This is a genomic window from Phaeobacter sp. JH204B (assembly GCF_048055755.1).
Classification (GTDB): domain Bacteria; phylum Pseudomonadota; class Alphaproteobacteria; order Rhodobacterales; family Rhodobacteraceae; genus Phaeobacter; species Phaeobacter bryozoorum.
Window position 1 is genome coordinate 166,460 of sequence record NZ_JAYMXF010000026.1, and the last position, 114,285, is coordinate 280,744.

Annotated in this window: 103 protein-coding genes, 2 tRNA genes, 1 other RNA gene, 2 pseudogenes and 1 riboswitch (2 of these 109 only partly in view); of the genes and pseudogenes, 58 read left to right on the top strand and 50 right to left on the bottom strand. The window is 60.5% G+C overall.

What is annotated here, in order from left to right:
* Positions 1-1,447, top strand: the 3' portion of a protein-coding gene (gene xseA, locus VXL81_RS14865) for an exodeoxyribonuclease VII large subunit (protein ID WP_416554890.1). The gene continues 146 nt to the left of window position 1, outside the view; the window shows 1,447 of its 1,593 coding nt (coding positions 147-1,593); its start codon lies off the left edge, out of view; its stop codon occupies positions 1,445-1,447.
* Between the two features lie 19 nt (positions 1,448-1,466).
* Here xseA and VXL81_RS14870 read toward each other — a convergent pair whose 3' ends face one another.
* Positions 1,467-1,880 carry a hypothetical protein gene (locus VXL81_RS14870; protein WP_340546119.1) on the bottom strand — a complete coding sequence of 138 codons (414 nt, stop codon included), beginning with the start codon at positions 1,878-1,880 and terminating at the stop codon, positions 1,467-1,469.
* Between the two features lie 251 nt (positions 1,881-2,131).
* Here VXL81_RS14870 and VXL81_RS14875 point away from each other — a divergent pair, with 251 nt between their 5' ends.
* The 16 genes from VXL81_RS14875 to VXL81_RS14950 all read left to right on the top strand — a co-directional run bounded on the left by VXL81_RS14875 (position 2,132) and on the right by VXL81_RS14950 (position 22,771).
* The gene (locus tag VXL81_RS14875; protein WP_416541245.1) at positions 2,132-2,809 is read left to right on the top strand and encodes a lysoplasmalogenase; all 678 of its coding nucleotides are present in this window, start codon (positions 2,132-2,134) and stop codon (positions 2,807-2,809) included.
* Positions 2,810-2,934: 125 nt separating this feature from the next.
* Entirely contained in the window at positions 2,935-4,149 is a 1,215-nt protein-coding gene (gene ftsY, locus VXL81_RS14880; protein ID WP_416554892.1) for a signal recognition particle-docking protein FtsY, read from the top strand.
* Between the two features lie 97 nt (positions 4,150-4,246).
* Positions 4,247-5,149, top strand: coding sequence for an EamA family transporter (locus VXL81_RS14885; protein ID WP_340546116.1), 903 nt, complete (start codon positions 4,247-4,249; stop codon positions 5,147-5,149).
* Positions 5,150-5,218: 69 nt separating this feature from the next.
* Positions 5,219-5,833, top strand: coding sequence for an inner membrane-spanning protein YciB (locus VXL81_RS14890; RefSeq protein WP_416535063.1), 615 nt, complete (start codon positions 5,219-5,221; stop codon positions 5,831-5,833).
* A 99-nt stretch (positions 5,834-5,932) separates the two neighbouring features.
* Positions 5,933-6,011, top strand: a riboswitch (SAM riboswitch).
* Between the two features lie 60 nt (positions 6,012-6,071).
* On the top strand, positions 6,072-7,262 hold the full coding sequence (gene metZ, locus VXL81_RS14895; RefSeq protein ID WP_340546114.1) for an O-succinylhomoserine sulfhydrylase: 1,191 nt from the start codon (positions 6,072-6,074) through the stop codon (positions 7,260-7,262).
* Positions 7,263-7,486: 224 nt separating this feature from the next.
* Positions 7,487-8,590: a GTP cyclohydrolase FolE2 gene (folE2, locus tag VXL81_RS14900; protein ID WP_416535065.1), complete on the top strand. Its 1,104-nt coding sequence runs from the start codon at positions 7,487-7,489 to the stop codon at positions 8,588-8,590.
* Positions 8,591-8,960: 370 nt separating this feature from the next.
* Positions 8,961-9,713: a hypothetical protein gene (locus VXL81_RS14905; RefSeq protein WP_416554894.1), complete on the top strand. Its 753-nt coding sequence runs from the start codon at positions 8,961-8,963 to the stop codon at positions 9,711-9,713.
* A 64-nt stretch (positions 9,714-9,777) separates the two neighbouring features.
* A complete protein-coding gene (locus VXL81_RS14910) occupies positions 9,778-11,226 on the top strand; it encodes a TrkH family potassium uptake protein (protein ID WP_340546111.1) in 1,449 nt (482 codons plus the stop codon).
* A 157-nt stretch (positions 11,227-11,383) separates the two neighbouring features.
* A complete protein-coding gene (locus tag VXL81_RS14915) occupies positions 11,384-12,622 on the top strand; it encodes an aspartate kinase (RefSeq protein ID WP_340546110.1) in 1,239 nt (412 codons plus the stop codon).
* Between the two features lie 45 nt (positions 12,623-12,667).
* Positions 12,668-14,908: a phosphoenolpyruvate--protein phosphotransferase gene (ptsP, locus tag VXL81_RS14920; RefSeq protein WP_340546109.1), complete on the top strand. Its 2,241-nt coding sequence runs from the start codon at positions 12,668-12,670 to the stop codon at positions 14,906-14,908.
* Between the two features lie 674 nt (positions 14,909-15,582).
* A complete protein-coding gene (locus VXL81_RS14925) occupies positions 15,583-17,877 on the top strand; it encodes a bifunctional salicylyl-CoA 5-hydroxylase/oxidoreductase (RefSeq protein ID WP_416554896.1) in 2,295 nt (764 codons plus the stop codon).
* A complete protein-coding gene (locus VXL81_RS14930; RefSeq protein WP_416554899.1) occupies positions 17,874-18,632 on the top strand; it encodes an SDR family NAD(P)-dependent oxidoreductase in 759 nt (252 codons plus the stop codon). The genes VXL81_RS14925 and VXL81_RS14930 overlap by 4 nt, the downstream gene beginning before the upstream one ends.
* Positions 18,632-19,090, top strand: coding sequence for a MarR family winged helix-turn-helix transcriptional regulator (locus VXL81_RS14935; protein ID WP_260104930.1), 459 nt, complete (start codon positions 18,632-18,634; stop codon positions 19,088-19,090). The genes VXL81_RS14930 and VXL81_RS14935 overlap by 1 nt, the downstream gene beginning before the upstream one ends.
* On the top strand, positions 19,087-19,890 hold the full coding sequence (locus VXL81_RS14940; protein WP_416554901.1) for an enoyl-CoA hydratase family protein: 804 nt from the start codon (positions 19,087-19,089) through the stop codon (positions 19,888-19,890). The genes VXL81_RS14935 and VXL81_RS14940 overlap by 4 nt, the downstream gene beginning before the upstream one ends.
* Before the next feature lie 102 nt (positions 19,891-19,992).
* Positions 19,993-21,153 (top strand): acyl-CoA dehydrogenase family protein, encoded by a 1,161-nt coding sequence (locus VXL81_RS14945; RefSeq protein WP_416554903.1) that lies wholly within the window; start codon positions 19,993-19,995, stop codon positions 21,151-21,153.
* 1 nt (position 21,154) lies between these two features.
* Positions 21,155-22,771: an AMP-binding protein gene (locus VXL81_RS14950; protein ID WP_416554905.1), complete on the top strand. Its 1,617-nt coding sequence runs from the start codon at positions 21,155-21,157 to the stop codon at positions 22,769-22,771.
* A 31-nt stretch (positions 22,772-22,802) separates the two neighbouring features.
* On the opposite strand, the gene VXL81_RS14955 is transcribed toward VXL81_RS14950, so the two are convergent.
* Both VXL81_RS14955 and VXL81_RS14960 read right to left on the bottom strand, forming a co-directional pair.
* Complete coding sequence (locus tag VXL81_RS14955; RefSeq protein ID WP_416554907.1) at positions 22,803-23,924, bottom strand: glycosyltransferase family 2 protein; 1,122 nt, start codon at positions 23,922-23,924, stop codon at positions 22,803-22,805.
* A gap of 3 nt (positions 23,925-23,927) precedes the next feature.
* Complete coding sequence (locus VXL81_RS14960) at positions 23,928-27,260, bottom strand: glycosyltransferase family 2 protein (protein WP_416554909.1); 3,333 nt, start codon at positions 27,258-27,260, stop codon at positions 23,928-23,930.
* Between the two features lie 358 nt (positions 27,261-27,618).
* On the opposite strand from VXL81_RS14960, the gene VXL81_RS14965 reads away from it, so the two are divergent.
* From VXL81_RS14965 to VXL81_RS14990, 6 genes are all read left to right on the top strand, one after another.
* Entirely contained in the window at positions 27,619-28,401 is a 783-nt protein-coding gene (locus VXL81_RS14965; RefSeq protein ID WP_416539071.1) for a hypothetical protein, read from the top strand.
* 412 nt (positions 28,402-28,813) lie between these two features.
* Positions 28,814-29,677: a hypothetical protein gene (locus tag VXL81_RS14970; protein ID WP_416554911.1), complete on the top strand. Its 864-nt coding sequence runs from the start codon at positions 28,814-28,816 to the stop codon at positions 29,675-29,677.
* Positions 29,678-29,912: 235 nt separating this feature from the next.
* Complete coding sequence (locus VXL81_RS14975) at positions 29,913-30,215, top strand: helix-turn-helix transcriptional regulator (protein WP_171186123.1); 303 nt, start codon at positions 29,913-29,915, stop codon at positions 30,213-30,215.
* Positions 30,208-31,428: a type II toxin-antitoxin system HipA family toxin gene (locus VXL81_RS14980; protein ID WP_416554914.1), complete on the top strand. Its 1,221-nt coding sequence runs from the start codon at positions 30,208-30,210 to the stop codon at positions 31,426-31,428. The genes VXL81_RS14975 and VXL81_RS14980 overlap by 8 nt, the downstream gene beginning before the upstream one ends.
* An 87-nt stretch (positions 31,429-31,515) precedes the next feature.
* The gene (locus tag VXL81_RS14985; RefSeq protein ID WP_416554916.1) at positions 31,516-32,589 is read left to right on the top strand and encodes a cell envelope integrity protein TolA; all 1,074 of its coding nucleotides are present in this window, start codon (positions 31,516-31,518) and stop codon (positions 32,587-32,589) included.
* 249 nt (positions 32,590-32,838) lie between these two features.
* A complete protein-coding gene (locus VXL81_RS14990) occupies positions 32,839-33,036 on the top strand; it encodes a hypothetical protein (RefSeq protein ID WP_416554918.1) in 198 nt (65 codons plus the stop codon).
* A gap of 59 nt (positions 33,037-33,095) precedes the next feature.
* Here the strand turns inward: VXL81_RS14990 and VXL81_RS14995 are convergent, their stop codons facing one another.
* The 5 genes from VXL81_RS14995 to VXL81_RS15015 are packed head-to-tail and all read right to left on the bottom strand — an operon-like array spanning position 33,096 to position 43,137.
* On the bottom strand, positions 33,096-34,232 hold the full coding sequence (locus tag VXL81_RS14995; protein ID WP_416554920.1) for a DUF4268 domain-containing protein: 1,137 nt from the start codon (positions 34,230-34,232) through the stop codon (positions 33,096-33,098).
* Positions 34,233-34,252: 20 nt separating this feature from the next.
* Positions 34,253-37,330 carry a type III restriction-modification system endonuclease gene (locus VXL81_RS15000; RefSeq protein WP_416554922.1) on the bottom strand — a complete coding sequence of 1,026 codons (3,078 nt, stop codon included), beginning with the start codon at positions 37,328-37,330 and terminating at the stop codon, positions 34,253-34,255.
* 4 nt (positions 37,331-37,334) lie between these two features.
* On the bottom strand, positions 37,335-39,185 hold the full coding sequence (locus VXL81_RS15005) for a site-specific DNA-methyltransferase (protein WP_416554924.1): 1,851 nt from the start codon (positions 39,183-39,185) through the stop codon (positions 37,335-37,337).
* Positions 39,182-39,868, bottom strand: a complete 687-nt coding sequence (locus tag VXL81_RS15010; protein WP_416554926.1) for a DUF4391 domain-containing protein — start codon at positions 39,866-39,868, stop codon at positions 39,182-39,184. Before VXL81_RS15010 ends, VXL81_RS15005 begins: the two co-directional genes overlap by 4 nt.
* On the bottom strand, positions 39,865-43,137 hold the full coding sequence (locus VXL81_RS15015; protein WP_416554928.1) for a helicase-related protein: 3,273 nt from the start codon (positions 43,135-43,137) through the stop codon (positions 39,865-39,867). Before VXL81_RS15015 ends, VXL81_RS15010 begins: the two co-directional genes overlap by 4 nt.
* A gap of 593 nt (positions 43,138-43,730) precedes the next feature.
* On the opposite strand from VXL81_RS15015, the gene VXL81_RS15020 reads away from it, so the two are divergent.
* Positions 43,731-44,609, top strand: coding sequence for an ArdC family protein (locus tag VXL81_RS15020; RefSeq protein WP_416554930.1), 879 nt, complete (start codon positions 43,731-43,733; stop codon positions 44,607-44,609).
* Positions 44,606-44,809: a hypothetical protein gene (locus VXL81_RS15025; protein WP_014880597.1), complete on the top strand. Its 204-nt coding sequence runs from the start codon at positions 44,606-44,608 to the stop codon at positions 44,807-44,809. The genes VXL81_RS15020 and VXL81_RS15025 overlap by 4 nt, the downstream gene beginning before the upstream one ends.
* An 88-nt stretch (positions 44,810-44,897) precedes the next feature.
* Here VXL81_RS15025 and VXL81_RS15030 read toward each other — a convergent pair whose 3' ends face one another.
* Positions 44,898-45,371 (bottom strand): CFI-box-CTERM domain-containing protein, encoded by a 474-nt coding sequence (locus VXL81_RS15030; RefSeq protein ID WP_096789473.1) that lies wholly within the window; start codon positions 45,369-45,371, stop codon positions 44,898-44,900.
* A gap of 253 nt (positions 45,372-45,624) precedes the next feature.
* On the opposite strand from VXL81_RS15030, the gene VXL81_RS15035 reads away from it, so the two are divergent.
* The 5 genes and pseudogenes from VXL81_RS15035 to VXL81_RS15055 all read left to right on the top strand — a co-directional run bounded on the left by VXL81_RS15035 (position 45,625) and on the right by VXL81_RS15055 (position 50,622).
* Entirely contained in the window at positions 45,625-46,215 is a 591-nt protein-coding gene (locus VXL81_RS15035; protein ID WP_416554932.1) for a hypothetical protein, read from the top strand.
* Positions 46,202-48,010, top strand: a complete 1,809-nt coding sequence (locus tag VXL81_RS15040; RefSeq protein ID WP_416554934.1) for a relaxase/mobilization nuclease domain-containing protein — start codon at positions 46,202-46,204, stop codon at positions 48,008-48,010. The genes VXL81_RS15035 and VXL81_RS15040 overlap by 14 nt, the downstream gene beginning before the upstream one ends.
* Positions 48,003-49,040, top strand: a pseudogene (locus VXL81_RS15045) (type IV secretory system conjugative DNA transfer family protein); the annotation flags it as partial. The gene VXL81_RS15040 and the pseudogene VXL81_RS15045, both read left to right, overlap by 8 nt.
* A 26-nt stretch (positions 49,041-49,066) precedes the next feature.
* Complete coding sequence (locus VXL81_RS15050) at positions 49,067-49,858, top strand: hypothetical protein (RefSeq protein ID WP_416554936.1); 792 nt, start codon at positions 49,067-49,069, stop codon at positions 49,856-49,858.
* 302 nt (positions 49,859-50,160) lie between these two features.
* Positions 50,161-50,622 (top strand): hypothetical protein, encoded by a 462-nt coding sequence (locus VXL81_RS15055; RefSeq protein WP_416554938.1) that lies wholly within the window; start codon positions 50,161-50,163, stop codon positions 50,620-50,622.
* Positions 50,623-50,730: 108 nt separating this feature from the next.
* On the opposite strand, the gene VXL81_RS15060 is transcribed toward VXL81_RS15055, so the two are convergent.
* The 13 genes and pseudogenes from VXL81_RS15060 to VXL81_RS15120 all read right to left on the bottom strand — a co-directional run bounded on the left by VXL81_RS15060 (position 50,731) and on the right by VXL81_RS15120 (position 61,555).
* Complete coding sequence (locus VXL81_RS15060; RefSeq protein ID WP_416554940.1) at positions 50,731-51,729, bottom strand: type IV secretion system protein; 999 nt, start codon at positions 51,727-51,729, stop codon at positions 50,731-50,733.
* Positions 51,730-51,750: 21 nt separating this feature from the next.
* Positions 51,751-51,927 carry a hypothetical protein gene (locus tag VXL81_RS15065; protein ID WP_416554942.1) on the bottom strand — a complete coding sequence of 59 codons (177 nt, stop codon included), beginning with the start codon at positions 51,925-51,927 and terminating at the stop codon, positions 51,751-51,753.
* Entirely contained in the window at positions 51,920-52,930 is a 1,011-nt protein-coding gene (locus VXL81_RS15070; RefSeq protein ID WP_416554944.1) for an ATPase, T2SS/T4P/T4SS family, read from the bottom strand. Before VXL81_RS15070 ends, VXL81_RS15065 begins: the two co-directional genes overlap by 8 nt.
* A 2-nt stretch (positions 52,931-52,932) precedes the next feature.
* Positions 52,933-54,239: pseudogene (locus VXL81_RS15075) on the bottom strand (TrbI/VirB10 family protein).
* Entirely contained in the window at positions 54,232-54,927 is a 696-nt protein-coding gene (locus tag VXL81_RS15080; protein ID WP_260100783.1) for a TrbG/VirB9 family P-type conjugative transfer protein, read from the bottom strand. The pseudogene VXL81_RS15075 and the gene VXL81_RS15080 overlap by 8 nt, the downstream one beginning before the upstream one ends.
* Before the next feature lie 3 nt (positions 54,928-54,930).
* The gene (locus VXL81_RS15085) at positions 54,931-55,581 is read right to left on the bottom strand and encodes a virB8 family protein (RefSeq protein ID WP_260100782.1); all 651 of its coding nucleotides are present in this window, start codon (positions 55,579-55,581) and stop codon (positions 54,931-54,933) included.
* Positions 55,582-55,585: 4 nt separating this feature from the next.
* Positions 55,586-56,365, bottom strand: a complete 780-nt coding sequence (locus tag VXL81_RS15090; RefSeq protein WP_416554946.1) for a type IV secretion system protein — start codon at positions 56,363-56,365, stop codon at positions 55,586-55,588.
* Positions 56,362-57,456: a lytic transglycosylase domain-containing protein gene (locus VXL81_RS15095; RefSeq protein WP_416554948.1), complete on the bottom strand. Its 1,095-nt coding sequence runs from the start codon at positions 57,454-57,456 to the stop codon at positions 56,362-56,364. The genes VXL81_RS15090 and VXL81_RS15095 overlap by 4 nt, the downstream gene beginning before the upstream one ends.
* 197 nt (positions 57,457-57,653) lie before the next feature.
* Entirely contained in the window at positions 57,654-60,020 is a 2,367-nt protein-coding gene (locus VXL81_RS15100) for a type IV secretion system protein B4 (RefSeq protein ID WP_416554950.1), read from the bottom strand.
* Entirely contained in the window at positions 60,010-60,288 is a 279-nt protein-coding gene (locus VXL81_RS15105; protein ID WP_260100777.1) for a type IV secretion system protein VirB3, read from the bottom strand. Before VXL81_RS15105 ends, VXL81_RS15100 begins: the two co-directional genes overlap by 11 nt.
* Before the next feature lie 7 nt (positions 60,289-60,295).
* Entirely contained in the window at positions 60,296-60,586 is a 291-nt protein-coding gene (locus VXL81_RS15110) for a TrbC/VirB2 family protein (RefSeq protein WP_260100776.1), read from the bottom strand.
* Positions 60,586-61,164 carry a lytic transglycosylase domain-containing protein gene (locus tag VXL81_RS15115; protein ID WP_260100775.1) on the bottom strand — a complete coding sequence of 193 codons (579 nt, stop codon included), beginning with the start codon at positions 61,162-61,164 and terminating at the stop codon, positions 60,586-60,588. Before VXL81_RS15115 ends, VXL81_RS15110 begins: the two co-directional genes overlap by 1 nt.
* A gap of 64 nt (positions 61,165-61,228) precedes the next feature.
* Positions 61,229-61,555 carry a hypothetical protein gene (locus VXL81_RS15120; RefSeq protein ID WP_260100774.1) on the bottom strand — a complete coding sequence of 109 codons (327 nt, stop codon included), beginning with the start codon at positions 61,553-61,555 and terminating at the stop codon, positions 61,229-61,231.
* Between the two features lie 148 nt (positions 61,556-61,703).
* Here VXL81_RS15120 and VXL81_RS15125 point away from each other — a divergent pair, with 148 nt between their 5' ends.
* The 3 genes from VXL81_RS15125 (at position 61,704) to VXL81_RS15135 (ending at position 64,217) form a co-directional block, all read left to right on the top strand.
* Positions 61,704-62,006, top strand: coding sequence for a hypothetical protein (locus tag VXL81_RS15125; protein ID WP_260100773.1), 303 nt, complete (start codon positions 61,704-61,706; stop codon positions 62,004-62,006).
* A 260-nt stretch (positions 62,007-62,266) separates the two neighbouring features.
* Positions 62,267-63,079: an RNA ligase family protein gene (locus tag VXL81_RS15130; RefSeq protein ID WP_416554953.1), complete on the top strand. Its 813-nt coding sequence runs from the start codon at positions 62,267-62,269 to the stop codon at positions 63,077-63,079.
* The gene (locus VXL81_RS15135) at positions 63,072-64,217 is read left to right on the top strand and encodes an AAA family ATPase (protein ID WP_416554955.1); all 1,146 of its coding nucleotides are present in this window, start codon (positions 63,072-63,074) and stop codon (positions 64,215-64,217) included. The genes VXL81_RS15130 and VXL81_RS15135 overlap by 8 nt, the downstream gene beginning before the upstream one ends.
* Before the next feature lie 272 nt (positions 64,218-64,489).
* On the opposite strand, the gene VXL81_RS15140 is transcribed toward VXL81_RS15135, so the two are convergent.
* On the bottom strand, positions 64,490-64,702 hold the full coding sequence (locus VXL81_RS15140) for a helix-turn-helix domain-containing protein (protein ID WP_416554957.1): 213 nt from the start codon (positions 64,700-64,702) through the stop codon (positions 64,490-64,492).
* Between the two features lie 383 nt (positions 64,703-65,085).
* On the opposite strand from VXL81_RS15140, the gene VXL81_RS15145 reads away from it, so the two are divergent.
* Positions 65,086-65,502 (top strand): hypothetical protein, encoded by a 417-nt coding sequence (locus tag VXL81_RS15145; RefSeq protein ID WP_416554959.1) that lies wholly within the window; start codon positions 65,086-65,088, stop codon positions 65,500-65,502.
* A 2-nt stretch (positions 65,503-65,504) separates the two neighbouring features.
* Here the strand turns inward: VXL81_RS15145 and VXL81_RS15150 are convergent, their stop codons facing one another.
* Entirely contained in the window at positions 65,505-65,819 is a 315-nt protein-coding gene (locus VXL81_RS15150) for an Arc family DNA-binding protein (RefSeq protein WP_040103946.1), read from the bottom strand.
* Between the two features lie 102 nt (positions 65,820-65,921).
* On the opposite strand from VXL81_RS15150, the gene VXL81_RS15155 reads away from it, so the two are divergent.
* The 3 genes from VXL81_RS15155 to VXL81_RS15165 are packed head-to-tail and all read left to right on the top strand — an operon-like array spanning position 65,922 to position 67,341.
* Entirely contained in the window at positions 65,922-66,098 is a 177-nt protein-coding gene (locus VXL81_RS15155) for an Arc family DNA-binding protein (RefSeq protein WP_416555048.1), read from the top strand.
* Between the two features lie 23 nt (positions 66,099-66,121).
* A complete protein-coding gene (locus tag VXL81_RS15160; RefSeq protein ID WP_027259529.1) occupies positions 66,122-66,313 on the top strand; it encodes a hypothetical protein in 192 nt (63 codons plus the stop codon).
* Positions 66,310-67,341 carry a site-specific integrase gene (locus VXL81_RS15165; RefSeq protein ID WP_260100761.1) on the top strand — a complete coding sequence of 344 codons (1,032 nt, stop codon included), beginning with the start codon at positions 66,310-66,312 and terminating at the stop codon, positions 67,339-67,341. The genes VXL81_RS15160 and VXL81_RS15165 overlap by 4 nt, the downstream gene beginning before the upstream one ends.
* A 68-nt stretch (positions 67,342-67,409) precedes the next feature.
* On the opposite strand, the gene VXL81_RS15170 is transcribed toward VXL81_RS15165, so the two are convergent.
* From VXL81_RS15170 to VXL81_RS15190, 5 genes are all read right to left on the bottom strand, one after another.
* Positions 67,410-67,483: transfer RNA gene (locus VXL81_RS15170), tRNA-Cys, on the bottom strand.
* Positions 67,484-67,714: 231 nt separating this feature from the next.
* The gene (locus VXL81_RS15175) at positions 67,715-68,479 is read right to left on the bottom strand and encodes a CbiX/SirB N-terminal domain-containing protein (protein WP_416554962.1); all 765 of its coding nucleotides are present in this window, start codon (positions 68,477-68,479) and stop codon (positions 67,715-67,717) included.
* 163 nt (positions 68,480-68,642) lie between these two features.
* Complete coding sequence (locus VXL81_RS15180; protein WP_416535076.1) at positions 68,643-70,946, bottom strand: PAS-domain containing protein; 2,304 nt, start codon at positions 70,944-70,946, stop codon at positions 68,643-68,645.
* Positions 70,943-72,196, bottom strand: a complete 1,254-nt coding sequence (locus tag VXL81_RS15185; RefSeq protein ID WP_416554964.1) for an FIST N-terminal domain-containing protein — start codon at positions 72,194-72,196, stop codon at positions 70,943-70,945. Before VXL81_RS15185 ends, VXL81_RS15180 begins: the two co-directional genes overlap by 4 nt.
* Positions 72,197-72,213: 17 nt before the next feature.
* Complete coding sequence (locus tag VXL81_RS15190) at positions 72,214-72,807, bottom strand: LuxR C-terminal-related transcriptional regulator (RefSeq protein WP_416535137.1); 594 nt, start codon at positions 72,805-72,807, stop codon at positions 72,214-72,216.
* Positions 72,808-73,272: 465 nt separating this feature from the next.
* On the opposite strand from VXL81_RS15190, the gene VXL81_RS15195 reads away from it, so the two are divergent.
* The 5 genes from VXL81_RS15195 (at position 73,273) to VXL81_RS15215 (ending at position 79,160) form a co-directional block, all read left to right on the top strand.
* Positions 73,273-73,821 (top strand): CoxG family protein, encoded by a 549-nt coding sequence (locus VXL81_RS15195; protein ID WP_340546091.1) that lies wholly within the window; start codon positions 73,273-73,275, stop codon positions 73,819-73,821.
* Positions 73,822-73,942: 121 nt separating this feature from the next.
* Positions 73,943-74,016: transfer RNA gene (locus VXL81_RS15200), tRNA-Gly, on the top strand.
* Between the two features lie 198 nt (positions 74,017-74,214).
* Positions 74,215-76,014: an ABC transporter transmembrane domain-containing protein gene (locus tag VXL81_RS15205; RefSeq protein WP_416554966.1), complete on the top strand. Its 1,800-nt coding sequence runs from the start codon at positions 74,215-74,217 to the stop codon at positions 76,012-76,014.
* Between the two features lie 181 nt (positions 76,015-76,195).
* Positions 76,196-78,091, top strand: coding sequence for an acyl-CoA synthetase (locus VXL81_RS15210; RefSeq protein ID WP_340546089.1), 1,896 nt, complete (start codon positions 76,196-76,198; stop codon positions 78,089-78,091).
* Positions 78,092-78,233: 142 nt separating this feature from the next.
* Positions 78,234-79,160, top strand: coding sequence for an alpha/beta hydrolase (locus VXL81_RS15215; RefSeq protein ID WP_340546088.1), 927 nt, complete (start codon positions 78,234-78,236; stop codon positions 79,158-79,160).
* A 31-nt stretch (positions 79,161-79,191) separates the two neighbouring features.
* Here the strand turns inward: VXL81_RS15215 and VXL81_RS15220 are convergent, their stop codons facing one another.
* The 15 genes from VXL81_RS15220 to VXL81_RS15290 all read right to left on the bottom strand — a co-directional run bounded on the left by VXL81_RS15220 (position 79,192) and on the right by VXL81_RS15290 (position 95,120).
* Positions 79,192-79,755, bottom strand: a complete 564-nt coding sequence (locus tag VXL81_RS15220; protein WP_340546087.1) for a DUF4453 domain-containing protein — start codon at positions 79,753-79,755, stop codon at positions 79,192-79,194.
* 51 nt (positions 79,756-79,806) lie between these two features.
* A complete protein-coding gene (locus tag VXL81_RS15225; RefSeq protein ID WP_416554968.1) occupies positions 79,807-80,643 on the bottom strand; it encodes an alkaline phosphatase family protein in 837 nt (278 codons plus the stop codon).
* Positions 80,644-80,766: 123 nt separating this feature from the next.
* Complete coding sequence (locus tag VXL81_RS15230; RefSeq protein ID WP_416554970.1) at positions 80,767-82,404, bottom strand: ABC transporter ATP-binding protein; 1,638 nt, start codon at positions 82,402-82,404, stop codon at positions 80,767-80,769.
* A complete protein-coding gene (locus VXL81_RS15235; protein ID WP_416554972.1) occupies positions 82,401-83,216 on the bottom strand; it encodes an ABC transporter permease in 816 nt (271 codons plus the stop codon). Before VXL81_RS15235 ends, VXL81_RS15230 begins: the two co-directional genes overlap by 4 nt.
* Entirely contained in the window at positions 83,213-84,169 is a 957-nt protein-coding gene (locus tag VXL81_RS15240; protein WP_416535138.1) for an ABC transporter permease, read from the bottom strand. The genes VXL81_RS15235 and VXL81_RS15240 overlap by 4 nt, the downstream gene beginning before the upstream one ends.
* Positions 84,170-84,183: 14 nt before the next feature.
* Positions 84,184-85,770, bottom strand: a complete 1,587-nt coding sequence (locus VXL81_RS15245; protein WP_061048721.1) for an ABC transporter substrate-binding protein — start codon at positions 85,768-85,770, stop codon at positions 84,184-84,186.
* A gap of 476 nt (positions 85,771-86,246) precedes the next feature.
* Positions 86,247-86,693, bottom strand: a complete 447-nt coding sequence (gene dtd, locus VXL81_RS15250; RefSeq protein WP_416535081.1) for a D-aminoacyl-tRNA deacylase — start codon at positions 86,691-86,693, stop codon at positions 86,247-86,249.
* A 28-nt stretch (positions 86,694-86,721) separates the two neighbouring features.
* The gene (locus tag VXL81_RS15255) at positions 86,722-87,393 is read right to left on the bottom strand and encodes a nitroreductase (protein WP_340546080.1); all 672 of its coding nucleotides are present in this window, start codon (positions 87,391-87,393) and stop codon (positions 86,722-86,724) included.
* A 50-nt stretch (positions 87,394-87,443) separates the two neighbouring features.
* A complete protein-coding gene (locus VXL81_RS15260; protein WP_416554974.1) occupies positions 87,444-88,598 on the bottom strand; it encodes a TFIIB-type zinc finger domain-containing protein in 1,155 nt (384 codons plus the stop codon).
* 11 nt (positions 88,599-88,609) lie between these two features.
* Complete coding sequence (locus VXL81_RS15265; protein WP_416554976.1) at positions 88,610-89,137, bottom strand: cytochrome b/b6 domain-containing protein; 528 nt, start codon at positions 89,135-89,137, stop codon at positions 88,610-88,612.
* An 87-nt stretch (positions 89,138-89,224) separates the two neighbouring features.
* Positions 89,225-90,412 carry an SPFH domain-containing protein gene (locus tag VXL81_RS15270; protein WP_416539063.1) on the bottom strand — a complete coding sequence of 396 codons (1,188 nt, stop codon included), beginning with the start codon at positions 90,410-90,412 and terminating at the stop codon, positions 89,225-89,227.
* Between the two features lie 56 nt (positions 90,413-90,468).
* Complete coding sequence (locus VXL81_RS15275; protein ID WP_416555050.1) at positions 90,469-91,353, bottom strand: DUF2927 domain-containing protein; 885 nt, start codon at positions 91,351-91,353, stop codon at positions 90,469-90,471.
* Between the two features lie 86 nt (positions 91,354-91,439).
* Positions 91,440-92,636 (bottom strand): toxic anion resistance protein, encoded by a 1,197-nt coding sequence (locus tag VXL81_RS15280; protein WP_416535086.1) that lies wholly within the window; start codon positions 92,634-92,636, stop codon positions 91,440-91,442.
* 22 nt (positions 92,637-92,658) lie between these two features.
* Positions 92,659-93,576 carry a 5-bromo-4-chloroindolyl phosphate hydrolysis family protein gene (locus tag VXL81_RS15285; protein WP_416539062.1) on the bottom strand — a complete coding sequence of 306 codons (918 nt, stop codon included), beginning with the start codon at positions 93,574-93,576 and terminating at the stop codon, positions 92,659-92,661.
* 191 nt (positions 93,577-93,767) lie between these two features.
* Positions 93,768-95,120: a pseudouridine synthase gene (locus VXL81_RS15290; RefSeq protein ID WP_416554978.1), complete on the bottom strand. Its 1,353-nt coding sequence runs from the start codon at positions 95,118-95,120 to the stop codon at positions 93,768-93,770.
* Between the two features lie 62 nt (positions 95,121-95,182).
* Between VXL81_RS15290 and VXL81_RS15295 the strand changes: the two genes are divergently transcribed.
* The gene (locus VXL81_RS15295; protein WP_416554980.1) at positions 95,183-95,644 is read left to right on the top strand and encodes a nucleoside deaminase; all 462 of its coding nucleotides are present in this window, start codon (positions 95,183-95,185) and stop codon (positions 95,642-95,644) included.
* Between the two features lie 87 nt (positions 95,645-95,731).
* The gene (locus VXL81_RS15300) at positions 95,732-96,355 is read left to right on the top strand and encodes a DNA-3-methyladenine glycosylase I (protein WP_416535089.1); all 624 of its coding nucleotides are present in this window, start codon (positions 95,732-95,734) and stop codon (positions 96,353-96,355) included.
* 147 nt (positions 96,356-96,502) lie between these two features.
* On the opposite strand, the gene VXL81_RS15305 is transcribed toward VXL81_RS15300, so the two are convergent.
* A complete protein-coding gene (locus VXL81_RS15305) occupies positions 96,503-97,195 on the bottom strand; it encodes a metal-dependent hydrolase (RefSeq protein ID WP_340546071.1) in 693 nt (230 codons plus the stop codon).
* A gap of 193 nt (positions 97,196-97,388) precedes the next feature.
* Between VXL81_RS15305 and gatC the strand changes: the two genes are divergently transcribed.
* The 6 genes from gatC to rpmG all read left to right on the top strand — a co-directional run bounded on the left by gatC (position 97,389) and on the right by rpmG (position 101,573).
* The gene (gene gatC / locus VXL81_RS15310) at positions 97,389-97,676 is read left to right on the top strand and encodes an Asp-tRNA(Asn)/Glu-tRNA(Gln) amidotransferase subunit GatC (protein ID WP_008561736.1); all 288 of its coding nucleotides are present in this window, start codon (positions 97,389-97,391) and stop codon (positions 97,674-97,676) included.
* A gap of 3 nt (positions 97,677-97,679) precedes the next feature.
* Complete coding sequence (gene gatA, locus VXL81_RS15315) at positions 97,680-99,167, top strand: Asp-tRNA(Asn)/Glu-tRNA(Gln) amidotransferase subunit GatA (RefSeq protein WP_340546070.1); 1,488 nt, start codon at positions 97,680-97,682, stop codon at positions 99,165-99,167.
* 39 nt (positions 99,168-99,206) lie between these two features.
* Entirely contained in the window at positions 99,207-99,980 is a 774-nt protein-coding gene (locus VXL81_RS15320) for a hypothetical protein (RefSeq protein ID WP_340546069.1), read from the top strand.
* Positions 99,981-99,995: 15 nt separating this feature from the next.
* On the top strand, positions 99,996-100,706 hold the full coding sequence (locus VXL81_RS15325; protein ID WP_416554982.1) for an N-acetylmuramoyl-L-alanine amidase: 711 nt from the start codon (positions 99,996-99,998) through the stop codon (positions 100,704-100,706).
* 171 nt (positions 100,707-100,877) lie between these two features.
* Positions 100,878-101,298, top strand: an RNA gene (gene rnpB / locus VXL81_RS15330) — RNase P RNA component class A.
* Positions 101,299-101,405: 107 nt separating this feature from the next.
* Positions 101,406-101,573: a 50S ribosomal protein L33 gene (rpmG, locus tag VXL81_RS15335; RefSeq protein ID WP_007814563.1), complete on the top strand. Its 168-nt coding sequence runs from the start codon at positions 101,406-101,408 to the stop codon at positions 101,571-101,573.
* A 399-nt stretch (positions 101,574-101,972) separates the two neighbouring features.
* On the opposite strand, the gene VXL81_RS15340 is transcribed toward rpmG, so the two are convergent.
* Together VXL81_RS15340 and VXL81_RS15345 are read right to left on the bottom strand one after the other, a co-directional pair.
* Positions 101,973-102,446, bottom strand: a complete 474-nt coding sequence (locus VXL81_RS15340; RefSeq protein WP_340546337.1) for a GNAT family N-acetyltransferase — start codon at positions 102,444-102,446, stop codon at positions 101,973-101,975.
* A 115-nt stretch (positions 102,447-102,561) separates the two neighbouring features.
* Positions 102,562-103,338 (bottom strand): Bax inhibitor-1 family protein, encoded by a 777-nt coding sequence (locus tag VXL81_RS15345; protein WP_416554984.1) that lies wholly within the window; start codon positions 103,336-103,338, stop codon positions 102,562-102,564.
* A gap of 201 nt (positions 103,339-103,539) precedes the next feature.
* On the opposite strand from VXL81_RS15345, the gene VXL81_RS15350 reads away from it, so the two are divergent.
* A complete protein-coding gene (locus VXL81_RS15350) occupies positions 103,540-104,517 on the top strand; it encodes a DMT family transporter (RefSeq protein ID WP_416554986.1) in 978 nt (325 codons plus the stop codon).
* Between the two features lie 113 nt (positions 104,518-104,630).
* Here VXL81_RS15350 and VXL81_RS15355 read toward each other — a convergent pair whose 3' ends face one another.
* Positions 104,631-104,846, bottom strand: coding sequence for a DUF1127 domain-containing protein (locus tag VXL81_RS15355; protein ID WP_340546065.1), 216 nt, complete (start codon positions 104,844-104,846; stop codon positions 104,631-104,633).
* A gap of 127 nt (positions 104,847-104,973) precedes the next feature.
* Between VXL81_RS15355 and VXL81_RS15360 the strand changes: the two genes are divergently transcribed.
* Positions 104,974-105,867, top strand: coding sequence for a LysR family transcriptional regulator (locus VXL81_RS15360; RefSeq protein ID WP_416535096.1), 894 nt, complete (start codon positions 104,974-104,976; stop codon positions 105,865-105,867).
* Positions 105,868-105,926: 59 nt separating this feature from the next.
* On the opposite strand, the gene VXL81_RS15365 is transcribed toward VXL81_RS15360, so the two are convergent.
* Positions 105,927-106,895, bottom strand: coding sequence for an NADPH:quinone oxidoreductase family protein (locus tag VXL81_RS15365; RefSeq protein ID WP_416535097.1), 969 nt, complete (start codon positions 106,893-106,895; stop codon positions 105,927-105,929).
* 367 nt (positions 106,896-107,262) lie between these two features.
* Here VXL81_RS15365 and VXL81_RS15370 point away from each other — a divergent pair, with 367 nt between their 5' ends.
* The 3 genes from VXL81_RS15370 to VXL81_RS15380 all read left to right on the top strand — a co-directional run bounded on the left by VXL81_RS15370 (position 107,263) and on the right by VXL81_RS15380 (position 109,950).
* Positions 107,263-107,634 (top strand): helix-turn-helix domain-containing protein, encoded by a 372-nt coding sequence (locus tag VXL81_RS15370; RefSeq protein ID WP_340546062.1) that lies wholly within the window; start codon positions 107,263-107,265, stop codon positions 107,632-107,634.
* Positions 107,635-107,699: 65 nt separating this feature from the next.
* The gene (hisN, locus tag VXL81_RS15375; RefSeq protein ID WP_416555052.1) at positions 107,700-108,494 is read left to right on the top strand and encodes a histidinol-phosphatase; all 795 of its coding nucleotides are present in this window, start codon (positions 107,700-107,702) and stop codon (positions 108,492-108,494) included.
* A gap of 115 nt (positions 108,495-108,609) precedes the next feature.
* Positions 108,610-109,950: an 8-oxoguanine deaminase gene (locus VXL81_RS15380; protein ID WP_416554988.1), complete on the top strand. Its 1,341-nt coding sequence runs from the start codon at positions 108,610-108,612 to the stop codon at positions 109,948-109,950.
* A gap of 107 nt (positions 109,951-110,057) precedes the next feature.
* On the opposite strand, the gene guaD is transcribed toward VXL81_RS15380, so the two are convergent.
* Complete coding sequence (gene guaD, locus VXL81_RS15385; RefSeq protein WP_340546060.1) at positions 110,058-111,344, bottom strand: guanine deaminase; 1,287 nt, start codon at positions 111,342-111,344, stop codon at positions 110,058-110,060.
* Positions 111,345-111,480: 136 nt separating this feature from the next.
* Here guaD and mgtE point away from each other — a divergent pair, with 136 nt between their 5' ends.
* From mgtE to VXL81_RS15400, 3 genes are all read left to right on the top strand, one after another.
* Positions 111,481-112,869, top strand: a complete 1,389-nt coding sequence (gene mgtE, locus VXL81_RS15390; protein WP_416535100.1) for a magnesium transporter — start codon at positions 111,481-111,483, stop codon at positions 112,867-112,869.
* A gap of 60 nt (positions 112,870-112,929) precedes the next feature.
* Complete coding sequence (locus VXL81_RS15395; protein ID WP_340546058.1) at positions 112,930-113,490, top strand: 5-formyltetrahydrofolate cyclo-ligase; 561 nt, start codon at positions 112,930-112,932, stop codon at positions 113,488-113,490.
* 114 nt (positions 113,491-113,604) lie between these two features.
* A protein-coding gene (locus VXL81_RS15400; protein WP_340546057.1) for a TIGR00282 family metallophosphoesterase crosses the window boundary here: on the top strand, positions 113,605-114,285 show its 5' portion. Its footprint extends 132 nt past the window's final position; only the first 681 of its 813 coding nucleotides appear in the window; the start codon lies at positions 113,605-113,607; its stop codon lies beyond the right edge, outside the window.

The following is a 114,285-nucleotide window of genomic DNA, read 5'->3' on the forward strand; positions in this document are numbered from 1 at the left end:
GGTATTCAAGGCGCGGTCCGGGCATCTTTACTATGACATCAAGGACGACCGCTCGGTGCTGGCCTGCACCACCTGGAAGGGGCAGATTTCCAGCCTTTCGGTGGTGCCGGAGGAGGGGCTGGAGGTCGTGGTCACCGGTCGGCTGACGGCCTTTGGCGGGCAGTCCAAGTACAACATGAACGTCGACGAGGTGGCGGTTGCCGGGCAGGGGGCGCTGATGGCGCTCTTGGAAAAGCGCAAGATGCAGCTGGAGGCCGAGGGGCTGTTTGCGCCGGAACGCAAGAAACCGCTGCCCTATCTGCCGCAGATCATCGGCGTGGTTACGTCGCCATCGGGTGCGGTGATCCGCGATATCCTGCACCGGCTGCGTGACCGCTTTCCGCGCAAGGTGCTGGTCTGGCCGGTCGCCGTGCAGGGCAAGGCCTGCGCACCGGAGGTGGCCCGCGCCATCGACGGCTTCAACCGGCTGACACCGGGCGGCGCGCTGCCGCGGCCCGATCTGATCATCGTGGCCCGGGGTGGTGGCTCGATCGAGGATCTCTGGGGGTTCAACGAAGAAATCGTCGCCCGCGCCGCCGCAGCCTCGCAGATTCCGCTGATCTCTGCCGTGGGGCATGAGACGGATACCACGCTGATTGATTTTGTGTCCGACCGCCGGGCGCCGACACCGACGGCGGCGGCAGAGCTGGCGGTGCCGGTGCGGCTGGAGCTGATGGGCTGGACCGAAAATCAGGGCGCGCGGCTGGTGCGGTCTGCTGGTCTGGCGGTGCAGCAGCGGCGCCAGCGGCTCAATGATCTGGCCCGCGCGCTGCCCAAACCCGACACATTGCTGGAAACCCCGCGTCAGCGGCTGGATCTGTGGGGGGACAAATTGCCCGATGCGCTGATCCGGGGGGTTGAGCGTCGCCGCCTGCGGCTGAGCGAGGCGGCAGCTGCGCTGCGTCCCAGCACCCTGCGCCAATTGGTCAGCACCCGTGGCGACCGGCTGCGCAACCTCTCTTCAAGGTTGAGCCTGCGCCCGATCCGGCAGGATCTTGCGCGTCAGCAGGACCGCCTCGGCCAGCTGGCCCAGCGGCTCGATACCGTGCAGGCACAGCGGTTGGACCGGCAGCGCCAACGGCTGGAGGCAACCGGGCGTCAGCTGGATATTCTGAGTTACAAGGCCACGCTGCGGCGCGGCTATGCGGTGGTGCGCAGCGGCGAGACGGTGATCACCCGCGCCGCAGAGGCGGCATCGCAGGCGCGGCTTCATATCGAATTTGCCGACGCCGAGATCGAGGTGACCCCAACCGTGACAACGACCGCAACAACGACCGCAGGCGGCGAAGCAGCCCCTGCCGTCAAATCCGATGCGGTCTCCGTTGCGCCATCGTCGGACGACCGGTCCAAATCCACCAGCCAGAAGAGCGACACATCAGACCCGGGGGATCAAGGCTCCCTGTTCTGAGCCGGCCTCTGGCGCGCGCTCAGACGCCGACGTCCGGGCCGAGGCAGAGCATCTCCTGGCCCAGCTCCTCCGCCTCGTAAAGCTCGGTTGCCTCCGGGTCGCCTTCGAACTGGGCAATTAACCCGTTGTCGCCAAATGAAAACTGCCAGCATTGCGGCGTGCCGATCTCGTCATAGACAAAACAGATCTGATCGGCCTGCGGATACCATTCGCCGTTTTGGCAGCGGCCATCCAGAAACGACCATATCACCCGGCGGTTGGGCAGATAGCGCTCAACCCCATAGGGCACGCCATCAAAACCGTAGAACAGGGTGCGGCCCTGGGTGTAGCGGTCGAACTGATCCGCTGTCAGAGGCGCACCGGCGGCGGCCGGACGGCCCTGCAGGGCGCTGCTCAACAGGATCGCCGAGAGAATCAGACAGAGCATTCGCATGGATCGACTGTGCCAGAGCCGTATCGCCCTGACCATGGTTTCCGCAGCGGGGGCGATGACAGGCAGAATCGCGCGATGCCTCGGGCACGGCGGCGCGGGCGCAGGGTTGCGCGGCGTCACCTTTGACCGGGGCCGGTGTGCTGGGCAACATCGGTGTAGAAAAAAGCCGCAGCCTCAGGTGGTTGCCCGGTGCAGATCGGTGCAGATCGGTGCGGCTGAGGTCATTGGCCAGAGCGAGGGGAGAGAGTGGAATGCCGGAATTGGGAAACAGCCCTATGGGGGATGCGTTGATCGGCGCGGCGGCGCTATTTGCGCTTGTGTATCTGGGGCTGACGGCGCGGCCGACCAGCGTGCTGCGCAGCGCGACCAAGACCCTGGCGGTGCTGCTGCTGGCGATTGCCGCCTGGCTTGGCGGTGGGCCAGTGCTGCTGACCCTCGCGCTTGGGCTTTGTGCTATTGGCGATTTCTGCCTGTCGCGGGATGGCGAAGGCGCTTTCATGGCCGGGGTCGGGGCCTTTGCAGCGGGGCATCTGGTCTATGTGTTTCTGTTCCTCGGTCAGGACAGCAGCGAGGCCGCGCGGCTATTGCAGATGCCGCAGCTGATCGGCGTTGTGGTGCTGGCGCTGGCGGGCATCGCCATGGCGCGATTGCTGGCGCCGCGTGCCGGTGCCTTGAAAGCTCCGGTGCTGGCCTATGTACCGATCATCATCAGTATGGGGCTGGCAGCCCTGACCCTGCCGCTGGGGGGCAGTCTGCAAGGGCTGGCGCTGGTACTGCCTGCGGCGCTCGCCTTCATGGCGTCCGATATCGTTCTGGCCTTTGAAACCTTTGTGCTGACCGAGGATCACCCGGCGCGGCGGTTCACGCCCTATGCGGTCTGGCCGCTCTACTGGGGGGCGCAGGCGGGGTTTCTGCTGGCGTTTCTGTAGCGGCTTAGGCCGGTTCTTGCATCGGTTTTGTGGCGGTCGGCGCACCGAGGTGCTTTGCACTTGCCGCAAAACCGCATTAGGTGTCCGCGTGACAACTCGCACAGACCCAATATGCGGAGACCGACATGGCGTTTTTCTCAAAACTGAAGGACCGGCTGTTCAAGTCGTCGAACAAGCTTGAGGAAGGGCTTGATGCCATCGTCGAAGAGGGCGCAGCCGTACAACAGCCCGCACCGGAGAAGACGCCCGAGGTGCCGCCATCCGCACCGCCTGTCGAGGTGCCGTCTGAACAGCCTGTTGAGGCACCAGAGGCGCCGCCAGTGGAGGTGCCGTCTGAGGCGCCGTCCGAGATCCCCGCAGAGACACCCGCACAGCCCGCCCGCACAGCAGAGCCGATGGCGAAACCGGCGATGAAGCCGATGCCCGCGCCGACCCCGGACCCGGTTTCGGCAACGCCTGGGCTTTTGGGGCGTCTGATAGGGCGCGGTAAGGCGGATGAGCCGCGCCGCGCGCTGGATGACGACATGCTGGAGCAGCTGGAGGATCTTCTGGTTGCCGCCGACATGGGGGTCGATACCGCGCTGCGTGTCACGGCCAATATGGCCGAGGGCCGGTTTGGCAAGCGGCTTTCGACGCGTGAGATCAAGGAGCTGCTGGCCGCAGAGGTGGCCCGCATCATGGAACCGGTCGCCCGCCCGATGCCAATCTACCAGAAACGCCCGCAGGTGGTGCTGGTGGTGGGCGTCAATGGCTCCGGCAAGACCACCACAATCGGCAAGCTGGCCAGCCAGTTCAAGGCCGCGGGCAAGAAGGTGGTGATCGCCGCAGGCGACACTTTCCGCGCCGCGGCAGTGGAGCAGTTGCAGGTCTGGGGCGACCGTGCAGGTGTGCCGGTCCTGACCGCGCCCGAGGGATCGGATCCTGCCAGCCTTGCCTTTGATGCGATGACACGGGCGCAGGAAGAGGGGGCGGATCTGTTGATGATCGACACAGCTGGCCGCCTGCAGAACCGCGCCGATCTGATGGAAGAACTGGCAAAGATTGTCCGGGTGATCCGCAAGAAGGACGAGACCGCGCCGCATAACACCCTGCTGGTTCTGGATGCCACCACCGGGCAGAATGCGCTCAATCAGGTGGAAACCTTCCAGAAACTGGCCGATGTGTCGGGGCTGGTGATGACCAAGCTGGACGGCACCGCCAAGGGGGGTGTGCTGGTGGCGCTGGCGGATAAATTCGGCCTGCCGATCCATGCCATCGGTGTGGGCGAGCAGATCGACGACCTTGCCCCGTTTGATCCCGAAGAATTTGCGGCCGCCCTGACCGGGCTGGAAACCTCCTGAGCCGCGCGCGCCGGCCGCATCTTCTGGCTGAAAATATCCTCGGGGGTCCGGGGGTGGAAAACCCCCGGCGATCTGTTCTGGAGCAAAGGTACTGCGGTTGAGCGACTGGCTGATCTCTCTGGAGGGGACCGAGGCGGGACATCATGCGGCGCTTGCGCTGGCGCTGATGGCGGCGATCCTGCACGCGGTGTTCGGAGCGCTGCAAAAGGGGCGATATGACCCCTGGCTGTCGCGCGGTGCAATTGATTTCTCCTATGGGCTGATGGCCCTGCCGCTGGCGCTGTTCGTGGTGCCCTGGCCCGAGCCGCATATGTGGCCGATCTTTGCGGGCGTCTGGCTGATCCATGTGCTCTACAAGATCCTGCAGGGGCTGGCCTATAGCAAGGGCAGCTACACGGTGGTCTATCCGGTGGTGCGCGGCACCGGGCCGCTGTTCACCGTGCTGGGCGCGTCAATGCTGTTTGACGAAGGCTTTACAGCGGTGCAGTGGCTGGGGGTTCTGGTGCTGCTGGCGGGGATTTTTGGGCTGGCGCTCTACAATTACCGCAATCTGACCGACAATCGCGAAACCCTGGGCAGCGCCCTGGCGCTGGCGGTGGCGACCGGCGTCTTTGTGGCGCTCTACACCACCTATGACGCCTATGGCATTCGCGCGACGGCGGATCCGTTCACCTTTCTTGCGTGGTTCTTCTTCATCGACGGGCTGGCGATGCCGCCCTATGCCTATCTGCGCTGGCGGGCGATGGTGCCGCGCCCGGACCCCGGCCCTCTCATGGCCAAGGGGCTGCTGGGCGGGCTTATCGCCTTTGGCTCCTTTGGGGCGGTCATGCTGGCCACGCGGCTGGACAAGGTGGGAGAGGCGGCGGTGCTGCGCGAAACCTCCACGGTCTTTGCTGCGCTTATCGGCTGGCTGGTGTTGAAGGAAACCGTGGGGCCGCGACGGATTGCCCTGATGGCTTTGATCGCGCTGGGGGCCGTGATAGTGGAGATGGGCGGCTGATCCGGCTGGCACAGCGGCCAGGCCTCGGCGATCACCGCCGGTGAATTCAGGTTAGGAACAGGAATAGAAATGGCGGGAAAACCGATCAACCGAACCCTTAAACTGGTGCTGGAATACGGCCCGCTGGTGCTGTTCTTTGTCGGCTACCTGCGCCTGCGCGATGAGCTGCTGATGATCGGCGGGCAGGAGTACAAGGGCTTTATCGTGGTGACGGCGGCCTTCATTCCGCTGATGGTGCTGTCGAGCCTGGCACTGTGGCGGCTGACCGGTCATATTTCCAGACTCCAGGTCGGGACGCTGGTGATTGTGATCCTGTTTGGCGGGCTGTCGGTCTGGTTCAATGATGAGCGGTTCTTCAAGATGAAGCCGACGATCCTTTATGTGCTGCTGGGCGGTGCGCTGGCGATTGGTCTGATCCGGGGGGAAAGCTATCTGAAGGTCGCGATGGATGAGCTGATGCCGCTGCAGGACGCAGGCTGGATGATCCTGACGCGGCGGCTGTGTTACTTCTTCTTCGCGCTGGCGCTCCTGAATGAGCTGATCTGGCGCACGCAGAGCACCGACACCTGGGTTTATTTCAAGACCTTTGGCCTGTCGCTGGCGATGTTTGCCTTTTTCATGACACAGGCGCGGGTCTTTCAGGCCTATGCGATGCCGGACGCCGAGGTGGACGAGAGCGAGTGACGCGGGCAGGGCCGCAGCGACCCGTCCCGGTGGTGTCGCTGCGTGTCGCGATCTGCGCGCAGCGGACTTGACCAAACGGCGGTTTGGGCTTATCCGGGACGGATATATCGTGGCGATTTGTTACCGGATTGCGGGCCACGTAAAACAATCCCGCTAAAGAGGTCAGGATGTGAAGGACCCCCTTTCGCTTGGCCGAATGGGGGTTTTTTAATGCGCAACGCGCGCAAGGAGACAGAAGATGAGCGAGACCTGGAATAAGCGCACGAAACTGGTGCATGGCGGGACCCGCCGCAGCCAGTACAATGAGGTCAGCGAAGCGATCTACCTGACGCAGGGTTTTGTTTACGACACCGCCGAACAGGCCGAGGCGCGGTTTATCGAGACCGGCCCCGATGAATTCATCTATGCCCGCTATGGCAACCCGACGGTGGCGATGTTCGAAGAGCGCATTGCCGCGCTGGAAGGGGCCGAGGACGCCTTTGCCACCGCATCCGGCATGGCGGCGGTCAATGGCGCGCTGACCTCGATGCTGAAGGCAGGCGACCATGTGGTTTCAGCCAAGGCGCTGTTTGGCTCCTGTCTCTATATTCTCGAGACGATCCTGACCCGGTTCGGGGTTGAGGTGACCTTTGTCGATGGCACCGACCTTGAACAGTGGCGCGCAGCGCTGCGCCCTGACACCAAGGCGGTGTTTTTCGAGTCGATGTCCAACCCGACACTTGAGGTGATCGATATCGCCGCAGTGGCCGAGCTGGCCCATGAGGTCGGGGCCACTGTGGTGGTCGATAACGTGTTTTCGACGCCGGTGTTTTCCAATGCCATCGCGCAGGGCGCGGATGTGGTGATCTATTCCGCGACCAAACATATCGACGGGCAGGGACGGGTGCTGGGCGGCGTCATCCTTGGCACGCGCGAGTTCATCCGGGGCACCGTTGAACCCTATATGAAGCACACCGGCGGCAGCCTCAGCCCGTTCAATGCCTGGACGCTGCTGAAGGGGCTGGAGACGATTTCCCTGCGGGTCAATGCCCAGGCCGATACAGCGCTGGAACTGGCGCAGGCGCTGAGCGGTCATTCCGCACTCAGCCGGCTGATGTATCCCGGCCTGGAGACCCATGCCCAATACGCACTGGTGCAGCGCCAGCTGGGCGGCAAAGGCGGCACGGTGCTGTCGCTGGACCTCAAGGGCGGCAAGAAGGCTGCATTCAGGTTCCTGAACGCGCTGACCATCCCGGTGATTTCCAACAATCTGGGCGATGCGAAATCCATCGCCACCCATCCGGCCACCACCACCCATCAGCGGTTGTCTGATGAGCTGAAGGCCGAACTGGGCATTACGCCCGGTCTGGTCCGGTTTTCGGTCGGGCTTGAGGATGCCGCCGATCTGATCGCGGATCTGACACAGGCCCTGGCGGTGGCGGAGGCCTGATCGGCTGAAGCTGCGGCTGAATAGCGACGGCGATAAGGGGGCAGGGCGCGCGCGTCGCCGCTGCCCCCGATGCCAAGCGTGATCCAAGAGGATCTGGCGTCAATCGCCGTAAATGCGCAAAACACGACGCTTTTGAATGATCTGTTTTGCGATCTGCTGCGTAACAGACTAAAACTAATCCTGCTGCCTGATGATCGGGCAGCGTCAGCGGAGGTCTCTGTTTCATGAACTCTCACTCGCGTAATCTGACTAAGGCGCCTGATCGAGCAGATGCAGAGGATGCACTCGAGCTGTTGCGCAAATGGGCCAGCACGGCAACCGAGACCGAAATTGCTCAACTAAACCCTGTGGTTGCACGGCTTCTGCCGGATGCACCCGTTGGTAATTATCCCGATCTGTCGCGCCACTACCCTGAGGAGTTTGAAGCCGATAGCAGCTATCGTGCGACCCTGCCGGACCTGCAGAACGGGCCGTCCAGCCTGATCCGCGGCGCCCATGAGCAGATCCAGCACGTCGGAATTTCCAATTTTCGCCTGCCGATTCGCTTTCACACCCGCGACAATGGCGATCTGACGCTGGAAACCAGCGTGACCGGCACCGTCAGCCTGGATGCCGACAAGAAGGGCATCAATATGTCCCGGATCATGCGGTCGTTTTACAAACACGCTGAACGCACTTTCAGCTTTGAAGTGATGGAAGCGGCGCTTGATGATTACCTCACCGATCTCGAAAGCCTTGATGCACGTTTGCAGATGCGGTTTTCCTTCCCGGTGAAGGTGCAAAGCCTGCGTTCTGGCCTGTCGGGCTATCAATACTATGATATCGCTCTGGAAATCGTGGATCACGATGGCGAGCGGACGAAGATCATCCATCTGGATTACGTCTATTCCTCGACCTGTCCCTGTTCGCTTGAGCTGAGCGAACATGCCCGCAGTGCCCGTGGCCAGCTGGCGACGCCGCATTCGCAGCGCTCGGTGGCGCGGATTTCGCTGGTGCAGGAGCCGGGCGCGCCGGTTCTGTGGTTCGAGGATGTGATCGACCATTGCCGCCGCGCGGTGCCGACCGAGACCCAGGTCATGGTCAAGCGCGAGGATGAGCAGGCCTTTGCCGAGCTGAACGCGGCCAATCCGATCTTTGTCGAAGATGCCGCGCGGCTGTTCTGCGAGGCGCTGCAATCGGATTCCCGTATCGGCGACTTCCGGGTGGTGGCCAGCCATCAGGAGAGCCTGCACAGCCATGATGCAATCAGCGTGCTGACGCAGGGGCCGACCTTTGCGGCGCGCAGCATCGACCCGCGGATGTTCGCAACCCTGATCCATCAGGGGTGATCCGGGCGCGCAGGACGCCAATCGTGCCTGTGGCCCCATTTTCCGACATAGACCCGACACCGCTGCCTGATTAGGCGGCGGTTTTTCGCGCTTTTTACGGGCGCCTCTGCAATGCGGCATTATTTATGCTGCAATGCAAAAGGAATCAGATAGAGTTGCAACCTGTGGGGGTGTGCGCTGCGTCGTTCCCCCTGTCCGAGGGGCGGAGGGGGCCTCGTGCCAGGGCTGTCGCGCCGAGCTTACCGGGTTCGGAAGATGGTCAGACCAATGTCTCTTGTTCATCTGCGCCAGCAAGGCCGTCTGATCGCTGGCCCTGATGTCTGGCGCAGCCATATCGCGGCGGATGCCACCCGCCAAACAGGAGATTTTGATGATCCCTCTACTCGACTTCACCGACCTTCCCCGGACACCTGCTGCATTGGCAGGTACGCTTGTTGGGCGCCAGATGCGGTTCTGGCGTGGGGCCGTGGCCCTGATGGGGGCAATGCCCGCCGCGCAGATGGCGGTTGCCAGCCATGCGATTGCAGTGGGGCTGAACCAGACCCGTGTCAAGACCACCGCCGCGCGCAGCACGGAGGCAGCCAGCCGCAGTGCCGAGCCTGCCGCAACCGCTGCGGAGAAACCTGCGGCCGCAAAACCAAAGCCCGCCCCGCAGCGCAAGCCTGCCCGCAAGAAAACCCGCCCGGCACGGACCAAGGCGGCGACCAGCACGCCGACGGTTGCGCCAACGCCGCAGCCCACCGACAAGGCGGATACAGCCGGGGCGTCCGATTTTTCCAGCAAGCGCAGGGTCGCGACGAGCGAAGCGGATGTGGCAAAACCTGCGGCCCCTGCCGCTGCTGCCGCCGTGACACCCGATACGCACGCCGCCGCCGGACCAAGCCGCAAAACCACCCGCGCGCCGTCGAAACCGGCAGCGATGCCCGCCAAGGATCCGGCCCCGGCATCTTCGCCTGCATCTCAGCCCGCTGCGCGGGCTCAGCTGTCGCCGGTTGGCGCGAAACAGGCCGGAACCACCAGCACTCAGGCGCTGATGACCGGTCAGGGCGGGGGGGGCGGCACGTCGGCCAGTGCGATGACGGCGAAAGTCGGCACGGTGTCACAGAAGTCGACAAAACCCTAACCCCGGGTCGCAACAGTCGCGCAGTCTCTTGACACTCCGCCCGGTGGAGGCCAACGCTGCGCGCATGTTGGATCTGCGTCCGGTTGGATATGTCATTGGCCTTCTGGTGGCCATCCTTGGGGCAACCATGGTGTTCCCGCTGGCTGTCGATCTATACGACGGGCAGGGGGAATGGCCGGTCTTTCTCGAAAGTGCCGTCATCACCATCCTCGGCGGCGGGCTGATTGCGCTGTCCTGTGCCAATGGGGTGCGCGAGGGGCTGACGATCCAGCAGACCTTTCTGCTGACGACGCTGGTCTGGGTGGCGCTGCCGGTGTTCGGGGCGATTCCCCTGATGCTGGGCGCCACTGAACTGCGCTTTGTCGATGCGTTCTTCGAGGCGATGTCCGGCCTTACCACCACCGGCTCCACCGTGATTTCGGGCCTTGATGGTCTGCCGCGCGGACTGCTGCTGTGGCGGGGCATCCTGCAATGGCTGGGCGGCATCGGCATCATCGTGGTGGCCATGGTGTTCCTGCCGGAGCTGCGGGTTGGCGGCATGCAGATTTTCCGCTCCGAAGCCTTTGACACGATGGGGAAAATCCTGCCGCGCGCGCAGGCAATCGCGAAGCAGATTTCGCTGATTTACGTCGGCCTGACCGTGGCCTGCATGGTGGTCTATATGCTGTTGGGGATGCAGCCCTTTGACGCGCTGGTGCATGCGCTGACCACATGTTCCACCGGGGGTTTCTCCAATTACGATGCGTCTTTCGGCACCTTTACCGGCGCGCCTGAATATGCGGCATCGGTGTTCATGATCCTCGCGGCGCTGCCCTTTGTGCGCTATGTGCAGATGGTCAACGGCCATTCCAAGCCGCTGTTTCGTGACAGCCAGATCCAGACCTTTCTGGCCACCATCCTGATCCTTGTCGTGGTGACGGCCTGTGTGCTGGTCTATGTGTTTCCTCACCACCCCGAGCAGGCGGTGCGCGAGGCGCTGTTCAATATCACCTCGATCATCTCCGGCACCGGCTACGCCAGCGTTGATTACATGCAGTGGGGCAGCTTTCTGGTGATGCTGTTCTTCTTTATCGGGCTGATTGGCGGCTGTGCGGGGTCAACCGCCTGTTCGGTCAAGATTTTCCGCTATCAGCTGCTGTTCGCCTCGATCCGGGTGCAGATCCAGCGCATTCATTCGCCGCATGGGGTGTTTGTCCCGCGCTATCAGGGCAGGGCGGTGGACGCCGAGGTGCTGAGCTCGGTGATCTCCTTTTTCATGTTCTTTGTGGTCACGCTGGGGATCGTGGCCTGGGCGCTGGCGCTGACCGGGCTTGATTTTGTGACGGCGGTGTCGGGGGCGGCAACGGCTGTGGCCAATATCGGCCCCGGCCTTGGCGACCGGATCGGGCCTGCGGGCAACTTCTCCACGCTGAACGATGGCGCCAAGTGGATCCTGAGTGCGGCGATGCTGATCGGGCGGCTGGAGCTGATGGCGGTCTATGCCATTCTGACCATCCGTTTTTGGCGCAACTAGGCAGATCGACCGAAACGCGCCGCTTTGACGCATCAAAATTGCGTGTTGCACCGGCGTTTCTGCGTGTATCGCTACAATCCGCAGGCTTGCCCTTGTGGGGCCGCTCGCATAAGAGGCGGGGAGTTGAAACCCGCAAGCGCACGGAGAGTTTTGCCCAATGCCCGTTCTTGTGATGAAATTCGGCGGTACATCTGTCGCCAATCTGGACCGCATCCGCCGCGCGGCGAAACGCGTGGGCGTTGAGGTGGCCAAGGGCTATGACGTGATCGTTATCGTCTCTGCCATGTCGGGCAAGACCAATGAGCTGGTCGGCTGGGTCAATGAGACCTCGCCGCTGTTTGATGCGCGCGAATATGATGCTGTGGTCTCCTCGGGCGAGAATGTGACGGCGGGTCTGATGGCGCTGACGCTGCAGGAGATGGATATCCCCGCGCGCAGCTGGCAGGGCTGGCAGGTGCCGCTGAAAACCACCAGCGCCCACAGTCAGGCCCGGATCGAAGAGATCCCGCCGGAGAACATCAATGCGAAGTTCGGCGAAGGCATGCGCGTCGCCGTGGTTGCAGGGTTTCAGGGGATCAGCCCCGAAGGCCGTATCACCACGCTGGGCCGGGGCGGGTCTGATACCACCGCTGTTGCCTTTGCCGCGGCCTTTGAGGCGGAGCGCTGCGATATCTATACCGATGTGGACGGGGTCTATACCACCGACCCGCGGATCTGCGATAAGGCGCGCAAACTGGATAGGATCGCGTTTGAAGAAATGCTGGAGCTGGCCTCGCTGGGCGCCAAGGTCCTGCAAACCCGCTCTGTTGAACTGGCGATGCGCTACAAGGTGAAGCTGCGCGTGTTGTCGAGTTTTGAGGAACAGTCCGACGAGGCCGGAACCCTGGTCTGCGACGAGGAGGAAATCATGGAATCCAATGTTGTGGCCGGTGTGGCCTATTCCCGTGACGAAGCCAAGCTGACCGTGCAATCGGTCGCCGACCGTCCCGGCATCGCGGCACATATCTTTACCGCGCTGAGCGATGCAGGTGTGAACGTCGATATGATCGTTCAGGATATCTCGGCCGAGGGTCGCACCGATATGACCTTCTCCTGCCCGACCGATCAGGTGGCGCGCGCCGAACAGGCGTTGCAGGCGGTAAAGCAGAAGGGCGAGCTGAACTACGCCGAACTGCTGGCTGACCGTGATGTTGCCAAGGTCTCGGTGGTTGGCATCGGTATGCGCTCACAATCAGGGGTTGCAGCCAAGATGTTCAAGGTGCTGTCGGACGAGGGCATCAACATCAAGGTGATCACCACCTCCGAAATCAAGATTTCGGTTCTGATCGACCGGAAATACATGGAACTTGCAGTGCAAGCACTGCATGATGCCTTTGAATTGGACAAGGCGGCCTGATCTGGACCTGGCTGCCTGACACCGAAACCTGTGTGAACGGCCCCCATGGTAAAGACGACCGAATCCGAAAGTCGCAATCTGTTGATGCGCTTGCGCGAGGCGATGGCCGGTGATGATGCCGGTCAGGCCCGGCTGGACAAGATCACCCAGCTGATCGCCGATAGCATGCGCAGCGAGGTGTGCTCGGTCTATCTGTTCCGGGACGAGGAGACGCTTGAGCTCTGCGCGACTCAGGGTCTGAACGTTGAATCCGTACACCAGACCCGTATGCGGATCGGCGAGGGGCTGGTGGGCCGTGTGGCGCGCTATGGCAAGGTGGTCAACACCCCGGATGCCCCCAACGCCAAGGGGTTCCGCTATATGCCGGAAACCGGGGAGGAGCGTTATGCCTCTTTCCTGGGGGTGCCGATTCAGCGGCTTGGCGAGATGCTGGGCGTGCTGGTGGTGCAGTCCAAGGACGCGCGCGAATTCTCCGCCGATGCGGTCTATGCGCTGGAAGTGGTGGCGATGGTGATTGCCGAAATGACCGAGCTTGGCGCCTTTGTTGGCGAGGGCGCGGCGCTGTCGCCCCTGCACCAGCAACCGGTTCTGCTGCGGGGAACCATCGCGCAGGAAGGCGCCGTTGAAGGCCACGTCTGGCTGCATGAGCCGCGCGTTGTTGTGACCAATCCGATTGCCGATGACCCGCACCGCGAGCTTGAGCGCCTGCATGAATCGGTCGAGGAGCTGCGGGTCGGCGTCGACAAGATGCTGGAGGTCTCCCAGACCGGTGACAAGGAACAGTTGCAGGTGCTGGAAGCCTACCGGATGTTCGCCAATTCCAAAGGGTGGATGCGGCGGATGGAAGAGGACATCGGCCGCGGTCTGAGTGCCGAGGCGGCGGTGGAGAAAGAGCAGTCCCAGGCGCGGGCGCGCATGGGGCAGGTGCAGGATGCCTATCTGCGCGAGCGGCTGAGCGATCTGGATGATCTGTCCAACCGGCTGCTACGGATTTTGACCGGGCAGGGCCGTGAAACCGGTGCAGAGCTGCCCGAGGACCCGGTGCTGATTGCACGGAACATCGGCCCCGGTGAGCTGCTGGAATATGGCCGCAACCTGCGTGGCATCGTGCTGGAGGAAGGCTCTGTCGGCTCTCATGCGGCGATCATTGCCCGCGCGCTGGCCATTCCGCTGGTGGTTCACACCAAACGCATCACCACCGAGGCGCTGAACGGCGACCATATCATGGTGGACGGGGAGCAGGGTGTGGTACATCTGCGGCCGGATGACACCGTTGTGGGGGCCTTTCGCGACAAGATCGCGATGCAGGCCAAGGCGCAGGAACGCTATGCCTCGATCCGTGACAAACAGGCGCTGACCCGCGACGGCACACGTGTGAACCTGCTGATGAACGCCGGGCTGATGGCCGATTTGCCGTCGCTGGAAAACTCCGGTGCCGAAGGCGTCGGGCTGTTCCGAACCGAATTGCAGTTTCTGGTCCGCAACCAGATGCCGAAACGATCCGAACTGGTGGCGCTGTATCAGCGGGTGTTGGATGCGGCTGGCGGCAAGCGGGTGGTGTTCCGCACGCTGGACATCGGGTCGGACAAGGTGCTGCCCTATATGAAGCCGACCGATGAACCGAATCCGGCACTTGGCTGGCGGGCGATCCGGGTTGGTCTCGACAAGCCCGGTGTGATGCGGATGCAGTTGCAGGCGCTGATGCGCGCCGCCAACGGGCGTCCGCTGACGGTCATGTTCCCGTTTGTGGCGCAGTTCGAGGAGTTCCGCGCCGCCAAGGCCGAGGTCGCCAAGACGCTGGAACGCGAACGGCGCCTCGGGCATCCGCTGCCGGAAAAACTGGAAGTCGGGGCCATGCTGGAAACCCCGTCGCTGGCCTTTGCGCCGCAGAAGTTTTTCGACGAGGTCGAATTCCTGTCGATCGGCGGCAATGACCTCAAGCAGTTTTTCTTTGCTGCGGACCGTGAAAACGAGAGGGTGCGCAAGCGTTACGACACATTGAACGTGAGCTACCTGAGCTTTATCGCGCAAATCGTTGAGCGTTGCGAGATTTCCGGGACTCCGCTCAGCTTTTGCGGCGAGGACGCCGGGCGCCCGATTGAGGCGGTCTGCCTTGCGGCGATGGGGTTGCGGGTGCTGTCGATGCGACCTGCCTCGGTTGGCCCGGTCAAATCGCTGCTGATGCGGGTGGATCTGAATGCTATTCGCAAAATCATTGCCGACGCACGCCACCGAGGCGAGCAAACGGTGCGTCCGGCAGTGATGCAATATCTGCGAGAGCTCTGAGCCGGGATCCTTCGCACCATAGTCTGCACTGGGACCGCGCAGCCGAGGCTGCGCGGTTTTTTTGACTGAGGATCAGGTCAGGGGATACATCCTATAGGTGTGTTGTGGATAGCCGTAGGTAACGGGTCTGGCTGGTGGCTCTGGTTTGCTCTTGATGAATCGTGACTGCGCAATCGAATTTACTCTTTAACATTTTGTTAATACCTTCCAAACTTGACTTATCTCGATATTTTTGTCGGTTCTGAATGTCCCGGCAGGGTGTCTCGTTTGGGTTGAGAATGCCCAAACTGTCCCCCAACTTATCCACAGCGTCACCCCTGTTGTTCAAGTTATTTTATCTATCTGAAAACATTGAATTAATTGTGGTTTTGCGGGAGATCAGATGACCCGTTTGAGACAAGTTCTCTACATCAATTGTGGGGCTTATCCACTTGAAACTTATCGGGAAATTATGGCTGAATAGCTTGGGTTTCCCGCGCCCATGTCGATGGCGTCCGAGAAAACCGGGGCAAGAGTCATGCTCTTGCCAGTATCGCAGGGCGGAGATGAATATTCCCTTAACGCGGATCTCCTGCAGGTCTGGCGAAAGCTTCAAGTTTAAAAGTTTAAGCTTGAAATTTATTGCCGTGCGCTTATCCTGTGCTCAGCTTTGATCGCAATAGGGGAGTGGCACCATGAAAATCGCCTGTCTGGGAGGCGGCCCCGCTGGCCTGTATTTCGCGATTTCGACCAAGCTGCGTCAGCCGGATGCCGAAATCACGGTTTTTGAGCGTAACAAGCCCGATGATACCTTTGGTTGGGGTGTGGTGCTGTCTGATGACGCGCTGGACAATCTGGCCGCCAATGATCCCGTCAGCGCCGAGCGGATCCGCGATAAATTCGCCTATTGGGACGATATCGCCGTGGTGCATGACGGCGTGCGGACCGTGTCGGGCGGGCATGGGTTTGCGGGCATCGGTCGCAAGGCGATGCTGGTGATCCTGCAGGAGCGGGCGCGCGAACTGGGTATTGATTTGCGGTTCGAAACCGAAGTCGGATCGGCCGCGAGCTATCAGGCGGATTATGATCTGGTCGTGGCCTGCGACGGGCTGAATTCGCGGGTGCGAACCGAGTTTGCCGCGCATTTCAAACCAAACGTCGATGTGCGCCCTTGCAAGTTTATCTGGTTGGGCACACAGCAGAAATTCGATGATGCCTTTACCTTTATCTTTGAGAAGACAGAGCATGGCTGGATGTGGATCCACGCCTATCAGTTCGACGCTGACACCGCGACGGTGATCGTTGAATGCTCGGCCCAGACCTGGGAAAACTGGGGCTTTGAGGCGATGAGCAAGGACGAGATCCTGCGCACCTGCGAGGCGATTTTTGTCGATCATCTGGATGGGCACGCGCTGATTTCCAACGCTGATCACCTGCGGGGCTCGGCGGTCTGGATCAACTTCCCCCGTGTGCTTTGCGAAACATGGTATCATCAGAACGTGGTCTTGCTGGGCGATGCTTCGGCCACGGCGCATTTCTCCATCGGGTCGGGCACGCGACTGGCCTTTGACAGCGCCATCGCATTGGCGGAGTTCATCAGCACCGAACCGACGTTGGAACAGGCCTTTGTCCGCTATCAGGAGGAGCGGCGGCTGGATGTGCTGCGGTTGCAATCGGCGGCGCGCAACTCCCTGGAGTGGTTCGAGGATGTGGAACGCTATCTGGATATGGATCCGGTGCAGTTCAACTATTCGCTGCTGACCCGGTCGCAGCGGATTTCCCATGAAAACCTGCGCCTGCGGGATGCGGATTGGCTGGCCTCTGCCGAGAAATGGTTCCAGACGCGGGCGGGTGCCAGCAAGGATGCCCCGGTGCGCCCGCCGATGTTCGCCCCCTACCGGCTGCGGGAGATGCAGTTGAAGAACCGTGTCGTGGTGTCGCCGATGGCGCAGTACAAGGCCAAGGATGGCTGCCCGACCGACTGGCATCTGATCCACTACGGCGAACGCGCCAAGGGCGGAGCAGGGCTGGTCTATACCGAAATGACCTGTGTGTCGGCGCAGGGGCGGATCACGCCCGGCTGTCCGGGGCTTTACGCGCCTGAGCATGAGGCCGCCTGGACGCGGCTGACGGAGTTCGTACACAGCGAGACCGACGCCAAGATCTGCTGTCAGATCGGCCACTCGGGCCGCAAAGGCTCCACCCAATTGGGCTGGGAGACCATGGACGCGCCGCTGCCAGAGGGGAACTGGGAGACGGTTTCGGCCTCTGCTATTGCGTGGACTGAGGATAATCCGGCCCCGCGCGAGATCACAGCGCAGGAAATGGAGGCCATCAAGGCGCAATTCGTGGCCGCAGCTCAGATGGCGGATCGCGCCGGGTTTGACATGATCGAACTTCACGCGGCGCATGGTTATCTGATTTCATCCTTCATCTCGCCCAAATCCAACATTCGAACCGATGAGTATGGCGGCGCGCTGGAAAACCGTCTGCGCTACCCGCTGGAGGTGTTTGAGGCGATGCGGGCAGCCTGGCCTGCAAGCAAGCCGATGTCCGTGCGTATTTCCGCCAACGATTGGGTCGGCGATGAAGGCGTCACGCCGGAAGAGGCGGTCGAGATTGCGCGGGCGTTCACCGCGGCGGGCGCGGATATCATCGACGTCTCCGCCGGACAGACCACACCCGAGGCACGGCCGGTCTATGGCCGGATGTTCCAGACACCGTTTTCGGATCGGATCCGCAATGATGCGGGCATTGCAACCATGGCGGTGGGCAATATCTATGAGGCGGATCACGCCAATTCGATCCTGATGGCCGGCCGGGCGGATCTGGTCTGTGTCGGGCGGCCACATCTGGCAGATCCCTACTGGACCCTGCATGAGGCGGCGCGGATCGGTGATCGCCATGCAGACTGGCCGTTGCCCTATCAGGCCGGGCGCGATCAGGCCTGGCGTCTGGCCAACCGCGAGGCGGAGGTGATCCGGGCATGAGCGAGATCTGCGGGAAACATGTGGTGATCACCGGCGGCGGCTCTGGCGTGGGTGCCGCCCTTGCGCGGGGCTTTGCGGCGCAGGGTGCGCGGCTAACGCTGCTGGGGCGGCGCAAGGCACCGTTGGAGGAGGTCGCCGCCGAGGTGGATGGCCTGCCACTGGCCTGTGATGTCACCGATGCCGAGGCGGTGCGCGAGACGCTTGCGGCGGCCCGTGAACAGCAGGGCCCGATCACCATTGCCATTGCCAACGCGGGTGCGGCGCCTTCCAAGCCCTTTGCCAGAATGGATGAGGGCGATTTCGCAGCGGCGCTTGCCGTCAACCTGTCGGGGGTGTTCAACCTGTGGCAGGCGGCGCTGCCCGATATGAAGGCCGGAGGCTGGGGACGGATGATCGCCGTGGCCTCCACTGCGGGGCTAAAGGGATACCCCTATGTCGCGGGCTATTGTGCGGCCAAACACGGGGTCATCGGTCTGACACGGGCGCTGGCGCAGGAGCTGGCGCGCAGCGGGATCACGGTGAATGCGATCTGTCCGGGGTTCATTGAGACGCCGCTTCTGGAGCGGTCGATCGCCACCATTGTGGCAACCACCGGCATGAGCGCTGACGACGCGGCGAAATCCCTGCGTGCAGGCAATCCACAGGGGCGGTTCATCCAGCCGGAGGAGGTGGCGGATGCCGCGCTCTATCTGGCCGGGACGGCTGCCGCATCCATCAATGGCAGTGCGCTGCCGATCACCGGAGGCGAGATCTGATGCAGACCGACCGCTCCAAGGACCGGCTGCGGCTGTGGCTCAAGGTTCTGAAGGCCACCCGCGCCGTGGAAAGCGAAATCCGCGAGAACCTGCGGCAGGAGTTCAGCACGACTTTGCCGCGTTTTGACGTGATGGCCGCGCTGAGCCAGCATCTTGACGGGCTGAAGATGAGTGAACTCTCCGGCGTGCTTAAAGTCTCCAACGGCAATGTGACCGGCATCGTCGAGCGGCTGGTGGATGATGGCCACGTGCAGCGTGAAAAGGTGCCCGGTGACCGGCGCGCCAGCCGGGTGCGGCTGACCGAGGCGGGGGTGGCGGAATTTGCCCGCCAGGCCGCCGCGCATGAGGCCTGGATCGACCGGATGTTTGACAGCGTGCAGGAGGCGGAGGTGCAGACACTGTCCGACGCGCTGGATCAGGTGGCTAAACGGCTTGAGAATGAAGGACGCAAGGGATGATCTCGACGGATACCAAGTATTTTCTGTGCTCTGTTGACGCGGGTGTCGCAACGGTTGCGCTGAACCGGCCCGAGCGGAAGAACCCGCTGAGCTTTGAGAGCTATGCCGAGCTGCGCGACTGGTTTCGCGAGCTGCATTATGATGACGACGTAAAGGCGGTGGTTTTTGCACCCAACGGCGGCAACTTCAGCTCCGGCGGCGATGTGCATGATATCATTGGCCCGCTGACGAAGATGTCGATGAAGGAGCTGCTGGCCTTTACCCGCATGACCGGCGATCTGGTCAAGGCGATGGTGAATTGTGGCAAGCCGATCATCGCCGCGCTGGACGGCGTCTGTGTCGGGGCCGGTGCGATCATCGCGATGGCCTCGGATATCCGGATCGCCACGCCCGAGGCCAAGACGGCCTTTCTGTTCACTCGCGTCGGGCTGGCGGGCTGCGACATGGGGGCCTGTGCTATCCTGCCGAGGATCATCGGTCAGGGACGGGCGGCGGAGTTGCTTTATACCGGGCGATCCATGGGCGCAGATGAGGGCCATGCCTGGGGGTTTCACAACCGTATCGTGGCGGCTGACGAGCTGATGGCTGAGGCGCGCAACTGGGCCGAGCGGATCGTTTCGGGTCCGAATTTTGGTCATATGATGACCAAAACCATGCTGGCGCAGGAATGGTCGATGTCGATCGAACAGGCCATCGAAGCCGAGGCGCAGGCGCAGGCGATCTGCATGCAGACGGCCGATTTCGAGCGCGCCTATCAGGCCTTTGTGAAGAAAGAAAAACCCCTGTTTGAAGGGGATTGATCCGATCCCCGGAGACCGCGGCGCCGGAGGAGGGCGCAGAGGCCTCCGGCGGGAGTATTTGGGGAAAGATGACAGGCGCTGCCCTGTCCCGGGAGGAGCGATATGGCGGATAGGACGTTTCTGAGCTGGCCGTTTTTCGAAGAACGCCATCGGGCGCTGGCGGAGGAGCTGGAGAGCTGGGCCGCCGGGGCGCTGGCGGATATCGATCATGGCGATACCGACGCGGCCTGCCGGGCGCTGGTTGCGGCGCTTGGTGCAGGCGGCTGGACGCAGCATTCCGGCGCCATGGCCGGAGAGGCGCTGGATGTGCGCACGCTCTGCCTGATCCGCGAAACGCTTGCGCGGCACGACGGTCTGGCGGATTTCGCCTTTGCGATGCAGGGGCTGGGGACCGGGGCGATCTCCCTGTTTGGCAGCGCGGCACAGCAGCAGGAGTGGTTGCCGCTGACCCGCTCGGGCAAGGCGATCGCGGCCTTTGCCCTGACGGAGCCGCAGTCGGGGTCGGATGTGGCCAATTCCACCATGACCGCGACGCTGGATGGCGATCATTACGTTCTGAACGGGGAGAAGACCTGGATCTCCAACGGCGGGATTGCCGATGTCTATACGCTGTTTGCCCGTACCGGCGAGGGACCGGGGGCGAAGGGGCTCTCGGCCTTTGTGGTGCCTGCGGGCCTGCCGGGGTTTGAGGTGGTGGAGCGGCTGGAGACACTGGCGCCGCATCCATTGGCGAGGCTGAGGTTCACAGATTGCCGGATCCCGCGCAGCGCCCTGCTGGGGGAGGCGGGGGCCGGTTTTAAGATTGCGATGTCGGTGCTGGATGTATTCCGCTCCACCGTGGCGGCGGCTGCGCTGGGGTTTGCCCGCCGGGCGCTGGACGAGGCGCTGGCACGGGTGACGACGCGCCATGTGCAGGGCGCGCCGCTGGCGGATTTGCAGATGGTACAGGGCCATATCGCCGATATGGCGCTGGATGTGGATGCGAGCGCCCTGCTGGTTTACCGCGCTGCCTGGGCCAAGGACAGCGGCGCGGCGCGGATCACCCGCGAGGCCGCCATGGCAAAGCTGTTTTCTACCGACCAGGCGCAGCAGGTCATCGACGGGGCGGTACAGCTGCATGGCGGTGACGGCGTGCGGCAGGGCCAGAAGGTCGAGGAACTCTATCGCGATATCAGAGCGTTGCGGATCTACGAGGGGGCTTCGGATGTGCAGCGTGTGGTGATCGCCCGTCAGGCGATTTCCGCGTTTCAAAAAGGGGGCTGAGATGCTGGGACCAAGCGCACATATCGACACATTCACCCGCGATAACCTGCCGCCGGCAGATCAGTGGCCGGAATTCCTGATGGAGGGGGTCGACTACCCCGAGCGGCTCAATGCCGCGGTCGAACTGACCGATGCCATGGTGGCCAGGGGATTTGGCGACCATACCGCCCTGATCGGCAACGGGCGGCGACGCACCTACAAGGAACTGGCCGATTGGACCAACCGGCTGGCCCATGTTCTGGTCGAGGATCTGGGGGTGAAGCCGGGCAACCGGGTGCTGATCCGTTCGGCCAATAACCCGGCCATGGTGGCCTGCTGGCTGGCAGCGACCAAGGCGGGGGCGGTGGTTGTGAACACCATGCCGATGCTGCGGACGGGGGAGCTGGCCAAGATCGTCGACAAGGCTGAGATCAGCCATGCGCTCTGCGACACGCGGCTGATGGAGGAGCTGGTGAGCTGCGCCAAGACCTCGGCATATCTGACGTCCGTTGTGGGGTTTGATGGCACCTCCAACCATGATGCCGAGCTGGACCGGCTGGCGCTGGAAAAGCCGGTGAGTTTCGAGGCTGTGGCCACGGGCCGGGACGATGTGGCGCTGCTGGGCTTTACCTCGGGCACCACCGGCGCGCCCAAGGCGACCATGCATTTCCACCGTGATCTGTTGATGATTGCGGATGGCTACGCGGCGGAAGTACTGGGCGTGACGCCCGAAGATATCTTTGTCGGCTCGCCGCCGCTGGCGTTTACCTTCGGTCTTGGCGGGCTTGCGATTTTTCCGCTGCGGTTCGGGGCGGCGGCGACATTGCTGGAGAATGCCTCGCCGCCGAATCTCATCGAGATTATTGAGAAATACCGGGCGACCGTCTGTTTTACCGCGCCAACCGCCTACAGGGTGATGTTGCGCGCGATGGAGGAGGGGGCCGATCTGTCGTCGCTGCGGGCGGCCGTTTCCGCGGGCGAGACGCTGCCCGCGCCGGTTTATGAGGATTGGATGGCGCAGACTGGCAAACCGATGCTGGATGGGATCGGGGCGACGGAGATGCTGCATATCTTTATCTCCAACCGGTTCGACGATCATCGCCCGGCCTGTACTGGCAAGCCGGTCCGGGGGTATCAGGTGCGGGTGCTGGATGCGGAGGGCAAAGAGGCGCCGCGCGGCGAGGTTGGCCGGCTGGCGGTCAAGGGGCCGACGGGTTGTCGCTATCTGGCGGATACGCGTCAGGATAGCTATGTGCGCGATGGCTGGAACATCACCGGCGACAGCTTCGTGATGGACGCTGATGGCTATCTGCATTTTGCGGCGCGCAATGACGATATGATTGTCTCGGCCGGGTATAATATCGCAGGCCCGGAGGTCGAGGCGGCGCTGCTGTCGCATGAGGCGGTGGCCGAATGCGCGGTCATTGGCGCCAAGGATGAGGCGCGCGGAGAGATTGTGCAGGCGCATGTGGTGCTGGCCGAGGGCAGCAGCCCGTCGGATGTTTTGACCAAGGCGCTTCAGGACCACGTCAAGGCGACCATCGCGCCCTATAAATACCCCCGCGATATCGTCTACATCGACGCCCTGCCGAAAACCGAAACCGGCAAGATCCAGCGGTTTCGCCTGAAAGCGGAGTAGCGCAGGGATCCGCGCCTCGGGATTCCGGCCGCTAGAGGACAGGCACCTGTTCCAGCCGCCGTATCAGGTCGGGAGAGATTGCGTCCGGGCCATCGTTGAACTGGGCACGGGAGACGAAATTCAGATGCCGTGAAAGCAGCGTCAGCTTTGCCGAGGAGATCTCTTCGTAGAAGGCCTTCATGTCGTCGCGCGCCATCAGCTCGGTGATCTTGCTGCGGTGGGCGGTGACCGCAGCGTCATGCAGCGCCTTGATCCCCTTGAGCCGTTTGAGCCGGGTCAGTTCCTTTTTCGTTGCCGGAAGGCGGCGCTGGATGGAGAGATCCTGTTCCATGTTGAAGTTCATGCGCATCCAATAGGCCAGCCCCTGGTCGCGCTCCACATGGTTCACCCGGCCACGGTCGCGTTTGACAAGGAAGCTTTCGGTGCTGCGTACGGCGTAATGGTTCAGCGTCACCATGTCGTAGCCGTGGTCGCGAATGCCGAAACGCCAGCCCTGATCGGCCATATCCTCGGGCACCGGTTTTCCCGTGCCTGCCACCCAATTCGGCATCCCCTCTATGCGCCGTTTCAGCGGACGGTGGACGCCAATGCGGTCATAGCCTCCGGCGACATGGTCCCCTCGCGTTCGGAACAGGGTTTTGATGCCCCAGGCCTGGATCGGGGCAGGGCAGTATTTGGGCGCGCAATAGGTATGCTGCTGGGTCAGCAGCACGTCCTCATAGGAATCGCGGAAACTGTTGCCGAACAGGCGCCATTGCATCGAGATCATGTCTGGATCACCGGTGGCAGCAAAAAGGCTGTCGAGGTCGCCGTCGCCAACGTGAATGTTCACGAACTCATCCACATCAGAGACCAGAACCCACTCGGCCTCCCGGACCAGATCAAGATCTTCTGCGAATTTCAACGCACCTTTCTGCGGATTATAGCCGCTGCCCATCTCCTGATAAGGGTTGTCCATCCGGGTGACATAGCCACGGGCCGCCAGCGCATCGAGCAGCTCGACAGTGCCGTCGTCGCAGTCATTGGTGAAAACCAGGATATGATCGAACCCGAGGGCGCGGTGGTGGGCGACCCATTCAAGGATGAAGGGGCCTTCGTTTTTCATACAGGTGATGATCAGACGCTGAGCCGTCTTTGCGGGGCGTGTTGTCATGACCTAGCCCTCTGCCTCGGCGAGTTCGGCACGCAGCCGTTCCAGCGAGTTGCGAATGTTTTTCGCATTGCGTTTCTTCAGCGTGTATTCGCAGACCTGAATGGCCAGTTTCCTGTGGTTTTTCTCCTCGGCCTTCATCAGGAGGTCGTGCTGGTATCGGGGCAGGTCGCGACGCGCGCGCAGCAGTTGGTAGAACCGTTGGGAGGTGAAACGGCCCTCGCAGATTTCGTTCAGCATCGGTTTGAGGATGTCCATATTGGCCAGCGCCTGTGGCAGCTGGTGGCCGAAGAACGGCATCCTCATCTTGCGGATATTGTCACCTGTGAGCCGGTTCACCTGTTCTACATCCGGCGCGAAATAGGGGTCGTACAGGACCACGACATCCTCTGCCGATTGGGTCGCCTGCGCTGCATCCGCATAGCGGTCCTCCCAATCCAGACGCGCGGTCCAGCCCCAGCGGTTGTCATCCGGCAGGATGCGACGGTCGAGCGTGGTCTGCGGCGCGATGGCAAAGACCTTGGAGCCTGGCGCGCATTGCGAATAGGTGAGTGCGCCAAAGGCCCCCATGGAGGCGCCATAGAACAGAACCTCGTCAAATTGTGCAAAGAAGCCGCTGTCGCGCAGCTGGTCAAAGCTGTCATGCACAAAGGGGTTGCGGAACCAGTTCCGCTTGGCGCCGATCACGCCAAGCACCGAACAGCCCATGGTCTGCGACAGCAGCTTGTAACCCCAGGGCCAGCGCTGGCCCTCCTTTTGCTGGACGACATGGATATTGTCGAAGCTGACCACCAGCCGCTTGCCAGAAGGCTCGTAAAACAGCGCGTTGTCCTTGTCCTCCCAGAAGAAGCCGGCACGCTGGGCGGCATGGGCACGCATGTCGGTGAACCGTGCATCACCGGTCATCGGCTGGGCGCTGTCCGGCGCGTCCGGACGCCTGACGGCGGAACGATCAAGGGCGCCCTGATTTTTGATCTGGGCATTGGTAGCGGCCGGCGCGATCGTGACCACGCGGCTGGCAGGTGCCGGGGCAGGCGCGACGACGGCAGGCGCAGGCGCAGAGGGGCGCTGCATCTTCTGGGCGAGGTCGGCGATATCGATATCGGCTCCCAGCTCGGCCTCGCGTGTTTTCAGGTCCGCAACGCGGATCTTGCCCTGCACCATCTCTTTCAGCAGCCGGGTCTTGGCCTTGATCTGGGCGGGAGAGAGCAGCAGCGCCTCCGGTTCGGGGATCTGCACACCTGCCGGGGTGCCTGCCTCGGCCTGATCCTCAAGCTTGGTGAGGTAGATCGCATCCGGGCGCGCGACCTCGGTCAGGTTTTCATATAGATTGGCGTATTCCGGCTGAGATTTCAGATCGTCGATTTTGGCCCTATGCCATTGCACGGCCTCTCCGTGCAGGCGTGCCAGCTGCGGATCCGCCATCAGCTGATCCAGTTCGGCCCGCATCATCGGCAGGCGATTGAGCATCCGCCCGTCGGTTTCCGAGGCGTAGTTGCGGCGCGCCCAATAGTCGATCCCCTGATCCTGCTCGGTATGGTTGATCCGCCCACGATCCCGTTTCACCAGGAAACTGTCGGCCGACCGCAGCACATAGTGGTTCAGTGTCGCCATCCGATAGCCAAGCGAGCGTTTGGTGGAGCGCCAGCCGTTGTTGGTGAGCAGCATATCAGGCATGACGCGCCCGGACCCGTTGACCCAGCGCACCTGCGAGACGTTGTCTTCGTTGTCGATCTTCAGCGGGCGGTGAACGCCTATCTTGGTGTAGGGCGCGGATTTATGCACCATGCTCTTGAACCCCCAGCCAAGCCTGGGTTTTGGGATGAACTCGGGCGCGCAGCGGGTGAACTGTTCGATAATGGGGCGGTCTTCATAGGTGCCAACCCCGCCATTGCCGAAGAATTTCCAGGTAAAGGAGATCACATTCGGATCGCCAGCGGCCCTGAACAGATCGGCAAATCTGCCGTCACCGACATGGATGTTCACAAATTCGTCGACATCAATGGTCAGAACCCAATCCGCAGCCTTGAAGGCAGGCTGTTTCATGGCGTCTTCCAGCGCGACATGCTGGGGCTTCTTGCCGGAGGCCGGATCCCAGGGATTGTCAACGCGGGTGACCAGCCCCAGTTCTGCCAGACGGTCGAGCATCGCATCGGTATTGTCGCGGCAGTCGTTGGTGTAGATCAGGAAGTGTTTCGCCCCGATTGCCTTGTGATAGGCGATCCACTCCAGAATGAACGGGGCCTCGTTCTTCATCGAGGTGAGGATCAGGATATTGTCGTGGGAAACCGGCTCTGCCAGCGGCGCGAGGCGATCCACGAGTGTTTCGGTCCGCAGCTCCAGATTGTCGATCGCCCGCTGGTAATGGGCGCTCTGCGTGAGACGATCCAGCGGTATTTTGAGCAGGGGGTGCGCGGTCTGTTGTGCTGATGCCCGTGGCGCCGGAGCCGGGATTTTTGCGGTTGCAGCCGCGGCTTTGGCAAGTTCGGCCTGAGTGGGTTTGCCCTGTGGGGGCCGGTCCGGGATCGGTGCGGCGGCGGCGTCGATATCATGCCGGACCAGCGCGCGGCCGAGATAGCTGTCGGGATGAGGAATGCCGCCTTCATGGGTGATCAGGCGTCGGCTCAGCCGACGGTTCCACAGATGCACACCATAGCAGCCCTCGTCGATCTTCTTCTCTACGGTATAGCCCGGTGACAGCAGGTTCCGGCGTTCTTTGAAAGAGATCTGAAAGAAGGCCATCTGCGGTTTCACATGCGCCATCTCACCGGTTTCATTCAGGAAATAGGTCAGCGCCGACGGCCCCCAGACGCCCCATTTCAATTCGGAGACATGAACCGGGTTGCCAGCCGCATGAGCCGCTTCCAGGGCCGCGCGTTCCTCGCCCTTGACCCAGGGCGGGATCGGGTATTCGTTTTCGCAGAACGTGTTCAACCGCTGTAGCGTTCGCGAAAACCGGGGCAATCCCAGAACTGCATTACAGACCAGCCGTCCCGGTTTTTCCCAGCCAAAGACCCATTGGTCCTGAAAATCCCAGGGTTTGACGCAGAGAACGTCGGCATCCACCCAGATCACATTCTGCATCGAAATCATCTTGTAGCGAAAGGCGTCGGCATGAACCGCAGGGGAGCCGGAGACCTTGTGGCGGATGAAATCCGACGCCGGGAAAATCCGGTTTGCATCCATCAGCTCGACACCCGGCGGGCAGTTGTCGACCGTCTCGTAGGTATAGAGCAGGGTGCGATGCCCGTGATCGGCAAAGGATTTCAGACAGGTTTGCTCAAGATAGCTGAGATTGCCACCAATCCAGAGGGAGGCGATTACCGGGAGGTCAGACATAGTATTGCGCACTGCTTCATTCTTATTTTGGGACTGTCGAAGGGGCGCTGGTCTACCGTCCGGGGCCGCGAGATCCGACGCGCGACCGCTGCCAGCTGCAAAGCTGAGCCTGCAAAACGGTTTTCTGTCCGGCAATGCCCTGTTCGACACTCATCCTCGTGACTGCGAGAGGTTCGCGAAGGGGCGTATCGCCACCAGAGCCCCTCTGATTAAGCAGGGACAGCCCAGGCCGCCCGCACGTCCTCAAACTCGTTTTTATCTAACTACCGGAGCCACTTGACCGTCTGCTTGCGATCATTGCCTGAGGTGACCCCACATGTCATAAGCGGACGATAACCTACCTTCAGGGCGCGTTCAAATGATTGTAAGCCACAAGCACAACTTTGTTTACGTCAAGCCCGGCAAGACCGCGGGCAGCTCGATCGAGCTGGCCATTAGCGCCTATTGCGGGCCACAGGATGTGATCACCAGGCTGCGCCCGCGCGAGGAATATCAGCGCGGCGACTGTGCGGCGCGGATCGAAAACCCACAATTCGTGAATATCAATTCCGGCGAGACCATCGAACTGCAAAACCATTCCAGATACAGCGATGCGCTGCGGGTATATGGCGAGCAGATCGTCGACTATGATGTGGTTTGCACCGAGCGGAACCCGTGGGAAAAGGCGATCTCGTCATTCTTCTGGAAGGGAAACAGGCGCCCCGAACGCCCGGTTGAGCCGCGCTTCAAGAGATTTGTCAACGACGGTCGCTGGCCGCAGGATTTCGATGTCTACTCCGTGAACGGTGTCTGTGTCGCCGATCACATCATCAGGGTCGAACGTCTGACGGAAGACTACCGCGATTTCCTCGGATCATTGGGCATCGTGATCGAGGGGGAGATCAGCTTCCCGGCCTCTAAGGGCTTTCAGCGCCCCAAGGAGGCGACACGGGAGGTCATGTTCACGCGGCCTTGGGTGATCCGGGCAGTTGAGGAGCATTCCCAAGAGCTGCGCTCGGTGCTGCCCTACCGTTTCGAAGACCGCAGCGCACCGGAGGTCCACCTGAGCCCGGACCGCCGAACGGCCCGCTATCGGTTTCTGGAACAAAACGCCTGCGGTCCCGCCTATTGGCAGCGCGTGCCGACATCCACATCGGCCTGATCCGGGGGGCAGGCGCAGTGCCGATGAGTTCAGTTGACCGCCTGGAGTGAAGTGCCAGATCCGCCTTCAGAGGCGACGCGAGCAAAACAGTCAAAGCTGTCGCGCATCGCGCTGTCAAATCTGACGTCTGGAGGCGAGTACCGGAATCGAACCGGTGTACACGGATTTGCAATCCGGAAAATTTCTTTGATTTTAAAGGGAAAAATTGTAAACGGACTTGTTTCGTTCAGGGTCACTTTTCAATAGGTTACGAGGCCCAAGTAAACGGTTTTTCACAGTCTCTTGCTCTGACGAAAGGGCAAAGAAAAACCGCTGAGGGGGCGGCCACCCACCTCAACGGCATAGAAGAATATTTCCGTCCCAATACCTACGGCATTTCCGGTCTGACCTCAACCCAATTGGCGGTGAGATCATGAGTTGGCGTATCGCAAATGAATGCGCTGAGCGCCGCTTTGGCAGCGCCGCGCGCAAGCAGATCATCATGTTCTTGGCCGACAAAGCGAGCGATGACGGCTCAGGCATCTGGTGTTCCAAGGGGACGATCCAGCGCCACACAGAGCTTAGTGAGAGCACGGTCAAGCGCACCATCATCGACTTCCTGCGCGAAGGCATTCTGATTGAGACGGGGCGGCGGCACTGCAAGAATGGCTACACCGTCATTTACCGCATCGTTCTGGAGCGCGTGGCCGCGCTCGAAACCACAGCCGAGCCCGACATTGAGACGGGGGTCACTGTGAACCCCGTCCAGCCTGAACCCGGTACGGGGTCCACGGTGAACGGGGTACGGGGTTCACGGTGGACCCCAAACCATCCTAAAACCATCCATAAACCACCTACGCGCAGGCGCGAGGCGGCGGAGGCGGTTGAAGATCTTGAAGCTGAGAAGATCTTGGCGGCCTATCCCGAAGACAGGATCCGAGACCGGCGGACCAGTCTGCGTTTGATCGCAGCAGCCATGAAGGCCGGGGTGAAGCCCGATGATCTGAAGCAGGCGGTCAAAGCTTATGCCAAGGAAAGCGAGGGCTACACGCGCAGCAAGGTCTGTTTCTCAGACAACTGGTTCAAGATGCGCCGATGGGAGAAGGGGCTTGCCAAGGTGCAGGCGGACCGCGAGAAGGCACGAGAGGCCGAAGCCAAGGGCCGTGCGAGCCTCGCCGAGTGGATCCACGAGCGCCATCCCCTGTGCCGCCACATCACCAACCGGCAGATTGAGGATTTGATCGCGTCAGAGTTGGTGACGCCCGAACAGGTGCGCGCTGCGGGGCTGCAGGCGTGACTTTCGAAGGAAGGTAACGCAATCATTTCGTTCGAGCAAACGCGCTGTATGTGTGCGGTGAGGTAACCAGGTCATGTTTCGTAATGGTAACCTTAATGCTGTCAATGTTATGATGAGATAACATAAGTCGTGGTGCGAGCAGGGGCGTTGGATCGTCAGGTTGAGCGGCGAAAATTGACAATAATGTTTTATCAGCGTAACATATAGAGGCTTAGTGTCGCTTGGAGATATCATTATGGCTGTTCCGATCAAAATGCCCAGGGCGGCACGTAAGGAGCTCGTGACACTTGGGGAAAACATTCGTGTTGCGCGACTGCGCCGCAAGTTGACCGCCGAGATTGTTGCGCAGCGCGCTGGCACTACGCGGCAGACCATCGCCAAGATCGAAAGCGGGAACCCCGCAGTCAAGATCGGCACTTACGTGGCCGTGTTACAGGCGCTTGGCCTCTTGAAAGGTTGGGGGGATATCGATGATCCGGTCGGTGAGCAGATGGCTCTGGATGACCTCCCGCAGCGTGCGAGACTGAAAAATGGTTGAGGTCTGGATCGACTGGAAGGGGCTGAAACAGGTCGGCACGCTCCACCGCACAGCGGGGCGCGGCCGAGAGCGGGTGTCCTTTACCTATCATGACGATTGGCTTGTCGACGAAAACGCCTTCGGGCTTTCGCCGGACATGCCTCTCGTTAAAGGGCAATTCGTGCCTGAGGCCGGACAAGACATGCTCGCACCGCTTGGGGATTCTGCCCCTGATACCTGGGGCAGAACGGTCATGCGGCGCTATGAGGGGCGCATGGCAGAGGCCGAGGGGCGACGTCCGAGGACACTGCAAGAAACCGACTACCTGCTTGGCGTAAATGACGAGACCCGTTTGGGTGCGCTGCGCTTTAGGGTTGATGGCGAGTTTCAAGCACCCGAGGGTATAGGTGTACCTGCGCTCGTAAGCCTCGGGGATTTGCTTCATGCGTCTCAACGCGTTCTGTGCGGCGAAGAGACCACTGAGGACCTGAAAATGCTGTTTGCTCCGGGCAGTTCTCTGGGCGGCGCTCGGCCGAAGGCCAGCATCCTCGACCAACACGGCCGTCTTTCTGTCGCCAAGTTCCCGAGAGAGACGGACACCTATTGCGTGGAACGCTGGGAAGCTATAGCGCTGGAGCTGGCAAGACGCGCCGGAATTACGGTTTCTGATCACACGCTTGAGATGGCTGGCGACAAGCCGGTTTTCCTGTCCCATCGGTTTGACCGGAACGAGGACGGCAGGATCCCGTTCATCTCAGCTATGGCGATGCTGGGCGGCAAGGATGGCGAAAGCTACAGCTATCTGGACCTGGCAGACATCATCACCTCAGAAAGCGTAACGCCCGACCAAGACCGCGAGGAACTCTACCGGCGGGTTGCCTTTTCCATTCTCGTCACGAACCTCGATGATCACATGCGCAATCACGGATTTCTGCGTGGGCATGGCGGCTGGCACCTCTCACCGGCCTACGACATCAACCCTGTGCCGAACCAGCCGCGTGTGCTCAAGAGCTATGTCGACGATGACAATCCGGATGCCAGTATCGCCCTGCACCGCTCGCAACATGAATCCTATCTTCTCGAACGCGGCGAGGCAGATCGCATCATTGCAGAGGTCGCAGAAGCGACTATGGCTTGGCGCGACGTTGCTCGGACCTTGGGGGCTCCGGAGAGGGAGATCAAGGAGATGGCGACAGCCTTCGAGCACGAGGAAGCGGATTTGGCGCGAGCGTGAATTATGGTGATCGGCCAGCCTGGGGTTCTTGAGATGAGGACGCAAATCCATTGGCCTCGAATTAGAATACTTTGAAAGCGGATGCTAATGAGCAGATCCAAATTTGAACTTAATCTCGATACTGTTCGAAAATTGGCGCTTTTTGTTTTGAACAGCTTGGCGGATCAGCCAAAAGAGTGGGTTGCTGTCGGTAAGGCTTATCAGGAACTGCACGGCTTTGGCGACGATCCGATCTTCAACCAGGTTTTCGTGCGCCTCTTCACTGTGATGAGAGACGAAATGTGGGTCGGGTCTCCGCAAGAAGGACCGAAATTCACGGTCGGCCTGACCTTCAAAGGGCAAACCGTCATCCGCCACGAGGCGGAAATAGACTTGATCTACGAGCGACACTTTCATTCATGGGCAAAGACTATCGAAACTGCTGCTAGAAAGCAGCGGCATCTCGATCAACAACGGGCAGCCAAAGAGCAAAAAGCCCAAAAGAGGTTGGAAAAGGGGAAATCAAAAGAAGCTCGCAGAAAAGAAGAGGTGAAGCGGCAAGTAGAAGCTCGTCAGAAGCGAGAGATGTCATCACTCGTCGAAAGCGGAAAAAGAATTCGCTCTTCCCTGTCCAAGTCAAACAATGAGCAACTCTTAAACCTGTGGAAGGCAAACACATCACGTGCAGCCAATTCGACAGGCCAAAAGAAAAACGAACACCTTTTGATTGTTTCCGCTGTCGAAAAGGAGTGGAGGCGAAGGGTCCGAGATTTGCCCGAGGTGGAAGCCTTCAAATGGCCAACCACAGATGTTGGAAGTGGACATGGTGGTGGTGATTTTGAGAGGGCTGAGGAAAGCTTTCTGAAAGTGCTCGGATATACGGTCGGGAAAACAAATGGCTTGCCAGCATCAACCCGGCAGTTAATCCTGGACCGCTGCTTCTCAGGGCATCTTCCACCAGTCGAAGGGATTTCGGCGCTTCGAATGTGGGGCGAACCAAAGTCTGCCTTAAGGCTTAGAAAAATCGCTTATCACATTGCCGGTCTAGCGAAAAACTTCAAAAAAATGCAGTCACGCGGCTACGAGGATGCGATTTCGGATTGGGAAGACGATCTGAAGTACATGCATGACAAATACTACGTCCGTCATTTTGGCTTCAGTTGGCCAGGCCGTGGTCTCTAGTTCTGGTTCTTTTGAGGCTTGTGTAAGTTACGCAGCAGTATTTTGGGTTTGCCAGTTTTTCGTTCTCACTGCCGTGCTTCCGATTGCTGAACATAAGCGGGCAGCCGTAGCAGACGCGGGGCAAGCCCCGCTTCAACAAGAAAATTCCCCTGCGCCAGCGCATTCCTCGCGAGGCAAGTTTCTCGCTGACAGCCCCTTGGTGCCAGCTTTGGTCATGTTCATCGAAACACTCAAAGTGAAGATCAAAAAATGGCCACTCAAACTCTGAAACTGAACGTCAAATCCGGCGAAAAAGACGGCAAGAACTTCTGGGACCGCTGCGGCGCCCTCTTCGTGAACACCGACGACAGCGGCAACATCACGTCGATCAATGTCAAACACAGCATGTTCCCCGATGTCGAAATGGTCGCCTTCCCGCGCCGCGATGAAGATCCGGTCACCGAGTGACCTCTGCGCCAGGGCGGGTTCACCGCCCTGGCCAACATCTCTGGAAACTTAACCCTCAGCTAGGTCGCTTCATCTTGAGACCGAACCTGAGGGTTCAGGCGCGAAAGGGGGGCACTGAAGGCCGCTTCCAGTTTTTGGATATGAGCGGCAAGCCAACCAATCATCTCGGGCCATGCTTCCCGATTGAAGCCGTCAAAGGGTTGAGCGTAGACGATGCGGCTTGCCTTTTTGTCGTCCATGCGTCGCCAATCAAGCTCAGCACCGAACGCCGCCTCGATCGCATCTTTCTGTCCAAATAATTGATCGAACAGCCACTTGTTCTCTGCGGTTTCTGACCGCTGCAAGCTTATCTCGACCCGCGCTTCATCTCTCGAGAAGATCATCTGATAGGGGCAAGACCGGGTCCCAGATCCTGCGCTGAGCCAATGATCTTTGGTCGGGCTTATATTCTGGTAAAGTGTAACGCCGTCGACACGCAGCTGTTCAAGGGCCGCTTCCCAGAAGTCCAAGCGCAGCTTGTGCCGCTTCTTCTGTGTGTCCTGGATGGCTTTCTCTTCGTTTTCTTTGCTCGACATCCCGATCATGAAGTCAGCCGCTTCCGGCGTCGGTATAATCTGCTGAATATCGACCATCAGCTCATCGCCAAACGAGTACGGGGTCACTTTGAAGCATTGTGCACGAATTCCGCGGCTGAGGAGCCATAGGACCGTTGCCGTGACCTCACGCCGAAAATTGGCTGCGATAAAAATCATCCGCTGGTCATTTCCGGGGTTTAGGACGGTCTCTTCTAACTCCTCGACTTCCATGAACTCGCAGATCCGCACGGCCGCATTGCCGCCGCCCGCATAGCGGTCGAGGTATTGTTGGTAGATATCGACGATCTGCGTCTTGGTCAGGCCCGAGACGTAGGCGGTGTACTTCAGCGCCTGCCACGTCACATCTCTCCCGCTGTCATCAAGCTTGTTCTCGATCACAACGAGGTTGCCGTCCTTGTCGAGCGCCAAGAGATCCAGGCGTTCACGGGTTTCATCAAACCCGTCGAACTCCTTCTGAATGATCAGCAATTCCTCCCCTAGGGCGTCAGGTTGATTGGCCAGCCACTCTTGCAAATGGTCGCGCTCCCGTAGGTTCAAATCAGAAAAGCGTTTCTGGGACAGGCGGGACAAACGGTTTTGGTTCAGATCAACACGGAACATGGGCTATCTCCAAAGCATCGCTAAGTGCCCCGAACTGCAGACATGAGCTCAGAAAAGTCTGACACAACATCATACTTCACCCGGTCATTCGGGACGCTGTTCGCAATCTCCTCGAAGAACTTTCTGGCGCACTTGATTTTCTCGCGTTCCAACTCGCGGAACTTGAGGGATGGCTGAGAGCCCTTTGTTTCCGCAACAAAATAGATGTGCTGGACTGATTGCTCTTTGAAAGCTATCGCCCAGTCGGGATTGTAGTCCCCGACAGGCGTGGGGATGAGAAACCCCTGCGGTAGCTTCGAATAGACGACGATTTCATCGCTTGTATCCAGGTCTTCGACAAACTTTCGTTCGACCCCGGAGTCGACCACAGCATAGTCGTAAATGTGGTTTCGCAACTTCCCGGCAGCCTGCGTCAGGTCAGTGCCACTCTGGGTCGCGGGGAAAATATCGGTGTCGTATCTGTCGGTAGTTGCATCATAGGTCAGATGCTCGATGACAGTCGTGGCCTTTTGCTCTTTGATTATGCGTGAGGCCTCAGAGATGAACTGTTCAGGGTTGGCCTGGAACGTCGAGAACTTCGCAGCGCTCATTCCGGTCAGAATTTTCCCGATCGTCCCACGCGTCAAGTCTGCTCCTTCGGCAAGTTTGCCGATGACATCATATGAAACCAGCGAGTGGGCAGAGCTGCTTTCCTCACTGCGTATACCCGATTGCTTGAACGCAGCTCCGGTTCGAAGTTGGGCCTCAGTCAGCTCATCCGAAAGTTTGCCTTCGGTGACGACGTATTGCAGAGGCGAGACAAACAGATTGCTGTCCAAAGCATTGATGCAACGCTTGATGAGATCCTGGGAGTCAAATTCTACCTGATAGACAGCCTTCCGGTTGATGCGCCGCCATAGTTCCTGAAACTCCTTCTTTTCGAAGTTCTTGTTTCGCGGGATCGCTTTGGGCTTACGGGCATCGCCCATCATGTTCTCGAGCTGGCTTCCGTTGAAGACGGTATCGATCAGCTGCAGGATCTGTTCCTGTTGGTCGAGTAGCTCATCGGGCAACGCGGCCAGCGTGCCCGCCTCACGCGCGTCATGATACGCTTGCGTGATGCCATCGTTGTCATCGATGTAGTCGTTCTTGATGAGATAACGCTCGATGCGTTTGGCCATGTCCTTGGATACAGTGGTTTCACTGCCGTTGACCGTGATCGACTTACCTTCGAAGTACTCGGCGTTCGCTTGGCGCGGGCGCTCCGACAGGTTTTCGGCGATTTCCTTCTGAAGCCCGCCGACAAAGTCTTTATAGCTTTCGCTGGCCACCACGGTCAGGACGTTGATGTCATGCACGGTTGCTGCGTGATCCATACGGTCGCCGTTCTTGTTGACCGAAATGCGGAGGCCCCTGCCAACCTCCTGACGACGCGATATGGTGTTGTCGCTGTGCTTGAGCATGCACATCACAAAGACGTTCGGGTTGTCCCAGCCCTCGCGCAACGCGGAGTGGGAGAAGATGAACCGCGTCGGCTCCTCGAAGGACAGCAGGCGCTCCTTGTCCTTCAGGATCAGATCGTAGGCTGAAACGTCATCCGTCAGCCCCGCGAACTCACCGCGCGCTTTCACCTTGGGATCAACAAGCTTGCCCTTCTTATCGATGGAGAAATAGCCGTTGTGCGTCGCACCGACGTCGATGCTGTCCAGATGCTTTCGGTAAGCCTCATCCTCTAAGGGCAGCTCGCCAAGGTATTCGGCTTTCAGCGCTTCGTATTCCTCTTCGAACACACGGGCATATTCGCCTTTTTCGTCCTCAGCGTCGTAGTCCCGATATTTTGCCACCTCATCGATGAAGAACAGGGACAGCACTTTGATGCCTTTGGCGAAGAGCTGCTTTTCACGGTCGAAATGGGCTGCGATGGTCTCGCGGATCTGAATGCGGCGGATGTCACGTTCGGTGATGTCGCCGCTGGCCTCACCGGCCTTCAGTACCGCTCCGTTTGTGAAATGCACCTCATCCACGCGTGCATCAATGTCTGAGACGACGAAATCCCGGTACTGATCAAGCCCCTTGGACAGATCAAACAGGTTGCGACCTTTCTCGACCTTACGCGGCAGGCGCTTGATTTGACCGGAAGCCATTTTGACCTCCATCTCAACCCGCGCAACGGGATCGCTTTTGGAAATCTGGATGCCTTCCAGATAGAGATACGCATTCGTGCCGGTCAGACCCTTGGCCTGAATGCCGCGCACTTCGATCTTCTTGACCAGCTTCTGGCTGAACGCGTCGACCGCATCTAGTCGATGCACCTTGTTGTGGACCGTCTTGTGGGTTGCGGAATAGCGCAGGATGAACAGCGGGTTGAACTTGGGCAGGGCGTTCTGCGTTGCCGTGCCTTCCATCTTTTGCGGCTCATCGAGGATCAGGATAGGGCGGTTCTTGGCAATCACGTCGATGGGGCGGCGGGACTGGAAATCATCCAGCTCTTCGTAAATCCGCCGGTTATCAGCGCCGCTCGCATTGAACGCCTGCACGTTGATCACCATCACGTTGATGCCCGCGTCCGAGGAAAAGCTCTCCAGCTCGTGCAGCCGCTTGGAGTTATAGATGAAGAACCGCGCCTTTTTGCCGTAGCTTTCGACAAAATGCTCTGCCGTCATCTCCAGCGACTTGGCCACGCCTTCGCGGATCGCAATCGACGGCACCATGATGATGAACTTGGACCAGCCATAGCGCTTGTTCATCTCGAAGATGGATTTGATATAGCAATAGGTCTTGCCCGTGCCGGTCTCCATCTCGATGTCGAGGTTTATGGCCGCGCCTGCCTTATAGCTGGCCTGCTTGGGCTTGCCCTTGTCATCGACAAATGTGCTGAGGCTTGTCGACAGGGGCAGGTTCTGGCGCTGTTGTACCTTGCGGATGTTTTCCAGAACTTGGCTCGCAGGCAGGGCGATATCAGCGTTGCGAAAGCCGTCTTCGTCGGCGCGCATCTGCGCGCGGACACCGGGATCGATCCGATAGACTTGGGCCGCCGTGTTGGGCTGGCCTTCGAAGCAATCGACCACGGCTTCGACCGCCGCTGTCTGATAGGGTTGCGACTTGAACTTGATCTTCATGGGGTCAAATCGCCTTCACGTCTGTGTCGGGCGACATGGCTTTGAAGATCTGGCGCACGTTGATCTTGGTCTGATCGTCGGCGAAACCTGTGTCCTTGAATACGATCCGCATGGGAGAGTGGCCTGCCAGCTCTTTGACCAAATCCTCGGAAATGCCATCGTCGAAACAGGCCATCAGGGCGGTGTCATCGACGAAGAAGACGGTTTTGCCCTGCACGGTCTCGCGGCGTATGGGCAGGGTCAGGTCAACGCCCCAGTCGAGCAGGACTTGGAACAGCAGATCCTCGACCGTGCGGTCTGGTTTGACGTTGTCCACGCGGGAAAGCAGATCGGCCTGAGAGGTCTGATCCGGCGTGTAGAACACATCGGCCATGTTGGAGCTGTCGATCTTGAGCACGCGGAAGCCGACATCGGTAGATGTCTCTGGAAAGGCTTCCCGAACCTCAGAACCAGCTTTGCGAAGCCTTTCTTTGGTTAGGCTTGAGATCGTTTCGTAGTCGCGATCTTCGGCGACGACTGGAAGTTGAACCAGGATATACCGGCTATTTCTTCCAAGCTGCGCATTGCTTTGGATTACTGCATGGCCTGTGGAACCACTTCCGGCAAAGAAATCTAGGAATATTCCATCTTCAACTCCGAGCCAGTCAACTATCCGTCGCATCATTCCAACGTGCTTTTCGGTGTCAAAACCGATGTAATTTCCCTTGAGCGTAATATCCATCCAGTTATCGCTCATAAGCTTATAGTCTCGAGGCGGCACATAGTATTGCACCACCCCATCATCATTCAGCCTTACAAAATCCAGTTTGACATTTGTCGCTTGCAGTTGGTGCAAATAGTGATCGTCCAATGACGGCTTTGGTTCTGGAGCCTCCAGATATTCGTTGTAATTCTTAGCGGCAGTTGCAGCCTTATCTTTGCTCCAGCGCCATTGGCCAGTTTCAGGCGTCTGGCCAAAAAGATCATAGCGCATAGTGTGACGATCAGTTCCGCGCCAGAAGGTGTCCCACTTGCCAGCCTGAGCTTCTTCGGAAATGTGCTGGAGCTTAGGCATGCGGGTATCTGGACTGCGGCTGTAGCACAGAATGTACTCGTGACCAGACGCAAGGTCAGAAATGTCTTCGAACTGAGATTGGACGTTTTTCACCCCGCGACGAACTACAATCATGTTTCTGAAGTTCTCATGTCCGAACACTTCTGAGCAGACTGATTTCAGATTGTGAACTTCGTTATTGTCGATCGAAAGAAAAATGAAACCATCTGGGGCCAACAAACGCTGAGCTACTTTAAGGCGAGTATACATCATGCTGAGCCAATCAGAGTGGAACCGGCCGTTTGACTCCTTGTTTGCAACCAAGCGGTTGCCCAATTCATCTTTCTGACCGGCGGTCTCCATGAATTCTGCAGCCGTTTCTTTGAAATTGTCTTTGTAAACAAAATCACCACCCGTATTGTAGGGTGGATCAATGTAAATGCATTTGACTGACCCAAGATAGTTTTTCTGAAGCAACTGGAGCGCCTCAAGGTTGTCGCCTTCGATGAACAGGTTCTGGGTGGTGTCGAAATCCACGCTTTCATCCCGCGCGGGGCGCAGGGTTTTGGCGATGGGGGCGTTGGCGGTGATCAGTGCCTCGCGCTTGCCCGGCCAGTTCAGGTGATAGCGTTCCTGCGGCCCCTCGACGATGCTGTCCGACAATTCCTGCTTCAGCTGGTCGAAATCCACCGCCAGGCGCAACTTGCCATCCTCACCCGCCGCCTCGGTCACGCAGCCGGGGAAGAGCGCGCGGATCTTGGCGATATTGTCCTGCGTCAGGTCAGGGCTGTGCATTTTCAGCTTTTCGATCTCGTCACTCATTCTCGTCCCTCTGCCTTTTCCGGCTTTTTCAGATGCTCGAAGTCTGCCTGCGCCTCACGCAGCTGACCGTGCAGTGTCATTTTGATGTTGAATTGCGTCTCGCGTTTCAACTTGGATTTCAGCTGGCTGATCTCACGCTCTTTGGTTTTTAGCGCGTGCGTCCGGTCCATCCGCGCGCTCAAGGATTCCGCCGTTTGCGGCACAATCGGCATAAGCGCCGTCAGGATCTGTTCATAAAGCACGCCAAGGTTCAGCGCCACTGGCAATGGGCTGCGGGGCGTATCGATCGGCAACCAGTCCGAGCGCAGATAGTCCGAGAGCACCCATTTTGCCGTATCCGCCTCTGACGGGCGTTTGTGGGCGGCGGCGATTTGGATCTGGCCGTCCTGTTCCAGCTCGAACAGGATCGGAAAAGGGATGGCGCGGTCGATGCCTTTGAGCACGTCATCGTGCACTGAGTCGGATTTGAGCGTGACGCGGAACACCTGAATTTCCGGCACAGATTTGGTGGCGGGCAGGTTAATGGTTTCCGGGGCCAGCTTGGCCCGCCATGTGATCTGATCGACCTGCGCGACGAATTTGTCCTTGAGCGTGGTGGTGGCCTGAACCCGGTCATAGATCCGCGTTTTGGGCACGACACGTTTCAGGAGCGTCGATTTGGGATAGTCGTAGAGCGCGGTCATGCAGCGTCCCTCACGACGATGAAAGCGAGCAGTTCAAAGTCATCAAGCCCCGCGATGGTGTGGGTCAGCGCCGTTGTGTGCCCACCGGAAAAGAGGCTGTCGAGGTCGCGCTCTTCCTTCACCTCGATCATGGATTTGATCGCGTCGCTGAGCAGTTCGGAATATTTGCCCATCTCGCGCCCGTCCTTGGTTTCCGCGTTGAAGGCATCGCAGAGTGCCTTGATCGGTTTGTCCAGACCCTTGCAACTGGAGCGGATCAGGTCGAGCAGGCGCTTCACCTCGGTGTGGTCGGCGATGACGCTCGCATCGTTGTCGAGGTAGATCAGATAGTAGGGGTGCAGACGGTTCTGCTGGTTGACGTTCACATCAGGGTGGATGTTGCGCAGGGCAAAGATCACACCAGACTGCAGGCCTTTCGCGGGGTTGGACGGGACGATGGCGTGCAGGCCCTTGGGCTGGCCCGCCAGATCGCCATGTTCATTGGTGTAGTTCAGCAGATCCATGCGGAAGTCGTTCAGGCCCAGGTCTGTGATGGAGACGCCGGTTTTCACATCTTCGAGCTCGATCACCTCTTCCTGCAGGCGCTGTAGCTGGTCCTTGCGGTAGGCGACGTCACTGCTTTTCGCCGTCAGCACGTTGTCTTCACCGGTGCCAGTAAGGTCGACGATGTGCATCCGGTTTTCAACGCGTTCCTTGAGGTTTATGTACTCGTCGAGCGAGATGTCGGGCCAGTAGTTGACCAGCTGAATGGCGGAGTTTGGAGAGCCGATACGGTCGACCCGGCCAAAGCGCTGTACGATGCGCACTGGGTTCCAGTGGATGTCGTAGTTGATCAGGTAGTCGCAGTCCTGAAGGTTTTGCCCTTCGGAAATGCAGTCGGTGCCGATCAGAATGTCCAGCTCTTCTGGCACCTCCGGCATGATCAGCGCCTTCTCTTTCGCCCTTGGGGCAAAAAGGGTCAGAACCGACTGGAAGTCATAGTGAGGCTTCAAGGTCGTCTTGGGGTTCCCTGAGCCTGTGACAATGCCCGTCTCGGATCCCATCGCGCCTTTAAGGGCGGGCGCGACGTGGCGATAAAGATATTCGGCGGTGTCAGCGTAAGCGGTGAAGATCAGAACCTTGCGATTGCCTGGGTTCAGGGGCGAGGTCATCTTTTTTTTGATGATGTCGATAAGGTGCTGCAGCTTGGCGTCCTCTTCAACGCCAACCTTTTCCATCTCAGTCAAAAGGCCGTGGATGAGCTCGCGGTCAGCGCCCAAGTCAGCTTTCCACGTCGGGATATCCATATCCGCGAGGTCGATTTGGATCTTCTTGCCGATTGTGAATTCGCCAAGTCCCGACAGGTCGTCATCGTCGGTATCCAAGTTGTCCACGTCATTGAAGACGTCTTCGATCCTGCCATTGCCGCCACTCGCCTCGAACCGGTCGATGGCCTCCAGCATAGCGCCAATGTTTCGGTCGAGCGCACCCAATGTGAGACGGAATGCCTCTACAGAACTTTCTAGGCGCTTCAGAAGGTTCGTCGTCATCAGCGCTTGCAGGCTGCGCTCGCGATCGGCCTGGCGCAGCGTACCTTTGGAGCCTTCTGTCTTGGTGTCGTAGAGCTCTTCATATTTCCTAAGGCGGCTCGGTTGGATGTAGTTCACCGGCGCGTAGACAGCCATTTTTAGCAGGGATAAGTCGCGATATATCTCGTCGAACCCCACGACATCCTCGCGGAACGTGATCGGCAGGTGATGGGAGATTGGCTTTTTACGCTCGGGGAATTGCCCGATGTCGGCCGTGTCGTAGAATTGCTCGATATGCTTGCGAGAACGCGCAATCGTCACCGAGTCTAAGAGCTCAAAAAAATCAAGATCCAGCGCTCTAAGAATGGATTGTGCAGTGCGTTCCGCTGGGGGAAGCTCAGACCACGAGTTGAAGGCGGTTTGGGCCTTTCGGAAGATCTCTTCAACACTAGACTTGGTCTTCAGGTTTCGGCTCAACGTGTCCGAATGCCCTTCGTAGGCCAATGCGAGCTGGTTGCGAAGATCGGTGAACCTGTTGTTAACGGGGGTCGCGGAAAGCATCAGAACCTTTGTCTTCACACCGGATCTGATGACCTTGTTCATCAGCTTCTGGTAGCGAGTTTCCCGATCTTTGTAGACATCGTTATTTCGGAAGTTGTGAGACTCATCGATGACGACCAGATCATAGTTGCCCCAATTGACCCGGTCTAGTGGGATGCCCAGTGACTCGCCCGATGTTCTGGAGAGGTCGGTGTGACAGAGGACGTCGTAGTTGAAGCGGTCGGCTGCAAATAGGTTTGTCTTAAGGTTCGTATTATAGTTGCGCCAATTGTCGGCGAGTTTTTTGGGGCAGAGAACCAGAACAGATTTGTTCCGTAGTTCATAATATTTGACTACCGCAAGCGCGGTGAAAGTCTTTCCTAGGCCAACACTGTCCGCAAGGATGCAGCCATTGTACGTTTCCAGTTTGTTGATGACCCCAGTGGCAGCATCTCGTTGATAGTTAAATAGCTTATTCCAGACGAGACTATCCAGATATCCAGTTTGGTCGTTGGGAAGCACATCGTCATCAACCTCCTCAAGGAATTCCCTGAAGATGTTGTACAGGATCAGGAAGTAAATTCTTTGCGGCGAATTCTCTTGGTAGACGGCCTCAATGTGCTGAAGGACTTGATCCGTCACATCTTGAACGTTTGCGGGGTTTGCCCAGACTTGATCAAACAACGAAAGATAAGTTTTTGCCGAAAGGTCGTCCTCGAAGGCATGCGTGAAATTCGAAACAGCGTTGCCAGGCTGGTAGCCCAAGTCGACGGCTGAAAACCCACTGATAGGCGAGAAAACCTTGTTTCCTTTGCTCGCTTCGATGGTCGCGAACTGCTGCATCGGGGCGTCAGTAGCGTTGGATTTAAAGGTGGCTTTCCTCCGGATCCAGTCCGCGCACTGTTTTGCAATGGCCTTTTGGGTCAATTTGTTCCGAAGATGAATTTCAAATTCTGTGCCGTACAGCGCAGTTTCTCTAAGCTGTTTCGGGATAAAGAACTCTCGTTTCTCTTTCCTTGAACGCCCGAGAGCTTCGTTCGGAATAAACGTCGGATCTGTCAGTATGAACTCGAGCTCTTTGACGCTTTCCAGTTCATTCCGCAGTGCTTCATATGCAAAGATTGAGAAGCAACTGGCCGCCACCCGTATTTTCGCACCGGCTTCGGACCCTGCTTTCAGTTCATCTCCCAAGAGGACAGAAATGTTGTCGATGATTTTCAAAAGATTGCCCTGAATTCGAACGGTTTTTTGTAAACGTATCGTGTAACGACCTGTGTTCACAGCCCAAATTCAACCTATGTACACGGATTATCTTTCGGATCATCGCCAAGGCTGTTTGACGATCAGAAGTGCCGCAACAGGTCGTTGCGACACGCCAAGCTGATGTTCGTCTTGTTTCGAGCCCACGCCTAATCGCGCGGGCAACATCTCCCAGTAGACTACACCGAGGCTCAACGGGCCGTTGGCCCGCTCACCCCGGTCCAGGCATCATTCCTTTTGTTTGGTCCGCCCAACATCCCTGACCGTGGCGGTCAACCATAGTCCATCCCCAAAATCAGCCACCAATTTCCCCTGTCTCGCGGGCGAGCCATTCCTCGCGGGGCAAACTGGCGTCTGATTTTGGCGCAGACATTTTCTTCGCAAATGTGGCCGATTGACAGCCCCGTTCAGGGCCGTGGGTCGGGCTTTGCCCTCTCCCACTCTGTTCCGCCGAATACATGCGTATTCGGTCAGACCAGGTGGCCGAGGCGCAGCCCATCGGCGGAAGGGGGCAGGAAGCCTCACCCGCGTCACTTTGATCGAGGAGGCCACAAATGGCACCGAAGTTTGATGTTTATGCCCATGTCACCGACACCATTATTGCAGAAATCGAGGCGGGCACGCCGCCTTGGCGTAAGCCGTGGACCGGAAGCGCGTCCGGCGTTGCCTTGCCGACCCGACACAACGGCGATGAGTATCGCAGGATTAATGTCCTGATGCTCTGGGTCATGGCGGCCAAACATGGCTATGTGTCCAGTCGCTGGATGACCTACAAACAGGCGCAGGAGCTGGGCGGACAAGTCCGCAAAGGTGAAACGTCGTCGACCGTGGTCAAATACGGGACGTTCACCAGAGAGAACGAATTGGGCATCGAGGAAGAGTTTCCCTATGCGCGCGCCTATCGTGTGTTCAATGCGGATCAGATCGAGGGCTTGCCGGAGGATTACTACATCCGGCCCGAGGCCCCGCGCGACCTTGGGACGGCGGAAGATTCAGAGCTTGAGGCGTTTTTCAGCCGAACGGGAGCGGAGATCCTCACCAGCGATGACCCGCGCGCCTATTACAGCCCCGCCAAAGATCACATCCACATGCCGCCGATTGCCACCTTTCACGATGCGGCAGGCTATTATGGGACGTTGGCCCATGAGGTGATCCATTGGACCGGCAGCGAAAAGCGGCTGGAGCGGATCAAGAAGGTCGCAAATCGTGAAGCCTATGCCTTTGAAGAACTGGTCGCAGACATTGGCGCTTGTTTTCTTGGTGCTCAGATTGGCGTCGCGCCGGAATTCGACCAAAGCGCCGCCTACGTTGAAGGGTGGTTGAAAGCGCTCAAAGAGGACAAACGGGCGATTTTTCGTGCGGCATCTGAAGCGCAGAAAGCCACAGACTTTGCTTTGCAAGCAGCAGGTCAAAGCAAGGAGGTGGCAGCATGACCCCAGACTATCACAGCGATGATTTCGCGACCGCGCGTCTGGAAGATACCGTCAGCTTGCGAAGCGCCGCCCGTGAGGCCCGCGCCACGCTTTACGCAGTGTTGAACCGGCTGGAGCTGAACGATCTGGACGGTGAGGAGCAGCCCTATATAGACGATTGTCTTGGGGCTCTCGCAATCCTTGAGGAGGCGTTGCGATGACCTTGGAAGACATCAAAGCAGCAGGGGACGCGAGCAACCGCGTTCACTGCCGTTTTCTCGAACATTGCTGCTAGGGCTGTGTTGTGGGCTATTTGAGCGGTGCGTTCTCACGCTCAAGTGAAACGACCATTTCGTGATAAACGGCAACGGCTTCAGCGTTCCGTTCGGCTTTAATCAAATCCGATATCTTGCAGATTTGATGCCATGCAAGATCTGCAATTTTTGGATCCTCAAAGAGGGGAACAAGGCTGGGTGCTCGCTCATAGTACTGAGCAACCAAGTTGCTTCCTTCTTCGGTACGCATCAGTACATTGTCGCGAAAGCTGCGCATTGTTGTTAGAACATCGCAGTCGTCGGGGAGGCCTTTGTATTGGCACGCTGCAGTTGTTAGGAAGCAACCTGACTTTTCACTTTTGCCGCTGCCGCTTTTCGATCCCCGAGATTTGCCCGTGTCGGCACGTTTTTTGCGCCAGCGTCCATCATCATTTCGCGAGCGGTTCTTACCTTTGGTTGGACCGGATTTGACGACCGGACCACCGGTCTTGTTGGGCGATTTTGACAATTCGAACTCCTGTGAAAAACTAATTCAATTGGGCTCATCATCGAAAGAAACGTGCCCGATGACAACCGTTTCGTTGGCGACAGGCATCGACGTGGATGGCACATTACTCACCAGCTGTTGGGTCGCAGCTATGGCTGCTCCAAACGGAATACAGGTAGTTGATGCAATATTATAATATTGCATCAACTGTGTTGAAATGCCATAACGGGGCTGCCTGTATGATGCTGGCAAGAAATAGGGGTGATTACTTCACATGGGCCGACCACGCGCACCACCGCACAAGCGACTGACGCAGAACCAGCGTTTTGCCATCGTGCGCAAGCGTGCCGAAGGGGTGTCGATCGAGGATCTGGCCCGTGAATTCGGCGTCACGCCCCGCAGCATCTTCTACACGTTGAAGGCCGATCAAAGCCGCAAGCTTGATGCGCGAGTGCGCTCCGAACTGGTGAATGTCCGGCTGACGCCAAAGGAGCTGGCGGGCTTTGATGCCGTGCTGACGCGGCATGATATCGCCAGCCGGGCGGAGGGGCTGCGGCGGTTGATCCATGCCTCAAACGATCTCTTTGTTCCCGACGATGAACTGGCCAACCAGATGCAGGGGTTATCGGCCTCGCTCAATCGCACCGGCAACAACATCAACCAAATTGCGCAGCGCCTGAACGAGGCAAAGCGCCAGGGCAAGACGCCGCCCTATGGCAACTCTTCCCATAGCCAGGTGCGCGCCTTGGCCGGGCTGATCTTCGATATCGCCGACCAGGTTCAAGACATGGCGCAGCGTCGTCGAAGTGCATTGTCCGGCGAGGTTGCCCGCGTTCTGGGAGGCTTTGCCGGTGGCCCGGAATAGTGCCATTGCCGCCGCTCAGGAGGCCTTCTTTGATCGCGACTGGAGCCGCATTCGCGGCAGCGTCCCGCGCGCCCGCGCGAAGCAGATGGCCCGGGCGGCGATGGGGCATTCACCCGCGATTTTCAAAGCCATTCGCGACGGCGGCACACACAACAAAACGCAGCTGCGCAACCAGCTGGAATACCTGACCACCAAGTCGAGCTTTATCATTGACAGCCGTGGTACCTATGACGGCCAAAGCGTCCTGTCAGCCAAAGAGATCGAGCAGGTCACGCGCCGATTTTCAGCGCAGTGGAATGAGGGATTCCACCCAAAGCTCGGGCACACTTCTCATCTATTGATGGCCTTCCCGATTGGCACGCGCGGTGAGGATGTTGCCGAGATCACGCGCGAGATCTGCGAGCGGTTCTTTCAGGGTGAAGGCAGCCACTTTGACTACATCGCCGCCGTGCATGAGGACCGGGATCACCCACACGCCCATATCGTCCTGAACCGGCGCAGCAAGGACGGTGAATTCTTCTTTCTGAAAGAAGGGCACCATTTCAACTACGACAGTTTTCGCGAGGCAATGGTGGAGGTGTCGGAACGCTATGGGCTGCGCCTTGAGGCGACGCGAAAGCTCGAGCGTGGGATCACGACGAAGAGGCCAAGCGACGTGGATCAACGTCTCGCGGAAGCTACGGGGCAGAAGCCGACCGAACGAGAGCGCGTGGGAGCAGAGCTTGACCGTGCCTTGGCTGAATTCGCCCAGAACGCGCGGCTTTATCGCGGCCTAGCGGCCGAGGCCTCGCGCGAGAACCAGCATGACATTGCAGCAGCTTTGGACAAGGCCGCGATGCTTTTGGCGCAGGGCAAACCGATTGAAGCAGATGGAAAGGTATATGGCATGGCCGAAGAACAGCATTCGTTTGATGAGGTCGTGGATGCCTTTCACGACAAGATCAACCAAGCCGAACGCATTGTGGCGGACGCGCCTGTAGAGCGGCGCGCGGCGCTCGAGCATGAGCTGAACGACATCTATCGCTCCTTGTCACATCTGAGCCCAATGGGAACGCAGTCCCACACTTTGCTCGAAGACGCGTCCAAAAGTGGGATCTATTCGGCCACGAATATACGGGCCGAGGTCCTAGGCGATTTGCGGGATCCAGCTCTGGCAGAACGTCTTCAGCAGGCCTTGAAAGGCACCGGTATTGACGCGCAGGAGGTGACGCGTCGCGTAGAAATCGGCGCGGGCAATGCCGCGCTCGAGCGGCAATGGCTCGGACAGGATCTGAAGTTGATTGCCGAGAAGGACGGCTTTGACCTGTCACGCGCTGATGAGCTCGAGAAAGCGATCGACCGCCTTGACCAGGTGCACAGTGATCTGGGTCGTATGTTGGCCGATGCTGAAGTTCTCAAGGACAGTGGAGTGGTGGAGTCTGACCGGCAGGAAGCCATCACCGACCGGCTTCCGCCGATCACTGCTGAAATCCTGAGCCGTATGAGGGACGACCCAACCGCAGATCCATTCCGCAGCGATCTGGAGCGCGAGACCTTGAGGGCCGAACTGGAGGATCTGGCCGGTGAAGAAAACACCCCGGACTTGGCAATTGGCGATGAGACTGTGCTGGAGGAACATATCGAAGACCGCCTGGACCGGCTCTATGCGGCTAAGGCCTATCTGCAGAGCGATGCAGCTCTGGCGAACAGCGTGGCCATGGAGCACGTCCTCGACGAGATCGCCAATGAAGAAATTGATGTTCAACGCGAGCGGCAAGTCGATGCCGACGGCGAAAAGGGCCTGACGCATGGGTAAGACGCGGATCGCACTCGGCGTCATGAGCTTCGCTCTTCTGGGAGCGGTGTTGGGCTATGTTCTGGCGTCGGCCTTTCTGACGTTCCGCTGGTTCGGGGTCGGGGCGGACATCGATTTTCTAATGTTGGCACGCAGCTATGGGGTTCTCCGAACGACCCATCCGGCCGATATGCAGATTGTTCACCTGATCGTGGGGATCAGCACCGGTGCCGGTGTTTTACTCAGTGCGGTCTTGATGAACGATGCGCTGACCAAATTTGGGGAAACCCACTGGCAGCAAATGTCCGAGATGAAGCGAAACGGTTTCTTCGGCAAGCCTGGCCACGGCTTTATTCTCGGCAAAATGGGTAAGCCCAAGGGTCGCAAACCCTTCGTGATGTCTAAGGTGTTCCCTCATGCTTTAATCGTAGCTCCGACCGGGCGTGGCAAGACCACGGGTTTCGTGATTCCGAACCTTTTGACCTATCAGGGCAGCGCGGTGGTGTTGGACGTGAAGGGAGAAAATTTCGAGGCGACGGCGCGCCATAGGGCCGCGCAAGGCGACAAGGTGTTCCGGTTTGCGCCCACTGATTGGAAGGACGGCCGCTCGCACCGGTACAATCCTTTGCTGCGAATATCGGCGCTGAAAAACGTCGACCGCCAACAGATGGAGCTGCAACTCCTGGCCTCGCTGTTTCTGCAAGCAGATAACGACCGCGTCCAAGGGCTCCTCGATGGCGGTATCGATCTGTTCGTGGCGGCAGGGCTTTTAGCGTTCGAGCGAAAGCGGCCGACCCTGGGCGAGATCTATCGCATCACCGCATCAGGCGGAGACAAGCAGAAAGAGTACCGCCGCCGTGCAGACGAGGTGGTCAATCCAGCCGCCAAGCTGATTTTCATGCGCATGGCCTCGACCAACAACGACACGCTGACGTCTTACCTGTCGCTTCTCATGACCTCGGGCCTCAAGCAATGGTCGAACCCCGCCATCGATCGGGCGACCGCGATAGATTCAAAACTTTCGTCGCCGATCGCGCACGCGCCATTCAGCGCATCGCCACCTATCTAGCGGCTTACGTGGATTTTTCGAGCGACCAAGCAGGCGAACGGATCGACGAACTGACCTGCAACACTTTGGCATGGCACTTGGCTGACGAAGCCACGCGCGAAAACCTTCTCGAAGTTTTCCACATGACTGGGAGAGCTATCAAGGAAGCTGGTGACGATGCGCTACGCGCTTTGATCAGAAAATCTCCACTTCCACCTGCAGACGTTTTTGCTCTACGTGATTGGACAAACGCTAACATTCAAACGCTTGTGGATGCGGCAGAACGTGGTGAACTTGTCGATGCAGTCTTTGCGGAGGTCCGTCAATACGTCACCTCCAAAGCCCTGACAAAGCTCACTGACCAAAACCAAATCCTGCCCACATTGAAGGCATGGATGGCTGGTGAGTCATTTGACACTATTGGGCAGGCGCTGCGTGCTGCCAATGTTCGGACTAGCAATCGGCATATTACAGCAAACCATGTAGTAGCCATCTGCGAAGGCGGTTTTGGGTTCGATCTCGCAATGGTCGTGGCATCGATTGCCGACCTCGTTGAACCTCGAGATCCAGCCCTCCACGAACAGCTGCTGTTGCTTCAGCGGCAGATAAAGAATGGACTGAGCAACACAACAGCGCTCGCCTTTTATGAAGCTGGTTTCAAGGATCGCGTGGTTGCTCAGGCACTGGCAACCTCATTTGGTGACATAAACGATCGCCATGGTGTCCGGCGTGTTTGCCGCGCTCAGCAAGACGAGTTGAATGCGGTTCTCGATGCGTTCCCAGCATATTTCCAAAGTGTTGTGGAAGAACTGCGGCGTTGAGTTGAGCACGTCGAGCAGAAGCGATGGTTTCGTACTTGCGGCAGTTGAAATACTGCTCCGCCCACGAATGACGCGGGAGGGCTTCGTGCGGGCTTTCGCGCTTGAAAAATGGAGGTTGTTAAGTGGCGATAGCACTTGAAACCCATCTTGTGACAACGTATTTCTGGTTTGAGCTGCCGCCCCAGCCTCCCCCCTCCGACGGTAAAGTATTCAGCATGCAGGGTTTGAAATAGAGCTTTTTCTGTTCGAGCGCACACATAAGGAGGGATTGTGTATTTTTGCTCGCAATAGGAGAAACTCAAATGAACCTATCTGCACCGATCAATGAACTTAAGCGCAAGGCAAGGCTGTTGCGCCGCTCTGAGGATATCCCGCTCAATCAAGCGTATGCGCGTATCGCCAACGAAGAAGGCTATGCGAGTTGGGGGCTCTTAATCCGCGACTATGAAGCGCAGAAGCCAAAGCCGAATGCGCGACCTCGGAAAGGCTATCAGATCACTTCGCTGCCAGTCGATGACGGCTACCGTAGAGAAGCGATAGAGCTGGCCAACAGCACATTTGAAATGGTGATAAGTCGGATTGAGCCCGATAACCCAGTGGAACCGCGGCGGCTCTGGGATGCGGTAGAGTACGTCGATCATCACCATTTAAGCGCTGATATGCTTCCAATTGATAGCGAATACGCCCTGTCTTTGATCGAGGCGTTTTTGGTCCATCACGTAATCGATCTCGCCGTGCAAGCAGATCGAAACGCGGAAGCTTAAGCTAGACCAACCTTTGGCTGGGGGGAATGTACCCCCAGCCAAAGATAGCTTTTGGCAAATCTGCAATGCAGAGCCTGCACATGTTATGAATGGTGGAAACGGCCGATTTCACTCTAAGCGTTTGGCCCGTTCAGCGACCCTCTGAACCAGTGAAACGGTCGTAGCGCTAGCCTGGCGCATCCTAGCCCCGGCGATCTCCGCATTTGACCTTGTTCCAAACCTTGCTCGCGCCCGTGACCCCTTGGTGCCGATCAAGCCTTTGGCAAACCCGCCTGGGCCTGGAATGCTCGGCGGCCCGGCCATCATGAAATTGCCTGAGATTGAACGGACGATCAGCGGGGTGGCGATAATCATGCCGCCTGCGAGAAACATCATCATGAAGAAGGGCACCAGCGCGCCAATGTTGCTGGCTCCGGAGGGATCTCCGAGTTCGCTCATCAACGAACGTGACATGCCGACGACAGTGGAAAACACGCCCGCGATCACGAGGGGGTAGAGCGCATAGGATACCGTGCTGGACAGCCAACGGTGGAAATAGTCCTTGCTGACATCGAACAGCGAAAGCGCGATCATGATTGGGGCGATGCCGATCATGAACGCCAGCATAATCTTCGCGAAAATCAGGACAAGGCCGCAGAGCGCGCCGATCACACCAAGGAGGAAAGCGCCGATCGCGCCGATCAGCGCTCCGGCCATCCAATGCATGTTGTCACCGGCCGCGTTCAGGTAGTCGCTGAACTCTTCGATGAGATCATCGAAGGCCTCGGCAAAGTAGGACGCACCTGCACCGCCGCCACCAAGCCCTGCCACCATGCCTCCCGCGAGCTGGTCGAGCCCGTTGATGAGGGCGCCAGCCACGGCATTGAATTGGACCCAGTTCATCGCAAACAGAGAGATGAGCATGAGCTTGAGGGCGAACCAGAAGGCGGTCCGCCCATCCATGGACTTGTACTGAAACACCATGTTGAGGAAGACGCCGATGACAGCGAGCGTCGAGGCCACCACAATGACGCCGCCAAGCTGACCGGCGACGTTGCCAAATGTGGTTTGGGCCGCGTCGTCCAGAAAGTTGTCGGTTGTCTCAACCATCCAGGTGACAACGCCCATTGGATCCTCCTCGGGTTGGCTTTAGGTGCTCTCACCAGTGCGACGCTTCAAGAAGGCCTTCAGGATGTGTTCGCCGTCGAAATCCGGCACGACGGAGACCAACTCCCAACCATCCTGACCAAGGGTGGTCAGCTGAGCTTCGATTTTTGGTGGCTTTGTCTTGGCGGTGTTGATCAGTTCAATCTTGTATTCAAACATGGGCTGTTTCCTTTGAATGGGGCTCGATTTGTTGGGTTTGGTCAACCGGCAGATAGAATTCCGTGATGCCGCGCGCGCCTTCATGGCGACCGGCCTGGATAATCACATCGATCGAGCGAGTGATGTAGTCGTTCATGTCCTGGTATGTCATGGGCACATCGGTTTTCAGGGCGGCGATGGCGAGACGCTGAACCGACAGCTGAGGCGTTTCAGCGTGCAGCGTGGTGAGAGAGCCACCATGGCCGGTGTTTATAGCCTCAAGGAAGGTCATGGCCTCTTTGCCGCGCACTTCGCCCAAGACGATGCGGTCCGGCCGCATGCGCAGGGTGGAGGTCAGCAGGACATCAGCTCTGCGCATGGCTTCATCGCGATCAGACATCAGCGTGACGACATTGGGCTGCGTCGGACGCAACTCGGCGGCCTCTTCGATCGTGATGATGCGCTCATCTCCGGGCACGTAGGAGAGGATCTTGCGCGCCGTGACGGTCTTGCCGGTGGAGGTTCCGCCGGAGACGATCATGTTGAGCTTGTGCGTCACACAGAACTTGATCGCGGCGTCGATGTCGCCGGTGGCCACGACATCGCGCAGTTCGGCATTGCGCTTGCGCCTTGCACTCTCGTTGCTGCGTTCTTTGCCGAACAGGTAGGACAGTTTGATCTGGTCCAATGGAAGGTCGGCGAAGAACCGCAGGGAGATTGCGTGTCCGCCATCAACGGCCGGAGGCTGTATGACTTGCGCGCGGATCGGGCGGTCACGGTAGGCGATGCTGACCGACACGATGGGCTTGGTCCGGCTGAGCGTGGTGTTCGCGGCGGAAGCAATCTGATTGCCAAGGTCTTTGATCTCATTGGGCGAGAGCCGACGACTGAGGGACCTCATGAAGTGATCACCCTGAAACTCCACCCACATCGTGCCGTCGGGGTTGATGCAAAGCTCGATCAGCTTCGGATCACGCGCCTCGGGGATATTGTCCATCGAGCTTTGCAGATAGCTGGCCGCCATAATCAGAAGATCTCCAGATCGCGGTCGACCATCACGGTGACGCGGGCTCCTTGGTCGACATAGATCACGGGCGAGACGGAGAGGTATTCGCCAATCACGCTTTGCGCGTTGTCTTGCAGGTCTTCGCCAATGCCCTCAAGGACATCCGAGGCGATCTCATCTTCGGTGTTCTGGGCTGCCACGGCGGGCAAGGCTCCGATCAGGGATATCAGGGCGGCCGACCCGAACCGCGTGCCAAAACGGCTGTCGACAAAGCCGGTCGTGCCGGAGCGCCCCAGTTGGTCGCCACCAAAAGCACTGATTTCAACCGTCTGGTTGCCGGGCAGAATGATCCGGTCCCAGGCGATGGTCACGCGTTGCTGCGCAATATCGAGACCAGATTGATACCGCCCGATCAGACGCGCGCCGCGCGGGATCAGGATCCGTGAGCCGTCATATGCGTGGACATCTTCAGACACCATCGCGCGGACCTGACCGGCGAGCGAGCTGTCGATCGCTGTCTCCAGAACGGCCTGGATCATCGTCCCCTGAACAACCGTGTGTGACGGGTTCACGATTAACTGGGCCTGCGTCACCTCAGCGGGTTCAGCGCCATTGCGGACAAATTCGGTGTCCCCATCAAGCCGCCGCTGCTGCGCCGCGGTCTCCGTATTGCCGCTGCCGCCAAACGCGATGATTGGGCTGGTGATACGGGCTTGCAGTTCCTCAAGCTCTGCTTGCCGCCGCCGTTCGAGCTCCTGAAGGCGCAGCTCCTCGGCCGTCGGGCCGGTTGGTGCAGGTGCGCGCGGCGTTTCAAGGCGCGCAAGCTCAAGATCGTTCTGCAGACGCTGGATTTGTCGCGCACGTTCTTCCAACTCTTCGCGCATGGCGGCTTGCGTGGCTGCTGCCTCGCTGCGCAGGGCATCGATTTCTGCGCTCAGGCCATCGAGCGCTTCTGTGTCGATGGAAGGAGCCTCAGGTGCAGGTGCGTTTCGCAGGGCTTCGAGCTCAGACCGCATGGCGTCCAATTGCGCGCGCAGCTCTTCTGTTTCGCTGTCTGGTTCCGGCTCAGGCGGCGGGGTTGTGTCAATTGGCGCAGGGGTTGGCTCGAGCGTACCAAACCCCGGACCCGCCGCTTGGAATTCATCCGGCGAGGCCGTTTCCAGGCTGTCGGGTTCAGAACCGCCAGTGAACAACAGCAAGAGGCCGCCGAGAGCGGCGATTACCGAGATGCCCAACGCAACAGCGACAAATGACGGTCGTACCTTTGAGTTTTTGGTTTGCCTTCAAGCGCTTCGAGGCGCTTCTTAAGCTCGGCTGTTTCACTCATCGTGGTTTGCCTCGCTCATCTCTTGGACGCAGATCTCGTCCTCGCCGAGTCTGAGAACCCATCGATCGCTGACACCTGAGACGCGGATCACGCCATCTGGCCGCGCCAGCGCATTTACGCTGCGCTCATTGCCCGCCGACCAGCGAAAGATCGCGGGCAGCGGCGCGTTTGCGGCAAAGCGGAAATAGGTGAAGGTGCCGTCATCCCAAATCTCGCGCGGGGTGATTTCGGACCGTGCGCTGACGCCATAGGCGTGGTTTGAAGGTTGGCTTGCGGCCACACGAGATTGACGTGGTGCCGCCTCAGGATAGGTGAAGCGAATAACGTAGAAGGTCGGCGAACTCGCCTCAGTGACGTTGAAATAATAGCTGCGCCGGTTGGTATAGACGGTGATGTTGGTATGCGCGCCGCGCGAGACGGGCTTGATCGCAAAAGCCTGGCCACCGGGCACGCCGTCCAAAAGGAAGCCTTCAGTGTCGCCCGCGATGATCGAGCGGATGGTCTCACCTTGGCCGAATTCAATGCTGGTCACATGGGTCAGGCTGGTGCGGATACGGTAGACCTGCCCATCCTGATAGGTGGCCAATCGGACGCGGGCATCATAGGGGCCTTGGCGCGGCTGTGTCTCTGCATGGGCGGTGCCAGCAAGCGGAACAAAGAGGACGAGGATCAGGAACAGGCGGCACATTGGTTACTCCAGACGATCCGAGCGGATCGCGTATTCGGTGACGGTGAAGCCGAAGGGATTCTGCCAGACGTCGTCAATTGACCGGCTATTCTCGGGCCGAAACTCAAACATCAGCGTTGCAGTGAAGAGCCCGTTTTGACTGCCGCGCGGCGAGTTGAGCCGCTTGCGTAGACGCACTTGGGCACGGTTGGCGCTGATATGGGTGATCGACAGAACCTCGACATCAAGACGGGCATCTGTGCCGTAGCTGTCCGGCGGATAGGCCTCATGGCCACTTGTCCATAGCGCGCGCAGACCAGCGTCGGCTGCGCCGTCCGACTGGTCCAGGACCCGCCGCACACGCACATCATTGTCGAGCTGATTGTATGTTTCTCGATCGATGACATAGCGGTAGACCTGTGCCTCGATGATAGCGGGGCGTTCCGTGAGTGAGACCGCTTCAACCATGGCATTGGGGAGGGCCATGCCGGTTTCGCTATCAAAGGGCACGATCATGGGCGGCGGGTCCACGTCGAGCAGGGCGACAAGAGCAGCGGCCAGGCAACCTGCCATGCCAAGCGCCATGCCTGTCAGCCCCAGTTTCTGCCACATGAGCTCGCGTCGTCGTGCGCCGTAGACCAGCTCTTCTTCTATGATTTCTGCCTCGCTGTTCATGGGATCAGTCCGCGCGCAGGTCTGGCATGGTGAAGTCCATATATCGGCGCTCTTCGGCCAGCGTGGCGGCATCCACCACGCCAGATTGGCCCGCGCCGACGGTCTGAATGGCTTCGAGCTCCCACATGCGAGTCATAGCAATGGCCAACTCGGCCGTGACGCGAGTGTTGTGATCGACGGCTTCCTTAAGCGTTTCCATGTCGGGGATCAGCGAGACCAGCTGTTCGACCCGTTCCAGGGACTGCGCGGCCTCTTCATAGCTGTTCTCGGCGGCAGCCGACATCACCGCTCCGGTGCCTGCTTGGCTAGCGATGCGTTCCGCACCAGGATTGCCGCTGCTGGCCATGTCGGACAGGCTGTCTTGGTCAAAGCCTGCATCTTCCAGGGCTTGCGTCATGCGGCCTTCCATCTGAGGGGCCGCGTTGCCGATGAGGCCGGTGAAATCGCCACTCTGGATTTGCCGGATGGTGCCAAGGAGATCGCCAAATTCTTGATCGAGCAGCCCGTCGAGATCACCGCCCATGGCCATTTCAATGATATCCGTCGCGCCGGTCAGGGCCGCATAGGTCTCATTGAGCGTGTCTAGCTGCTGCTGCACCAGATCGAGCTGCTCGAGAAGCGTGTCGAGCTGGTCGGTCTGGATCCCGAAATCTTCAAGCATCTGCTGCAGCTGACGAATTTCCTGCGCGATGTTGCGTGTGTCGACCGTGGGAACACCTTGGGCAGATACGGGTGAGGCAAGCAACAGCGCGCAAGTGGAAATGCTTGAAAGAAAGCGGATCATCGGAGGGCCTCCAGATCGAATTGCATGAAGTCTTGTTCACGTGCCTGCGCGGCCGCCATGGCCAGCTCTGCGGCGCTGAGTGGACGGGTATGGGCGGCCTTGAGGCGCGTGCGGATCGCGATCAGGCGAGCGAGTTCGGCCCGCGCATAGGTGTTGAGCGACATGGCCGCGTGAATGTCGTCGGTTTCGCCAATACGCCTGATGATGTCCTGTACGCGCTGCGCGGCAGCTTGCACGGAGACCAAGGAGTAGTCGCCATAGACCCCTGCGCCGAAAGAGGTCAGGCTCATCGTGGAGTTGGCCAGCAAGACAGGATCGATGGTGCCGAGCGCATCGACGCCGCCGACGCGGGTAAGGTAGAGATTGTAGCGCTCGGGGATCACCTGAACGTAGTGCTGGGTCTCGGCAAATGGCGGCACGTCGCCGTAGCGCTGCACATTGCCGGGACCGGCATTGTAGGCCGCGAGCCCGTGAATGATGTTGCCGTCAAACATGGCCAGCATCTGCGCCAGATAGCGCGCCCCGCCGGTGACCTGGATGTAGGGGTTTTCATAGTAGGTCGGATAAATCCCGAGATCCTGCGCGGTGCCGGGCATGATCTGGGTCAGACCGAATGCGCCGACAGGGGAGCGCGCGCCGATGGTGAAACGGCTTTCTTGCCAGATCAGCGCCTGCAAAAGACAGCGCCATTGCTTGGGCGACAGGCCCGCTGCGCGCACTCCGGACATGTGGTGCGTTTCCTGAGCTGCGCGAATGATCAGCTCTTCAATCGAGCCCGAGGCGTCGCCGAACATCTGGGCCGCGCCGGGATTCGGATCAACCGGACCGTAAAGCGTTTCTGCGGCGCTCTCAGGCGATGAACCCGCTTCCAAGCTCGCGACCAGTTCGCCTGAGTTCCCGCTGGACAGCGTCGCGGCATCGAGGATGTCTTCTAGCGCTTGGAGTTGTTCTTGCTCAATCGCCTCAAGCTCATCTTCTTTGGTCAACCGATGCCGCTGCAGCGCCAGATCTTGTTCGCCTTGCTGCAACACGCGTTCACGCTGCAGGAACATGCCCGCATCAAAGGTCGGCACGCCTTGGGCAAAGGCCATTGGCGCGGCGAAACAGACTAAGCCCGCCAAGATATGGAGGCGGTGCCTATTCACCGAGACCACCAATCGGCCCGAGCAGCTCGAAATTACAGTTGTTGCGGCTGACTTCGGCAAACGAATTGAAGCATTTTGCTTCCGACGGCCGGTATTCCGCGCAGGCTGTCAGGGTCAAAAGGGTGAGGGTCAGCACGCAAAGTCTACGCATCAATCTGTCTCCAAAAATCGGGGTTCTGGCGATAATCCGCGCCGACCAGCGCCTCGCCTTTTTCCATGCCGCCAATGATCGTGAGGTAGGGGCCAAGGGCGCTGAGATCGGCGTCGATCACCACCGAACCTTGGTCGTCACGCACGAGCGCCAAACGGGAGTTGCTGCCTGTGCCGAGCAAAACGCTGAGCTCTTTTTCAGCGAGGCCCAGCGTGGTGTAATCGCTGGCCGAGGCGCGGATGTTGGGCAGTAGGAGCTGCGTCGGCACCGCCTCGACAATCGTTTTGCCGGTGCGGGTTTTCTCAAGTTGGCTTGCGTATTGGGTCATCATCACGACGACCGCGTTCTGTTTGCGAGCGGTCACAAGCCAGTTGCTGAGCCGGTCAGCAAAATACGGGTTATCCAGCGCCTTCCAGGCCTCGTCGATGATGATCAACGTCGGCTTGCGATCTTCGATCACGCGTTCCACCCGCCTAAACAGGTAGGACAGGACGGCCATGCGTTCCTTTTCGCTTTCGCTGTCGAGAATGCCGGTCAGGTCGAATCCCACCACATAGCCATCGAGCGAGAAGGTGTCCTCAGAGCTTTGACCGAAGATCCAACCGTAGCGACCATCAGCGGTCCATTCCTGAATCCGTTCGAACAGATCCCCTTCGTCCGCCCCCGCCACAAAGAGGGAGGCGAGGTCTTGCCAGTTGCGCAGGGCGGCATCGCTCGCTCCGGCGTTCTGGCGCACCACTTCTTGGATGCGATTGATCTGAACAGGGCTCAGGGGCTTGTCGGCGCGATGCAGCAGCGTGGCCAGCCAATCGGAGAGCCAGGCTTGGCCGCGCCCGTCGATTTCAGTGCGCAGTGGATTGAGGCCAGTTGCTTCACCTGCCTTGATGGCGCTGTAGCGCCCGCCATTGGCCCGCACCGCCATTTCCATGCCCGCGCGATAGTCGAACACGAATACGCGCGCGTCGCAGCGCCTGGCTTGAGTCATGAGGAAGGCCGACAGCACCGATTTGCCGGAGCCAGGACGGCCGAGGATCAATGTGTGCCCACCGGTCGGCTCTTTGTCTGGTTGACCTGTCTCATGGTAGTTGAACAGGAAGCCCGAGCGTTCAGGCGTTGGAAACAGGGTGATCGGCTTGCCCCATGGGACTCTGTGTCCGGGTTTGCTCAGTTGACCGCGATGCAGTGCTGCGAGGTCGGCAAAGTTCGTGTTCGTGATGGCGGCCTTGCGGCTGCGCATTTGCCCATTGCCAGGATGCTGCGCGAAATAATGGGTCCGCGCCGCAAAGCTCTCGTTCACCAGATTGACGCCTTCGCTGGCCGCGATGTTGCGCACCTCGGCGGCGATGGCTTCCAGCTTTTCTTCGGTCTCGGCGAAAACCGTGACGGTCATGTGATGATCGCCAAAGCTAAGCCGCTTGGACTCCAGATCGTCCAGCGCGTCGACCAGTTCTTCGGCGAGGGAAATCGCGCCGTCGTCGCTGGCCTTCATCAGACGCTGTTGGCGCTTGATCCGGCTGGCCATGATGTTGCTATTGATCGGTGTGAAAGAATGCGTGACCAACATGTCGACCGGCAGGTTCAGCTCATCGAACATGGTGCAGCTGGTTTTGGCGGGGTAGGTCTTGATCGCAAAGCTGGTGCCAAACCGCTTGCCCGCCGTCCCATCGTCCAGCGTGAAGCTTCGCCCCTGAAACGTGACGCGCGTGTTGGCCACATCCTCGGCAATGACGCCAAAAAGGGATTTTGCGAAGAGTGGTCGCTCCTGTCCGATATTGAGCGCCCCGAGGAACCCGAGTAGCTCGCCGCTTTCAGCGCCGAGCAGACGCGGGTTCATCTCGGTAAAAGATGACAGCAGAAACCCGACGACCTCCTCGAGCTTGCGCAGTTGTTTGGCCGTCTGATCTTTCAGCTGAGCGATCGAGCCTGAGCGCTTCAGGCGCAGCCGTGCGCCGAGCGGCGGACGCTTCAGCACGGTGAGCGTGAGCGTCTTGTCCCGCAGACCTGCCCTCGCCGTGGCCAGCTGCCAGCGGGTATCCAGAGCTTGTGCAAATCCTTCATTTGGCACCGGCGGCAAGACGGTCTCGATCGCTTTGGAAACCTTGTGGACGTAGAAACTGTACTCCGGCCCAATCTGTGCGATGATCGCTGCGAAGAGCGCGCGGACCTTCTCCAGATGCGCGTCATCGCTGGTCATGCTGTTGACGCCATCAAGGCGGATGCACTGGAACAATGCATTGCCGCGCGTGCGGATCGTCACGTCATTCACGAGGCTGACATAGGGCAACATGCTGGCCATAGGGCGCTCTTTGCGCGCCCAGTCCGGCAGCATTGCAAGGTCATCCGAAGGATCACGGCGCATAGCTGTCCCCCGAATGGATCTCGCGGTTCGGAGTGGGCGGCGTTTCCTGCAGGGCAGTGACCATCACCTCAAGAAAGGCCGGATCCCAATCCGCTGCTTTCCACAGCGTTGGATAAGCCAGAGCGGCGATGATGATCACCGGCCAGCTTTGAACCCAGAGAAACAGCAACACAAACCCGAAGAGCCAAACCATGGCATACATGATCGGCAAGCCGATGAGCTTTGGTGGCCGGATCAGGCCCAGAAAGAGGCGGGTGTGCGTTGCCATGCCGGATTTACGCGCCCCAGATTGCGGTCACGATGGTCGGCGCAGCTGCAATGCCCGCAATGGCCACCAGCACCCAAAGGGCTTGGCGGAAATCCAGAATGCCAAAGAGCCAGGAGAGGAATACGCCAATTAGGGCCAGGGTGCCGATCACAATGCCCAAGGGGCCGGTGATCGTGTCGACGATGCCCTGCAACAGGTTCTGCACCGGCGAGAGGTCGATGCTCTGCGCAAAGGCCGGGTTGGCTATCATCAAACTGGCCATAGCCAGCGACAGGATCGTGCGGAATTGAATGTGCATCAGGAGGCTCCAGTCAGTCGGTCACGCACGGCCATGACGCGGCGCACGTGATTTTGGGTTTCTCGGTAGGGAGGGATGCCGCCATAGCGCGCGACGGCGTCAGGCCCCGCGTTGTAGGCGGCGAGCGCGAGTTCGGGCGTGCCGAACTGCGCCAGCATCATCAAAAGGTAGCGGGCGGATCCATCGAGGTTGGCCTGCCAGTCATTCGGATCCACACCAAGCTGCGCGGCCGTCGCAGGCATCAACTGCCCGAGGCCGATCGCACCAGCTGAGCTGCGCGCAGTCGGGCGATAGGCGCTTTCGATTTCGATACTGGCTTGGAAGAGCGCCTGCCATTCCGTCACCGACAGACCCGCGCGGCGCAGCGCGGGGTGTCCGCCATAGCGATGCGCGGTGCGTTCAATGGCTACGAGGATTTCGGGGCGGGGAACTGCGCGGGCGGGTGCAGGAGGGGGAGCTTCAGGCTCTGGCGCTGCGAATACGATCAGCTCTGGTGGGTTCGCGCCAATCCCGTCGATGTAGCTTTGTGTAAAACCTGATTGGGGAGCTTTGGTCTCCAGCTGGCCATCGGCCCGCATGGAAAGTACGAAGCCTTCAGAATAGGCGGGTGCAGCGATGATTGCTGCAAGGACGGCAAGTGTCCTAGTCCGCGTCGTCCAGCTTGTGTGAGGCGATCTTGCCTTCGAGCATCGGGATTGAGACGATCGAAACGCCAAGACCCGCAAGGAAGCTGGATAAGCCGTTGATTGTCTTGAACTCTCGGGCAGCCATGTTGTTGCGTGCTGTAACGAGCAGGCGACGCGTCTCGCCATCAGGCGAGACGCAATGCACGGTCCAAACTCCGGACCACTGAGCACCTGTTCGTTTGGGCGTAACCCGGCACACAACATCCGCCGAATGACCCTCGGCAAGCAGCGTGCGCAGCCCGTCTTCACTGACAACATTGGGGGCGTCTTGCATCAAATTCATAGGATCGAGCCTTGCAGAATTGTGCATTGGCCCGTCAGTCCCTCATGGACTATCGAACCGATACAATATTATAATCTTGCAATCAATAGGCGCAATTTGCGTTGTTGCGCTCTTCATGCGTTGAAACAAATTTACTGCAACGGAGTAGATGAGCCAAGATAATATGGGGCTTTTGAAACAAACATGGGTGGTTATGGTCGTCCTGAGCTGGGGTTCTGCCGCGATCGCGGGCGGTTGTCTGCCGCCTGCGCCGCCTTGGATGCCGACCGATGCCGATGACGTGCGGGCTTACACGGACCTGTTGAAGCGCGATGCGGAGACGTATTTTACCAATGTCGAGCGCTACTTTCGTTGCCAGGATCAGGAGCGACGGGAGGTTTTTGAGCAGGCCCGCGTGGCCAGCGAAGACTACGCGCGCGTTTTGGAGCTTCTGGAAGGTGAGAGGAGATGACGCCTGTCATCAAGAGGAGAAAGCAGCCGTTCAACAACAATGCGAGGAAGGTCGGCAGAGCGGGACAAAGCAGACAACTCATTAGCGACTTTGAATGTCCGCAGTTGAAATTTGTGGTATTCAGCGTTATCGAAGCAGCCTGTCTTAACCCCGAACCCCACGGAAGTCCGATGTAATCGCAGCGCACATACTTAAAATAACACCCTGGTTCATCCTGCCAGGTGTTTTTGTGCGACCAATCGATACATCGTGAGACTGTTATGAATATCCAGAAATACCCGCGAACGCGGCACATTGAAGGCTCGCGCCTTCAGGTGGGCGATTTGGCGGATGACAAACCAATCCAGGAACTTTCAGGCCAAGCCCTGATCGTTGAAGAAAAGCTCGACGGGGCCAATTCCGCAGTGTCATTTGATGCGGATGGGAATCTGCTTCTGCAAAGCCGGGGCCATTATCTGACCGGTGGCGGCCGCGAACGCCACTTCGCCTTGCTCAAGACATGGGCTGCGGCCCACGCCCATGTCCTGCACCCTGTGCTGGGCTATCGTTTCATCATGTATGGCGAGTGGATGTATGCCAAGCATACCGTGTTCTATGATCGGTTGCAGCATTACTTCATGGAGTTCGATGTGCTGGACCGGGATACAGGCCGGTTCCTAAGCACGGCGGCGCGTCGGGCTTTGCTGACGGGATTGCCGATCATGCCGGTGCCAGTCGTGCATACGGGTGAAATCAAGTCCGTTGACCAACTTATCCGTCTGACCCGGCCATCGCCTTACAAGTCAGACGCGTGGCGTGACGCCTTGGTGATCGCCGCGGCACGGTCTGGCAGCCGTCCCGATATGGTGGACCAGCAGACGGAGGACAGTGATCTGGCCGAAGGGCTGTACCTGAAACAAGAAAGTGCAGACCACGTGGAGGGCCGGTTCAAGTTCGTCCGTGCGGATTTCTTGCAGGCGATCGCGGCGGCTGAGGGGCATTGGCACGACCGTCCGATCTTGCCGAACGGTCTGGCTGATGGCGTCGATATCTTCGCGCCGACGCTGGGCGTGGAGGGGGCCTACGATGCCTAAACCCAATACCTACGCCCTCACACATAATCACCTGTTGGACTTGGTCCCAACCGGTCCAGCCTGGACCGTGAACTGGGATGAGATTTGGGCGCTGTGGCCAGTGCTTGCCACTCTCGACACCTGTCCACAGGACCCGATCCATCATGCCGAAGGTGATGTCGGCACCCACACGCGTATGGTGGTCGAAGCCTTGGTCGTGGACCTTGACTGGCAAGGTCTTCCAGATGTCGACCGGGCCAACCTGTTCTGGGCTGCGGTTTTGCATGATGTCGGCAAGCCCGCCGTTACAAAACATGAGGATCAAGGACGCATCTCGTCCCGGGGGCATTCCCGGATTGGGGCGTCCATCGCGCGGGAATTGCTGTGGACCGCTGGGTCTCCGTTTGCCTGGAGAGAAGCCTTGTGCGGGATCATTGCCCACCACCAACTGCCGTTCTGGCTGATCGAACGGGCAGATCCCGGACGCATGGCCATTGAAACATCTTGGCGGTGCAGGCCAGATCATCTGTGCCTTCATGCCAAGGCTGATGCGTTGGGTCGGATATGTGAGGACCGGCAAGGCATCGTGGAGAGTGTCAGCCTTGCGGAATTAATGTTCCGTGAGGTCAACTCTTGGGAACATCCGTTCGCCTTTGCGAATGATGAAAGTCGGGTCGCCTTTTTCGAACTAGAGGACCGAGATCCGCATTACGCGGCGCATGAAGCGTTCCCGTGCACCGTCACAGTGATGTCGGGCCTGCCGGGCGCGGGAAAAGACACCTGGATTGGCAAAAACCGACCGGAGCATCCCGTTGTCAGCCTTGATGCGATACGCGACGAACTGAGCGTTTCACCGACCGACAATCAGGGCCAGGTCATCCAGGCGGCACATGAGCGGGCAAGAGAGCATCTGCGGGCCGGGCGCGATTTTGTGTGGAACGCAACCAATGTGACGCGTCAAAACCGGTCCCGTGTTCTGCGGCTTTTGCGTGACTATGGTGCCCGGATCGAGATCGTCTATCTCGAACCGGGCCCAGACCAACTGCGCCGTCAGAACCGGGATCGAACAGATGCCGTGCCCGATGCGGTCATTGCGCACCTGTCAAAAAAGCTGGAACCGCCGCAGCTGTGGGAAGCACATGAGGTTAGGATAGAGTAGCAACACCACGCGAAATGCGGACATTCAGGCGTAACGCGGCATCCGGTAGGTTTGGGCTCACTCCGGCCGTTAGCTGCGTTTTGCACCAAGGTCTGGTTCAGGAGAATGGTCCGAGCAGAGTGGTGTCTTAGGGCAGCTGCTATTGTACAACGCTGCCTGCGTCTCGCCGTTGTCCCACTCATACAGCAGACCGATTTCTTCACCTGTCTTGATGCATGAAATACGGCCGATGGCTTCGGCCGTTGTGCGAACACTCTCAAGTTTGGGCAAAACTAGCCCCTCTCGTTAAACAATTCCTTGGGATCGACCTCGAGAGCATCCGCGATCCGCTCCAGAACATCGATTGATGCTGAATTTTTGGCGAGTTCAATCTCGCTGATATAGCTGCGATCGATGTTCGCGGCCAAAGCTAGTTGTTCTTGGCTCAATCCTTTGGAACTTCTTAGATTCCGGACATTTAACCCTACTCGTTCCCGTAATTTCATGGCCTCTATTCGGCCAGATCACAAGAACCGCTCTACGGAATATATTCCACAAAGCGCGCGCGAACATCATAAACACTATGCCCGCATATGGTGTGAAGGTCGGGGTTGGATGTAGTGTATCAATAATGCAGTAATGTAGTCATAAGGTAATTAATGATATGTGGTGCAGACTTATCAGAAATTGGAGCGCCGGAGCTGTCGTGGCTTTGCTTTCAACTGTGGCCCCGCAGGCGGCTAAGGCCTATCAGGTTGACTGCGCCATTCTGCTTTGCCTGGCAGGTGGGTGGCCTGCTTCAGCAGAATGTGCCCATGCCCGTGCCGTGTTTATCCGCCGGATCACGCCCTGGCCGATCGAGCCGCCATTGCAAATCTGGCGTTGCCCGATGGGTGTTTCTGAGCGTGCGCCTCTGCAAAGTACGGCCCCAAGGGTCTGGGAGGCCAGCGACGAATTAGGTCAGACGCTTGGCCAATTCATTCTGGCACAGGTGGTCGAAGGTGGTGCCGATATCGACATCAGTGGCTTGGAATTCGATTTCGTCCGCTCGATCCGCGTTTGGGACGTGCGGCACTACAGCCATCGCGAACGTGGCCGCGACGATGATTGTTCTGAGAGTTACAACATGCGTCTCGGGACCTACGGCACGCAGGGCGAATTCGGCTGGCAACGCACGACACCAGCCGCCGCCCCACAATGGGTTCTGCCGACGCGACGCTGTTGGTCATCAAATTGGCGGCGCGGGGTCGGTGTCGAGTGGGAAGATCACGAGGGCAACCACGGATATGAGTGGGTGGCCTACTAGGGCTATTCGCCGATGTCCTTCATGCGTTCCGCAATGTCGCCCGCAATTCGCTCATACAAGGCGGCTTGTTTGTCCCTAGGCGTCCCTGGCTTTGGGTTTCTTCGACGGATGCGTTTGGCGAGCCAGAAGAGCAACCTCGCTGCGGGGTCATCCAGTTTTTCCGGCACAGGAGCCGGATAGTTTTCTTCGAGGAGGGCAACGACCTCAGCATTCATGCTGCGGTGGTTGGCCTCGGCCGCGAGGCGTATTCGATCGCGCAGGCCGTCTGGCAGACGCACGATGAATTTATCCTGATTTTGAGAGCTTTGTTCTGGCATAGTGGCACTGTGCCATAAAAAGCAATTGACGCAATAGTGGCTAAGTGCCACTAACAGGGCGTGATTTCAACCTGGAGGCGTTTCATGAACAGTCGTAAACCAATGCAGCTTCGGCTTCCGCAAGAGCTTAAAGAGTGGATCAAGGCGGAGTCAGATCGGAATGGGAACTCCCAAAATTCAGAAGTGATCCGCGCCATTCGCGCTGCAAAGGACAGGCGATCCATGCTCAGGCCATCCGGAAATACTAATATGGATCAGGGTGATAGTGCGCGTTGTTAACGAGTGGGAAAGGTGTCGATCAGATGACCAAAGCAAGTGTGCAGACAAAGGCGAGGCAGGCAGCCTCCGCCTTCATCCGCGAGGCGCGGGAGGCAGGTTGGCAGCGGGCAAAATTTGAAATCAAGCCTGATGGCAGTGTCATCGTCGATGCCAACATGGTCGCGCCAGAGGCGGCAGACGACTTTCTCAACAGTGACCTGAGAATGGGCGAATGACTCGCAAGAGCTTGCCCAAATACGTCTACAATGACCGGGGGTATCTCCGGTTCATCCGGCGTTCACGCGGTATCTCGGTCATGATGCACGAGGAAGCGGGCACGCCGGAATTCTGGGATCACTACAATCGCCTGCTGAAAGGAAAACCGGCGCCAGCGCCGGTGAAACGCAATTTTGAGGCGCTGATCCTTAGCTACTACGAGAGCGACGCCTATAAGAAGCTGAAGCCTCGGACGAGATCCGACTATCGGCGGTATATCAGCCACATTCGCGAGATCTGGGCCGACAAAGACCCCGCGAGGATCGAAACCCATCACATCTACGAACTGCACCGCGCCAATGCGGATCATTGGCGGCAAGCCAACTATCTCGTTCAGGTCATGGTCGTCTTGATGAATCACGCCCGGTTGATCGGCTTCATCAAGAAAGAGCACGGCAATCCGGCAAAGGGTATCCCGCTTTTCAAGCAGCAGAGCGACGGCTGGGAGCCGTGGCCAGATGATGTGCGCGCCGAGTTCGAAACGCTGGCTTCAAAGAGGGCGCGGCTAGTTTACGAGCTTTGCGTTGGTACAGGCCAGCGCATTGGTGATGTCGTGAAGATGAAGTGGGAGCACTTTTCAGACGAAGGTTTCGATTTCACGCAAGGCAAAACCGACAAGCCGCTGTGGATCCCGCTTACCGACCGCCTAAGAGCCCATCTCGACGGACTCGCAAGAACGGATGGCACCCTTGTTGCGGACGCGAAGGGGCGACCAGTGAGCTACCGGATCGTTGCGGAGGAAATGCGCACCATCAAAAAGAAGATGAAGCACGAGAAAGCGAGCTACTACAAAACCCATGGGCTCAGGAAAAATGCGACGATCGAGCTGTATCTGGCCGGATGTGATGACGAGATGGTCAAAGCCGTCACCGGCCATTCAGGCGTTGAAATGCTCAAAAAGTACGGTGGGCCGATCCGGCAAAGAGAGCTCGCGAAGCGCGCTCAAGAGGCAAGAAATCAAATGGAACGAAGCAAGAGCGAAACGTGAAAGTTTCAACGGTTGTTTCAAAAATGGCAGTGAAGGAGAGGTGGGATGACGCAAGTCATTGATTTTATTGGAGGCGAGTACCGGAATCGAACCGGTGTACACGGATTTGCAATCCGCTGCGTCACCACTCCGCCAACTCGCCTTACCGGTGGTGTGAGGCGTGATTAATCACATGCCGGGGGACGGTGCAAGGGGGCGTGCGCAGAACCGGTGGGAAATTTTGAAAAATTCTGCGGCCGCAATGGGCTGGAGTGCCGCCTTGAGTGTCGATCTGCCGGGGGCGCCAGCGGGGCAGGCTGCCTTGGGGGCTGTCCGTAGCCCTACGGGGTGTCACAACGGGGGGACGGTTACGCCGGGCTGCGGGGGGGGTTGGTCAGATCCGACCGGCTTTGTCTGCTGCCGGGTTTGGCCCGAGGAGAGCCTGCCTTAGGGCGTCGGCGATCAGCTGGGGGACGCCGGGCAGCGCCCCGAGCACGGGCAATATGTCGCCGGGATAACTGGCATCGGCCAGCGCCTCGGGGATGTCGTCGCGGACGTGTTCGCCGGATTGTGCAAAGAACGGCAGGCAGAGGGTCGGGTGTTTAGGTTTGGCCGCTGCAAGATCGCGGGCGGCGTCCGCGATACGCGGATCTTCCTCGACATAGCCTGTGAGCAGATCCGTGCCCGGCAGGTGGTGGCGCATGGCGGCTGCAAAGGCCTCGGCGGCTTCGGCGGCCTTGGGGCCCCGGGCCGACCCATGAGCGGCCAGAAGGATGCGGGTCCGGGGCAGCGACCATCCGCGTGCCTCGCAGGCTGTGGCCAGCGCCTTGCAGGCCAGTTCCGGCAGGGCCGGGTCCAGACCGAAGGGGGGTAACAGGTGAACATCATGCCCCTGGAGCCGCTTGGGCAGCACCGAGCCGGTGAACCAGCCGTTGGCCATGAAGAACGGATAGATCAGCGCGCCCTTTGGTGTCACCTGTTCCAGTCGATCAGCTGTGGACAACGTGGCCGAGCGGATATCCCAGTCGGGCAACAGCGCAGCGACGGCATCGGCCAGATCGGCCAGCGCGCGTTCCTGGGGCGCCGGATCGGAAGGCTGGCCATGCGCGGTAATCACGGCGGTCGGGCGATGTGGGGGCAGGGGGGCGGGATCGGTCATCTGGAGGAGCCTTTCGGCTGTAGGAGGGGGCTGGCAGTGCATCGACCTTGCGGGTCGCCTGCGGGTGTTTCGATGGCATTACGGCAGGGCGGGGGCGCTGGATCAATCTTCTGCGGGCCGCCATGGCCTCGCCACCGCTGGCGCTGAGGGCAAGCCATGGGCGTCATTGAGGCGGCTGTCGCAGATCGTCGAGGAAACTGCGCAGCTGCTCCGGTTGAATGGGTTTTGTAAACAGTCTGGCACCTGTGTTTTGGGCAAGCCGGGCGACCTGCGGGCGGCGGTCGGCGGAGATCAGGCAGGCGGGCAGCGCGCCAAGGTCGCGGTTGAGGCGGGCGATCACCTCGGCGCCGTTCTGGTCCGCCCCCAGTTGCAGGTCAATCACCAGAACATCCGGTGTGACGTCGATTTCCGTCAGCAAGGCGCGGGCATCCTCTTCACTGGCACAGGGCAAGACATCGATCCCCCATTGCTCCATCGTCAGGGTCAATGCGTGGCGCAGATCGGGATCGGTGACGATCAGCAGCGCGATCAGCTGCCCCAAGGGCACAGCTGCCGGATCCGGGGAGGCTGTCCCGGAAGGGGCGACCTCGGCCATGCGAGCGCCGGACAGCTCCGACTGATGTGACTGGTGCAGCCGTGCGGTGTCACGGGGCAGATCAACGGCAAAGACCGTTCCGCGCCCCACATGGGATCTGAGCGTCAGGGGATGGCCCAGCAACCCGCAGGCGCGTTCCACAATCGCAAGGCCAAGGCCCATGCCGTCAGCGGCGCTCACCGTGGCGTTCAGCCGCTGGAATTCTGCAAAGATCAGCGTGCGATCCTCGTCGGGAATGCCGGTCCCGGTGTCCCAGATCTCAACCCGGACCGAGTCCCGGCGGGGGCGGATGCCGACAAGCACACCCCCCCGGCTGGTATAGCGAAGCGCATTTGATATCAGGTTCTGCAGGATGCGCCGCAGGTAGGTCACATCGCTCAGCACCCGCGTCTGGCTGAGCCTGAGGCGGAACGAGAGGCCCTTGGCATCTGCCATCGGGCGCAATTCGTCATGCAGTTGCAGCAGCAGGTCGTCGAGATCGACGGACGTCACATGCCGTGTGGCGCGGCCGGAATCCAGTCGCGAAATATCAAGGAGCGCTGAGACCAGTGTCTCTACACTGTCCAGCGCATTTGCCGCCTTGTTCAGGGTTTCGCGGGGACCGCCTGTCGGCAATTCGCTCTGCAGCGCTGCGACAAAGAGCTTTGCCGCCGAGAGCGGTTGCAGCAGGTCATGGGAGGCGGCGGCCACAAAGCGCGACTTTGAGGCATTGGCGCGTTCGGCGGCCTGAAGCGCGTCTTCCAACTCCAGAGTTCGGTCAAGCACACGCTGTTCAAGCGTGTCACGGGCCTCGCTCATCGCGCGCGCGGCGGTCCGTTCGGCGGTGACATCGGTGAAGCTGATCACGAAACCGCCGTCGGGCATTTCCTGCATAAAAACCGTCAGGACCCGCGTCATGCCCTGCTGCACGTCGAAGGAAAGCGGCGCCCGTATCGCTGGGCCGGATCGCATCCGTTCAGAAGGGATATCCGGTGCAGGATCTGCTTTTGGCCGGGTCCAGAGGGTGACCTGATCGGCCATATCGGCCTGTTCAAATGTGAACTCCGCCCGCAGATGTTCGAAGATCCGCTCGAAGCGGCTGCCGATGCGAAACCGGCTGATCGGAATGGACAGCAGCTCTCCCATGAGCCGGTTCCAGCCAACCAGACGCGCCTGCTGATCGAAGATGCAGACCCCCTGGTTCAGGTGTTCCAAAGTGGCGCGGATGAGCCGGGCCTGATCGTCGAGGATGCGTTCACGTTCCTGGTGCTGAAGGCGCATGATGTCGGTGACATCGGTTTGCAGGATGACGGTGCCACTGTCGGAGGTGCGGTGTTCGCTGACCTGAAGCCAGCGGTTCCCGGTCATGCGAACGTTGAACATGACGCTGCGGTCCTGATGCCGGGCCAGCCTGCGCGCGGCCCATTCGGCGGCTGTGGTCCCGGCGGGCAGCGACAGGGCCGAGCTGCCGCTGACCAGATTGACATAGGCCTCAAACGCCAGCCCCGGCCGCAGCCGCGCGTGGATGTCGGGCATGTGCATCCCAAATCGGCTGTTGCACATCACCAGTACATCCTGCGGATTAAAGAGGGCAAACCCCTCCTGCACGGTTTCGATGGCATCGGCGAGATTGGCGCGCGCCGCCTCGGTCTCGCGGTTGGCCTCGGCAAGTTTGGCATTGGACAGGTTCAGAAGGTCCAGCGTTCGCTCCAGATCGCGGGTGCGGCTGCGGATTTCCTCTTCCAGCAAAACGGCGCGTTCGAACTGCGCATAGGCGAGACCGGAGGCATCGGTGTTCTGTTCCACCCGGCGCATCAGCGTTGCGGTGATTTTCAGCAGTTTTTCGTTCTGCCGCTCCAGCGAGTCGCGCGGATCAATCAGGCCTTGCGTCATGATCGTGCCGGTGGGTCGCAGGCCAGGGGCGGATAGATGGCAACCCCTGTCAGCGTCTGGTTCACATGGATGGAATTCACCTGTTCACCATAGGTGCAGAAGCCGACAGCGCGATGTTTGGCAAGAAGCGATGAGATCTGCGGCGTGAGCTGTTTTTGCTGGGCTTCCATCCGTCGCAGGAGGCAATCGCAGGCAAGGATCACATCCGGGGTCTGTGTCTCGCCAAGAGCGGTCAGGGCGCGGTCGAGGTGATCGACCATGTCCAGGGGTTCGGCCAGGGTCAGCACGACGCCTTCGTCGATGGCGGAAAAGAACACCAGATCGCCCGTCTCAGCGACCTGCTGAATCGCGCGGACATGGTGCTGGCCACCCAGGCGCACGACGACGGGATGGGCCGCAAAGGTGAAAGTGGTCAGCTGTTCAGGATCCTTGCCCAGGAGCCGTGCATATTCTCGCGCGGCCGGCTCGGCGTTGATTTCATAGACCAGCCGACGGGCGGGATCGGCACCGGTGACCACCATGCGCTGGGCCGTGGGCACCAGATGGTCGGTGTTGAAGACCTTGACCGGGCAATTGCTGCGGATCTGTAGCAACACCGCCGCATTCTGGCGCGCGATGCCGTCACAGAGCACATAGGTCGCGCCAAAATCGGTACCATCGCCTGCGGAGCCGCCAAATAGTGGCACGGGGCCCAGACCGGGTGCGAGATCGGCGGTCAGCGCGTCCTCCTTGATCGACAGCCCGTCGATCAGCAGAAAGGCGAATTCGGAGGTCCATTGCGGCGTCTCTCGCGCCATGTCGTTGCGGTTGCGGATGATCTGGTCGATCTGGCACTGGGCATCATATGTGTTCAGATCTTCGATGCTCAGCACACGTCCGCAGAAATGGCTGCGCGGCAGGCCGATTGCGATGATCTCCCCGTCGGTATAGCCCGCTTCGCCGATCTCGCCTGCGGTGGTGCACCCAACAACAGTGGCCGGTGCGAGCTGCCGCGCCGCAGCCGCGCTGAGCGCATGGATATCGGCCTGCGGCGAGACAAAGAGGATGACCAGCTCCAGCTCGTCCAGCGGCGCCAGCGTTCCGGCCAATGTCGCCAGCGCATCAGGGCAGTCTGCCGCTGCCCGTCCCGTGCGGGTGATGCGATCCGCATTGTGCAGCGCCCCCGCCATGGCGGGCAGAGAGACCCGGTCTGAAGCCTGCGCCGTTGCGCGGGGATCAGCCGTGTCAGGGAAGGGGGCGGGGCGCGTCATGTCGGATGGTAGGCAGCTCAGCCCAGATCTTGCAAGACGTTTGCAAAGCTTGTTTCCTTTGCAATCAGAACCGCTTGGGTCCGGCTTTGGACCCCGAGTTTGCGCATGATCGCGGTGACATGCGCCTTTACCGTGGTTTCGGCGATCGACAGGTCATAGGCGATCTGCTTGTTCAGTTTGCCCGCGCAGATCAGTTGCAGGATCCGCGCCTGCTGATTGGTCAGCGTCGCCAGACGCCCGGTCGCATCCTGCGTTTCACTGTCCCGCGGCAGCAGCACATAGCCGGGCGGGACGAAAGGCGTGCCCCTGCCGATGGCGTCAAAGGCGTCGATATAGATCTCGCGCTGGCTGTGCTTGGGCACAAAGCCGGCGGCACCGGCGTGGATGGCTGCGCTGATGACCCGGTTGTCCGCCATCGACGATACGACAAGGATCGGCGCGGTCGTCGCATTGTGCAGCCGTATCAGCCCGTCGAGGCCCTGAGCATCGGGCAGGTTGAGATCCAGCACCACCGCATCGGGAGCAGGAGTGTCCGAAACCTCGGAAATGGCCTGTTCCACTGTCGCGGCGGTTGCGATGCTGGTGATCCCAACCGTGGCGCGCAGCGTCATCGCCAGGGCGTCGCAGAACAGCGGGTGATCCTCGACGATCAGCGCGGTCACAAAGCCTGCCGGGTCCTGCGCATCCGGGGTGCGAGGTCGCTGGGGATGATCTGGGGCGGGCGAATGGGTCATCACACTCCTCAAGCCTATGCCAATGGTCCATGGTCTGCGCCGGGCAATCGCGGGTCACATCGCGCGCCAAAGCCACGCGCCCGCCATGCCGCTCATGCTAGCAGCACCTGCAAGCCGCGACCAATAGGCGAAAAGTCTAAGACGGCTCGCGAAGATGCAACTGCCGTGATTTCGCGTCTGGCGGGAGCGTAGGCCTGTGCTATCCTTGCTGCGCGCACCGTCGCCGTCTGATCTGCAACCAATGTCGCATATCGGCGCGCAGCCGGATTGCGTTATGCAGGCGCCAGCAGGGGCGTCCCAGTGCCCGCAACACGATGTATCGCCAGCAAAAGGAATAGGCTTATGAAACTTGCCGATACCCGCAGCATCGCTGCCCCGCGCGCCGAGGTCTGGCAGGGGCTTCTGGATGCCGAAACGCTGAAGGATGCGGTGCCCGGCTGCCAGGAAATGGAGGGATCGGCCGAGGAGGGTTTCACGGCGGTTGTGGTACAAAAGGTCGGCCCGGTTAAGGCGACATTCCGCGGCACTGTGACCCTGTCCGATCTCGATGCGCCCAATAGTCTGACCCTGCGGGGGGAGGGCAAGGGCGGCGCGGCTGGGTTCGCCAAGGGCGACGCCCATGTGACGCTGAGCGATGGTGAGGACGGGCATACCCTGCTGACTTATGAGGTCGAGGCCAAGGTCGGCGGCAAACTCGCCCAGCTTGGAAGCCGGATCATCGACGGGTTTGCCAAAAAGATGGCCGACCAGTTCTTCGAGCGGTTCCAGACCGCCGTCGAAGGGGATAGTTCGGTCGAAACAGATGCCTCAGCGGAGGAGGCCGGGACACCCGACGCCAGCCAGGACGAGGCGCCGCGCAAGGGTTGGATCGGCCGGGTGCTCGGCAATTGAGTGGACAGGTGGTCAGGGGAGAGATGCCGGTTAATCCGGCTCTTCCAGATGAAATTTCACGATTTCACGCCACAGCCGCTTGACGCTCCGAAAGCACCGATTTATAGACCAAATTCCCTGAGCGGGTATGGTGAAATGGTATCATAAGAGCCTTCCAAGCTTAAGGTGCGGGTTCGATTCCCGCTACCCGCTCCAGGATTTCCGACATAGATCAGACCGGTAGCTGCGCAGAAGATCTCTCTGGGGTGTTCATGGCGGTCCCGAACCATTCATGCGGCGGTATGACAGGCTTTGACGGCCTCTGTGCGCTTGACCTCAGGGGTTTGCGGGGTCATGAACCTTGGCGATGCGCAGGCGACAGAGCCTGCCACACGGAACGTCGAAGGAGCTGACATGGCGGGCAATCAAGCGGTCCCGACTGCGGATGTAGAGCGCGAGAAATCGCGCAAGATTGGTGTCCTGTCTGCCCTCTGGCCGTTTATGCGCCCCTACCGCCTGTTGATGGCCACCGCGACGCTAGCACTCGTGCTCACCGCGGGCCTGTCGCTGACGCTGCCGCTGGCGGTTCGCCGGGTGGTCGATAACTTCCGGGTTTCCGATGCTGAGCTGCTGAACCAGTATTTCGCCGCTGCTCTGGTGATTGCGGCGCTGCTGGCCGTGGGCACGGGCCTGCGCTATGCTCTGGTCACGCGGCTGGGAGAGCGGGTGGTTGCAGATATCCGCAAGGCGGTGTTTGACCGCGTCATCGGCATGAGCCCGGCGTTTTTCGAGCAGATCATGACCGGAGAGGTGCTGAGCCGGATCACTACGGATACAACGCTGATCCAGTCGGTGCTGGGCTCGTCGGTGTCGATTGCCCTGCGCAATATGCTGATCTTTGGCGGCGGTCTGGTGCTGATGTTGCTGACCTCGGCCAAGCTGACCAGCCTTGTTCTGCTGATCGTGCCTGCGGTGATCGTGCCGATTCTGGTGCTGGGGCGGCGGCTGCGCAAGATCAGCCGCGAGAATCAGGATTGGATCGCGGCCTCTTCCGGCAACGCGGGTGAGGCGCTGGGCGCGGTACAGACGGTTCAGGCCTATACGCATGAGAGCGCCAGCCGGGGCGAATTCAGCCGGATGACCGAAACCGCATTTGACGTTTCAATGCGGCGGATCCAGACCCGTGCCTTCCTGACCGTGATCGTGATATTTCTGGTGTTCTCCGGCGTGGTTGGCGTCCTGTGGATGGGCGCAAACGATGTGCGCGCCGGGGTCATGTCCGAAGGCACCCTGGTCCAGTTCGTGATCTATGCGGTGCTGGTTGCAGGCTCGGTGGCGGCGCTGTCAGAGATCTGGAGCGAATTGCAACGGGCCGCTGGCGCAACCGAACGTCTGGTGGAGCTGCTGACGGCGGTGGATGAGGTGCAGGAACCGTCGCGTCCGCAGGCGCTGGCCGAACCGGTGCGGGGCGAAATCCGATTTGACAATGTGTCCTTCCGCTATCCCGCCCGTCCGCTGATTCCGGCCCTGAGCGACGTCTCCCTGACGGTGAAGCCGGGCGAGACGGTTGCCTTTGTCGGCCCCTCCGGTGCGGGCAAGACAACCATCATCCAGATGATCCAGCGGTTCTACGATCCCACTGATGGTGCGGTCTGTCTGGATGGTGTCTCGTTGCGGGACCTGCAACGGGATGCTTTCCGCAGACATATCGCGCTGGTGCCTCAGGACCCGGTGATCTTTGCCGCCTCGGCGCGGGACAATATCCGCTTTGGTCGTCCCGAGGCCAGCGACGCCGAGGTCGAGGCCGCCGCCCGTGCGGCCGCCGCCCATGACTTTATCACTCGGCTACCAGAGGGCTATGACAGCCAGGTCGGGGAACGTGGCGTGATGCTGTCGGGCGGTCAGAAACAACGGATCGCCATCGCCCGCGCGATTCTGCGCGACGCGCCGGTGCTGTTGCTGGATGAGGCCACATCCGCACTGGATGCCGAAAGCGAACGACTGGTGCAGGCCGCTGTCGATGAGCTGAGCCAGGGCCGCACCACCTTGATCGTGGCGCATCGACTGGCAACCGTGAAAAAGGCAGATCGCATCGTGGTGATGGAAGAGGGCCGTATCGTGGCCACCGGTAGCCACGATCAGCTGGTTGCCGAAGGCGGGCTTTACGCGCGTCTTGCACGCCTTCAGTTCACCGATGGGCTGGCTGCGGAATAGGCAGACCCGGTCTCAAATGAGCCGAATTTCGGCTTCAAGGTCGAAAAACTTCAAATGTCGCTGCGTCAAAGCGCAGGCTTCCTTGACGTGACCCTGTCGGCGCGCTTGCGCGGCGGGTCGTTTCAAATCATTTTGTGTTAACTGAAATTCCCCGGCACAAGGGGACTAGGGGAGGAAACCAATGGGATTTGCCACGGCTGCGGACTGCTTGGCACTAACGAACGAGATGCCTTTTGGGCAGCGGAATATGCCGACGACGCTTTATGGGTTGCTGTCCCGTACGGCCGGGAAATTTCCCGACAACAACGCGGTGAGCTACCAGATATTCTCTGGTCCCAAGGATAAGGCCGAGACCCTGACCTGGCGCCAGCTGAAGGACAAGGTGACCCAGGCGGCGAATATGTTCCGGTCCATGGGGATCGGTGAAAAGGATGTGGTCGCCTATATCCTGCCGAACTGCAATGAAACCGTCGTGACCCTGCTCGGTGGCGCTGTGGCAGGCATCGCTAATCCGATCAACCCTCTGCTTGAGCCGGAGCAGATCGCCTCGATCCTGCGCGAAACCGGGGCAAAGGTGGTGGTGACCCTGAAGCCTTTCCCCAAGACCGACGTCGCCCAGAAGGTAGCGGAGGCGGTGCGCCATGCGCCCAAGGTGAACACGGTTCTGGAAATCGACCTCAACCGCTATCTGACGCCGCCAAAATCCTGGATTGTACCGATGATCCGCCCCAAGCTTGAGGGCAAGGACAAGCTGGCCCATGCGGATTACAAGAATTTCAACAAAGAGCTGCGCAAGCATCCGACCGAGCTGACGTTCGCGGATTCCGACAGCGACCGGGTGGCCTGCTATTTCCACACCGGCGGCACCACCGGGATGCCCAAAGTGGCGCAGCACACCTATTCCGGCATGAACTACAACGGCTGGCTGGGCAGTAAGCTGCTGTTTACCGCAGATGACAATATCATGTGCCCGCTGCCGCTGTTCCATGTCTTTGCCTGCCATGTGATCCTGATGGCGGCGGTGGCCTCGGGGGCGCATGTGGTGTTCCCGACACCGCAGGGCTATCGCGGCGAGGGTGTCTTTGACAATTTCTGGAAGCTGATCGAACGCTGGAAGATTTCCTTTATCATCACCGTGCCCACTGCAATTTCGGCCAAGATGCAGCGGCCCGTCGATGCCGATGTCTCGACCGTGAAGACGGCCTTCTCCGGCTCGGCGCCACTGCCGGTCGAACTGTTCAAACGGTTCGAAAGCGCAACGGGCGTCAGCATTGTCGAAGGTTACGGCCTGACCGAGGCGACCTGCCTGGTCTCCTGCAACCCGGTTCAGGGCGAAAAGAAGATCGGCTCGATCGGCATTCCGCTGCCCTACACTGACGTCAAGATCGTGAAGGCAACCAATGGCGATATGGTCGAGCTGGGTGTGGATGAGATCGGTGAGATCTGTATCTCGAGCCCCGGCGTCTATGCCGGTCATACCTATACCGAGGTCGAGAAGAACGAAGGTCTGTTCTACAAGGACACCTATCTGCGTACCGGCGATCTGGGCCGTCTGGATGCGGATGGCTATCTCTGGATCACGGGCCGGGCGAAGGATCTGATCATCCGCGGCGGCCACAATATTGATCCGGCCGAAATCGAAGAGGCGCTGCTGGGGCATGAGGCCGTCGCCTTTGCGGGTGCAATCGGCCAGCCGGATGCCCATGCCGGCGAGGTGCCATGTGCCTTTGTCGAGCTGGTGGATGGCGCAAGCGTGACGCCGGAGGATCTTTTGGCCTATTGCAAGATCCACGTGCATGAACGCGCGGCAATCCCGAAACATGTCACGGTGATGGATGAGCTGCCGAAGACGGCCGTGGGCAAGGTGTTCAAACCTGATCTGCGCAAGAATGCCATCACCCGGATCTACAATGAGGCCCTGCTGAAGGCCGGCCTGCCTGCGCGCGTCGAACATGTGGTCGACGACAAAAGCCGCGGTCTGGTCGCCCAGGTTGAGGCCAATGGCGCTTCGGCCTCCGATATTTCGGATGTGCTTGGTGTCTTTACCCGCCCCTGGGAACCGATGCCAAAGGGCTGATCCCAGAGCGGCGGATGGCACTGCGCCACCCCAGCATCAGAAAGCGCCCCACGCGGGCGCTTTTTTCATTTGTAAAGCATGGTTTTTGATTTCGGCGCTGCTAATCTCATTCGGCGGACTATGAAGATAGGGAACGGGTGAGATGAACTACGAGCGGCTGATCGACGAAGAAACCTGGGCCTTTATCCGCAAAACCGGCGAATGTTACCCGGATGATGCGGTGGATCTGTCGATCACGGAACAGCGCAAGGTCTATGATGACATGGCCGCTGAATTCCGTGTCGCGCGCCCGGATGTGGTCCGCTGCGAGGATCGGCTGGTGGGGGCGGTCCCGGTGCGGATCTATACCGCCGGAGAGCCGGGCTGCACGGTGATGTACTGCCATGGCGGCGGCTTTGTCGTTGGTGGATTGGACAGCCACGATGACGTCTGCGCCGAGCTTTGCGCCCAGAGCGGCTATCGCGTTGTGGCGGTGGATTACCGTCTGGCCCCCGAACATCGCCACCCTGCGGCCTTTGAGGACGCCTGGGCGGTCTTGCAGTGGATCCGCGACAGTTTTGAGGGGGATCTGGTTCTGGCTGGTGACAGCGCCGGTGCCAATCTCTGTGCAGCCGTGGCGCATCATGCGCGCGGACGTATTGACGGGCTGGTGGGGCAGGTGCTGATCTACGGCGCCTTTGGTGGCGATATCAATCAGGGCTCTTATCTGGAACACGCGCAGGCGCCGATGCTGACACGGGATGATATCCTCTACTACGGGTCAATTCGCCGCCCGGAAGGCACGCAGGCGACGGGCGATCCGACCCTCGAACCGCTGGCCGATACCGATTTTTCCAACCTGCCCGCAACGGTGCTGATCACTGCCGACTGTGATCCGGTGCGTGATGATTCCCGCCATTACCGCGACAAGATCATGGCCGCCGGTGGCAAAGCGCATTGGATCAACGAACAGGGGCTGGTCCATGGCTATCTGCGCGCCCGCCACAGCGTCGGCCGCGCCCGTGACAGTTTCGAACGGATCTCCGTCGCCGTGGAGGCGCTGGGGCAGGGGCTCTGGCCCTATGAGTGAGCGCTGTCGTCGCCCGGCCCCTGGCACATGATCAGCCTGCGAAATCGCGGCAGTTTTCAGGGGCGGCTGCGCGGTTGTACCAGCCGCCGCTCTTGACCCGCCAGTCGCTGCTGTGGGTGGTGACATAGGACCAGTTGCCCACTGGAAGATGCGCATAGCCGATGGTGTCGCCGGGTTGGATCGTGCCGATACGGGCGGTGCCCGCACTATGGCCGGAATGGAGCGGGACCGGAGCGCCAAGCCAACCCAGACAGGCGCCTTCAAATTCATCGCGGATCGGCAGATCCACCAGCAACCGCCGCAGATGCGTATCGTTCAGCGTCAACTGCCTGCGCCCGGTGTTGACCTTGCAGCCGTGATACTTCTCCAGCGCGCGGATGTCCTGCACCTGCCGGTTGCTCTGCGGGTCAAGCGCGACGGATTTTCCGAGGCAATCGCTATTGTCGAAAACGCTTTGGCCCAGCACCGTTCCAAAACAATAGCCGGCACGGTCCATGATCAGATTTCGCGTGAACCACAGATCATCGCAGCCGTCCTGTGCAAACGCGGGCAAGGGCAGCAGCGTTAACAGTAGTGTAAGATAGCGGATGGGCATGGCAGGCTCCTGTTGATCGCGGCGACGGTCCGATAAGCCTGCCATGGATCCTCAGCCGAGGAAAGATTTTGCCTTCATCGTGTCGGCGATGGGCGCACCAAGGCGGCTGAGGATGGTAGGCGCCAGCTGGCGCTGGTCGATCACCACATCTTCCGCCGGGCCTTCGGCCGGGCCGAAATAATACAGCGCGGTTTCCTGTTGCAGGGCGCTGCGCCCGCCGTGGTGGCCGCGATCATCCTGCCCGTGATCGGCGGTGACGATGATCTCATAGCCCATTTCGCGCCATTTGAAGATACACGGCGCCAGCATCTCATCCATGACGAAACAGGCGTGGTCCATTTGCTGGCAATCGTGGAAAAACCGGTGCCCCATGCTGTCCAGCGTGCAGGTGTGCAGCATTCCGTAGTTCAGCCCGAACCGCAGGCAGAGGTTTGTCAGCGTGCCAAACAGATCGACGTCCGACGGGGTCATCTGGTTGTCCAGCCCGTAGCCGGTCATCGAATGGAACCGCCCGTGATTGATCGTGGCGCTGTCCGGTTCGTCATATTCAACGTCGCGCACGGGGTCATAGGGGTGGCGGTTGAAGAAGGAGGACCAGAAACTATGCGCCACCGCACCGGTTACGCCGCCGCCCTCGCGAACCTGGCTGAACACATCCTTGTGGCCCAAGCGGAAGACATTGCCATTGCCGGTGCAGCCATGTTCGGCGGGGGCAACACCTGTGTGGATCGAGGCATAGCAGCTGGCGGAGATCGAGGGCAGCACCGAACGGTGCTTCCAGACCCGCGCTTCGCCGCTGTCGACCCAGCCTTCCAGATTGCCAAACAGCCGACGGAAGTTGCGCCACGGCACCCCGTCCAAGATGATAAGGAGAAGTTTGTTGTCCATCGCAGAACCCAAGGTCTTGTAAAGGTGAGTTAAAAAGGCGGCCGTGAGGAGTGTTCCTGCGGCCGCCTTTGAGTGCGTCCCGCCGCAGTTGCCTGCGACGGGGGGATAACAGGTGCTGGGCTGCTAGTTGCCCGCACTTTCCATCTTGCGGTTGGCGATGACCTCTTCCAGCCACCCGAGCCGCATTTCCGGCACCGAGCTGAGCAGCAGATCGGTGTAATCGTCAAAGGGGGGCGACAGCACTTCGGTCTTGCCGCCATAGCGCTGGACGCGGCCCTGATACATCACCGCGATATTATCCGAAATCGCCCGCACCGTGGCGAGATCGTGGGTGATGAACAGATAGGCGACATTCTCGATCTTTTGCAGTTCCAGCAACAGCTTCAGAATGCCATCGGCCACCAGTGGATCCAGCGCCGAGGTGACCTCGTCGCAGATGATCATCTTGGGCTTCGCCGCCAGCGCACGTGCAATACACACCCGCTGTTTCTGTCCGCCCGACAGCTCCGCCGGGTAACGGTCGATGAAGCTTTCGCCCAGCTCGATCTCATCCAGCAGTTCGATGATGCGCTTGCGCTTTTCGGTGCCCTTCATGCCAAAGTAGAACTCCAGCGGACGGCCGATGATCGTACCGACGGTCTGGCGCGGGTTCATCGCCACATCCGCCATCTGATAGATCATCTGCAATTCGCGCAGATCCTCGCGGGTGCGTCCCGCCAGATCGGAGGACAGCCGGCGCCCGGCAAACTCGATATCACCTTCGCGCGGTGGCAATAGCCCGGTGATCACCCTTGCCAGTGTCGATTTACCAGAGCCGGATTCTCCGACCACGGCCAGCGTCTGACCGGGGTGCAGGTCGACGTTCACATTATGCAGCACATCGAATTTGGTGCCCTGGTAGCGCGCGGTGATATTGCGCACGCTCAGCACCGGCTCCGAGGTCGGGGCCTTTTCCTCATGCGTGATGGAGCGCACCGAGACCAGCGCCTGTGTGTACTCCTCCTGCGGGGCGTTGATGATCTGATCGACGGGGCCGTATTCCACCATATTGCCGTGGCGCAGCACCATGATATCGTCGCTCACCTGTGCCACCACCGCAAGGTCGTGGGTGATATAGAGTGCAGCCACACCCGTGTCGCGGATGGCTTCCTTGATCGCCATCAGCACCTCGATCTGGGTCGTCACATCCAGCGCCGTTGTCGGCTCGTCAAAGACCACCAGATCCGGCTCCGGGCAGAGCGCCAGCGCCGTCATGCAGCGTTGCAGCTGACCGCCGGAGACCTGATGCGGATAGCGCTCTCCGATATTGTCTGGATCGGGCAGACCCAGCTTGGCAAAAAGCGCGCGGGCGCGGGCTTCGGCCTCTTTCTTGGAGAATTTGCCCTGTTCAACCGCCGCTTCGATCACCTGTTCCATGATCTTCTTGGCCGGGTTGAACGAGGCCGCCGCCGATTGCGAGACATAGGTGACCTCGCCGCCGCGCAGGCGACGGATATCGCGCAGTTTGGATTGCAGGATATCGCGGCCATTCACCCAGACCTCGCCGCCGGTGATCTTCACACCGCCCCGGCCATAGGCCATGGAGGCCAGACCGATGGTGGATTTTCCGGCGCCGGATTCGCCGATCAGCCCCAGCACCTTGCCCGGTTGCAGATCAAAGCTGACACCATGCACGATTTCGATGTCATGGGGCTTTTCCCCCGGCGGGTAGACAGTTGCGCCGATCTTGAGATTGCGCACTTTCATAAGAGGTTCGCTCATCCGCGGCCTCCTTTCAGCGAGGTTGTGCGGTTCAGGACCCAGTCCGCGACAAGGTTGACCGAGATCGCAAGGGTGGCGATGGCGATGGCAGGCAGCAGTGCCGCCGGAATGCCATAGACGATGCCTTCCTTGTTTTCTTTCACGATCCCGCCCCAGTCGGCTTCTGGCGGTTGCACGCCAAGGCCGAGGAAAGAGAGCGTCGAGACAAACAGCACCATGAAGATGAACCGCAGGCCCATTTCGGCCACCAGCGGTGACAGCGCGTTGGGCAGGATTTCGCGGAAGATGATCCAGGCGGTTTTCTCACCCCGCAGACGCGCGGCTTCGACGTAGTCCATCACCTCGATATCCACCGCAACCGCACGGGCAAGACGATAGACGCGGGTGGAGTCCAGCAGACCCATGACCACGATCAGAACCGGCACGGTCACCGGCATCACCGACAGCACCACAAGGGCAAAGATCAGCGTCGGGATCGACATCACCAGATCGACCAGCCGCGACATCACCTGATCCACCCAGCCACCGGCAACGGCGGCAAAGAAGCCCAGCACCGATCCGGTGACAAAGGACAGGATGGTGGCCGCAGTGGCGATGAAGATAGTGGTGCGTCCGCCATAGATCATCCGGCTGAGAAGATCACGACCGATATTGTCGGTGCCAAGGAGATGCTCAGCCGAGCGCGGCTCCCAGACGTCACCGACGATTTCAGCCATCCCATAGGGGGCCAGCAGCGGTGCAAAGATCGCCATCAGGAAGTAGAGGGCCGTGAAGAACAGCCCGACCATTGCAGAGATAGGGATATTCTTCATTTCGGATGCCTCAGACGCGGGTTCGACAGGATCGCCACGATGTCGGCAATCATGTTCAGCACGATGTAGACGGCGGCAAAGATCAGACCGCAGGCCTGCACCACCGGGACGTCACGCTTGGACACGTGGTCGACCAGATACTGGCCCATGCCGGGGTAGACAAACACCACCTCGATCACCACGACGCCGACCACCAGATAGGCGAGGTTCAGCATCACCACATTGACGATCGGTGCGATGGCATTGGGAAAGGCGTGACGGGCAATCACGTTGAAGGTGCTCAGCCCCTTCAGCTCCGCCGTCTCGATATAGGCCGATTGCATCACGTTGAGGATCGCCGCCCGCGTCATGCGCATCATATGCGCCAGAACCACCAGTGTCAGCACCGCGACGGGCAGGGCAATGGCGTTCAGTTTTTCCAGCAGGCTCATGGATTCATTGATCATCGCGACCGAGCTGAACCAGCCCATCTGCACCGCAACGAAATAGATCAGCAGATAGCCAATCAGGAATTCCGGGATCGAGATCGAGGCCAATGTCACGGCCGAGATCAGTTTGTCAGGCCAGCGGTCGCGGTAACGTACCGCCAGAAGGCCCAGGAAGATCGCCAAGGGAACCGAGATCACGGCAGCCCAGAACGCCAGGAACAGCGTGTTGCCAAGACGGCGGCCAATGCTGGTTGCAATGTCCTGACCATTGGTCAGGGCGGTGCCCAGATCACCTTGCAGGGCGCCGAACAGCCAGTCGAAATAGCGCAGAACAGCCGGTTCATTCAGCCCCAGTTCCTCGCGCAGGTTGGCAAGTGCCTCGGGCGTGGCCGACTGACCCAGAATGGACTGCGCCACATCGCCGGGCAGGATCAAGGTGCCCATGAAGATGAGCACGGATGCGGCGATCAAGAGAATTAGTCCCAGCGCGAGGCGCTGGGACACAAGTTTCACGACGGGGTGCATGGCATGGACCTCTATCAGGCCAACCAGCACTTATGCGACCATTTGCCGGCCATGGTGTCGCCGGTGGAATCCACCACCCAACCCTGAACCTTGCTGCTGGTCGCTTCGATGAAGTCGTTGAACATCGGGCAGATCAGACCGCCTTCGTCCCGCACCATCATGCCCATCTGGCTGTAGAGCGCCTTGCGCTTGGCTTCGTCCAGCTCGCCGCGGGCGGCAAACAACAGCTGGTCAAAGTCTTCGCGCTTGAAGCGGGTGTCGTTCCAGTCTGCGGTCGACAGATAAGCGGTCGAATACATCTGATCCTGCACCGGACGGCCACCCCAGTAGGAGGCACAGAACGGCTGGGCGTTCCAGACTTCGGACCAATAACCATCACCGGGCTCGCGCTTCAGTTCCAGCGGGATACCGGCGGCATTTGCCGACTGCTGGAACAGCTGGGCTGCATCCAATGCACCCGGGAAGGCAACATCCGACACCCGCAGGGTGATCGGGCTGCCGTCATGGCCGGATTTCTTGTAGTGCTCTGCCGCTTTGGCCGGATCAAACGGGCGCTGCGGGATGCTGTCATCAAACAGCGGATAGGCGGAGTTGATCGGCATGTCGTTACCGACGGAGCCATAACCGCGCAGAACCTTATCGACCATTTCCTCACGGTTGATGGCATATTTAAGCGCCAGGCGCAGCTCGTTGTTGTCAAACGGCGCGGTGTCGCAATGCATGATAAACACATAGTGGCCCGGACCGGCTGCGTTGCGCACGGTCAGGTTCGGTGCACGGTCGAGGAGACCTGCAACCTTGGGCTCAACACGGTTGGCGATATGTACCTGACCCGATTGCAGCGCCGCCATACGGGCGGTGGCGTCGTTGATTACCACGATTTCGACTTCATCGACATGGCCGCGGGTGTCATCCCAGTAGTTGGGGTTCTTCTTCCACATATGGCGCACGCCCGGCTCATCGGCGACCAGCATATAGGCACCGGAACCGATGCCCGCTGCCGGGTTGTCAAAGCCGCCATCAGGCTGGATCATCAGGTGATAATCGGCCATCAGATAGGGCAGGTCGGCGTTGGGCGTGGTCAGCGAGACGACGAAGTTGTCGCCATCGGCCTTCATGCTTTCGATGCCGCGCATAATGCCGAGCGCACCCGATTTACTGTCCTCGTTGGAGTGGCGCTCCATTGTGCGCATCACGTCCTCGGCCGTCACCGCCTTGCCGTTGTGGAATTCAACGCCCTTGCGGATCTTGAAGGTCCAGGTCTTGGCGTCTGCACTGGCTTCGACGCTTTCGGCGAGACGGTTTTCGATGCCGCCTTCGGGCGTCACGTTCACCAGCGTTTCACCGAACTGATAAAGATTGTGGTAGGGCACCTGGCTTGCGGCCACGGCGGGATCGAGCGAGTCGGTGCTGCCGCCGCCGATGGAGCCGAGCTTCAGCGTGCCCCCTTTGACCGGGCCTGCGGCCTCGACGGCGCGGGCAAACAGGCTGCCTGCTACTGCGGCGCTTATGCCGAGTGCGGCGGTTTTGCCCATGAATTCACGCCGGGTCATTTTCCCGGAGGTGACGCTTTGCGTCATGAAATCAATCTGGTCTTTCATTGCGGACTCCCTGTCGTATCTAGACGCTGAACACGTCATTTCTTGAATTGTCATTCAAGGTTTGCGCATTTGCTGCGACCTCGCAACCCTTATTAGCGTGCTTTCTGGCGCAGGCGGGGATCGCGAAGGCATAAAGAGACGGTGATCCCGTCGTCTTTTGGAACTGATATGTCGTATTTGGTAGGAAGTGAATGGCTGGTGGGACAATATGTGGAAAAACCCAATGCACTCGCGATGCCAATTATTATCGCCGCCGCACCCCGTATTTCGCCAATGGATGGTGGACCCCGCCTGATTTTCGGCCAAAACGGGTGATCCGTGCCGGTTTTGCGACAGGCCGCAGCTGCGGGCGCGATGGTCGATCTGGCGTATTTTCGCGATTTTGGATGCTTGCTTTGGCACCAATGGGCGCGTCAGGACATGACGGAAAACGACATCCGCAACCTATCCGCAATCCGCCCGCAGAAAAGCGCAGTTCACCAGTCCGCGCTGTCCATCCAGATGGTCACCGGACCGGAGTTGATCAGCGCAACCTGCATGTCGGCCCCAAAGGACCCGCGCGCCACAGGCACCTCAAGCGCCGCCAGCTGATCGGCAAACCGGGTGTAAAGCGCGCGGCCCAGATCCGGCGCGGCGGCATTGGAGAAGCCGGGCCGGTTGCCACGGCGGGTATCGGCGGCCAGCGTAAACTGGCTGACAACCAGCGCGCCGCCGCCGATGTCCTTCACCGAGCGGTTCATCTTGCCCGCCTCATCGCGGAAAATCCGCAGCTTGCTGATCTTGGCCGCCATCTGATCCGCTTCGGCCGCGCTGTCCCCCGCCATCGCGCAGATCAGGATCAGCAGGCCTTCACCGATTTCACCGATGATATCGCCGTCGACGGTGACAGACGCCTCGGACACTCGCTGGATCAGGGCACGCATGGATTATCCTACTCAGTGATATGCGGCGTCAGTCGCGCCAGGTGGTGAAGTCGTGCAGTTCAGCGCGTTCAGTGCGGAACTGGTTGGCCGGGTGGTCGGGATCGGCATAGCCGAAAGACAGCGCACAAAGGATATTTCGATCCTCCGGTATGTCGCAGAGCTGATGCAGCATCGGCGCATAGGTGGCAACAGCGGCCTGCGCGATGCTGGCAACGCCCGCTGCGGTTGCGGCCAGCGTGAACCCGGTGACAAAGCCACCGCAATCCAGCGCACCATAGGGGCCAAGCTCCTTGGGGCTGGTCAGAATCGCGCAATGGGGGGCGTCAAAAAGCGTAAAGTTGCGCATCATCTGCCGGTGAGAGGCGGCGCGATCGCCGCGTTCAACACCAACCGCCTCATAAAGCGCCCAGCCGCAGGCCTGTCGCCGCGCCTTGTAGTCGCCACTGTAACGCTCGGGAAAGGGGAGGTCGGGGGCAACAGGATCCTTTGCGACCGCCTCCGCCAGGGCCACCCGCAGCGCATCCGTCGCCGCGCCGCTGAACAGCGTCACCTGCCAGGGCTGGGCATTGCACCAGGAGGGCACTTTCTGGGCGCAACGCAGGATATCCTCGATAACCGCACGGGGTACCGGATCGGGGCGAAAGCCGCGACAGCTGTGACGGCGGCTGAACAGCGCATCAAGCGCAGGAAGGGTGGTCATGGTGGATCCTTATGTCGGCTTCGGGGGGCTCGTGGTCTCGGCGCGGAATGTCAGCGTGATCCGAAATAGGCCACAGCAGCGCCGATCAGCAGTGCCAGAGCAACGGCGGCGGCAATTTTCCATACCGAATAGGGGCGTTCTCCCTGTACCCGACCGGATTGCCCGTTGACCACAAAACGATAAGTCTTGCCCCGATATTTATAAGCGGCCAGCCAGACCGGCAGCAGCACATGTTTGAAGGTGATATCGGAAAAATCGCTGTCGATATGTTCGATCCGTTGCCGATCCCCGCCAATGTCAAAACGCACGTCGCGTTCGATGACCCGGCGCATCCGCACAGTCGCCTCGCCGTAGCCATCGGCCAGTTCCACCGCATAGGCCTCGGCCCGGAACCCGGCCAGATACTGCGGCTGGTAAGGCTCCAGCGCCGACAGGTCCCAGGGCTCCAGCGCATCGGTGTTCTTTTTCGGCAGGCTCTTGGAGGCGAGCACCAGCACATCGTCAAAGAACCGCTGCACCCGCCCCGAGACCGGCCGCCAGCGTATCTTCGGCACCTGCCGCGACTGGCGCTTGCCGTCGACCATCACGGTTTCGGTGACATAATAGACGGTGCCGCGCTGGCCGCGATACTGCGAGCGGGTGTCGGCGTCGAAGGTCCAGTAGGGGACATAGATGCCGTCCATGCGTCGGCCTTTGCGGGCATATTGTTGCAGGCCGCTCGGCGCAAACCACAGCTGGCCCAGCCAGTCCGACATCGCCTTATGGGCGCTGCGCTCATCAAAGGCGAAGGGCAGCACGCCCTTGGGCTTGATATGACGGTGGATCCCGGTGTCTGTGACCATCGGCGTGGCGCAGAACGGACATTCCCCCGCATGGTCCTTTTGGTCAAATTCCACCTGCGCGGCGCAGTTCGGACAGCGCAACACGCGGGTTTCTTCCATGTCGGCCTCGGCCAGCCCCGAGGAGAGCGCCGTCTCGAAATCCAGCTCCCGCAGGCTGCCACCCCGCCACGGGCCGGATCGGATCGCTTCCCGGTGGCCGCAATGATCGCAGGTCAGCGTGCCGTTTTCAGGATCATAGCGATAATCCGCGCCGCATTGCTCGCAGGGGAACCGATGTTCCTCAAGCGGTGCCTGCGTCTCGGCGCTGGCGGAGCTCTCGGCAGGCGACAGGCCGGAGGGCGGCGGCGGTGGGGGCTGGGTCACGTGGGGAAGCCTCAAAGATATCTATGCAGCAGTTTCGGCACCATGATGCGCAGGGCGTTGTCCTTCAACAGGAAATGGCGCCACAGATGGAACAGCCCATGCAGGACGATGACAATGAGCAGCGCATCAAAGGCAAGTTCATGCAGCTCTTCAGCCAGCTCATGCAGGGTGCGGCTGCCTGCGGCCGGATTGATCGGCAACACCCCAAAAGCGCGGATCGCAAAGGGAGCCAGCACCCCGGCCAGCGCCCCGGTTGCGACCATGACCGGCAGGCCGATTTGCAAGACACGGTGGTTCAACCCGTGGAACCGTCTGGCCCAGCTCGGCAGCTTGGGACCGGCGGGCCCGGCCAGCCCTTTGCGCAGATAGACAAGCGTCCAGATCAGCACGACCACGGCAAGGAGCAGGCCAACGCCCGCGTGGGTGGCCAGCGCCAGCCCCGGATCGGCGCGGTTCTCCTCCGGTTCTACGAGAAAGAAATAGAGGATCAATCCAAGGCTCAGCCAGTGGAGCCATTTGAGCGCGCTGCGTCGGGTCATTTGCAGAAGGTCCTTCGTGGCACAAGGGCTGCGGTCGGTCCTGAGAAAGGGCGCCGGTGATCGCAGCGCCCTCGGGATTGTGTGATGTCAGCCAGCCGGCGGTGCGGGCGGCGGTGGCGGAGGCGGCGGTGGCATGATGGTGAACAGCTGCGCCAGTTCGATGACATCGCCTGCCGCCTTCCAGCCGTCCTGACCGGGTGTCCAGACCAGGCTGTCCCGGCGCAATCCGCCCTCCTGTGCCATTCGCCCCAGTCGGGCCTTGGAATAGGGGCCGGTGGTCTGACCGTTCTCGGCGATGTGCCAGACATGTTCCACCGGTGGAGGCGGCGGCGCCACCGGCGCGGCGGCCTGCGGCGCAGCGGGTGCGGGCCGCGCGCCCCAGGGACCGCTGGTCTGACCCGCTGCATGAGCGGCGGCACCCGGCTGCGCCATCTGCGCCATCTGCTGGGCCATTGCCATGCCCATCCCCATGCCCATTCCGGCCCCCATGCCGCTATTGGGCGCCTGGGCGGCGGCGGTCATCGCCTCGGCGGCGGAGAACTGCGTGTAACGGCCAAGATCACCGACGATTCCCATCTGTGTGCGCTTGTCCAGCGCCTGTTCGACCGCGGCGGGCAACGAGATATTCTCGATATAGAGCTCGGGGATCGCGATGCCGTATTCGGCCACCGTGGCGGAAATCTCAGCCGCCACCAGCTTGCCCAGATCGGCGGTATTTGCAGCCATATCCAGAACCGGAATGCCGGAGCCTGCCAGCACCCGGCTCACCTGCTGGACAATGATATTGCGGATCTGGAAGGAGATTTCATCCATGGTGAACTCACCATCGGTGCCGACGATCTCGCTCAGGAACCGGGCCGGGTCCACCACCCGGATGCTATAGGTGCCAAAGGCGCGCAGACGGACCGGCCCGAACTCCGGGTCGCGCGCCATGATCGGGTTCTTGGTGCCCCACTTCAGATCATTGAACCGGGTGGTGTCGACAAAGTAGATCTCGGATTTGAACGGTGACTGAAAGCCGTGATCCCAATGTTGCAGGGTGGTCATGATCGGCATGTTGTTGGTCTCCAGCATGTAGAGACCGGGGGTGAAGACATCGGCCAGCTGACCTTCATGCACAAAAACCGCCGCCTGACCTTCGCGCACCGTCAGCTTGGCGCCGTATTTGATCGCGTGGCCTTCGCGCTCGAACCGCCAGACCAGCGTGTCATTGGTGTCGTCGGTCCAGTGGATGACGTCGATGAACTCTCCCTTGAGAAAGTCGAAAATACCCATTGTCTTCATCCTCTTTCGGCGATGCCGGGGCATCGGGGTCGGCAAATGCGGAGCCGCTACTGCGGCTCTCCCATGATATCATATGCGATGGCTTGCACGATGGGCCGCGCCTCATCGGCGGACATGCCGGTGCGCAGGCGTGGGTCGTACAGGATTTTCAGGAGTTTCTCATCCTGGCTGGTCAGCAGCGCAAATTCGTCATCATCGTTGAAGATCGAGGGGCGCGCCTGCGGGCTGTCGTTGCGCAGGCCAAGGCCCTGGGCAACTTCCTCGTGGATACAGCTGCGCCGCGCCAGATCCGGGTGCTCGGCGCGGATAAGCGCGACCGCGCGCATATAGGACGATGGATCCGCCTGCAGCCCCCCGGCGCGCACCAGACAATAGTAGCTCTGCGGCGGGTTGGCAAAAACCTCTAGGTCGGCGTCGCTGATCGACGGCAGGATCTCCCGCACGCGGCCGGCGACATAGGCGCTGTCGTCGGCGCCTGCAAAAATCACGTTGAAATTGGCGCGCGCGCGGCTGGTGGTGGTGCTGATCGGATGGCCGGTGATCCGGGCCAGACGGGCGGCATAGGCATCAAGGGTGGCGCGATCCTTCTGCTGCTGTTCAGCGCTGACCGAGGGGCCAAAATCGGCCCGCAGACGCACCGGCCCGTCCCAGCGCCCAAGCGCGCCGGAGGTGCGCAGATTGCTGCTGCCATATTCGTCGTAAAAGGCGATCTGCTCAAAATTCCGGCGCAGATCATCGGCGTCATAGGGTGTCTCCGGCCCGCCCCCATCGGTCCGCAGCAGCCCGCGCGTCAACAGGTCTTGCTGGAGGGCGCCATAGTAGCGGGCCAGCCGCTGGCTCTCGGCGGAGGGCGGCTTGGGCTGCGGGGCGAGATTGGCCGGGCGTGTCGGCGGCACCAGCGAGGTGCGCTGAGCGAGGGGATCGCATCCCATCAGGAACGCAGTCCCGGCCAGCGCGCCGACAAGCACCGGCACCAGCCGTCGCCTTCGGGCGCGCTGCGATATCGGCGCGGCTGCGGTCATGCGGTGCCGGGAACCGCCGTGGCGGCGGTATCGCCGACCCCGTCGCGCCGCGCCTTTGCCGAGGCCAGCGTGTCGCGCAGCTCCGCTTCCATCTTCTTCAGCTCCGCCTCGGCGGCGGCGCGCTTGGCCTTGCCCTCATCGGCGATCTGAAGGCTTTCCTGAATGGTGCCGATCAGATCCGCATTTGCCTGTTTCACCGCTTCGATATCAAAGACACCGCGCTCCATCTCCTGTCGGATCATCTTGTTGCTTTCGCGCAGATTGGCGGCGTTGGAGGTCAGCAGCTCATTGGTGAGGTCATTGGCATCGCGCACCGCCGCCGCCGCCTCGGCGGAGCGCTGGATGGTAACAGCCTGTGCCAGCTGGGTCTCCCAGAGCGGCACGGTATTGACCAGCGTCGAATTGATCTTGGTCACCAGCGATTTGTCATTCTCCTGCACCAGCCGGATCGACGGCAGCGACTGCATCGTCACCTGGCGCGTGAGCTTCAGATCATGCACCCGACGTTCCAGATCGTCGCGGGCCGCGCGCATGTCACGCAGCTCCTGCGCGCGCATCACCTGATCGGCCTCCGGTGCGGCGGCCACTGCCGCCTCCAGCGCCGGGATTTCCTTGCTGTCCAGTTCGGCCAGCTTGGCCTCACCTGCTGCAATATAGAGCGCCAGTTCGTCATAGAAGCTCAGCGTCTTGGCATAGAGCAGATCAAGCGACTTGATATCCTTCAGCAGCTGATGCTCATGGCCAAGCAGATTGTCGGTGATGCGGTCGATCTGGCCCTGCACATCCTCAAATCGCGCGGTGAACTTCGCAAAGGGCGCAGCGCGACCCAGCAGCCGCTCCCAGAAACTGCGCTTGCGGCGCACATCCAGTTCGGACACCGAAAAGCCCCGTATCGTGGTGACGATATTGCGCAGGGAATCGCCGGCAGGGCCGACATCCTTGTTGCGCACATCGGTCAGCATGGCCTGGCTGATCTGTTGCAATTCAGCCTGCGCACCGGAGCCGAAGTTGATGATCGAGTTGCTGTCGGACATGTCGATCTGCGCCATGCGCGACTGGATGTCTGCACTGGTGGCGGCGTCGGCCTGATCCAGCGACTGGATTTCGGCCGTCGGCTCCGGCAGTGCGATCGCGGTGATTTCGGAGATCAGCTGAGCCTCCTGGGCGGCTTTCGTCTGGGTCGTCTTGGACATGTCGAAGTTCCTTATGGCTGTGTCAGCGGGGGTCCAGGTGAACGCCCTCGCGCTGCAAACGGTCCCGCAGCACGTCGATTTCAACGGTCAGATCGGTGCGGTCCTCCAGCAGCATCTTGCGGGTGCGGGCGGCAAAGTTTTCCTCAAGGTCGCGCAGCAGCGCCAGATAATCCTCGCGCGACCGGGGGTCGCCACTGCGCGTATAGATATCGGCAAACTTGATCGTGGCGTCGCGCGCGCCCATCAGATAGACGGTCAGATAGCGCCGCGCGCCGGTCAGGTCGCGGGGGTCTTCCTCAACCGTGCGGAAGAGATCGCGCGCCACCTCCTGAAAGGCCTCAACCCGCTGTTCGACCTCGCGGTCACGGGCGCGCAGAGCAGCATCCTTCATGGCCGAGAGATAGGTTTCCGCCTCTTCGACGACACGGGCGACCCGGTCGCGCTGGAAATCGTCGATGCCCTCGGCGCCCTTGTCGCGCAGGGGATCAAGCCCAAAGGCCGCCAGATGCAGGCCGCTCGCCGCCGCGGCATAGATCAGCGCCGTCAGCGCGCCGGGGTCCTGCCGCCAGGCGGCAAACAGCGCGCCGACACCGCAGAGCAGCGCGGCGAGGATCTTGCGGGGTAGGGCAGGGCGACGGGCGACCTTGCGATCGTCATAAGCGGCCTCGGCCCTCAGCCCGTCGCGCAGCAGATAGGCCGATCCGGCCCATGTCGCGGCCGCAAGCAGCCCAAAGGCGAGACCGGCAGCCCCCGAAAAAACGGACATCAGCGCGACCAGACCGGCAGGCAGCGCCATCAGATTGGCGCGTGCTCCCACCGGATCGACGCGGGCATTGCGATAGCTGCCAGAACTGGAGCCCGCGCCGCCCGAAGCCGGTTCATCGGCGGCTTTCCGCTCTTGTTCGTCGGGACTGTATTTGCCGCCAAAACGCCGCGCCATGCGATCAGCCTCCGACCAGCCAGCCGGTTGCCAGACCGATCATCAGGATCAGCAAGGCCACAAAGGCGAGTTTCTGCACGTTTATTCCCCCGAGATGAGCGCTCCAAGCAATTGGAAACTTAGGATATGCAGCGCCATCTTGCTAGGGGGAAGTCTCAGGCCTTCGCCGCAGGGCCGTCTTTGGCGGTGGGTCAGCGCCGGGGCGGTTTGCCGCCACCGCGTGGGGCTGAACTGCGACCCGCATCACGGCCAGCTCCGCCGCCTGCGGGTTTACCGCCGAATTTTCTGGTCGGTTTGCCTGTCGGCTTGCCCATCGGTTTTCCGGTCGGTTTGCCAGCTTGCTTGCCAGTCGGCTTTCCGGTCGGTCTGCCGCCCGGCGTCTCGGTGCTGTGACCCGCCGGTTTTCCGCCGGGCTTTCCGGCGAACCGGTCTGCGGGTTTGCCCTTGCCTGAAAATTTGCCGCCGGACGCGCCGCCAGGACCGGACCGGCCGGCGGGCCGGGCGCCTGAACGCTCTGCGGGTCTGTCGCCAGAGCGGTCCGAGCCTGCAAATGAACGGCCCGCCGGGTTTCCGGCAGGTTTTCCGACGGGCTTGCCGCCTGGTTTTGTCGCTGGTCTTGCGCCGGCTTTCGTCGCTGGCTTGCCCGCCGGTTTCGCGGCACCGGGGCGCTGTCGTACCGGGCGGCCTGGGCGCTTGGGCTTGTCGTCTTCCTCGGTCTCGGGACCGGTCAGACCCAGCTGATCGCGCACCACACGGGGACGCAGCTCCTCGACTTCGCCTGGCTTCAGATTGCCCAGCTGGAACGGCCCATACGACAGGCGCAGCAGGCGGTTCACGGTGAACCCGATATCCTCAATGGCGCGGCGGATCTCCCGGTTCTTGCCTTCGCGCAGGCCAATGGTCAGCCAGGCGTTTGCGCCCTGCTGACGATCCAGCGCGACCGTCATCGGCTGAAATCTCTCTCCCTCGATCACGAGCCCCTGACGCAGCGGTTCAAAATCGCTGTCCTTCGGTCGGCCGTTGATCCGCACCCGGTAGCGGCGCAGCCAGCCGGTCGACGGCAGCTCCAGCTGCCGCTTGATGCCGCCGTCATTGGTCAGCAGCAGCAGCCCCTCGGAGTTGAGGTCAAGCCTGCCGACCGTCATCACACGGGGCATGTCCTCGGGCAGCTCATCAAAGATGGTCCGGCGGTCCAGCTCGTCGCTGGTGGTGGTCACCAGCCCCGCTGGTTTGTGATACATCCACAGGCGCGGCGGCTCCGGATCCTGCATCGGCATGCCATCCACCACGATCCGGTCCTTGCCCAACACCACATTCAGCGCCGGGCTGTCGATGACCTTGCCGTTCACGGCGATACGCCCTTCGGCGATCATCTTTTCGGCCTCGCGCCGCGATGCAACACCGGCGCGCGACAGCACCTTTGCGATGCGGTCGCCGTCCGGGCTCTCGCCGGTTGCGGAGGGGGCGGTCGGTTTCTTGCTGGCGCGGGCTGGTTTCGCCGCTGCGGGGCGCTGGCCCTTGGGGGAGGATGGTGTTTTGCTCATACCTGAGGCCATAGATCATTCCGCGCGGTTGCGAAAGCTCCCATTCTGGGGCAGGGAGAGCTATGCCGTTTCGTTCTCATATGGATATTGCGCTTGCCGAGGCGCGTTCAGCCGCCGCGCGCGGCGAGGTGCCGGTGGGCGCCGTGCTGATCGCGCCGGATGGCCGTGTCGTGGCACAGGCGGGCAATCGCACCCGCGAACTGAACGACCCCACCGCCCATGCCGAGGTGCTGGTGATCCGTGCGGCCTGCGCCGCCGCCGGTTCCGAGCGGTTGACCGGTCACGACCTTTACGTGACGCTAGAACCCTGCGCCATGTGCGCGGCGGCGATTGCTGCCGCCCGCATCGGGCGTGTTTACTACGGGGCGTCCGATCCGAAATCCGGTGGCGTCGCCCATGGTGCCTGCGTGTTCTCGCACCCGCAGGCTCATCACGTGCCCGAGGTTTACGATGGCATTAGCGCAGAGCCGGCCGAAACCCTGCTGAAGGAGTTCTTTGCGGCGCGTCGCGCCGGGGACGGTTGACCGCGCTGATTTCCTGCCCGTAGCGTGTCGGCGCGGCGGGCCAGCAGATGAGCGGCCTGCACTGCCGAAATGGGGGGGGGGCGAGTGATGAGCAAGGAATATCTGGCAGATGACGGGCAGCTGCGCTGTGGCTGGGCTGGATCCGCGCCCGAGTTTCTGGCCTATCACGATCAGGAATGGGGCTATCCGGTGGCAGATGATCGCCGCCTGTTTGAAAAGATCTGTCTGGAGAGCTTTCAATCCGGCCTGAGCTGGCGGACCATTCTGGCCAAGCGCGAGAACTTCCGCGCAGCCTTCCATGGTTTTGACTGGGACCGCGTGGCGGAATTTGGCCCGGCAGATGTGGAGCGCCTGTTGCAGGATGCAGGCATTGTCCGCCATCGCGGCAAGGTCGAGGCGGTGATCAACAATGCCCGGCGCGCGCAGGAGCTGGTCAGGCAGGAGGGCTCGCTGGCGGCGTTTTTCTGGCGGTTTGAACCCGGTCCCGATGCGCAGGTGCCGCCGCAGACGGCCTCTATCACGCCGCAGTCCATCGCGCTGTCAAAAGAGCTGAAGAAACGGGGCTGGAAATTTGTCGGCCCCACCACCTGTTTTGCCTTCATGCAGGCGATGGGGCTGGTCAATGATCACGCGGAGCATTGCATCTGCCGCGCGCAGGCGGCCAGGGCACGCGCCAGCTTTCAATCCCCGGCCTTATCCGGCGGCGAGTGATCAGGCCGCACGCGTGATCTTCGCGCTTTTGAGGTCAGCGCGCTACCAGGCTTTCGCGCGTGCCCGCGCCGCCCCGGCCGGGGCGGCGCCACGCCCAACGGGACCGGATCTGCACCGCAGACCGGGGTCCGGGCGGGAGCCTGTCGGCTAGACGTCGATTACGTCCAGAACCTGCGGCTCGATCACCGTCACATCCGGCAGCGCCTCGGCCAGTTTCTCGGCGCTCTGCTCAAGGATCGGGAACGTGCGGTAGTGGCAGGGGATCACGGTCTTGAAGTTGAAATACCGTGTCGCCGCATAGGCCGCCTGCGCCATATCCATGGTGAAATGCCCGCCCGCGCTCAGGATGCCGATGTCGGGTTTGTAGTAATCCCCCATCCAGTCCATATCGGCCATCAACCCGGTATCGCCCGAGATATAGAGCGTCTTGTTTTCACTCATCAGCATGTAGCCGACTTCGCTGCCCCCGGTGCGCAGCCCGTCCTGGGTGGCAAAGGTCGAGCTGTGCGAGGCAGGCACCATCGCCAGTTGCGGCCCGTCCAGATTGACGGTTCCGCCTTTGTTGAAGCCGATGGTGGTGACCTCCTCGGTCTCGCCCCAGATGCCCATCAGGTCATATTGCCCCACAATCGGCACATCCAGGCGTCGCGCCAGCGCCAGCACGTCGATCACATGGTCGAAATGCGCATGGGTCAGAATGATATGGGTGGCGCCGGTGATCGCGGCGTCATGCTGGTCCTCGGCGAGCATGGGATTGCCGGTGAGCCAGGGATCGACCAGCAGAACCTGCCCTGCGGTCTCGATGCGAAAACTGCCATGGCCCAACCAGATGATCTTCATGTTCTGTCTCCCTCAATACTGTTACGATCGGCCCCGCTGGCGCATCGTCTTGGCCTAAGCCTATCGCGCTTGGTGCAAAAATCCACTCGCCCGCGCTCCGTCACGCCGATTTCACCGGGGTTTCGCGCCGCCACAGGCTTGCGGCGGCGGCGGTGCGGCGGTAAATGCGTCCTAACACGAGATGAGGGTTTCCATGTCGATTGACCAAAGCACCGCCGCAAAAGTGGCCAAACTGGCCCGTATCAAGGTCGAAGAGGACGCGCTGCCAGCACTGGCGGATGAGTTCAACACCATCCTCGGCTTTATCGAGCAGCTGAACGAGGTGGATGTTGAGGGCGTCGAACCGATGACGTCGGTGACGCCGCAGCGCCTGAAACGCCGCGTCGACGAGGTGACCGATGGCAATCAGCAGGACAAGATCCTGGCCAATGCCCCCGATGCCCGCGAAGGGTTTTTTGCAGTGCCCAAGGTGGTTGAATAAGACATGACCGAACTCAACAAACTCACCCTGTCCGAAGCCCGTGACGCATTGCGCAAGGGCGAGACCACCTCTGTCGAGCTGACCGAGGCCTGCCTCAAGGCCATCGAGGCCGCAGATGCGCTGAACGCGTTTGTGCACAAGACACCCGAAATCGCGCTGGAGCGCGCCAAGGCAGCAGATGCACGGATCAAGGCAGGCGATGCGCCCGCCATGTGCGGCCTGCCGATCGGCATCAAGGACCTGTTCTGCACCAAAGGTGTCGCCAGCCAGGCCGCCTCCGGCATTCTGGAAGGTTTCAAACCCGAATATGAATCCACCGTATCGCAGCAGCTGCAGGATGCAGGCGCTGTCATGCTGGGCAAGCTGAACATGGACGAATTCGCCATGGGCTCGTCCAATGAAACCTCCGTCTATGGTAACGCGGTCAGCCCTTGGCGGCGCGGCAATGATACTGCCGAGCTGACACCGGGCGGCTCCTCCGGCGGCTCCGCAGCGGCCGTGGCTGCGGATCTGTGCCTTGCGGCCACCGGCACCGACACTGGCGGCTCGATTCGCCAGCCGGCCGCCTTTACCGGGATCACTGGCATCAAGCCCACCTATGGGCGCTGCTCGCGCTGGGGGGTGGTGGCCTTTGCCTCCTCCCTGGATCAGGCGGGCCCGATGACCAAATCGGTGCGCGACGCGGCAATGATGCTTGAGGCGATGTGCGGCCACGACCCCAAGGACAGCACCAGCGCCGATCTGGCGGTGCCGAACTTCGAGGCGATGCTGACCGGCGATATCAAGGGCAAGAAAATCGGTATCCCGCGTGAATACCGCATGGATGGAATGCCCGGCGAAATCGAGAAACTCTGGTCCGAAGGCGCCGAGATGCTGCGTGCCGCCGGGGCCGAGATCGTCGATATCTCCCTGCCGCACACCAAATACGCCCTGCCTGCCTATTACGTGATCGCCCCGGCCGAGGCCTCCTCCAACCTCGCGCGCTATGACGGTGTGCGCTATGGCCAGCGCGCGGCGCTGGAGGCGGGCGATGGCATTACCGAAATGTACGAAAAAACCCGCGCCGCAGGCTTCGGCCATGAGGTACAGCGCCGCGTTATGGTGGGGACCTATGTTCTCTCGGCCGGTTTCTACGACGCCTATTACAACCGCGCCCGCAAGGTCCGCACCCTGATCAAGAAAGACTTCGAAGACGTCTTTGCTCAGGGCATTGACGCGATCCTGACCCCGGCGACACCTTCGGCCGCCTTCGGCCTCGGCGAAATGATCGACGCGGATCCGGTGCAGATGTATCTCAATGACGTCTTTACCGTCACCGTGAACCTCGCCGGTCTGCCCGGCATTTCGGTTCCGGCCGGTGTTGATGCGCAGGGCTTGCCGCTGGGGCTTCAGCTGATTGGCCGCCCCTGGGAAGAGGGCGATCTGCTGAATACGGCCTATGCGCTGGAAGGGGCCGCCGGTTTTGTGGCCAAGCCGGCCCAATGGTGGTAAACCCTGTCCTGATCTGAGCAGAACCAACAGGTGGTGATCATGCGTCTATTCCGGTCCATCTTGGCGACCAGCAGTCTTGTGCTGCTGGCTGCGTGCCAGCCTCCGGTGCCTGAAAGTGGCCCCGAGGCCGGATTTGGCTCCAGCCCCTTTGACCGGGCACCGGCGACAGGCACCACGATTAATGGCGATCCGCTGGTGCCGCCGGTCCGCGTCGCAACCGAGAGCTTGCCGGGCAGCGCGCAGCCCGCCCCCCGCGTCGCAGCCGCAGGCAGCAGCGCCGGATCCCTCGCACCCGCGACCGGCAGCAGCGACGATATTGCCCGCGAAACCGCCGCGGCCCTCGCGGCTGCACGCGGCAACTCGGGCACCGCACCGATCGAGGCCAGCCCGTCAAACCCGGCACCGGCCCTCGCGGGCAATCCGCGGATCTCCGACGAGAATGATTTCGATGCGGTCGCCTCGCGCCAAAGCATCGAAAGCGATGCCGAGCGTCTTGCCCGTCAGCGCGCCCAGTATCAGGTGGTCAGCCCCACCGCAGTGCCCGAACGCAGCGGCGACCGCGATCCCAATATCGTACGCTATGCGCTCAGCACCTCCAACCCGCGTGGGCAGCGGATCTATTCACGCTCCGGCTTCAACCTGGCGGCCCGCTCCTCGCGCAACTGCGCCGGATTTGCCTCGCCGGAACTGGCCCAGATTGCCTTTCTCGAAGCGGGCGGCCCGAAACGTGACCGCCAGGCGCTTGATCCCGATGGGGACGGCTACGCCTGCGGCTGGGATCCAGCGCCCTATCGACTTGCGGTGCAGAACTGAGGCGGCTGGCGCCTCATGACACCTCCGCCGACCTCTGCTGACACCGGGACGGATGCCATCTGGCACCCCAGTCCCAATTTCAATGCGCGCCGCCATGATCTGACGCCGCATCTGGTTGTGCTGCATTACACCGCGATGGACAGTGCCGAGGCCGCATTGGAGCGGCTCTGCGACCCGCAGTACGAGGTGTCGGCCCATTACCTGATCGCCGCTGACGGACGGCTGTGGCAGATGGTCAGGGAGGCCGACCGCGCCTGGCATGCCGGCGCCGGGGAATGGTGCGGGCAGGAGGATATCAACTCCCGCTCGATCGGGATCGAATTGGACAACCGGGGCGATCATCCGTTTTCTGCAGCCCAGATGAACCGGCTGGAGGAGCTGCTGCGGGCCGTGCTGTTGCGCTGGCGGATCCCGGCCTCCGGTGTGATCGGGCATTCCTGCATGGCGCCAGGGCGCAAATGTGACCCGGGCGCCCGCTTTGACTGGGCGCGGCTGGCCAGACAGGGGCTGGCCAGCGCCGCGCCGGGTGCTGCGGCGCGGCCAGAGACCGACGTCGGGATGGACCGCTTTCGCGCTCTGGCGCGGCGGCGTGGCTTTACGGCGGATGTGGATGACGCCACCCTGCTGCAGGCGGTGCGCCTCAGATTCCGGCCATGGCAGACCGGTCCCTTGACCGACAGGGACGTCCTGCCGCTGCTGACCGATGCGTCCCGGGCAGAGGCCTGAGCGAGGCTCTGCCTCGCGCTCCGGGATATTTGACGCCAGAAGATAGAGAGCGTCCCGGCATCTTCTGGCCGCAAATATCCTGGGGGTGAGCGCCGCAGGCGCGAGGGGGCAACGCCCCCGGTGCACTATCCGCTTGACCTTGGGCGCAGTAGTTTCTACGCCAACCCCTGCGCAGAGGGCCGGACGGCCGCGGGGGGCCGCAAGGCGTCGCGAGGAAAGTCCGGACTCTACAAAACAACGGTGCCGGGTAATGCCCGGGCAGAGCGATCTGACGGAGAGCGCCACAGAAAACAGACCGCCCATGTGCGCCTGCCTGTCAGGTGATCCCATGTGGGTAAGGGTGAAACGGTGGGGTAAGAGCCCACCGCGCCGCTGGCAACAGGGGTGGCACGGCAAGCCCCACCGGGAGCAATGCCAAATAGGACCCCCGCGCGGGCCGGTCGGCGTCAGCCGATACCGCCGCTAGGCATGTTTTGGCCAAGAGGGGTCGGGTTGGCAGCTGGAGGTGCGCAGCAATGTGCATCCTAGATGAATGGTCGTCGAAGGGGCCCTGGCCCTGGAACAAAATCCGGCTTACAGGCCCTCTGCGCAAAATATCCCCTCGAATCCTATTGACTCGCGGGGTGGTGCAGGTAAAAGCGCACGCTCATATAGGAATTTACCGAGAGGCCCCTGCCTTTTCGGACGCAGGAGAATACCATGGCGAAGCCGACCACAATCAAGATCCGCCTGAACTCGACCGCGGGCACGGGCCACTTCTACGTGACCAAGAAAAACGCACGCACCATGACCGAGAAAATGGTTGTGCGTAAGTACGACCCGGTCGTGCGCAAGCACGTTGAATACAAAGAAGGCAAAATCAAATAAGCCTCTTGGTGTTGCGCTGCCTCCGGACGCGACACCGCCCCCGATATTCGGGACAGTAGATCAGAAGGGTCGCACCAGGGTGCGGCCCTTTTTCGTGTGGCCGCGTTGTTGCCTGACTGACCGGGCGCCACTGACCGGGCGCCGCTGGCCGGGCTGCCGGTCGCGCGCATTTTATGAAAATTCGGTAAATGAAAACACCGACGGTGCGCCGGATCGGCCCGAAAATGCCACATTTGGCCGTCACATATGTCTTGGGATGTGGGTGAGAGAGTGGGTCCGGGATGCAGCGCCAGAAGCGCGCGGTTTCGGAAGTTCACAGCACCACAGGTCGGCTCGGGGGAGCGACCATGACAGGAGGCGACGGTGGGGTCGCCTCCTGTTTTTCGTTGTGGCCCCAGATTAGCCGCGCCACTCGGCCATGACCATCACAGGCAGCAGGCCCATACGCTGCATCAGCGCCGCAGAGGCGGTGTTGAAGGGGGCGTATGTGGTGGCGATCACCGGAACGCCCTTGGCCGCCACAGAACGCTTCATATCGGTGATCAGCGCGGTTGCGACACCCATGCGCTGCCAGCTCTTGGCGACGGCGACATGGTGCAGCATGGCGCGGGTCTCGGCCCTGCGGACGGGGAGGGCAGGGCGCTCCTCGATGCCATAGATGACATAGCCCATGATCCGCCCCTGCGGGCTGACGGCGGCGCGGGCGGTCAGGCTTGGCTCGCTCAGCCATGTCTCAAGCCAGCGGGCCAGCGCTGCACCATCAGGATCGGCCGGGTAGCGGTCAGGCTGGTGGGTGACATGCAGCGCGTGCAGCTCTTGCAGCAGCGGGACAATGCGGTGCGCCTCTTTCGGGGCGATATCAATCAATCTCATCGGGGTCTCAAATTCGTTGCGTGACATGTCCCGGCCGCAACGGCAGCGCGGGCAAAGAAAAAGGGCGGATCGTTATGATCCGCCCCGGTCTTGGTTGGCTCTGGAAGGTGTCGCGTTATTCGCGGTTTCCAAGCAGCTGGAGCAGCATCATGAACATATTGATGAAGTCCAGATAGAGGCTCAGTGCGCCCATGATCGCGGATTTCGCCAGCCATTCCTGGTCGCCCATATGGGCGTGCTGGAGATAGTCATTCTTGATCCGCTGGGTGTCATAGGCGGTGAGGCCCGCAAAGATCAGCACGCCGATCACGGAGATCGCAAAGGCCATTGCCGACGACGCCAGGAAAATGTTGACGATAGACGCCACGATCAGGCCGATCAGGCCCATAATCAGGAAGGCGCCCATGCCGCTGAGGTCCTTCTTGGTGGTGTAACCCACCAGCGACAGGCCCGCAAAGGCGATGGAGGTGATCAGGAACACCTGCACGATGCTTTCGCCGGTGAACACCAGGAAGATCGAGCTGATCGACAGGCCCATCACGGTGGCGAAGACGTAGAACAGCAGCTGGACGCCCGCGGCCGACATGCGGTTCGCGGCGGCGCCGATGCCAAACACAAAGGCCAGCGGGGCAAACATGATCACCCACTTCAGCGGCGAGGCGTAAAGCGCATAGCCGATGCTGGTCAGGTATTTATCCGCGCTCAGCTGGGCTGCGGCATTGGCCGGATCAGTGGTCACCGCCAGGCCGGAGATGGCCCAGGCAGCCAGAAATGTAATGAATGTGCCCACGGCCATGGTGCCGTAGACCTTGTTCATATGGGCGCGCAGGCCCGCATCGATCTCCGCAGCGCGTGCGCCCGCTGTGGACCGGATGGTGTCAAACTGTGCCATGTATCATGGTCTCCGTCTTTAAACTCCCTCGCGCAGGTTTCCTGCTGCGTGCAGAGACCTGGCGTTCCTCGCAAATATCGGGTGAAGCGGGGCGCGGTTCAAGGCCGTAGACCGAAGTTTCGGTGGAATTATCGACAAAAAGCGGTGGAAGCTCGGTCGCGGGGAAGGGATCAAGTCTCTATTGGCCATCTAGGGGGAATATTGCTGACAGGTGATAGTCACGCTCAATCTTTGAGTGCATTTCTATTGTGGTGGTCGCGCAATTTTGACATGTCTTCCATCATGAGATCACAAAACACACATCTTCAAGGGATCGGGTTACGTCTGTTGGCCGCATTCCTGATGACCGCCATGTCAGCCGCAATCCATGGTGCGGCACAGAGTGTGCCTATTGGTCAAATCATGTTCTGGCGATCTGCTCTGGCGTTGGTGCCCATCGTTCTTTACATGGCTTGGCGCAGTGAGTTCCCTGCCGCGTTGAAGACACGATATCCTCGACTGCATGTGACACGGAGTGCTTTTGGTGCGTTTTCCATGGCAATGTCTTTTATATCCCTCGCTTATCTGCCTGTCGCCAATGCACAAGCCCTGGCCTACCTTGCACCGGTTCTGGTCTTGCCAATCGCGGCGATGATGCTCGGGGAACGGTTGACCGCCACAATTATAATCGCAATTTCCGTTGGATTTTCGGGGGTTGTATTGCTGTTGTGGGAGGCTATTGAATTGCCCGGCGATGGAGCCTTGATTGGCGTGGTTGCTGGTCTCGCGTATGCATTCACTATGGCGTTCGTTCGGGTGCACACAAAAACTATGACGGCAACCGAGGGTTCATCCACCATTGCCTTCTACTTTGCGATTGTCTCTGCCGGGCTCGGGCTTGCTTCTTTGCCATTGGGTTGGGTGTCCCTCAGCACAGCAATGTTCGGATGGCTTGCTCTGGCCGGGCTGATTGGTGGCATCGGTCACATTGTCGCCAATGAAGCGGTGGCACGGGCTCCGGTCAGTACGCTCGCGCCTTTTGACTTTACCGGTCTTGTTTGGGCGCTTGGCTTTGATCTGGTGTTGTTTTCGGTGATACCGGGAGCGTTGGGGGTTCTGGGGGTCTTTGCCATTACCCTTGCGGCACTGCTGGTGACTTTCGCTGGCCGCAACCCACAACCTGATCCACTCAAGGTGTAAATGCACACACGCTGACACCGAACTTCAGCTCAGGCTGTATCGTAACAAAAAGGCCCGCAGCGCGGACCTCTTTTCGTATTAGGCTTGGTGTGAGCCTTGTCGGCGCGTCGCCTTTAGCGGGTCCAGCTGCTCGGCGCGTCCCAGATCGGGCGGCGGGCCTCTGCCTGGGCTTCGGTCTTGCTGATGCCCATGTCGTCCAACGCGCTTTGATCAAGCGTGGCCAGCATCCGGCGTTCGCGCCAGATGGCGAGGCGTTGGGCAACGGTTGCGAGGAACGAGCGGCGGGGCGCGCAGGTGCAGTTGCGCAGGCTGTTGTCCATATAGGTCATGATTTTTGTCCTTTTCTGGAACTCTGATGAAGTTGCAGTGTCTGATCAATTCTATTGATGTATATGGCGGAGTGTGATTGATATGAAAAACGAATGTTTATGATTTAAACCATCAGGGATTGTGATGATGCGAAATCTCGATATCACCACGCTGCGCTCGTTTGTGGCGGTTGCGGACAATGGCGGGGTGACCCGCGCGGCCGGTTTTCTGCATCTGACCCAATCGGCGGTCTCCATGCAGCTGAAGCGGCTGGAGGAGCTGTTGGGCCTGCAACTGCTGGACCGTTCTGGCCGCACCATTGCGCTGACCGCATCGGGCGAGCAGCTGCTGGCCTATGCGCGCCGGATGGTGGCGCTGAATGACGAGGTGATCGGGCGACTGACCGATCAGGCCTATGAAGGTGAAATCGTTCTTGGGGTGCCGCATGACATTGTCTACCCGGCGATCCCGCAGGTGCTACAGCGTTTCAATGCGTCGTTCCCACGGGTGAAGGTGCAGCTGATCTCCAGCTATACCCGCTCTTTGAAGGAGCAGTTTTCGCGCGGTGAATGCGATCTGATCCTGACCACCGAAACCGCCACCTCGGAAAACGGCGAAACGCTGGCCAAGCGGCCGCTGTGCTGGATTGGTGCGCCCAATGGATCAGCCTGGCGGCAGCGCCCGCTGAAACTGGCCTTTGGCCGCTATTGCACCTTCCGGCCCAAGGTGGTGAGCGCGCTGGACGCCGCCGGGATCGCCTGGGAAATGGTGGTGGAGACCGATAGCGACCGCACCATCGAGGCGACGGTCAGCGCCGATCTGGCGATCCACACCATGATCGAGGGCACCGAGCCGCCGCATCTGCTACAGATCGACCACGGTGGCAGCCTGCCGGATCTGCCGATCCAGCTGATCAACCTCTATGGGGCAGAGACCTCTGGCTCTCCGATGGTGACTGAACTTGCCTTTCTGGTGCGGAAGGCCTTTCGCAACATCAGTACCCCGCTGGCGGCGGCGCAGTCCCATTGGACCGCAGCCTGACACCTGCGCCCTAACGATCGCGCCCTGCGGCTGCCCTGCACCGCGGCGGCTGCCGTCGCCTAGGCCTCTGGCCGGATCATGATCACCACCTTGCCGGTGGCTTTGCGGTTGCGCAGCAGCTCCAGCCCTGCGTCAGTCTCCTCCAGCGGCAGGCGGTGGCTGATGTGTGGGCGCAGCGAGCCGTCACGATACCAGTCGATCAGCCGCGCGATGGCGCCCCTGACCACCGCCGGGTGGCTCTTCAGGTAGCCGCCAAAGTAAAACCCGATAACGCTGAGGTTCTTCACCAGCAGGTGGTTCGCCGGGATCTGCGGCACCTCGCCGCCGGCAAAGCCGATGGGCAGCAGCCGCCCGCCCGGGTTGGTAGACCGAAAGGCCGCTTGCCAGACATCGCCGCCAATCGCCTCATAGACCACATCGGCGCCGCCCAGATCCTTGACCGCCTGCCGCAGATCCTCGTCGGCGTCGATCAGATGATCCGCGCCCGCCGCCTTGGCCACGGCCAGCTTCTCGGCTCCCCGCGCATGGGCGATCACCCGCGCGCCCAGACGTTTGCCGATTTCCACAGCCGTCAGCCCGACACCACCGGCAGCGCCGGTGACCAGCAGGGTTTCCCCCGGCTGCAACCGCGCACAGTGATCCAGCGCGACCAGTCCGGTGCCATAGGTGATCTGAAACGCAGCCGCATCGGCAAAGGACATCTCGTCGGGGATCCGCGTGACGCGATCGGCCGCAAACACCCCGGCCTCCGCCAGCCCGCCCTGACCGGAAAACACCGCCACCCGATCGCCAACCGCCAGCCCCTCCACATCAGGGCCAAGCGCCTGAATGACGCCCGCCAGTTCCAAACCGGGAATAAATGGCAGGTCCGGCGTATCCTGATATTTGCCACGGAGCAGAAGAAGATCGGCAAAGTTCAACCCACAGGCGTGTATTGCAACTGCAACTTCTCCGCTTCCCGGTGATCCCACGTCAACTTCTGCGATAGTCGGGGAAATGTCAAAACTGCTGACACTGTAGGCGCGCATATCATTTTTCCATATCTGGCATGGGGTAAGGTGATTCTGAATGGCCAAACCATGCCAGATTCGCCTTCAGATCACCTCACTATTTATGGGGAGGTGGAGAACATGTGTAAAACATGCAAAAAAGTGAAATAAAATTGGTACATGAAATCATGCGTTTGCCGCACAGGTGCTGACCCCGGCGAGAGTGAACGCTTGAATTCAACCGTTAAGGTCGTACACTCAACTCCAATGGGAGCGCCTTGTCGTTTGTCCAGAAACCCGTCGGGTTTTTTGGCAACATTGGCACCACGCGGTATTTGCCGGGTGGGCGGGGGTTTAAAAAGGCGGTTAGGGTGGCACCCAGTTTTGTAATTCTTAGGAGAAACGCATGGCTCATCCAGTGGACGTGCACGTGGGGAAACGTATCCGGCATCGCCGGTGGCTCATCGGCATGACGCAACAGCAGCTCGCAGAGCTGGTTGGTATTAAATTTCAACAGATCCAGAAATATGAAACCGGTGCAAACCGGGTCAGCGCCTCCCGGCTCTGGGATATTTCCGACGCGCTCAGCGTGCCGGTCAGCTTCTTTTTTGAAGGTCTGCAAGATGATGATGCCCCGGCATCGGACAAGGCACGCGTGCCTGACGATCTGATGGGCGACAAGGAGGCATTGGATTTGGTGCGTTCCTACTATGCGATTCCTGAAAACCAGCGCCGTCGTCTGTTCGAACTGGCGCGCGTGCTCAGCGACGCAGCCTGATTTTCCCGCCTCAAGTGGGGGCTTGGGGCTTGAAATATGCGCGGTTGAATGTCACCCCTTCGGGTATGACTTCAGCCGCGTTTTCAGATCTGGACGTTGCCCATCGGATGGCCGATGCCGCACGTCAGGCGATCCTGCCCTATTTCCGCTCAGCCGGGCTGCAATCCGACAACAAGCTGGACGAAGGTTTCGATCCTGTCACCATCGCCGACCGGGCCGCCGAACAGGCGATGCGCGCGGTGCTTTCGCAACTCAGGCCCGAGGACGGCATCCTCGGCGAGGAATACGGCGAGACCCGTGGCCAGTCCGGGCGCATATGGGTGCTGGACCCGATCGATGGCACCCGTGGCTTTATCAGTGGCACCCCGACCTGGGGGGTGCTGATTGCCCTTGGCGATGCGGATGGCCCTTTCCTCGGCATCATTGATCAACCCTATATCGGTGAGCGGTTCATCGGCACGCCCGAGGGGGCCAGTCTGACCGGCCCGCTGGGGGAGGTCGCACTCAGCACCCGCAAGACATCGGATCTGTCGGCGGCCACGCTGTTCACCACCTTTCCCGAAGTCGGCAGCGCAGCGGAACGCGCCGCCTTCCAGCGGGTCGCCAGCGAAGTGCAGCTGACCCGCTACGGGATGGATTGCTACGCCTATGCGCTGCTGGCCGCCGGGCAATGTGACCTGGTGATCGAGGCCGGGCTCAACGCCTACGACATCCAGGCGCCGATCGCGGTCATCGAGGCCGCCGGTGGCGTGGTGACCAACTGGCAGGGGGAGCCTGTGCATGAGGGCGGTCAGGTCCTGGCCGCAGCCACCGCCGAGCTTCATGCCGCAGCGCTTGCCCTGATCCGCAAAACCACTTGAAACGACCTCGGGCAATCCATTAGGGTTCGGCCACGCGCCGAGTCCTTTGCCCATATTCTGTCGGCGCGCCATCACACTTCTGAACCGAAATGGGCGGCCTGACGGAGTGTGACCTGTGCCTGAAATTCTGATCGAAGATATTGATATCGCGCTGACAATGGATGATCAGCGCCGCCAGCTGACCCATGCCGATCTGCGGATCCGCGACGGGGTGATCGCCGAGATCGGCAGCGATCTCACCACGGAGGGCGAGCGGATCAGCGGCCGGGGCTGCGTGGTGACCCCGGGCCTTGTGAACACCCATCATCACCTCTATCAGAATCTCACCCGCGCGGTGCCCGGCGCGCAGGACGCGCTGCTGTTTGGCTGGCTCAAACGGCTCTATCCGATCTGGTCGGCCTTCACCCCCGATGACATCCATGTCTCCGCCCAGCTGGGGCTGGCCGAACTGGCCTTCTCCGGCTGCACGCTCACCTCCGATCACCTCTACCTCTATCCCAATGGCACCCGGCTGGAGGACAGCATCGAGGCGGCAGGTGATATTGGTCTGCGCTTCCAGCCGACGCGCGGCGCCATGAGCATCGGCGAAAGCGCGGGCGGCCTGCCGCCGGACAGTCTGGTCGAGGAGGAACGCGCCATTCTCGACGATATGATCCGCGTCGTGGACCGGTTCCATGACCCCGCCGAAGGCTCCATGTGCCGGGTGGCGCTGGCGCCCTGTTCACCGTTTTCCGTCAGCCGCGAACTGATGCGCGACACTGCGCTTCTGGCCCGCGACAAGGGGGTGATGCTGCACACCCATCTGGCCGAAAACGACGAGGATATCGCCTATTCCCTGGCGCAGTTCGGCTGCCGTCCCGGCCAATATGCCGAAGATCTGGGCTGGACCGGCCCCGACGTCTGGCATGCCCATTGCGTGAAACTGGATGCCGGGGAAATCGACCTCTTTGCCCGGACCGGAACCGGCGTTGCCCATTGCCCCTGTTCCAACTGCCGCCTTGGCAGCGGCATCGCGCCGCTGCGCGCCATGCGCGATGCGCAGGTGCCGGTTGGTCTCGGCGTGGATGGATCGGCCAGCAATGATATGGCCAGCCTGATCAGCGAAGCCCGTCAGGCGATGCTCTTGCAGCGGGTCGCACAGGGGGCTGATGCCATGAGCGCCTATGAGGCGCTGGAGATTGCCACCCGTGGCGGCGCGGAGGTGCTGGGGCGGCGCGATGTCGGCCAGCTGGCGGTGGGCAAACGTGCCGATATCGCGATCTGGGACGTGACCGGCATCGCCTCCAGCGGCAGCTGGGATCCGGCGGCGCTGCTGCTGGCGGGGCCGGCGCAGGTGAAACATCTCTTTGTCGAAGGGCGCCAGATCATCCGCGATGCCATGCTGGCGACCGTGGATCTGCCAGACCTTCTTGAACGGCACCAAAAAGCCACCACACGGCTGATGCAGCTGGCCTGACGCAGCTGACCAGATCGGCGACAGCGCGCGGCGCTCATCTTCTGGCCCGAAATATCCCCGCCGGAGGCAGAGGCGCATCAGCGCCTCTTTCCCCCTCGGTGCCCGGCTCAGCTGCGCGCGCCGTTGATCCAGACCTCGGTCACCGCCCGGTCATCGCCCATCATGATGGTGGCAAAAACCGCCTCCCAGAGATCGCGCGCGCCCGCGCAGCGCTGCGCAATCGCCGGGGTTGAGGCCAGATCCAGGACCACCAGATCGGCCTCCATGCCGGGGGCGAGATTGCCGATCTGGGCCTCCATGCGCAGCGCGCGGGCCGAGCCTTGGGTGGCCAGCCACAGCAATTGTGCAGCATGCAGCGGCGTGCCGCGCAGCTGGCCGATTTCATAGGCGGCCGCCATGGTGCGCAGCATCGAGAAACTGGAGCCACCACCGGTATCCGTCGCCAGACCAATGCGTTGCCCCTCAGCCATCAGCCCGGCCATGTCGAACAGCCCAGACCCGATGAAGGTATTGGAGGTTGGACAATGCACCAGCGCGGCGCCAACCTCGCGCAGACGGGCACGCTCGCGGTCTTCCAGATGGATCGCATGACCGTAGAGGCCACCTTCGCCCAGCAGACCAAATTGCTCATAGGTGTCCAGATAGTCCCGGGCCTCGGGAAACAGCGATTTCACCCAGGCAATCTCGTCGGTCTGCTCGCTCAGATGGGTCTGCATCAGGCAGTCTGGGTGCTCGGCCCAAAGCGCGCCCATCGCCTCCAGCTGTTCGGGGGTCGAGGTGGGCGAGAACCGTGGCGTGATCGCATAGGACAGCCGGTCCACCCCATGCCAGCGGCCAATCAATGCGGCGCTGTCGTCATAGGCCGATTGCGCGGTGTCGCGCAGGCCTTCCGGGGCGTTGCGGTCCATGCAGGTCTTGCCCGCAACCACGCGCTGCCCGCGCGCCTGCGCAGCGCTGAAAAACGCCTCCACGCTTTCGGGGTGGATGGTGCAGTAGCTGCACATCGTGGTGGTGCCATTGGCCCGTGTCAGATCCAGATAGCGGCCTGCGATTTCATCGGCATAGCCACGGTCGCCAAAACGCATCTCCTCGGGGAAAGTATAGCTGTTCAGCCAGTCGATCAGCCGCTTGCCCCAGCTGGCAATGATCGCGGTCTGCGGGAAATGCACATGGGCATCGACAAAGCCGGCGAGGATCAGGTGATCGCCGTGATCCACCAGGCTGGCGGAGGGGTGGGCCTTGCGCAGCGCATCAGCCGCGCCCAGTTCCAGCACCTTGCCACCACCAATCGCCACCGCTTCATGCAGCGTCGCCGCAGCCTCGGGGTGGTCGCCCTCAAACGGGTCTCCCGCAAATGATAGGACCTGCCCCCGTAAGATAAATTCTGCCTGCATCCGACGCGGTCCTTTCTTGCCAAACTGCGATGCGCAGGATACGCGCAGCGACATCGACGGTAAATTACGTCATTGTCATTGTTTTTCGGTAACAGCTTCTTTTATTCCAGAAGCAATCACCAAAAGGGGCCTCGGAATGATCGCAGATGACCAAAAAGAGCCAGTCGATGCCACATTCGAGGATGCCTACGAGCTGGACCGCAAACGGGTTGCCCAGATTCTGGAGGCGGTGGAGGCCGATGACCAGCCTCAGCTGACCGAGCTGATGGAGCCGCTGCACGCCGCTGACATCGCCGACCTTCTGGAACAGATCAGCGCCTACGAACGTGGCCGCCTGATCCGCCTTTACGACCGCGAATTCGACGGCGAGATCCTGTCAGAACTGGATGAATCAATCCGCGAAGAGGTGATTTCGCTGCTGGCGCCGCAGGTTCTGGCCGAGGCGGTGCGCGACCTCGAAAGCGATGATGTGGTCGACCTTCTGGAGGATCTGGAAGAGCCTCAGCAGGCGGCCATCCTCAATACGCTCGAAGATGCCGACCGGGTCGCGGTGGAGCAATCGCTGAGCTACCCGGAGAATTCCGCCGGCCGTCTGATGCAGCGCGAGGTGGTGATGGCCCCCGACCACTGGACGGTGGGGCAGGCGATTGATTTCATGCGTGAATCCGAACACTTGCCGGATCAGTTCTACCACGTGGTTCTGGTCGACCCGCGGCTGCACCCGGTGGGCAATGTCACGCTCGGCCGTATAATGTCCTCGAAACGGGAGGTGCGGCTGAGCGAGATCGTCGAAGACACCTTTCAGATCATTCCCGCCGATCAGGACGAAGAAGACGTCGCCTATGCCTTCAACCAGTATCACCTGATTTCGGCCCCGGTTGTCGATGACGAGGGGCGGCTGGTTGGTGTCATCACCATGGATGACGCCATGATCGTGCTGGATGAGGAACATGAAGAAGACATCCTGCGTCTGGCCGGTGTCGGTGAGGGCAGCCTGGCCGACCGGGTCATGGCCACAACGAAGCAACGCTTTCCCTGGCTGGCGGTGAATCTGGCAACGGCGATTCTGGCTTCGCTGGTGATTGCCCAGTTCGAGGCGACGATTGCGGAATTTGTGGCGCTGGCGGTGCTGATGCCCATTGTGGCCTCAATGGGTGGCAATGCCGGCACCCAGTCGCTGACCGTGGCGGTGCGCGCACTGGCCACCCGCGACCTCACCGGCTCCAACGTCTGGCGGGTGATCCGGCGGGAGGTCCTGGTGGGGCTGGTGAACGGCCTCGCCTTTGCGCTGATCATGGCCGTTGTCGGCATCCTGTGGTTCGGCTCACCTATGCTGGGCGTCGTGATCGCCGTCGCTATGGTGATCAATCTGGTCGTCGCGGGGCTGGCGGGGACAGCGGTGCCGATTATTCTGGAGAAAATCGGCGTCGACCCGGCGCTGGCCTCCGGCGCCTTTGTGACAACGGTCACGGATATCGTTGGTTTCTTTGCCTTTCTCGGGCTGGCCGGGGTGTTGCTGCTCTGATCCTGCCCGCTGTTGCCGCCCGTCCGGGTGGTGTTCACTTGCTTTGACAGGAGCCGCATCATGGATGACCTCACCCGGATCAAGGCCGACGCCCGCAAGGCGGCCTTTCAGCGCCGCAAGGCCGCCTTTGACATGAATAAGCCCGGTGTTGCGGGGCATCTCTCGGAGGTGCTGGCAGGCTATCGCGGCGTGCCGCTGTCGGGCTATATGCCGATCCGCACCGAGATCGACCCGCTTCCTGCGATGGCGGAAGCCGCCGCTCATGGCCCTGTTGGTGTGCCGGTGATCCAGGCCAAGGATACACCGCTGAACTTCAGCCGCTGGCAGCCTGATGGCGCGCTGCGTGACGGTCCCTTTGGGGCAAAGGTGCCGGAGGTCGATGACTATTTCGAACCGGAAATCCTGATCGTGCCGCTGGTCGCCTTTGATGCGCGCGGCGGGCGGCTGGGCTATGGCGGCGGCTTTTATGACCGCACTCTGGAGCTGCTGCGGGCCAAACGTCCAACCCTCGCCATCGGTTTTGCCTTTGACGCGCAGGAGGCCGAAAGCCTGCCGCTGGAGCCCACCGACCAGCCGCTGGACATGCTGATCACCGAAAGCCGGGTGTTGCAGTTCAGCTGACACCCGCTGCGACGGGCCAAGGGTTTGTCAAAAAACCTTGGCAAAACTTTTAAAAAGTTTTGCACCCGCAACGCGGCTCTTGTCCTGAGCCTTGCAACGGCGTACCACGCGGCAATGCGACTATTATTTCTTGGCGATGTCATGGGCCGTGCGGGACGCAAGGCCATTTCCGAACACCTCCCGCAGATGCGCAAGGACTGGCGGCTCGATTTTGTCGTGGTCAATGGCGAGAATGCCTCAAACGGTATGGGGCTCAATGGCGAACACGCCAAGCTGCTGCTGGATGCCGGGGCCGATTGCCTGACGCTTGGCGATCATGCCTTTGACCAGAAGGACATGTTGCAGGCCATTGAGAAAGAGCCGCGCATCATCCGGCCGCTGAATTTTGCCAAAAACGCGCCGGGGCGCGGCTACCGGCTGTTCAATGCTCCGGGCGGGCGCAAGGTGCTGGTGGTGCAGGCACTGGGGCAGGTGTTCATGAAACGGGCCTATGACGATCCCTTCGGCGCCGTTGAGGCGGTGCTGAAATCGCACCCACGCGGTGGGCTGGCGCAGGCGGTGATCGTGGACATGCACTGCGAGGCCACCTCCGAGAAGATGGCGATGGGCCATTTCTGCAATGGCCGCGCGTCGCTGGTGGTGGGCACCCATACCCATGTGCCGACGGGCGATGCGCAGATCCTGTCGGAGGGCACCGGCTATCTGACCGATGCTGGCATGTGCGGCGATTACAACTCGGTGATCGGCATGGAGAAAGCCGAACCGATGCGCCGTTTCCTCACCGGCATGCCCAAG

Excerpts from the sequence above, each read along its gene's own strand:
- VXL81_RS14870 (WP_340546119.1), bottom strand. The coding sequence starts at position 1,880 with ATGCGAATGCTCTGTCTGATTCTCTCGGCGATCCTGTTGAGCAGCGCC.
- VXL81_RS14875 (WP_416541245.1), top strand. The coding sequence starts at position 2,132 with ATGCCGGAATTGGGAAACAGCCCTATGGGGGATGCGTTGATCGGCGCG.
- ftsY (WP_416554892.1), top strand. The coding sequence starts at position 2,935 with ATGGCGTTTTTCTCAAAACTGAAGGACCGGCTGTTCAAGTCGTCGAAC.
- VXL81_RS14890 (WP_416535063.1), top strand. The coding sequence starts at position 5,219 with ATGGCGGGAAAACCGATCAACCGAACCCTTAAACTGGTGCTGGAATAC.
- metZ (WP_340546114.1), top strand. The coding sequence starts at position 6,072 with ATGAGCGAGACCTGGAATAAGCGCACGAAACTGGTGCATGGCGGGACC.
- folE2 (WP_416535065.1), top strand. The coding sequence starts at position 7,487 with ATGAACTCTCACTCGCGTAATCTGACTAAGGCGCCTGATCGAGCAGAT.
- VXL81_RS14905 (WP_416554894.1), top strand. The coding sequence starts at position 8,961 with ATGATCCCTCTACTCGACTTCACCGACCTTCCCCGGACACCTGCTGCA.
- VXL81_RS14910 (WP_340546111.1), top strand. The coding sequence starts at position 9,778 with ATGTTGGATCTGCGTCCGGTTGGATATGTCATTGGCCTTCTGGTGGCC.
- VXL81_RS14915 (WP_340546110.1), top strand. The coding sequence starts at position 11,384 with ATGCCCGTTCTTGTGATGAAATTCGGCGGTACATCTGTCGCCAATCTG.
- ptsP (WP_340546109.1), top strand. The coding sequence starts at position 12,668 with ATGGTAAAGACGACCGAATCCGAAAGTCGCAATCTGTTGATGCGCTTG.
- VXL81_RS14925 (WP_416554896.1), top strand. The coding sequence starts at position 15,583 with ATGAAAATCGCCTGTCTGGGAGGCGGCCCCGCTGGCCTGTATTTCGCG.
- VXL81_RS14930 (WP_416554899.1), top strand. The coding sequence starts at position 17,874 with ATGAGCGAGATCTGCGGGAAACATGTGGTGATCACCGGCGGCGGCTCT.
- VXL81_RS14935 (WP_260104930.1), top strand. The coding sequence starts at position 18,632 with ATGCAGACCGACCGCTCCAAGGACCGGCTGCGGCTGTGGCTCAAGGTT.
- VXL81_RS14940 (WP_416554901.1), top strand. The coding sequence starts at position 19,087 with ATGATCTCGACGGATACCAAGTATTTTCTGTGCTCTGTTGACGCGGGT.
- VXL81_RS14945 (WP_416554903.1), top strand. The coding sequence starts at position 19,993 with ATGGCGGATAGGACGTTTCTGAGCTGGCCGTTTTTCGAAGAACGCCAT.
- VXL81_RS14950 (WP_416554905.1), top strand. The coding sequence starts at position 21,155 with ATGCTGGGACCAAGCGCACATATCGACACATTCACCCGCGATAACCTG.
- VXL81_RS14955 (WP_416554907.1), bottom strand. The coding sequence starts at position 23,924 with ATGACAACACGCCCCGCAAAGACGGCTCAGCGTCTGATCATCACCTGT.
- VXL81_RS14960 (WP_416554909.1), bottom strand. The coding sequence starts at position 27,260 with ATGTCTGACCTCCCGGTAATCGCCTCCCTCTGGATTGGTGGCAATCTC.
- VXL81_RS14965 (WP_416539071.1), top strand. The coding sequence starts at position 27,619 with ATGATTGTAAGCCACAAGCACAACTTTGTTTACGTCAAGCCCGGCAAG.
- VXL81_RS14970 (WP_416554911.1), top strand. The coding sequence starts at position 28,814 with ATGAGTTGGCGTATCGCAAATGAATGCGCTGAGCGCCGCTTTGGCAGC.
- VXL81_RS14975 (WP_171186123.1), top strand. The coding sequence starts at position 29,913 with ATGGCTGTTCCGATCAAAATGCCCAGGGCGGCACGTAAGGAGCTCGTG.
- VXL81_RS14980 (WP_416554914.1), top strand. The coding sequence starts at position 30,208 with ATGGTTGAGGTCTGGATCGACTGGAAGGGGCTGAAACAGGTCGGCACG.
- VXL81_RS14985 (WP_416554916.1), top strand. The coding sequence starts at position 31,516 with ATGAGCAGATCCAAATTTGAACTTAATCTCGATACTGTTCGAAAATTG.
- VXL81_RS14990 (WP_416554918.1), top strand. The coding sequence starts at position 32,839 with ATGGCCACTCAAACTCTGAAACTGAACGTCAAATCCGGCGAAAAAGAC.
- VXL81_RS14995 (WP_416554920.1), bottom strand. The coding sequence starts at position 34,232 with ATGTTCCGTGTTGATCTGAACCAAAACCGTTTGTCCCGCCTGTCCCAG.
- VXL81_RS15000 (WP_416554922.1), bottom strand. The coding sequence starts at position 37,330 with ATGAAGATCAAGTTCAAGTCGCAACCCTATCAGACAGCGGCGGTCGAA.
- VXL81_RS15005 (WP_416554924.1), bottom strand. The coding sequence starts at position 39,185 with ATGAGTGACGAGATCGAAAAGCTGAAAATGCACAGCCCTGACCTGACG.
- VXL81_RS15010 (WP_416554926.1), bottom strand. The coding sequence starts at position 39,868 with ATGACCGCGCTCTACGACTATCCCAAATCGACGCTCCTGAAACGTGTC.
- VXL81_RS15020 (WP_416554930.1), top strand. The coding sequence starts at position 43,731 with ATGGCACCGAAGTTTGATGTTTATGCCCATGTCACCGACACCATTATT.
- VXL81_RS15025 (WP_014880597.1), top strand. The coding sequence starts at position 44,606 with ATGACCCCAGACTATCACAGCGATGATTTCGCGACCGCGCGTCTGGAA.
- VXL81_RS15035 (WP_416554932.1), top strand. The coding sequence starts at position 45,625 with ATGGGCCGACCACGCGCACCACCGCACAAGCGACTGACGCAGAACCAG.
- VXL81_RS15055 (WP_416554938.1), top strand. The coding sequence starts at position 50,161 with ATGAACCTATCTGCACCGATCAATGAACTTAAGCGCAAGGCAAGGCTG.
- VXL81_RS15060 (WP_416554940.1), bottom strand. The coding sequence starts at position 51,729 with ATGGGCGTTGTCACCTGGATGGTTGAGACAACCGACAACTTTCTGGAC.
- VXL81_RS15065 (WP_416554942.1), bottom strand. The coding sequence starts at position 51,927 with ATGTTTGAATACAAGATTGAACTGATCAACACCGCCAAGACAAAGCCA.
- VXL81_RS15070 (WP_416554944.1), bottom strand. The coding sequence starts at position 52,930 with ATGGCGGCCAGCTATCTGCAAAGCTCGATGGACAATATCCCCGAGGCG.
- VXL81_RS15080 (WP_260100783.1), bottom strand. The coding sequence starts at position 54,927 with ATGTGCCGCCTGTTCCTGATCCTCGTCCTCTTTGTTCCGCTTGCTGGC.
- VXL81_RS15085 (WP_260100782.1), bottom strand. The coding sequence starts at position 55,581 with ATGAACAGCGAGGCAGAAATCATAGAAGAAGAGCTGGTCTACGGCGCA.
- VXL81_RS15090 (WP_416554946.1), bottom strand. The coding sequence starts at position 56,365 with ATGATCCGCTTTCTTTCAAGCATTTCCACTTGCGCGCTGTTGCTTGCC.
- VXL81_RS15095 (WP_416554948.1), bottom strand. The coding sequence starts at position 57,456 with ATGGCCTTTGCCCAAGGCGTGCCGACCTTTGATGCGGGCATGTTCCTG.
- VXL81_RS15100 (WP_416554950.1), bottom strand. The coding sequence starts at position 60,020 with ATGCGCCGTGATCCTTCGGATGACCTTGCAATGCTGCCGGACTGGGCG.
- VXL81_RS15105 (WP_260100777.1), bottom strand. The coding sequence starts at position 60,288 with ATGGCAACGCACACCCGCCTCTTTCTGGGCCTGATCCGGCCACCAAAG.
- VXL81_RS15110 (WP_260100776.1), bottom strand. The coding sequence starts at position 60,586 with ATGCACATTCAATTCCGCACGATCCTGTCGCTGGCTATGGCCAGTTTG.
- VXL81_RS15115 (WP_260100775.1), bottom strand. The coding sequence starts at position 61,164 with ATGCGGGCCGATGGCCAGCTGGAGACCAAAGCTCCCCAATCAGGTTTT.
- VXL81_RS15120 (WP_260100774.1), bottom strand. The coding sequence starts at position 61,555 with ATGAATTTGATGCAAGACGCCCCCAATGTTGTCAGTGAAGACGGGCTG.
- VXL81_RS15125 (WP_260100773.1), top strand. The coding sequence starts at position 61,704 with ATGAGCCAAGATAATATGGGGCTTTTGAAACAAACATGGGTGGTTATG.
- VXL81_RS15130 (WP_416554953.1), top strand. The coding sequence starts at position 62,267 with ATGAATATCCAGAAATACCCGCGAACGCGGCACATTGAAGGCTCGCGC.
- VXL81_RS15135 (WP_416554955.1), top strand. The coding sequence starts at position 63,072 with ATGCCTAAACCCAATACCTACGCCCTCACACATAATCACCTGTTGGAC.
- VXL81_RS15140 (WP_416554957.1), bottom strand. The coding sequence starts at position 64,702 with ATGAAATTACGGGAACGAGTAGGGTTAAATGTCCGGAATCTAAGAAGT.
- VXL81_RS15145 (WP_416554959.1), top strand. The coding sequence starts at position 65,086 with ATGGGTGTTTCTGAGCGTGCGCCTCTGCAAAGTACGGCCCCAAGGGTC.
- VXL81_RS15150 (WP_040103946.1), bottom strand. The coding sequence starts at position 65,819 with ATGCCAGAACAAAGCTCTCAAAATCAGGATAAATTCATCGTGCGTCTG.
- VXL81_RS15155 (WP_416555048.1), top strand. The coding sequence starts at position 65,922 with ATGCAGCTTCGGCTTCCGCAAGAGCTTAAAGAGTGGATCAAGGCGGAG.
- VXL81_RS15160 (WP_027259529.1), top strand. The coding sequence starts at position 66,122 with ATGACCAAAGCAAGTGTGCAGACAAAGGCGAGGCAGGCAGCCTCCGCC.
- VXL81_RS15165 (WP_260100761.1), top strand. The coding sequence starts at position 66,310 with ATGACTCGCAAGAGCTTGCCCAAATACGTCTACAATGACCGGGGGTAT.
- VXL81_RS15175 (WP_416554962.1), bottom strand. The coding sequence starts at position 68,479 with ATGACCGATCCCGCCCCCCTGCCCCCACATCGCCCGACCGCCGTGATT.
- VXL81_RS15180 (WP_416535076.1), bottom strand. The coding sequence starts at position 70,946 with ATGACGCAAGGCCTGATTGATCCGCGCGACTCGCTGGAGCGGCAGAAC.
- VXL81_RS15185 (WP_416554964.1), bottom strand. The coding sequence starts at position 72,196 with ATGACGCGCCCCGCCCCCTTCCCTGACACGGCTGATCCCCGCGCAACG.
- VXL81_RS15190 (WP_416535137.1), bottom strand. The coding sequence starts at position 72,807 with ATGACGCTGCGCGCCACGGTTGGGATCACCAGCATCGCAACCGCCGCG.
- VXL81_RS15195 (WP_340546091.1), top strand. The coding sequence starts at position 73,273 with ATGAAACTTGCCGATACCCGCAGCATCGCTGCCCCGCGCGCCGAGGTC.
- VXL81_RS15205 (WP_416554966.1), top strand. The coding sequence starts at position 74,215 with ATGGCGGGCAATCAAGCGGTCCCGACTGCGGATGTAGAGCGCGAGAAA.
- VXL81_RS15210 (WP_340546089.1), top strand. The coding sequence starts at position 76,196 with ATGGGATTTGCCACGGCTGCGGACTGCTTGGCACTAACGAACGAGATG.
- VXL81_RS15215 (WP_340546088.1), top strand. The coding sequence starts at position 78,234 with ATGAACTACGAGCGGCTGATCGACGAAGAAACCTGGGCCTTTATCCGC.
- VXL81_RS15220 (WP_340546087.1), bottom strand. The coding sequence starts at position 79,755 with ATGCCCATCCGCTATCTTACACTACTGTTAACGCTGCTGCCCTTGCCC.
- VXL81_RS15225 (WP_416554968.1), bottom strand. The coding sequence starts at position 80,643 with ATGGACAACAAACTTCTCCTTATCATCTTGGACGGGGTGCCGTGGCGC.
- VXL81_RS15230 (WP_416554970.1), bottom strand. The coding sequence starts at position 82,404 with ATGAGCGAACCTCTTATGAAAGTGCGCAATCTCAAGATCGGCGCAACT.
- VXL81_RS15235 (WP_416554972.1), bottom strand. The coding sequence starts at position 83,216 with ATGAAGAATATCCCTATCTCTGCAATGGTCGGGCTGTTCTTCACGGCC.
- VXL81_RS15240 (WP_416535138.1), bottom strand. The coding sequence starts at position 84,169 with ATGCACCCCGTCGTGAAACTTGTGTCCCAGCGCCTCGCGCTGGGACTA.
- VXL81_RS15245 (WP_061048721.1), bottom strand. The coding sequence starts at position 85,770 with ATGAAAGACCAGATTGATTTCATGACGCAAAGCGTCACCTCCGGGAAA.
- dtd (WP_416535081.1), bottom strand. The coding sequence starts at position 86,693 with ATGCGTGCCCTGATCCAGCGAGTGTCCGAGGCGTCTGTCACCGTCGAC.
- VXL81_RS15255 (WP_340546080.1), bottom strand. The coding sequence starts at position 87,393 with ATGACCACCCTTCCTGCGCTTGATGCGCTGTTCAGCCGCCGTCACAGC.
- VXL81_RS15265 (WP_416554976.1), bottom strand. The coding sequence starts at position 89,137 with ATGACCCGACGCAGCGCGCTCAAATGGCTCCACTGGCTGAGCCTTGGA.
- VXL81_RS15270 (WP_416539063.1), bottom strand. The coding sequence starts at position 90,412 with ATGGGTATTTTCGACTTTCTCAAGGGAGAGTTCATCGACGTCATCCAC.
- VXL81_RS15275 (WP_416555050.1), bottom strand. The coding sequence starts at position 91,353 with ATGGGATGCGATCCCCTCGCTCAGCGCACCTCGCTGGTGCCGCCGACA.
- VXL81_RS15280 (WP_416535086.1), bottom strand. The coding sequence starts at position 92,636 with ATGTCCAAGACGACCCAGACGAAAGCCGCCCAGGAGGCTCAGCTGATC.
- VXL81_RS15285 (WP_416539062.1), bottom strand. The coding sequence starts at position 93,576 with ATGGCGCGGCGTTTTGGCGGCAAATACAGTCCCGACGAACAAGAGCGG.
- VXL81_RS15290 (WP_416554978.1), bottom strand. The coding sequence starts at position 95,120 with ATGAGCAAAACACCATCCTCCCCCAAGGGCCAGCGCCCCGCAGCGGCG.
- VXL81_RS15295 (WP_416554980.1), top strand. The coding sequence starts at position 95,183 with ATGCCGTTTCGTTCTCATATGGATATTGCGCTTGCCGAGGCGCGTTCA.
- VXL81_RS15300 (WP_416535089.1), top strand. The coding sequence starts at position 95,732 with ATGAGCAAGGAATATCTGGCAGATGACGGGCAGCTGCGCTGTGGCTGG.
- VXL81_RS15305 (WP_340546071.1), bottom strand. The coding sequence starts at position 97,195 with ATGAAGATCATCTGGTTGGGCCATGGCAGTTTTCGCATCGAGACCGCA.
- gatC (WP_008561736.1), top strand. The coding sequence starts at position 97,389 with ATGTCGATTGACCAAAGCACCGCCGCAAAAGTGGCCAAACTGGCCCGT.
- gatA (WP_340546070.1), top strand. The coding sequence starts at position 97,680 with ATGACCGAACTCAACAAACTCACCCTGTCCGAAGCCCGTGACGCATTG.
- VXL81_RS15320 (WP_340546069.1), top strand. The coding sequence starts at position 99,207 with ATGCGTCTATTCCGGTCCATCTTGGCGACCAGCAGTCTTGTGCTGCTG.
- VXL81_RS15325 (WP_416554982.1), top strand. The coding sequence starts at position 99,996 with ATGACACCTCCGCCGACCTCTGCTGACACCGGGACGGATGCCATCTGG.
- rpmG (WP_007814563.1), top strand. The coding sequence starts at position 101,406 with ATGGCGAAGCCGACCACAATCAAGATCCGCCTGAACTCGACCGCGGGC.
- VXL81_RS15340 (WP_340546337.1), bottom strand. The coding sequence starts at position 102,446 with ATGAGATTGATTGATATCGCCCCGAAAGAGGCGCACCGCATTGTCCCG.
- VXL81_RS15345 (WP_416554984.1), bottom strand. The coding sequence starts at position 103,338 with ATGGCACAGTTTGACACCATCCGGTCCACAGCGGGCGCACGCGCTGCG.
- VXL81_RS15355 (WP_340546065.1), bottom strand. The coding sequence starts at position 104,846 with ATGACCTATATGGACAACAGCCTGCGCAACTGCACCTGCGCGCCCCGC.
- VXL81_RS15360 (WP_416535096.1), top strand. The coding sequence starts at position 104,974 with ATGCGAAATCTCGATATCACCACGCTGCGCTCGTTTGTGGCGGTTGCG.
- VXL81_RS15365 (WP_416535097.1), bottom strand. The coding sequence starts at position 106,895 with ATGCGCGCCTACAGTGTCAGCAGTTTTGACATTTCCCCGACTATCGCA.
- VXL81_RS15370 (WP_340546062.1), top strand. The coding sequence starts at position 107,263 with ATGGCTCATCCAGTGGACGTGCACGTGGGGAAACGTATCCGGCATCGC.
- hisN (WP_416555052.1), top strand. The coding sequence starts at position 107,700 with ATGACTTCAGCCGCGTTTTCAGATCTGGACGTTGCCCATCGGATGGCC.
- guaD (WP_340546060.1), bottom strand. The coding sequence starts at position 111,344 with ATGCAGGCAGAATTTATCTTACGGGGGCAGGTCCTATCATTTGCGGGA.
- mgtE (WP_416535100.1), top strand. The coding sequence starts at position 111,481 with ATGATCGCAGATGACCAAAAAGAGCCAGTCGATGCCACATTCGAGGAT.
- VXL81_RS15395 (WP_340546058.1), top strand. The coding sequence starts at position 112,930 with ATGGATGACCTCACCCGGATCAAGGCCGACGCCCGCAAGGCGGCCTTT.